The following is a 110188-nucleotide window of genomic DNA, read 5'->3' on the forward strand; positions in this document are numbered from 1 at the left end:
CGAGGCGGCGCGCTCCGCCTCGCGCTCGGTGGAGGTGGCGGCAAGCAGGGCGGCATCGGCTGCCGTCACCGCGGCGCGCGCGCGGGACAAACGGATCTCTCCTTCCGCCACCCGCTGGGACAGGGCCTCGCGCCGCCGGGCGAGGATGGGGGGCTGCGCCTCGGCCTCGGCCAGGTCCCGCGCCGTGCCGTCGCGCCGCGCCTGCAGTTCGGCGGCGCGGCTGCCGGCCTGCTCGAGGCGCTCGCGCCAGCCGGCGGCCTCCTTTCCGATGGCCTCCAGCCGCTTCACCCTTGCGGCACCGTCGCGCCGCAACTCGTCCACCGCGCCGCGCCGGGACAGGGTCGCGGCCCGCGCGGCCTCGACGGCGGCTTTCGCCTGATCGACGGCTGCCACGGCCGCGCTGCGGTCGGGCAGGGCGGCAAGCGCGGCCTCGGCCTCGGCCAGCCGCCCGGCGGCGTCCGTGGCATCGGCCGCGTGACGGGCGTGCTGGGTGCGCGCGGCCTCGGCGCGGCCCTGAGCAAGCGACAGGTCGGCCTCGGCACGGGTGGCGGTGCGGGCGCCGTCCGAAAGCGCCCGTTCCGCCGCGCGGCTGACCTCGCGGGCGGAGGTCTCGGCCGCTGCCGCATCCTTCAGGGCGGCGCGGGCGGCCTCATGCGCGGCGATGGCGGCAGCGGCACCGGTGCGGGCAGCCTGCGCCTGGGCGGCGGTGTCCTTCAGCCGGTTGACCTGCTGAAGATGCAGGGCGGCGGCCGAGGTCGCCTCGCCCGAAGGCAGCACCAGCCCGTCCCAGCGGAACAGGTCACCGGCAGGGGTGACAAGCCGCTGGCCGGGGCGAAGACGCGGCTGCATCCTGGCGGCGCTCGCGGCATCTCCCGCCAGGCCGGTCTGGGCGAGACGCCGCGAAAGCGCCGGGGCACCCTGGACCTCCGCGGCAAGCGGACTCGCGCCCTCGGGCAGGGGCGGATCGTCCTCGGGGACGGCGAGCGTCCGCCAGCCGGGGCCGCTGTCGGCCACGGGAAGCCGCAGGTCGTCCCCGAGGGCGGCACCCAGCGCAACCTTGAAGCCCGGCGCGACGGCGAGGACGTCCAGAAGCGCGCCTGTCTCGGCGCGGCCACGCGAGACCAGGCGGGAAAGGGCCGCGCGCTCGGCTTCCAGCGCGGCGGCCTCGCCCTCGGCGGTGGCGCGGGTCGCGCGGGCCGTGGTCTCGGCGTCGCTTGCCGCTGCGCGGGCGGTCTCGGCACCGGCAAGGCGCGCCTCGGCGGCTGCGGCGGCGGCGCGGAGGGCGTCCTGCGCGGCCTGCGTTTGCGACAAGGTTGCCTCGGCCTGCCGCCCTGCGGCTTCGGCGCCGGTAACGGCGGCCTCGGCATTGGCCCGGGCCCGCACCGCGCGGTCGCGCATGGCCCGCAGGTCGGCGACCAGCCGCTCGGCAGAGTGGTGGCGCGCGGCGAGGCGGGCGGATTCATCGGTCCGTTCGCTCAACTGCGCCTCGATCCCGCGCAGGGCGGTTGCGGCGTCCTCGGCCGCGGCCTGTGCGGCGGCCAGCCGGTCGTCATGGCCCAGGTGAGCCTGCTCCAGTTCGGCGCGCTCGCCCGTCAGCCGCGCCAGCACCTCGCCCGCGTCGTTGTTCAGCGCGGCCTCGCGCGCGATGTCGCGGTCGAGCTGGGCAAGGCGGGCCGCCAGCGTGGCAAGGGCGTCGCGGGCACGCGCCTCGGCCTCGTCCAAGGCCTCGGCCTCGGCAGCAGCGCGTGTCCGGACGGCGGCGGCGATGCTTTCCTCCTCGCGCAGGGCGGGAAGGGCGGCCTCGGCATAAGTTCGGGCGCCGGTGGCCGCACGGGCGGCGGCCTCGGCCTGCGCCGCCGCCGCGCGGGCCTCGGCCAGCGCCGCAAGCGCCGTTGTCAGGGCGGCCTTCGCCTCGGACCAGCGGCGCCAGACCAGGGCCCCCTCGGCCTGGCGCAGCGCCGCGCCGATCTCGCGGTAGCGCGCGGCGGTGCGGGCCTGGCGCGCCAGCGCGGCGGCCTGCGCCGCAAGCTGTTCCAGCCGGTCGTCCACGCGGGACAGGTTCTGCTCGGCCCCGTTCAGGCGCAGCTCGGCCTCGTGCCGGCGCTGGTAAAGCCCGCCGATGCCTGCCGCATCCTCCAGCACCCGCCTGCGCGCCTTGGGGCGGGCGTTGATCAGCTCGGAGATCTGCCCCTGCCGGACCAGCGCGGGCGACTGCGCCCCGGTCGAGGCATCCGCGAACAGCATCTGCACGTCGCGCGCCCGCACCTCGCGCCCGTTGAGGCGATAAGCCGAGCCCGCGTCGCGCGTGATCCGCCGCGTGACCTCCAGCGCGTCGGTGTCGTTGAAGCCGACGGGCGCGCGGCGGGCGCGGTTGTCCAGCGCCAGCGTCACCTCGGCCGAGGCGCGCGCGGGGCGGCGGGTGGTGCCCGCGAAGATCACGTCCTCCATCCCCTCGCCGCGCATGGCGGTGGGGCGGCTTTCGCCCATGACCCAGCGCAGCGCTTCCAGCAGGTTGGACTTGCCGCAGCCGTTGGGGCCGACCACGCCCGTCAGCCCGTCGCGGATGACCAGCTCGGTCGGGTCCACGAAGCTTTTGAAGCCGGACAGGCGAAGGCGGTCGAACTGCACGGAAAGGCCCTTGCTGCGTGTTCGGGCGCGATTCAACCCCTGCGCGCGGGCAAGTCAACGCGGCGGCTTTCCCGCAGCGCGAAAACCGGGGCGCTTTCAAAGCGGGACGCCCGTGCTAACGATGCGGCATGGTCCCGGCGCTTGTCACCATCCTGACGTTCCAGCTGATCGGAGAGGTCATCTCTCGCGGGCTGAACCTGCCCTTGCCGGGGCCGGTCGTGGGGCTGGTGCTGCTGCTCGGCGCGATGCGGCTGCGCCCGGGGCTGGCGGGCTGGCTGCGGCCGGTGGGGCAGGGGATGCTGGCGCATCTGTCGCTTTTCTTCGTGCCCGCGGGCGTCGGCATCGTCGCGCACCTGCCCTTGCTGCGGGAACACGGGCTGGCGCTGCTGGCGGCGATCGGGGGCTCGACGGTGCTGGCGCTGGTCGCAGGGGCCGGGGCCTTCACGCTGGTCGCCCGCTGGACCGGCCAGGAGGACGAGCGATGAGCGCCGATCCGGCCCTGATCTGGGCCTATCTCACGCAGGGGCCGCTGCTGTGGCTGACGGCGACGCTGGCGGCCTATGCCTTGGGCACCACGGTCTTCCGCCTGTCCCGGGGGCAGAGCTGGGCCAACCCGGTGCTGATCGCCGTGGTCCTGCTGGGGCTGCTGCTGACCGCGACCGGCACGCCCTATGCCACCTATTTCGAGGGCGCGCAGTTCGTCCATTTCCTGCTGGGGCCCGCCACGGTCTGCCTCGCGCTGCCCATGCATGACAACCTGCCCCGGATGCGGGCGGCGGCGCTGCCGATCCTGGCGGGGCTGGCGGCGGGATCGCTGGTCGCGGTCGCCTCGGCCCTTGCCATCGCGCGGGCCTTCGGCCTTGGCGGAGAGGTCATGGCGTCGCTTGCGCCCAAGTCCACGACCGCACCCGTCGCCATCGGCATTGCGGAACGACTGGGCGGCCAGCCGACGCTGACGGCGGTTCTGGTGCTGACGACCGGGATCTTCGGCGCCATGGTCGTGACGCCCTTGTTCAACGCGCTGGGCTTTCGCGACTGGCGCGCGCGGGGACTGGCGGTCGGGACGGCCGCCCACGGGATCGGCACGGCCCGGGCCTTGCAGGTGAACCCCACGGCGGGGGCCTTTGCCGGGATCGGCATGGGGCTGAACGCCGTGCTGACAGCGATCCTCGCGCCCCTGATCCTGCGGCTGTTCGGCTGAAACGGAAAAGGCCGCCCGGAGGGGGCGGCCCGTGAAAGCGGTGGACGTCGGCCTCAGGCGGCCTCGGCCTCTTCGGCGGCCATGCGGCGTTCGCTTTCCTCGCGCGACAGGGCGACCGAGGTGCGCACGCCCTTCGTCACGAATTCGACCAAGCCCTTCACCACGCGTTCGTTGGGGTCGATGCCGGCACAGCTCAGAACCTCGCGCCCGTCGCGCGAGCGCGCCCAGCGGGCGATCTGCTCGGCGCCGTTGCCGTATTTCTTGTCGTCCGCGATGGCATCATCCAGCGCGGCCAGAACGACCGCGGCAAAAAGCTTGCGCGCCCGCTGCCCTTGTTCGAAGTTGAATGCCGACCCGTCCACAAAATCACGCATGAAGTCTTCCCATTCCTGTCACCCCACAATGAGGGAAAGGGGCGCGCAGCCGGCCCCGTGTTGTCTGCCCTGAAGGGTGTCGCGCAGCAGTATCTGCACCCGCACCGATTCGTTATCCCCTTGCCCGCATTGCGGCCATGCGTCGCACGCAAACCGTGCATGAGCCACATTTGACGGCCTTTATGCAATGTTGACTTGTCAGGTATTGCGCAAACCCTTCTTGACAACCCCCGCGACCGCAATGAGTTGCCGAAAGTCGTGCCAAAAATCTTTATGCGCGGCTGGGCGCCCGGCTGGCCAGGATCACGCCGCCGATCACCAGCACCCCCGCGACCAGTTCGGCCGGATGGGGCGTTTCGTCCAGCAAAGCCCAGGACGAGGCGATGCCCACGACCGGCACCAGCATCGACCAGGGCGCGACCTCGCTGGCCGGATAGCGCGACATCAGCGTGTTCCAGATGCCGTAGCCGATCACCGTGGCGAAGATCACGATATACAGCAGCCCCAGCGTCGCGGGGATTGCCTGCGTGGTCAGCGCCCCCGAAAGGGCCGGGCCGATGCGCGGCCCTTCCGCCGACAGCGCCATCAGGAACAGCGGAACGGGCGGGACGATCGACATCCACATGGTCAGGTGCAGGGGCTTCGGCGCCCGCGCGAGGCGCGAGCAGATGTTGCCGATAGCCCAGCCCAGCGCCCCCATGAGCGTCAGCGCCACCGGCAGCAGCGCCGCCGCGCGCGCCTGGCTGGCCCCGATCAGCGCCAGGCCCGCAACGGCGATGCCGACCCCCAGGGCGCGGCGCGACGTCAGCCGCTCGCCCAGGAAGGCGGTGGCCAGCAGGATGGTGAAGGGGGCCGAGGCCTGCAACGCCAGCGAGGCGAGCCCCGCCGGCATCCCGGCCGCCATGCCGGCATAAAGAAAGGCGAACTGCATCACGCCCAGGCCGAACCCCGTGCCCAGGAGCCAGCGCATCCTGACCTGGGGGAAGGGCACGAACAGCATGGCCGGGACCGCCAGCAGCGCAAAGCGCAGCGCGCCCGCCAGCAGCGGGGGGTAATGGGTCAGCATCAGGGCCGTGGCGGGGAAGTTCAGTCCCCACAACACCGGCACCAGCATGACCAGCCCGCGATCGCGTCCCTGCATCCGCCGCCCTTTCGTGGAGATCGCCGCACAGAAGCCGATCGGCACGGCGCCCGCAAGGTCAGCCGAACAGGTCAAGCTGGCGCGGCGGCCCGTCCGCCGGCAGGGGGCAGAGCGCGGAAAGCGTGATCCCCAGAAGCCGCACCCCACGCGGATCGGGCAGCACCTGCGGCAGCAGCGCCGCCGCATGGACCAGCAGCTCGGACTGGCTGCCGACCGGATGGGGCAGGCTGTGGGCGCGGGTGACGGTCTGGAAATCGGTGTATTTCGCCTTCAGCGTGACGGTGCGTCCCGACAGGCCGCGCGGGGCGGCGTGGCGCCAGACCTTCTCGGCCAGGGGCGCCAGCGCCTCGGCGGCGGCATCGAGGTCGTGGATGTCGGTCATGAAGGTCGTCTCGGCGCCCACCGACTTGCGCTCGCGGTCGGGGCGGACCTCGCGGTGATCGATCCCGCGCGAGATGTTCCAGTAATACTGCCCGGCCTTGCCGAAGCGGGCGGCCAGGAAATCAAGGCTCTGGCGGCGCAGGTCGGCCCCGGTGCGGATGCCGTGGCGTTCCATCTTGGCGGCGGTGGCGGGGCCGATGCCGTGGAAGCGGCCGATGGGCAGGGTCAGGACGAAATCCGGCCCGGCCTCGGGCGGGATCACGAACATGCCGTCGGGCTTGCGCTGGTCCGAGGCGAGCTTTGCCAGGAACTTGTTGTAGCTGACCCCGGCCGAGGCGGTCAGCCCCGTTTCCGCCCGGATCAGCGCCCGGATCTCGCGGGCGATCTGGGTGGCGGTGCGGCCCTCCAGGTGGTCGGTCAGGTCCAGGTAGGCCTCGTCCAGGGACAGGGGCTCGATCAGGGGGGTGAAGCGGGCGAAGATGTCGCGGATCTGGGCGCTGACGGCGCGGTAGACCTCGAACCGCCCCTTGACGAAGATGAGGTCGGGGCAGAGCCGCTTCGCCCGCACCGAGGGCATGGCCGAGCGCACGCCGAAGGGCCGCGCCTCGTAGCTGGCGGCCGCCACGACGCCGCGCAGGGATGATCCGCCGACCGCCACGGGCTTGCCGCGCAGGTCCGGGTTGTCGCGCTGTTCGACGCTGGCGAAGAAGGCGTCCATGTCGACATGGACGATGCGGCGGATGCGCTCGGGCGGTGCCTGGCCGCCCGGGAAGGGAGGCGCGCCCGGCATCGGGTCAGGCGGGCAGGGCGGTCACGGTCGCCTCGGCCGCCGTCAGCGGCCCGTCCATGCGGTCGAAGCGCAGATGGGCGATGGCGCGGCCGCCGGATTGCGTGAACAGGGTTCCCGCCTCGCGTCCGTCCGCCATCAGGATGGGCGTGCCCACCGGGGCCTCGCCGTCGATGGCGACCGTGACCAGCCCCTTGCGCAGCTCGGTCTTGTGCTTCATCCGCGCCGTGACCTCCTGCCCGACATAGCAACCCTTGCGGAAATCGACGCCGTGCAGGCGCTCGAAACCGGCTTCCAGGATGAAGGTCTCGTTCGGGATCAGCTCGACCAGCGACTCGGGGATGGCATGGGCCACGCGAATGGCGTCCCAGTCGGTGCCGTCGTCGCCTTCCGTTGCGCCGTAATGTCGCCAGCCCAGCGCCGGGTGGCGCGGGTCGGGGATCGCGCCGTCGGGCGCGGTGCCGGTGCCGCGCGTCACCTGCAACTCGGCCGGCGCAAGCTCGACCGCCGCGCGCAGCTTGTACATCGACAGCCGCCGCAGCAGGTCGTCCGCCAGCCGCGCATCCACGTCCAGCAGCAGCGCGTCACCCTGCGGCACGATCAGGAAATCCGCCAGATACTTGCCCTGCGCCGTCAGCAGCGCGGCCCATACCGGCGCGCGGGTCACGTCGTTGGTGACAAGCCCCTGCAGGAAGTCCACGCGGTCCGCCCCGCCGACCCGGATGATCCGTCGCATCAATCGCCCCCGAATTGCAGCCTGACCAGCGCCGCATAGGCGCCGTTCGCCGCCATAAGCTGGTCATGGGTGCCCTGTTCGGCAACCCGGCCCGCCTCGATCACCACGATCCGGTCGGCCGCGCGGATGGTGGACAGCCGGTGCGCGATCACCAGCGTGGTGCGCCCCTGGCTGAGTTCGTCCAGCGCCTGCTGCACCAGCCGCTCGGACGCGGCGTCAAGCGCGCTGGTCGCCTCGTCCAGCAGCAGCACGGGCGCGTCGCGCAGAAGCGCGCGGGCGATGGCGACGCGCTGGCGCTGGCCCCCCGACAGGGACGAGCCGCGCGGGCCGACCCGTGTGTCGAGGCCGAGCGGCAGCTCGTCGGCGAAATCGGCCACGCGGGCCGCGACCACGGCGGCGCGCAGACGGTCCTCGGGGACGGCATGGCCCAGCGTGATGTTCTCGCGCAGCGTTTCGTCGAACAGCGCCGCATCCTGGCTGACGGTCGAGAACTGGTCGCGCAGGACGGGAAGGGTGAAGTCCTGCACGGGAGCGCCGCCCAGGGTGACGGTGCCGCCGTCGGGGTCCACCATGCGCGTCAGCAGGTTGAAGACGGTGGATTTGCCCGCGCCCGAGGGGCCGACCAGCGCCGTGGTGCGGCCCGCCTCGGCGGTGAAGGTCAATCCGCGCAGGACCGGGTGGCCGCCATAGGAAAGATGCACGTCCTCGAGCCGGATGGTCGTGTCGGGCGGGGGCTCGGTCCGCGGGCCCGAGCGGATCGTCGGCTGGATGTCGAAGATCGCGTAGATCCGCTCCAGCGAGGTTGCCGCCGTCTGCCAGCCGCCCGCGAGCCCGCCCAGGCGCCTGAGCGGCTGGAAGGCCAGCGCGAGCGCCGTGAAGAAGGACATGAAGTCGCCCACCGTCCGCTCGCCGCTGGTGACCTGCGCGCCGCCCAGCGCAAGGACGCCGAGAAAACCCAGGCCCGTCACGATGTCGATCAGCGCCGGGACCAGGGCGCCCACCGCGCTGACCTTGGTTTCCGACCGCTGAATGTCGCCCACGATGCGGCGGAAGGTGGCGGTCTGGTAATCCTCCATCCGGTACAGGCGGACCGCGCGGATGCCGTGCAGCACCTCGTCCAGCCGCGTCGCGCGGGTCGAGGCGAAGTTGCGGTTCTGCCGCATCTTGCGCCGGATGTAGCGCTGGACGAAGCCCGTGGGCAGGATCAGCAGCGGCGCCCCCACCAAGGCCGCGGCCGTCCACCAGGGGTCGGTCGCGACGGCCACGCCGAACAGCGCCACCAGCGAGATGGCGTCGCGCCCCGCGCCGGTGATGAAGGTCGTCCAGATCGAGCGGATCGCCAGCGTGTCGCCCTGGATGCGCTCGATCAGCGCGCCGGGCGGGTTCGCCTGGAAGAAGTCGCCGTCCAGCGTCATGATGTGGGACAGAAGGTCCGTCTGCATCCGCGTGGCCACGCCCTGCTGGACCGAGGTCAGGATCGCGCGGGTGACGACGTAGGTCGTGGCGCGGATCAGGAACAGGCCGAAGATCGCGCCGCCGACCCACCAGATCGCGCTTTCGTCGCGGCCCACGAAGACCCGGTCGAACAGCGGCTTCAGCATCCAGCTGAGCAGCGCCAGCGTCGAGCCCTCGATCACCATCAGGACCGTGGCCAGCCCCATGCGCGGCCAGTAGGGGCGCAGGTAATCCCGCCAGAGCCTGCGGAAAAGGCCGCGTTTTCGGTCGGCGCGTGGGGGCATCGGGCACTCCTGGTTCAGGGCGGGATAGCCGCGCGGGAAAGGGGGAGCAAGGCCGGGCCCCGGTGCGGGGCTCGCAGAAGGGGCGTTGCCCCTCGGCCCGTGCCGGGCCTCACCCCAGGATATTTGGACGAAGAAGAAGCCGGTAGGGACGGGGCGCCGCCTCGGGGTGCGGCGCGGGCGGGCCGGTGGCCGGGACGGCTGGACGCAGGGGGCGGGCGGCTCTACCCATGCGGGGCTTCTTCTTCCCGAGGTTTTCCATGAGCTTTGCCGCCGGCCGTCCCGTGCTTGCCATTCCCGGTCCCTCGCCCGTGCCCGACCGGGTGCTGCGCGCGATGCACCGCCCCTCGCCCGACATCTACGGCGGCGAGCTGACCGGGCTGAACCTGCGCGTCATGGCGGATCTGAAGCGCTTGGCGGGCACGGTGCAGCATGTCGCGCCCTATATCGGCAACGGCCATGCCGCTTGGGAGGCCGCGAACATGAACCTGTTCGCGCCGGGCGACCGGGCGCTGGTGCTGGTGTCGGGGCATTTCGGCAGTTCCTGGGCGAACACGGCCGAGGCGATGGGCGTGCAGGTCGAGCGGATGGAGGCCGAGCCCTTCGCCGCCGTCGATCCCCAGCGCCTGCGCGACCGGCTGGCGGCGGACAGGGCGGGCGAGATCCGGGCCGTGCTGGTCTGCCAGGTGGACACGGCCAGTTCGGTGCGCAGCGACATCCCCACGGTGCGCGAGGCCATGGGCGATCACCCGGCGGCGCTGGCGGTGGATGCCATCGCCTCGCTGGGCTGCGAGCCGATGCACATGGACGACTGGGGCGTGGACGTGCTGGTTTCGGCCAGCCAGAAGGGACTGATGGTGCCGCCGGGCCTGGGCTTCGTCTGGTATTCCGAGAAGGTCGCGGCGGGCCGGGGCGCGGCCACCCCCTATTGGGACTGGCGCCCCCGCAGCGGCGCGCAGGAGCTGTGGCGCCATTGGGGCGGGACGCCGCCGGTGCAGCACATCTACGGGCTGGCCGAGGCGCTGGCGATGCTGCTGGACGAGGAAGGGCTGGAGGCCGCATGGGCCCGGCACGAGGGGCTGGCCGCCGCCACCTGGGCCGCGCTGGACGCCTGGGGGGAAGGCGGGCAGGGACCGCGCCCGCTGGTCGCCGACCCGGCGGCGCGGGCCCGGTCGGTCACGGCCGTCCATCTGCCCGGCGCCGGGCGGCTGCGGGCCTGGACCGAGGAGACCGCGGGACTGACGCTGGGGATCGGGCTTGGAGCGCCCGAGCCCTCGGACGCGCTGCGGATCGCACATATGGGCCACGTCGGCGCGCCGATGCACCTGGGCACGCTTGCGACGATCGAGGCCGGGATGGCCGCGCTGGGCCTGCCCCATGCACGCGGCGGCGTCGGCGCGGCCGCGGCCGAGATCGCCCGCCGCGCGGCGGGCTGAGGCTGCCTCAGCCCCGCCGCAGCGCCCGGAAGGCGGCCGAGGCGATCAGCCCGGCCACCATGGCAAGCGCCAGGGACATCAGCCCGTACCAGAAGGGCTGGTGGATCGCGAGCCGGTAGAGCCAGCGTTCCAGCCCCACCTTCTGCACCCGGATCGGCACGGTGTCGCTGTCGATCACCCGGCCCTCGCGCAGCAGGAAGATCCGGGCGCGATAGTCGCCCTCGACCAGGTTCGAAGGCAGCCGCACGTCGGCCCGGAACAGCGTGTCTTCCAGGACCCGAACCGCGCCCTCGTCCACCCTGTAGCGGCCCGATTCCGTGCGCAGGCGCAGAAGCGCCTCGGTGAAGGGGGTGGTGTCCTCGACATCCAGCCCCCCCGACAGCGCCCGGATGGCCAGGGGCGGCGAGATGCGGTGGCGCACGTCCTCGGCGGGGTCCAGCATCTCCTTCAGCGGCGCGCTGCTGGCGACCACGTAGAAGTCGGGGGCGGCGCCGATCCGGACACCCTGCGTGTTCACCCAGATTCCCCCGACGCGCGCCTTGCGCCGCACGGTGACGGCCTGCGAGGGGCCTTCCACCGTGACAATGATGCCGGGCGGGACCGCGGGCGGGGGCTGGTCGCGGCGGATGGCGCCGTAGATCAGGATCTCGGACCCCGTGAAGGTCGCCGTGATCGCCACCTGGTCCTGGGACAGGCCGCTGACCAGTCGCTCGGGCGGAGGAACCGGGGGGAGCGGCACGGCGGGGCCACGGATCAAGGGCGGGCTCGGCTGCGTCGTCCCGGGCGCCTCGGGCGCGTTCTGGCCCGCCGCCGCCAGCGGCAGCAGCGCAGCAAGAACCGCCGCTGTGATCCCTGCGCGCATGTTCAGCCCGCCGCGAGCGAGAAGATGTCGTCCGGTCGCAGCACCAGGTCCAGTGCCAGCCGGCCGCAGACCGCCAGCACCAGAAGCGCCAGCAGCACCCGCAACTGTTCCGCACGCAGACGCGCGCCCCAATGAGTGCCGATCTGCGCCCCGACGACGCCGCCCACGATCAGCAGCACCGCCAGCATGATGTCCACGGTGTTGGAGCTGACCGCGTGCATCAGCGTGGTGAAGGCGCTGACGGCCGCGATCTGGAACAGCGAGGTGCCGATCACGACCTTTGTCGGCATCCCCAGCAGGTAGATCATCGCGGGCACCATGATGAAGCCGCCGCCCACGCCCATGACGGCGGCCAGCACGCCGACCGCCAGCCCGACCAGCAGGGGCGGGATGACGCTGATGTAAAGCCCCGAGGCGCGGAACTTCATCTTCCAGGGCAGGCGGTGGACCCAGCTGTGCTCGTGCAGCCGCCGCCTGGGCGGCGCGGCCGAACGCGATGCGATCAGCGCGCCCAGGCTTTCGCGCAGCATGGTCAGGCCGATCAGGCCCAGGAACACGACATAGCTGAGCTGGACCACCAGCTCGACCTGGCCGACCCGCTGCAGGAGGTTGAAGACGCCCACGCCCAGGGCCGATCCCGCGATGCCGCCGGCCAGCAGCACCAGCCCCATGCGGATGTCCACCGTCTTGCGCCGCAGATGCGCCAGCACGCCGGAAAAGGACGAGGCCACGACCTGGTTGGCGCCGGTGGCCACCGCGATCGCGGGCGGGATGCCGATGAAGAACAGAAGCGGCGTGATCAGGAAGCCGCCGCCCACGCCGAACAGCCCGCTCATCAGCCCGACGATGCCGCCCAGCGCGACCAGGGTGAAGGCATTCACCGACACTTCGGCGATGGGAAGGAAGATCTGCATGGCTGCCCGGCTTTTGGGCCATCCTGATACCCTGCGGGCCGGGCGTCAAACAGCGATTCGGCCGTCTTGCACGTCAAGGCAGTGCGAGGCTAATCAGGATGCGGCCATTCGGGGGCAGACCGCGCCGGCCCCGCGGGCCAAGGGAAAACGATGCGCATACTCATCACCAACGACGACGGCATCAACGCACCGGGGCTCGAGGCGCTGGCCGACATCGCGGCCGAGATCGCCGGGCCCGGGGGCGAGGTCTGGACCGTGGCCCCCGCCTTCGAGCAGTCGGGCGTGGGCCATTGCATCAGCTATGCCCATCCCACCCTGATCGCGGAGCTTTCCCCGCGGCGCTGGGCGGCCGAGGGCAGCCCGGCCGACTGCGTGCTGGCGGGCCTGGGGGACATCCTGTCGGACCACAGGCCAGACCTGGTGCTGTCGGGCGTGAACCGGGGCAACAACGCGGGCGAGAACGTGATGTATTCGGGCACCATCGGGGGCGCGATGGAAGGGGCGCTGCAGGGCGTGCGCTCGATCGCGCTGTCGCAGTACCTGGGGCCGGGCACGGCGCGGCTGGACGACCCCTTCGAGGGCGCGCGCGTCCACGGGCCCCGCGTGATCCGGGCGCTGCTGGATCATGCCGACTGGGCCGAGGGCGAGGACTATCCCCTGTTCTACAACGTCAACTTCCCGCCATGCTCGGCGGCCGAGGTCCGGGGCACCCGCGTGGCGCCACAGGGGCGGCGCGAAGGGGTGGGCTTCGGGGTCAAGGCGCAGGTCGCCCCCAACGGCCGGCGGTTCCTGTGGATCGCGGGCGGATCCCAGCAGGCGCGGGCGACCGCGGGCAGCGACGTCGAGGCCCTGCGCGGCAACCACATCGCCGTGACGCCCATGCGCCCCGACCTGACCTGCCGCGCGACCACCGAGCGGCTGGCCGCGGCGCTGGACGAGGGCTGACGCGATGGTCTCGGCGCCTCCGCCCGACGATCCCGGGGCCGGTCCTGCCGAGCGGCAGATGCGCTTCCTGTTCGCGCTGCGCTCGCACGGGGTGACGGACCCGCGCGTGCTGGCCGCGATGGAGCGGATCGACCGCGGCGCCTTTGTGCGCGGCCATTTCGAGGACCGGGCCTACGAGGATACGCCCCTGCCCATCGCCTGCGGGCAGACGATCAGCCAGCCCTCGGTCGTGGGGCTGATGACGCAGGCGCTGAACGTGGGGCCGCGCGACGTCGTGCTCGAGGTGGGGACGGGCTCGGGCTACCAGGCGGCGGTGCTGTCGCTCTTGTGCCGCCGGGTGATGACGGTGGACCGGCACCGCAGGCTGGTGGTCGAGGCCGAGGACGTGTTCCGCAAGCTGGGGCTGACCAACATCACGGCGCGGGTCGCGGACGGGTCCTTCGGGCTGCCCGAGCAGGCGCCCTTCGATCGCATCATGGTGACGGCTGCGGCCGAGGACCCTCCGGGGCCGCTGTTGTCGCAACTGAAGGTCGGGGGTATCATGGTGGTGCCGGTGGGGCAGTCGGACGCGGTGCAGACGCTGATCCGCGTGACGCGGACCGAGACCGGCTTCGCTTACGACGAGATGCGGCAGGTGCGGTTCGTGCCGCTGGTCGAGGGGTTGGGACAGACATGACCCCCGGCAAGGACGATAAGGACGGGCAGATGGTCGTTTCAGTCATGGTGCGGGCAGGGGCCCGCAGGGGATGGGGCTGGGTCGCGGGTCGCGCCGCGGCCTGCGGGCTTGTGCTGGCCCTGGCGGGATGCGTCCAGCCGGGCGCGGCGCCGGGCGCGCCGGGACAGCCTGCGGCCACCGCGGGAGCTCCCGCCGCCGGGGCAGGCGGTGCGGGGCCCACGATGACCGTGCCCGGGCTCGGCCGGCTGCAGATCCCGCAGATCCAGTGGCCCCGCACCGCGGCAGGGACCGCGGCCCAGGCCGGAACCCGTGGCGGCGCGGCGGGGGCCGCCCCGCAGGTGACCGATCCCTTCGCCGGCCAGGGTGTCCGCCAGCCCTCGGTCCCCGGCGCCACGGCCGCAGGGCGCGGCGCGGCCTCCGCTCCGGCTGCGCGAACCGCGCCGGCGGCGGTTCCGGCGCAGTCGCATACGGTGGCCGTCGGCGAGACGGCATGGTCGATCGCGCGCCGCTATGGCGTGTCGGTCCAGGATCTGGCGCGGGCAAACGGCCTGCCCGAGACAATGAGCGTTCGCGCGGGCCAGCGGCTGGCGATCCCCCCCTCGGGCGGTGCGCAGACGACGGCGGCCGTGGTCACGGCGCCCGGGGTCGGGTCGGCCACGCCCCGCCCGCCCTCCTCGGCGCAGCCCCTGCCGCGCGAGGAAACCAAGCCCGCCAGCGCCCCGGTGCAGACGGCGGATGCCCCCGACCTGGGCAGCACGCGGACCGCGGCCTCGGGCAGCGGCAAGTTCGCGATGCCCGCCAACGGCTCGATCATGCGGGCCTACAAGAAGGGCACGAACGAGGGCATCGACATCTCGGCCCCGCCCGGTTCGCCCGTCAAGGCGGCGGGGGGCGGGACGGTTGCCGCAGTGACGCGCGACACCGACGGGGTGCCCATCGTTGTCGTGCGGCACGACGACGGGCTGATGACGGTCTATGCCGGTGTGGACAAGCTGTCGGTGTCCAAGGGCGACACCGTCAAGCGCGGCCAGAGCCTCGGCGCGGCCCGCAGCAGCGGGGTCCTGCATTTCGAGGTCCGGGACGGCTTCGACAGCGTCGATCCCGAGGATTACCTGTAAACCGCTTCCGGTCCCGGCCGACAGGGCAGAAGGCCGGAGGCCGTCGAGCATGGCTCCTCCTGCCCCTGTCCGGACAGACGCGGATCAGCGTCGTGCCGCAGGCGCTGGATTCCGCCCCGCTGCGCCCTGACCCGGCGTGCTGTCCGGTCGCCCGGTGACAGAAGGCGCAGGTGGTCGGATGCCTCGCGGCGGCTGAGGCCAGGCTGCGGCCGTTTCGGAGGGAGTGGCTCGTGGCCGGGGCGAGGCCCCGTGCCTGCTGAGCCTGAGCCTGAGCCAAGCTGCCAGCACCGGCCCGTCGCGCCAACGGGAGGGGCGGGCGCATCGAGGTCGCCTCGCCTTCCCTGCCTCCGCGGCCCGGCGGTCAGGCGGGGCGGCGGACCAGCGCCTCGGTCAAGGCGACGACGATCTCGCCCCGGATCATGCTGCGCAGGTTCTCGTCCAGGCGGCGCTGCATTTCGGCTTCGAACTCCTCGCGCACGACCTCGCGCAGAAGTGCGCGCAGCGGGTTTTCCTCGGCCACGGGAGCGGCATGAGCGGAGGCCGCCGCCGGCGGGATGACATGGGCCGCGTTGTGCGCGCAGCGCTCGGCCGCGCCTGCCGTCACGGGCTCGGCGTGCAGGGGCGAAAGAACGCCGGTCGGGTAAGCGTGCATGGTCGTTTCCTTGTTCGAAGGGCTGGTGAGGTCGTTGGCGCCGCAGACAGGGATCTCGGCATCCGGTTCGGCATGGGGGCTGTCCCCGGCATCAGGGGCCGGTTGCGTGTCGGCGCTGGCCGCGGCCGCCATTTGGGGCGTGCCGGGGGCGACGGCTATCGTATCGGGCAGCAGGTCGGCTGCGGGCTGTTCAGCGCCCCACCCCCCCTCTTCGGGCGCCGTCGCCGAGGGCTGAACTGCAGCGGTATCCCCCGACAGCCGCAGGGGGGCGGGAGAATGGCCTGCCGCATCCGCCATGGCGATCATCGCCTCGGGGTTCAGGCGCAGCGGCACCTGAGGGAGATCGGAGTCGACCTGCCCCGCGGCGCCAGGAACCGCGAGGCTCGCGGCCTCGGGCAGGGCGGCCATCCGGCCGACATGGACGCCCGGAACAGGGGTCCTGCCGGCTCGCGCGCAGCCGAAACCTGTCGCGCAGGGCAGGGCGGCGTCCCGGGCAAACGGCGCGCCCGTCATCCGCGCCCCGTTGTCCCCGGGACCCCTGCCGCTGGTGGTTGGGTTGTCGCTGGCGATCAGCCGGCGGATCGAGGCGAGCACGTCGCCCGTGTCGACGGGCGCAGGCTCGAACAGGCAAGCCGCGCCGTTCATGCCACCGCCCCCGACAGGGGGGCGGGGCGTTCAGTTGCCGCCCGGCTGCTTCCCGATCGCGCGCAGGACGCGGTCGAGGCTTTCGCCCTGGCTGCTCGTGTAGGGTGCGTCGCGCACCGCACTGTAATAGGCCGATGGATCATAGGTGGGTATCCCCAACTGCAGCTCTGCTACCGTCAGCAAACCCATAGCGGCCAATAGTTGATAATGCGCTAACTGCAGGTTGGATTCCGCCGTGATCAGATCCGCCTGCGCTTCCAGCAGGTCCTGTTCGGCATCCAGCACGTCCAGCGTGGTGCGCGCGCCCAGCGTCGCTTCCTCGCGCACGCCCTCGTAGGCCTCGCGCGCGGCTACGATCTGTCCCTCGATCGCGCCGATCTGGGCGCCCGCCACGTCGATGTTGGCCCAGGCGGTGCCGACCGACTGATCGACCTGCCGGGACGTGTCGAGCAGCGCCGAGCGCGCCGAATCGCGCCGCGCCATCGCCTGGCGGTGCACGGCCGGCAGGCGCCCCCCGGAATAGATCGTCTGGCTCGCCTGCACCCCGGCGCTGAGCGTGGTGGTGTTTTCCTGTCCGGACGACCCCAGCAGCGTCCGTGACGTCGCGCGCGTGGTGCCAAGGCCCACCGAGCCTGTCAGCTGGGGGCGGCGCTCGGCCTGGGCGGCGGCCACGGACAGTTCCGCCGCCGCGACCGTGCGCTGCGACTGGCGGATCGCCGGATGGGTCCGGCGCGCGGTTTCCCGCGCCAGTTCCAGCGTGGCGGGGCGCCTGGGCAGGGGCGGGGGCGCGTCGAGATCGTTCGGGAATCGGCCCACCGACGCGCGGTAGTTCTCGCGCGCGACCTCGAGCTGGCCCTCGGCCGAGGCCAGCGCCGCGCGGCTCGAGGCCAGCTGCGCCTCGGCCAGGGCCACGTCGGTCGACGTGATCTCGCCCACGTCGAAGCGGTCCTGCGCCGCCTGCCGTTCGCGCGTCAGAAGCTGGAGCGAGTTGCTCTGCAGGGCCACCTGCTGCTCGGCGCTGCGGACGTCCAGGAAGGCCTGCACCGCCGTCAGCAGCACGTCCTGCTCGACCGCGACCAGCGATTCCCGCGTGGCGAGCACCTGTTCCTTGGCGATGTCGATGGCCAACTGGCCGCGGCCCCAGTCATAAAGCGTCATCTGGCCGACCAGTTCCAGCGTGGTCGAGACCGCCTCGATCCCGTCCACCTGCTGGAAATTGTGCGAGGCGGCCCATTGCACCACGGGGCGCAGCGTGGACATGGCCTGCGCCACGTCCTCGTCGGCGGCCCGCAGCAGCGCGCGGTTCTGATCCAGAAGGGCCGAGTGGCGGTAGGCCCCGACAAGCGTGTCAGCCAGCGATTCGGCCCAGGCCGGTGCGCTGGACAGCGCGGTTCCCAAGGCAAGCGCGGCGGTGAGAAGACGACGCCGGATCATAGCGTGAACTCGCGGGCACGGCGGAAGCCCGCCAGCACGGGCGCCCCGGCATTGAAGGCGTAGCGCCAGGTGATCGCCCCGTCCAGCTTGACCCCGCTGCGCACGACCCCCACGCCTTGGTCGTCGAACAGCGCGATGATGCGGCCGCCCTCGGCCAGCTGCGCGGCCAGGGGCCCGGGCAGCTCCTCGATGCCGCCCTCGATCAGGATGGCGTCGTAAGGGGCCTCGGCCTTGTGCCCGGCGGCCAGCGGCCCCTGGACGACCGCCACGTTGTCGGCCCCGATCCCCGCCAGCCTGCGCGTCGCCTCGGCCGCCATCTCGGCGTCCTCCTCGACGGCGACGACCGCCTGCGCCAGCCGCCCCAGCACCGCCGCCGCGTAGCCGTAGCCCGCGGCGAGGTTCAGGACCAGCTCGGTCGGCTGAAGGTCCAGCGTGTCGATCATCTTGGCGATGGTGCGGGGTTCCAGAAGCACGCGGCCCCGGGCGATCTCGATGTTCTCGCCGACATAGGCCACGTCGCGGCGGCTGTCGGGCACGAATTCCTCGCGCGGGATCTCGAGCATCGCGGCGATGACGTTGTACTTGGCGACATCGTTCGGGCGGACCTGCGTGTCCACCATCATCGTGCGGCGTTCCTGGTAGTCGATCATGGCGGCAATCCGGCTGTGCTTTCGCCTGATCTTTGGCACGATTGCCCGCGCGGAGCAACGCCGGCGCGTCCCGCGTCCGGCGCAGATCGGCATTTCCAATGTTGCAGGTTGCGGGCAGGATGCAGGTGCACACCCTGCCGGAGCCGCCCTTGACCCAGCGCCAGACTGCCCGCATCGCCATCGTGACGGTATCCGACCGCGCCAGCCGCGGCGAATACGAGGACCGCGGCGGCCCGGCTGCCGAGACCTGGCTGCGCGAGGTCGTCACCTCGCCCGTCGAAATCGCGCGCCACATCATCCCCGACGGCCGCGAAGGCGTCGCCGCGACCCTGCGCCGGCTGGCGGAAGGCGAGGGCGCCGACCTGATCCTTGTCACCGGCGGCACCGGCCCCGCGCCCCGCGACGAGACGCCCGAGGCGCTGGCCGAGGTGATCGAGAAGGAACTGCCGGGCTTCGGCGAGGAGATGCGCCGCGCGAGCCTGGCCGAAGGCGTGCCGACCGCGATCCTGTCGCGCCAGACGGCGGGCATCCGCGACGCCTGCCTGATGATCCTGCTGCCCGGCAAGCCCGCCGCCATCGCCACCTGCCTGGAGGCCGTCTTCGCGGCGGTGCCCTATTGCCTGGACCTGATCGGCGCCGCGCGGATCGAAACGAACCCCGCGCGGATCGCGGCCTTCCGGCCCAAGGGGTGAACTGGCGCCAGCGGGGCAGGATGGGCCGCTGGCACGGACCGGGGCCGGAGCGCCTGTGGCGCCGGCTCCCGCGCCCTCGCTTCCGTCAGCCGGGGCTGCGATCACTGGCCGGCATCGGGGCGCTGGTGCTGGCAGGACTGCCCCTGGCGAGCGTCTTCTTCATTGCCGCAGGGATCATCCCCGCCGTGCCTGCCGCCGCATGGGCAGGGACGCCCGCCGATGTCGTGCGGCTGATCGCCCTGATGTCCATCGCCTTCTGGCATGCCGCGGTGGCCTGGACGGTCCTTCTTGCAGCCTTGGGCCTCTGGGCCCTGAGCCGTTAAGCCCCGGATCCCGGCCCTGCCCGCAGCAGCGTGACCAGCGTGTCGCCGTAGCGACGCTGGTCGATCTGCGCCAGGCCCGCAGGGGGAAGGGGGGCGGTGTCCTCCTCCCACACGACCAGCGCGTCGGGGGCAAGCCAGCCGCCCGCCAGCGCCGAGGCCAGCGCGGCCTCGCCCAGCCGCCGGCCATAGGGTGGGTCGAGGAAGACGAGGTCATAGCCCGCGCCCCGGTTCGGGCCGAGGTCCGTGGCGTCGCGCCGCCAGATGTCGGTCACCCCCATGGCCCGGGCCTTTTCCACGTTCGCCCGCAGCAGCGCGCGCGCGGCCGCACCGTCGTCCACGAAGGCCACGCGGGCGGCGCCGCGCGACAGCGCCTCAAGCCCCAGCGCGCCGGTGCCGGCGAAAAGGTCCAGCACGCGCGCGCCCTCGATCGGGAAGCCGTGGCTGTTAAGCAGCAGGTTGAAGACGGCCTCGCGCACCCGGTCGGTGGTGGGGCGCAGGTGGGCGGCGGGATCGCCCACGCCGACTTCGGCCAGTTTCAGCCCGCGCAGGCGGCCGCCGACGATTCGCATGGAAATCTCTCCCTGTTGCAGTGCGGCGCGGGACCGCCGCGGTTGCAGGCGGCTTTCCCTTTCCGGTGAAAAATGGCAAGCGATCCGCGCGGAAGTGAGAGGTGGCGATGCAGATCGAGGAAACGGCCCTGCCGGGCGTGCTGGTGCTGACGCCCGCGCGGCACGGGGATGCGCGCGGCTTCTTCTCGGAAAGCTGGAACCGGCGCACGCTGGAACAGGCGGGCGTCCACCTGCCCGAGTTCGTGCAGGACAACCACTCGCTGTCGGCAAGGGCGGGCACCCTGCGGGGCCTGCATTACCAGGCGCCGCCGCATGAACAGGGCAAGCTGGTGCGCTGCGGGCGCGGCGCGCTTTACGACGTGGCGGTGGACGGGCGGCGCGGCAGCGCGACCTATGGGCAGTGGGTCGGCGTGGAACTCAGCTTCGAGAACGGCCGCCAGCTCTGGGTGCCGCCGGGCTTCCTGCACGGCTTCGTCACGCGGACGGACGACACCGAGGTCGTCTACAAGTGCACGGGCTTTTACGACAAGGCGGCGGACGGGGCGGTGCGCTGGGACAGCCTCGGGATCGACTGGGGCGTTTCGGACCCGCTCCTGTCGGACAAGGACAGGGCGGCGGTCCCCTTCGCCGAGTGGCAATCCCCTTTCGAGGCCTGAGATGAAGATACTGGTGACGGGCGGCGCGGGCTTCATCGGCTCGGCGGTGGTCAGGCTGGCGGTTTCGCGTGGGCACGAGGTCGTCAACCTCGACGCGCTGACCTATGCGGCGAACCTGGAAAACGTAGCCCCGGTTGCGCAGAGCGCGCTTTATGCCTTCGAGCAGGCCGACATCCGCAACCGGGCGGCGCTGGACCGCGTTTTCGCGAAGCACCAGCCCGACGCGGTGATGCACCTGGCCGCCGAAAGCCACGTGGACCGATCCATCGACGGCCCCGGCGCCTTCATCGAGACCAACGTGACCGGCACCTACAACCTGCTGGAAGCGGCGCGGGCGTATTGGACGAAGCAGGGCAAGCCCGGGGGCTTCCGCTTCCACCACATCTCGACCGACGAGGTGTTCGGGTCGCTGGGCGAGACCGGGCAGTTCACCGAAGCCACGCCCTATGACCCGCGCTCGCCCTACTCGGCCTCGAAGGCCGCATCCGACCATCTGGTCCGCGCCTGGCACGAGACCTACGGGCTGCCGGTGGTGCTGACGAACTGTTCCAACAACTACGGGCCGTTCCATTTCCCCGAAAAGCTGGTGCCGGTGGTGATCCTGAATGCGCTGCACGGGCGGCCGATCCCGGTTTATGGCGACGGGGCCAACGTGCGCGACTGGCTGTATGTCGAGGACCACGCGGACGCGCTGCTGCTGTGCCTCGAAAAGGGCGCGGTCGGGCGCAGCTACAACATCGGCGGCGAGAACGAGGCCCGCAACATCGACCTTGTCCGCACCATCTGCGCGCATCTGGACGAGATGCGCCCCGTGGGCGCGCCCCACGACCGGCTGATCACCTTCGTGACCGACCGCCCCGGCCACGACCGGCGCTATGCGATCGACCCGACGCGCATCCGCACGGAACTGGGCTGGCGCCCCTCGGTCACGGTCGAGGAAGGGCTGCGCCGCACCGTTGCCTGGTATCTGGACAACGAATCCTGGTGGCGCCCGCTTCTGGACCGCGAAGGTGTGGGCAGGCGGCTGGGGAGGGGCTGAGTTGCGCAGCCGCATGGGTATTTGGGTCAGGAAGAAGCCCCTGCGCCTCGGAGGGGAGGGCTGATGCCCGGCCGCCGCTCGCTGTTCCTGCATGTGGGGCTGCCGCATTGCGGGTCCTCGGCGCTGCAGGACTGGGCGGGCACGAACCGCGCGCTACTGGCGGCGCAAGGGCTGGTCTGGCCGGACACGGACGACTGCGGGCTGATGGCGGCGCGCCACCGCTGGCTGGTCTCGGCGCTGCGGCACGGGCCGGACGGGCGTCTGCCCGCGGTGCTGGCGCAGGCCGAGGGCGACGTGCTGATCTCGGCCGAAGGGCTGACGCTGCATTTCCATGACTTCGCGCCCGAGCATCTTGCCTGGTTCCGCGACGTGACGGCCGGCTGGGACGTGCGGCTGATCCTGATGACCCGCGACCTGTCGGGCTGGCAGCGGTCCATGTGGAAGCAGTGCATGATCAATCCGCCCGAGGAGGGCATGGACTTCGCGCTGGACCTGGACATGGCCGATTTCGCCGCCCGTCCCCGGGTGCAGAAGCTGACCGACCTCAAGGGGCTGCGGCGCGATCTGGCGGCGGGCTTCGGCGCGCGCGACCTGATCGAACTGTCCTCGCTGGACAACTGGATGCCGAAGCTCGCCCGCCTGATCGACATCGATGCAACCGGGGCGACGGTGCCCGAGCGGCGACATGAATCCATCGCGGATTCGGTTGTCCCGGCGGTGCTGAGGATCAATGCGCTGGGTGCCCGGGGCGGGCCGCGCGACGCGCTGCTGGCCCTGATGCAGCATACGCTGGACACCCGCAACGATACGCTGCACGAGCTGGCGCGCCGGCACGGGGCGCGGCTGGACGCCGGGGCAGAGGCGCTGGCCGCGCTGCTGGACGAGCTTGAAGCCGACAGTCGAGCCGAGCCAACAACTGCCTGGCTGTTCCAGGCGATGGCCGAGCAACTGCAGCGTCGCAGGCAGGAGGACCCGACATGACCGATCTTCTGATCTTCGGCCGCACGGGGCAGGTGGCGCTGGAACTGGCGCGGCTGGCTCCCGACGCGCGGTTTCTGGGGCGCGACGAGGCTGACCTGGCCAATCCCGCCGCCTGCGCCGCATCGATCCTTGGGGCGCGGCCCGCAGCGGTCATCAACGCCGCGGCCTACACCGCCGTGGACCGCGCCGAAAGCGACCAAGGCACCGCCCGGCTGGTCAATGCCGAAGCGCCTGGCGCGATGGCCAAGGCCTGCGCCGAGCTGGGCATCCCCCTTGTCCATGTCTCGACCGACTATGTCTTCGACGGCTCGGGCGCGGCGGCGCGCGCCGAGAACGCGCCGACCGGACCCCTGGGCGTCTACGGGCAGACCAAGCTGGATGGCGAGCGCCTCATTGCCGCCGCCGGCGGGCAATGGGCGGTGATGCGGACAAGCTGGGTGTTCTCGGCGCACGGGACGAACTTCGTCAGGACCATGCGGCGGCTCGGGGCCGAGCGCGGCCGGCTGACCATCGTGGCCGATCAGGTCGGCGGCCCCACGCCGGCCGCCGACATCGCGGCCGCGCTTCTGGCCATGGCGCGGGCGATGATCGCGGACCCCTCGAAAGGCGGCACCTATCACTTCGCGGGGGCTCCCGACGTCAGCTGGGCCGATTTCGCGCGCGAGATCTTCACGCGGTCGGGCCTGTCTCCGCAGGTGGTGGATATCCCGACCAGCGCCTATCCGACGCCCGCGCGGCGGCCGCTGAACTCGCGGCTCGACTGCAGCGCCATTTCCCGCGACTTCGGCATCCCGCGCCCGGACTGGCGCGAAGGGTTGGACCGCGTCATTCAGGAGCTTTCCGCATGAGCAGCCGCAAGGGCATCATTCTGGCAGGCGGGTCGGGCACCCGCCTTTATCCGATCACGCTGGGGGTCTCGAAGCAGCTGCTGCCGATCTACGACAAGCCGATGATCTACTATCCGCTGTCGGTGCTGATGCTGACCGGCATCCGCGAGATCGCCATCATCACCACGCCCGACGACCAGTCGCAGTTCCAGCGCCTTCTGGGAGACGGCAGCCAGTGGGGGATCGAGCTCACCTGGATCGTCCAGCCCAAGCCCGAGGGCCTGGCGCAGGCCTATATCCTGGCGGAAGCCTTCCTGGCGGGCGCGCCCTCGGCCATGGTGCTGGGCGACAACATCTTCTACGGCCACGGCCTGACCGAACTGCTCGGTGCCGCCGACGCTCGTCCCGACGCAACCGTCTTCGGCTATCACGTGGCCGACCCCGAGCGCTACGGCGTCGTAGCCTTCGACGACCGGGGCCGGGCCGTCCAGATCATCGAGAAGCCCGCCGTGCCGCCCTCGAACTACGCGGTGACCGGCCTGTACTTCCTCGACACCGACGCGCCGCGCCGCGCGCGCGAGGTCCAGCCCTCGGACCGGGGCGAGCTCGAGATCACCACGCTTCTGGAAACCTACCTGCACGAAGAGCGGCTGACGGTCGAGCGGATGGGGCGCGGCTTCGCCTGGCTCGACACCGGCACCCACGGCAGCCTGCTGGATGCGGGCAACTTCGTGCGCACGCTGGAAAAGCGACAGGGCATGCAGTCGGGCAGCCCCGACGAGGCCGCCTACCAGCAGGGCTGGATCACCGATGTCCAGCTGCGCCGACAGGCCCAGAAGTTCGGCAAGACCGACTACGGAAGATACCTGGCAAGACTGCTGGACTGAGACAGCCGCAGCGGCCGGCACGCCCCGGAGCTTCTTCTTCGCGCAAGTATCCTCCGGGGGTGCGGGGGTGGAAAACCCCCGCTTGCGGCGGTGACGCAAAGGCTCCGCCTCAGTCCGGCACCAGCATGTAGCCCATGCCGCGCACCGTCTGCAGATAGCGCGGCTCGCGCGGGTCGGGCTCGATCTTGCGGCGCAGGCGGGTGATCTGGACATCGATGGCGCGGTCCGAGTTCTCGCCCGTGTCGTCGGGTTCGCGCCCCAGTTCCTCGATCAGCGTGGGGCGGTCCACGGCCTCGCCGGGCGTTTCGGCCAGCCGCCGCATCAGCGTCTGCTCGCTGCCGGTCAGGCGGATGGGCGTGTCGCCGTTCCACAGCTCGCCCTTGGCGGTGTCGAAGCGCATGGGGCCCAAGGTCAGGAACTTGGGGCCGCGGCTTTCGACCGTGGGCACGCGGCGCAGGATCGCCGCGATGCGCAGCAGAAGCTCGCGCGGCTCGAAGGGCTTGGGCAGGTAGTCGTCCGCCCCCGCTTCCAGCCCCGTGATCCGGTCGTCGGTGTCGCCCTTGGCCGTCAGCAGCAGGATGGGCGTCTGGCTGTGGCGCCGCAGCGATCGGGTCAGCGTGATGCCGTCCTCGCCCGGCATCATCACGTCCAGCACGATCAGGTCGAACTCCAGCCCCGCCAGCAGGCGGCGGGCCTGCGCGGCGTCGCGCGCCGCCGTGACGTAATAGCCGTTGCGCACCAGAAAGCGGCGCAGCAGCGTGCGGATGCGCTCGTCGTCATCGACGATCAGCAGATGCGTTTCGGGCGTGCTCATCCGGCAGACCCCGCGCGGCGGGGGGCCAGCCGCTGGTCCGGCGCCTCGCGCAGTGCGCGGAACTGCGCCAGCATCTCGCCGTCCATCATCGCTTCCAGCACCTGCCGGAAGCCTGCCACCGCCTGCGGCCCGGCGGCGCGATAGGCGGCGCGGACGCGGGCGCGCTGGGCCTCGGACAGGCGGCGTTCCAGCGCCACGCCCTTCTCGGTCAGGTGAAGCTGGCGCTCGCGCCGGTCGCGGCGGCCCACCCGGCTGTCCACCAGCCCGTCCTCGATCAGCGTCCGCAGCACGCGGTTCAGCGACTGCTTGGTGACGCCCAGCACCTCCAGCAGTGCCGTCACCGTCAGGCCGGGATCGCGGGTGATGAAATGCAGCGCCCGGTGGTGCGCCCGGCCATAGCCGATTTCCTCGAGGATCAGGTCGGGGTCCGCCGTGAAGGCGCGATAGGCGAAATACATCGCCTCGATCCCCCGCCGGATCTGGTCGTCGGTCAGGAACAGCAGGCTTTCGCCGCCGGGAATGGGATGGGGGTCGTTTCTCATTCCGGTTTGCCGCGTCCTTGTTGCCGGGGGTCTGTGCAAGGATAGGGCAGCCTTGTTGACTTTCCAAGAATCAATCTCTACGCCTTGCCTCCGGCGCAACTTTTTGCCGACTTGGCGGGGTCGCGCGAAACATTCCGAAAAGACGGGGGTCATGGGGATCATGGCAGGCAGCTACGAAGACCGCGACGGCAAGATCTGGATGGATGGGGAGCTGGTCGACTGGCGCGACGCCAAGGTCCATGTCCTGACCCATGCGCTGCATTACGCCAGTGCCGTCTTCGAGGGCGAGCGCTGCTATGACGGCAAGATCTTCAAGTCGCGCCAGCATTCGGAACGCCTGCTGAAGTCGGGCGAGCTGATCGACATGGAGATCCCCTGGACCGCCGAGCAGATCTGCGCGGCCAAGCGCCAGGTGCTCGAGGCCAACGGCTTCACCAACGCCTATGTCCGCGCGCTGGCCTTCCGCGGCGCCGGTCCCGACATGGGGGTCGCCGCCAGCCACAACCCGGTGCGGCTGGCCATCTGCACCTGGGAATGGGGCAGCTACTACGGCGACGCCAAGTGGCAGGGCGCCAAGCTCGACATCTCGAAATGGAAGCGCCCCAGCCCCGAGACGATCCCGGCGGCGGCCAAGGCGGCGGGGCTTTACATGATCTGCACCATGTCCAAGCACGCGGCCGAGCGGAAGGGCTGCTCCGACGCGCTGTTCATGGACTATCGCGGCTATGTGGCCGAGGCGACCGGCGCCAATGTCTTCTTCGTGAAGGACGGGGAAATCCACACGCCGCTGGCCGACGCCTTCCTGAACGGCATCACCCGGCAGACCATCATCCAGATGTGCAAGGACGCGGGCATGACGGTGCATGAGCGCCACATCCTGCCCGAGGAAGTGGACAGCTTCCAGGAATGCTTCCTGACCGGCTCGGCCGCCGAGGTGACTCCTGTCGCCCAGATCGGCGAGAACTGGCACTTCCAGGTCGGCCCGACCACCCGCAAGATCGCCGAAGGCTACGAGGCGCTGGTCCGGTCGTAACCGCGCCCGGGACCACCGCGAAACATGGAACCGCCCGAAGGTCATGCGCCTTTCGGGCGGTTCCCTCCGTTGCGGGAAGCGGTTTTGAACGCTACATGCCGCCCATGCTGGACAATCGCCCCCAACTTCCGCCCGAAATCGCCCGCCGCCGGACCTTCGCGATCATTGCGCACCCGGACGCCGGCAAGACCACGCTGACCGAGAAGTTCCTGCTGTTCGGGGGCGCGATCCAGATGGCCGGCCAGGTCCGCGCCAAGGGCGAGGCGCGGCGCACGCGCTCGGACTTCATGAAGATGGAGCAGGACCGGGGGATCTCGGTCTCGGCCTCGGCCATGTCCTTCGACTTCGGGCAATACCGCTTCAACCTCGTGGACACCCCCGGCCACTCGGACTTTTCGGAAGACACTTATCGGACGCTGACCGCCGTGGACGCCGCGATCATGGTGATCGACGGGGCCAAGGGCGTCGAAAGCCAGACCCGGAAACTCTTCGAGGTCTGCCGGATGCGCGACCTGCCGATCCTGACCTTCTGCAACAAGATGGACCGGGAATCGCGCGACACCTTCGCCATCATCGACGAGATCCAGGAAAACCTGGCCATCGACGTGGCCCCGGCAAGCTGGCCCATCGGCTCGGGCCGGGACTTCCTGGGCACCTACGACCTGCTGCACGACCGGCTGGAACTGATGGACCGCGCCGACCGCAACCGCGTGGCCGAGTCGATCAAGATTTCCGGCCTCGACGATCCGAAGCTGGCCGAGCACGTGCCCGCCGACCTGCTGGAAAAGCTGCGGGAAGAGGTCGAGATGGCGCGCGAGCTGCTGCCTGCCTTCGACCGCAAGTCCTTCCTGGAAGGGCACATGACGCCCATCTGGTTCGGCAGCGCCATCAACAGCTTCGGCGTCAAGGAGCTTATGGTCGGCATTGGCGAGTTCGGCCCCCAGCCCCAGCCGCAGAACGCGGCCGAGCGCGAGATCGCGCCGGAGGAGGAGAAGGTCGCGGGCTTCGTCTTCAAGGTGCAGGCCAATATGGACCCCAAGCACCGCGACCGCGTGGCCTTCGTGCGCCTGGCCTCGGGGCACTTCGAGCGGGGCATGAAGCTGCTGCACGTGCGGTCCAGGAAGCCCATGGCGGTATCGAACCCGGTCCTGTTCCTCGCCGCCGACCGCGAGCTGGCCGAGGAAGCCTGGGCCGGCGACATCATCGGCATCCCGAACCATGGCCAGTTGCGCATCGGCGACGCGCTGACCGAAGGCGAGGCGCTGCGCTTCACCGGCATCCCGTCCTTTGCGCCCGAGCTTCTGCAGACGGTGCGCGCGGGCGACCCGATGAAGGCCAAGCACCTGGAAAAGGCGCTGATGCAGTTCGCCGAGGAAGGCGCGGCCAAGGTCTTCCGCCCGATGATCGGCTCGGGCTTCATCGTGGGCGTCGTGGGCGCGCTGCAGTTCGACGTGCTGGCCAGCCGGATCGAGCAGGAATACGGACTGCCCGTGCGCTTCGAATCCTCGCAGTTCACCTCGGCCCGGTGGCTTTCGGGTCCGAAGGACGCGGTCGAGAAGTTCGCGCAGACGAACAAGCAGCACATGGCGACCGACAACGACGGCGACCTGGTCTATCTGACCCGGCTGCAGTGGGACATCGACCGCGTGCAGCGCGACCATCCCGAGCTGAAGCTGACGGCGACCAAGGAAATGATGGTCTGAACACCGCCTGCGAAAGGCTGCCGGCCTCTTGCACCCGACCCTTGCCCATGATGCCGGGCGCGGAAGCCGAAGGCCTGATCACCCCGTGGCCTCGCGTGCTCTGGCAGGCGGTCATGCGGCCACGAGAAGCCGTGGCCATCGTCGAGCCACGGCTGGCTCAGGCTGGGGCCGGGGGGCTTACTGCGACGGTTCCGCCGCCCGTTCCGCCGCCGTGCCTGTCGCGGGGGCGGTCGTCCCGACCTCGCCCGGCGGTCCGGCCTCTTCCTGTTCGGCCCGTCCAAACACCAGCATGAGCACGACGAGCAGCAGGAACCCTCCGGGGATGAGGGCGTAAAGCAGCGAGCGTGGCATGCCGCGCGAGGGCTTGGGTTCCGGCGCCATGAGGTGTCCCCTTTTCCGATGTCCTTCCTATAACCTGCAGGGGACGAGGAAGTTTCAGGAAGAACGACCCGGCACCGTTCCTGCGGAACATGGGATTGCCACGGCCCTTGGGCGGCCTGTTCCCCATGGCGATCCTGCCCAGCGCCACAGTGCAGAAGGCAGCCCATACAAGGCCAGCCGCCCAGGCTGCCCCTGCGATTCACGGCAAGGCGGCGCGGCCCCAAGCCGCGCCGCGGAATGGGTTTTCGTCAGCCCACCGTCAGGTCCATCGTCAGTTCGGCGTTCAGCACCTTGCTGACGGGGCAGCCGGACTTGGCGGCCTCGGCGGCCTGGCGGATGGCGGCTTCGTCGCCCTGGCCCGAAACCCGCGCGGTCAGGTGGACCCTAGTGATGGCAAAGCCGTCGCCCTGCTTCTCGAGCGTCACCGCCGACGAGCTTTCGATCCGCGCGTCCTTGACGCCCGCCTTTTCCAGTTGTCCCGACAGCGCCATGCTGAAGCAGGCGGCGTGGGCGGCGCCGATCAGTTCCTCGGGGTTGGTGCCGGGCGCGCCTTCGAAGCGGGTGTTGAAGCCGTAGGCCAGACCCGACAGCGCGCCGGATTCGGTCGAAACCTCGCCCTTGCCGTCCTTGATTCCGCCCTGCCAGCGGGCCGAGCCGGTCTTGGTGATCGCCATGTCGCTTCTCCTGAGTTGGTTCGCGGTCGAACGCGGCGATCATTGCCCAGGTTCAACGCCCGCGCTAGCAGTTGCGCAAACGAGCGGGGGACGGGCCGGAAGTGCCGATTCATGAGCTTGCGGCACTTGGCGCGGCGGCCTGCTGGGCGCTGACGGGGCTTCTGGCCGCGCGGCCGGTGGCCGAGGTGGGGCCTTTCGCCTTCAACCTTTACCGGCAGTGCTTCGTCACCCTGGTCCTGGGCGGGCTGGTCCTGCTGTCGGGCGCCTGGAACGGGACCGATCCCGCGCTGCTGCCGGTGCTGGCGCTGTCCGGGTTCGTCGGCGTCTTCATGGGCGACACGGTGCTGTTCTTCGCGCTGCGGCGCCTGGGCCCGCGCCGGACCGGGGCGCTGTTCGCGATGAACGCGCCGATGGCGGCGGTGCTGGGCTGGGCGGTGCTGGGAGAGACCTTGTCGCCGCAGGGCGCAGCCGGGGTGGCCCTTTGCGCGACCGGGGTCGCGATCTGCGTTCTGGGTCGGGCGCCGTCGAATCACCTGGAACGGGTGCAGGGACCGATCTGGCAGGGCATCGCCTTCGGGCTTCTGGCGGCGCTGGGGCAGGCCTCGGGGTCGCTGATCGCGCGGCCGGCGATGGCGGCGGGGCTGGATCCCATGGTGGCCTCGCTGGTGCGGGTGGTGGTGGCGGTGCTGTGCCTGGGCACGCTGACGCGGCTGCCGCTTGGCGCGGCGCGGCCGACGGGCCGGCTGTCGCGCAGGGGCGCGGCGCAGATCGGGCTGTCGGGGCTGCTGGCGATGGTGATCGGCATGACGCTGCTGCTGTTCGCGCTGCAGGGCGGCAAGGTCGGGATCGTGTCCACCCTGTCGGCGCTGTCGCCGGTGCTGATCCTGCCGGTCCTCTGGGTGGTCACCGGGGAACGCCCGCCCGCCGCAAGCTGGGCGGGCGCGCTGATCGCCGTCACGGGAATGGCGCTGATCTTCCTGCGCTGAGGGCGGTCAGTCCGCCCCGCCCGTCAGCCGCCGCCATTCGGCGATGGCGAAGCGGTCGGTCATCCCGGCGATGTAGTCCAGCACCACCCGGGCGCAGGCGGTGCGGTCCCCCGCGCCCAGCGCCTCGGCCTGCCAGTCCTCGGGCATCAGGCGGGGGTCGTCCAGCATCATGGGGAAGATCGTGTTCAGGATGGCGGTGACGCGGGCGCGTTCCTCCATCACCGAGGGGGCGCGATACATCCGCTGGAACAGGAACTGCTTGATCGACTTGAGGCTTTGGTACAGCGGCTTCGAGAAGCGGATGATCGGACCGTCCATCAGGCGGATCGCCTCGGCGCTTTGCGGCTGGGCGGCCTCGATCCGGCCCTGGGCCACGGCGATCACATCCTCGACCATGACGCCGAAGACGCGGCGCAGCGCCTCGTGCCGGCGGCGCATCACCGCAAGCCCCGGATGGCGGCGGTCCACCTCGGCGAAGGCGGGACCGATCAGCGGCAGATCCATCAGGTCCGCTTCCGTGAACAGGCCCGAGCGCAGCCCGTCGTGCAGGTCGTGGTGGTTGTAGGCCACGTCGTCGGCGACCGCGGCCACCTGCGCCTCGGCGCTGGCATAGGTGGACAGGCGCAGGTCCCAGGCGGCGTTCACCTCGGCCAGCGCCCAGGGGTAGGGGGCGGCGACGGGGCCGTTGTGCTTGGCGATGCCTTCCAGCGTCTCCCACGTCAGGTTCAGCCCGTCGAAGCCCGCGTAATGGCGTTCCAGCCGCGTCACGATCCGCAGCGACTGCGCGTTGTGGTCGAAGCCGCCGTAGGGCGCCATCAGGGCGGCCAGCGCGTCTTCCCCCGTATGGCCGAAGGGCGGGTGGCCGAGGTCATGGGCCAGCGCCACCGCCTCGGCCAGGTCCGTGTTCAGGCCCAGCGCGGCCGAGATGGTGCGGGCGACCTGCGCGACCTCGATCGTGTGGGTCAGGCGGGTGCGGTAATAATCGCCGCGGTATTCGTCGCCGTCATGTTCCACGAAGACCTGCGTCTTGTGCTTGAGCCGCCGGAAGGCCGAGGAATGGATGATCCGGTCGCGGTCCCGCTGCCAGGGGCTGCGGAAGGTGGACAGTTCCTCGGGGTGAAGGCGGCCCCGGCTTTCGCCCGGCTGGCAGGCATAGGGGGCGGGCAGGACGGCAACCATCGGGCGGGTTCCTTGCGGCAGTGCGTCCGCGACCCTATAGTCTGGGAAACCTCAACGAAACGGGAACGCCCCATGAACCTGCCACCGATGGTCACGCCCCGCGCCTTTGCGCGGCTGGCCGAGATCAACGCAGGCGGACCGGGGCCGGCGCTGCGCGTGGCCGTCCTCGGCGGCGGCTGCTCGGGCTTCCAGTACGACATCCGTATGGACGAACCCGCCGCGGAGGACCTGGTGCTGGAAGGCGAAGGCCAGCGCGTGGTCGTCGATCCGGTCTCGCTGCCCTTCCTTGCCGGCGCCAGGATCGACTGGTCGGACGAGCTGATCGGCGCGCGCTTCACCATCGACAACCCGAACGCCAGCTCGTCCTGCGGCTGCGGCACGTCCTTCTCGATCTGACGCCCCATGATCCTCGAGATCCTGCTGATCGTCGGCCTGACCATCCTCAATGGCGTGCTGTCGATGTCCGAGCTTGCCGTCGTGTCCTCGCGCCCCGCGCGCCTGACCAGCATGGCCGAAAAGGGCAATCGCGGCGCGCAGGCGGCGCTGGACCTGCTGGAGCATCCCGGCAAGTTCCTGTCCGCCGTCCAGATCGGCATCACCCTGGTCGGCGTGCTGCTGGGTGCGGTTTCGGGGGCGACCCTGGGCGCGCGCGTAGGCACCGCCCTTGTGGCGGCCGGGGTGCCCTACAGCGTGGCGCAGTCGCTGGGCGTCTTCCTGGTCGTGACCGCCATCACCGCCCTGTCGGTCATCATCGGCGAGCTGGTGCCCAAGCAGATCGCCATGTCGAGCCCCGAAGGGATCGCCGCCCGTGTGGCGCCCTCGATGCGGATGGTGGCAAAGATCGGCACCCCCCTGGTCTGGTTCCTCGACACGGGCGCGCGGCTGGTGCTGCGGCTGATCGGGATCGACAACAGCTCGGACCGCGCGATCACCGACGAGGAAGTGCGCATGACCATCGCCGAGGCCACGCAGGCCGGCGTGCTGATGGAAGGCGAGCGCGGCATGATCGCGGGCGTGATGCGCGTGGCCGACCGCTCCGCCGCCGCGATGATGACGCCGCGCCGCGACGTCGAGATGATCAACGTGAACGACCCGCCCGAGGTGGTCGTGGAAAAGGCCCGCAGCGCCCGGTTTTCGCGCCTGCCCGTGACGGAAGGATCGGACGACGAGATCCTGGGCGTCGTGGCCCTGCGCGACCTGATCGGGGTGGAAAAGCCCGACCTGCGCGCGCTGATGCGCGAGGCGCCCACCGTCCTGGACGCCGCCGACGCGCTGTCGGTGATCGAGGTCATGCGCGCTACGCCCTCGCGCATGGTGCTGGTCTATGACGAATACGGCCATTTCCAGGGCATCATCACCGCGATGGACCTGCTGGAGGCCATCACCGGCGACTTCGCCGACGCCGAGGGGGACGAGCCGGACATGGTGCGCCGCGCCGACGGCTCGTGGCTCGTTTCGGGTGGCGAAAGCGCGGACGAATTCGCCGGAGAGACCGGCTTTCCCCTTCCCGAGGGCGATTTTAACACCGTGGCCGGCATGGTGCTGTCCATCATCAACCGCATCCCCCGCGCGGGCGACATGTTCCATCACCAGGGCTGGACGGTCGAGGTGGTCGACATGGACGCCATGCGCATCGACAAGCTGATCGTCACCCCGCCCTTGGCCGAGTGACGGGCGCCTCCGGGCTCACGCGGCGGCGCTGCCGCTGGCGTCGCCTTCGCCGCCGCCGCCGCTGTCTGTTGTCACGACGCTGAGCCGTCCGTCGCTTTCCACATGGGCCGAGCGGACCTGCGAGATGTCGTCCACGCCATTCAGGCGCAGGTGGCCCATCAGTTCCTCGGGGGTCAGAAGCTCCTTGCGCAGGGCGCGGGGAATCGTCTGACCGTCCCTGATGATCTGCAAGGGCCGGTGCTCGATCAGCTGCTCGAACCAGCGGAAGTGAAACGACAGCTGGTTGGTCAGGTAGTTCAGCGCCAGCATCGTCACGATCTGCACCGTGCCATCCGCAACCGAGCTGTAGTCCCCCAGCGAATGCGAAGCCGCCTCTGTGATCAGCAGCAGAAACACCAGGTCCATCGGTGCAAGCTCGCCCCCCGTGCGGCGCGGCAGCAGCCGGAACAGAACCATGAACAGGATGAACAGAAACGCGCCGCGCGCGATCAGTTCAAGCAGGGGGGTTTCAAGCTGGAACATGGCGATGTCCTTTACTTTATTGGTAAATCGCTCAACCCCGGCTGTGCTGGCGGGTTCCTGTGCTGGTCCTTGCCCCCTTCCCGGACCCGGCTTAGGGTCGCGGCCATGAAGATCGCCAGTTTCAACGTCAACGGGATCAAGGCGCGGCTGCACCAGCTGACCGCCTGGCTGCCCGAGGCGCAGCCCGATGTGGTCGTGCTGCAGGAAATCAAGACCGTGGACGAGGGCTTCCCCTCCGGGATCATCGAGGACCTGGGCTGGCGCGTCTGGACCCATGGCCAGAAAAGCTGGAACGGCGTCGCCGTCCTGTCGCGCCTGCCCGTCGAGGAGGTGCGCCGCGGATTGCCGGGCGACGACACGGACGAGCAGGCCCGCTGGATCGAGGCCGTGGTGATGGGCGACACCCATGCCGTCACCGTGGCGGGCCTTTACCTGCCCAACGGCAACCCTGCGCCGGGGCCGAAATACGACTACAAGCTGGCGTGGATGGAACGCCTGCGGCAACGCTCGGCGGAACTGCTTGAAACGGAAGCGCCGGTGGTGATGCTGGGGGACTACAACATCATCCCCGAGCCTCGCGACGCCGCCAGGCCCGACGCCTGGGTCGAGGATGCGCTGTTTCTGCCCGAAAGCCGCGCGGCCTTCCGCCGGATCGTCAACCAGGGCTGGACCGATGCCATCCGCGTCACCGATCCCCATGCCACGCGCGGCCCCTTCACCTTCTGGGACTACCAGCGCCAGTCGTGGGAACGCGACCACGGCATCCGCATCGACCATCTGCTGCTGTCGCCGCAGGCCGCCGACCTGATGCGCGGCGCGGGCATCGACCGCGACCAGCGGGCGGGCGAGAAGCCCAGCGACCACGTTCCCGTCTGGGTGGACCTGGCCGCCTGAGCGCGGCCGCGGCGTTCTCTCTTGCCCGCCGAACGGGGCGGGGCTTAGGGTGCCGGGCCATGGACCAGCCCGCTGACCTTTCCATTGTCGAGATCACCCCCTCCGCGCGGGTCGAGACCGCCACCCACGGCTGGCGGGCGAAATGCCTGCAGCGGCTGATCCGCATGGACCTGCCGGTTCCGCGCAGCTTCGCCATTCCCGCCGCCGCCGTCCGCGCCATCGCGGCGGGCCGGCGGCTGCCGGGCGCGGACCTGGGGCGCCTGACCGGCAACTCGGGCGGGCTTCTAAGCGTGCGGCCCTCGGCGCTGGACCCCGAATGGGGCGGGCCGAGGTCCATGCTGAACGTCGGCATGAACGCCGCCCGCCATGCCGAGCTGACCAAGACGCTGGGGCCCGAGGCGGCGGATGCGCTTTATCGCGGCTTCGTCCAGGCCTATGCGATCCATGTCGCGCGGCTTGACCCCGACATGTTCAGCGACTCTGACGCGACGCTGGCCGAGGCGCTGCGCAGCTACAGGGACGAGACCGACGAGGAGTTTCCGCAGGACCCCGAGCGGCAGCTGGTCGAGGTGCTGCGGTCCATGGCCCGTGCCTGGGAAGGGCCGACCGCCCGGCTGCTGCGGCAGGCCAAGGGCGCGCCTGCGGACGCGCCGCTGGGGCTGGTGGTGCAGGACATGGCGCTGGCGCTGGGACCGGGTGTGACCGGCTCGGGCACCATCCAGTTCATCGACAGCGTGACGGGCGATCCCCGCATCACCGGGCGCTTCCGCGGCCAGACCCAGGGGCGCGCGCAGCGCCATGACGCCGAATCGATCTTTCTGACCCGCGATGCGCGCGGCCCCTCGCTCGAGGAAGCCGCGCCCGGGGTCTTCGCCGACCTCGTCCGGTTCGGCGTGGCCGCCCGCGAGCGGCTGAAGGAAGAGATGCAGATCGAATTCGTGGTGGCCGACAGCCGGTTGTCGATCATCGACGCGATCCGGGTGCAGCGGTCCTCGCGCGCGGCCGTCCGCATCGCGGTGGGCCTGGCGCGCGACGGCATCATCCCGCCGGAACAGGCGGTGATGCGGGTCCAGCCGCGCGCTCTGACGGACCTTCTGCACCACCAGGTCGATCCGCGTGCGCCGCGCGACCTGATCACCCGGGGCATGGCCGCCAGTCCCGGCGCCGCCACCGGCCGCATCGTCTTTTCCGCCGCCGCCGCCCAGGCCGCCGCGGCGCGGGACGAATCCTGCGTGCTGGTGCGCCGCGAGACGCTTCCCGAGGACATCCGGGGGATGCACGCCTCGGTCGCGGTGCTGACCGAGCGCGGCGGCATGTCCAGCCATGCTGCGGTGATCGCGCGGGGGCTGGGACTGCCCTGCATCGTGGGCGCCTCGGGGCTGGCGATCGACCTGCGCGGCCGTGTCCTGCACGCCGGGGGCCGCAGCTTCCGCGAGGGCGAGGAGATCACCGTGGACGGCACCTCGGGCGAGGTGCTGGCGGGCGCGGCCGCCATGCTGGAGCCGGCGCTGGACGACAGCTTCAACCAGTTGCTCGAATGGGCCGACGCCGCGCGCACGATGAAGGTGCGGGCCAATGCCGACACGCCGCAGGACGCCCAATGCGCCCGCCGCTTCGGCGCGCAGGGCATCGGGCTTTGCCGCACCGAGCACATGTTCTTCGACGACGAGCGCCTGCCCGCCATGCGCGAGATGATCTTCGCGGACCGGGCCGAGGACCGGCGGCTTGCGCTCGACCGCCTGCTGCCGATGCAGCGCACGGACTTCACCACGCTGTTCCGCATCATGGACGGCTATCCCGTCACCATCCGCCTGTTCGACCCGCCCCTGCACGAGTTCCTGCCCCATGACCGCGAGGGGATGCGGGAGCTTGCGGAATCGCTGGACCTGCCCCTGTCGGACGTGGTGCGCCGGGTCGAGGCGCTGGCGGAATACAACCCCATGCTGGGGATGCGCGGCGTGCGCCTGGGCATCACCATGCCCGAAATCTACGAGATGCAGGCCCGCGCCATCTTCGAGGCCGCCATCGAGGTCGGCCGCGACGGCCACGGCGTCGTGCCCGAGATCATGATCCCCCTGGTCAGCGCCATGCGCGAGGTCGAACTGGTCCGCCACCGCATCGACGGCATCGCCGCCGCCGTCCGTGCCGAAACCCGGGCCGAGTTCACCTATCGCCTGGGCGTCATGGTCGAAACGCCCCGCGCCGCGCTGCGGGCGGGTGACATCGCCGAACATTGCGCCTTTCTGTCCTTCGGGACGAACGACCTGACCCAGATGACCTACGGGCTGTCGCGTGACGACGCGGCGCGCTTCATGGGCAGCTATGTCGCGCAGGGGGTCTATGCCGAGGATCCCTTTCACATCCTCGACCAGGAGGGCGTGGGCGAACTGGTCCTGACCGGCGCCCAACGGGCACGGGCGCGCAGGCCGGGGATCACCGTCGCCATGTGCGGCGAACATGCGGGCAATCCTGAATCCATCGCCTTCTGCCAGCGCGCCGGGCTGGACTATGTCAGCTGCTCGGCCTTCCGCGTCCCTGTCGCACGGCTGGCCGCCGCGCAGGAGGCGATTCTGTCCAGGCTTGCTGAATCGGTGCGCGAAGACCGCGATCTTGTCGCCCGCGCCCCCTCGGCCTCGGGGTCCCTGCACGGCGCCTGAGCGCCGATTTTCGCCGAAGGGGCCATTTCATGTCGGCAGGAACCTGCCGGAAAACGCCCATTTTGCCCCGTTTCCGGCCTTTGCGGTTTCTTTCTGTAGCGCGGCAGGGAACCCGCGGCGCATGACCGTCGCCAGCCGCCAGGGACTTTTCCGGGTCCATGGCGAAAGGAATGGCAACAACAGGACCCTTCATGAGCAAGCTGCTGAAATGGCTGGCGCACGTCGGAGTGTGTATCGCACTGGCGCTTCCCGCCACGGCACAGGCCCAGAACCCGCGTGCAGCCGCGGGCGGCCCCGAGCGGTTGATCCAGGCCAAGGCGGGCGGAACCTCGCGCGCCTCCCTGCAGTGCCTGACCGAGGCACTGTATCACGAAGCGCGCGGAGAGTCGGTCAAGGGCCAGCGCGCCGTGGCCGAAGTCATCCTGAACCGCGTCGACCATCCCGCCTTCCCCAAGTCGGTCTGCGGCGTCATCAACCAGCCCAAGCAGTTCAGCTACAAGGGCAAGGTCGGCAAGATCCGTGACCGCGCGGCCTTCCAGCGCGCGCAAAGGGTCGCCTCCGAGGCGCTGGCCGGGGCACCGCGCAACCTGACTGGCGGGGCCACCTATTTCCACACCACCTATGCCAAGCCGTCCTGGGCCAAGCGGTTCACCCGCACGACGAAGATCGGCGCCCATGTCTTCTATCGGCGTGGCGGGCAGCGCATCGCCTCGAACTGAGGCTTGCTTGGTGCAGATACTGCGGCCCCGCCCTTGCGGCGGGGCCGCGTTCGTTTCAACTGGCGCCCATGAACAGACCCGACCGCATCCACCTGCGCGACCACGTCGTTGCCGCCGACATCGGCGCGTTCCAGAGCGAGCGTGGCCAGACCCAGCGCCTGCGCTTCTCGCTCGAGGTCGCGCTGGCCCGGCCCGTGACCGGGGCGGGGGACGAGGTGGATGCCATCCTCAGTTACGACGTGCTGGTGGCGGCCGTGGCCGACGGGCTGGCCGACCGGCGCTATGACCTGCTGGAAACGCTGGCCGAGCGGATCGCGGCGCAGGTGCTGACGCATCCGCAGGCCGCCGAGGTGACGGTCACGATCGAGAAGCTGGACCGCGTGCCGGGCGCGCTGGGCGTGACGCTGACGCGCCGGACGGCGCAGGTCGAAGTGCAAGCGCAGGCGGCGCGCCCGGCGCTGCTGGTCATGGGGCGGCGGATCGCGCTGCCCCCGGGCCCGCTGGTGATCGTGCCGCCCGCGCCCGGCCTGTCGGTGCCGCAGGGCGGGGACCAGCGGCGCATCGCGCTGCTTGCGCTGGACCAGGGCGCCTGGGCGCTGGCCGGTGCCCTGGGCCTCGATGTGGCGGACAGCCGGACCGAGATCGACTGGGCGGCAGCGAACGGCCTTGCCGTCGTCTGGGCGCCCTGCCGGATGGCCGCCGATGCCGATGTGCCCGCCACGCCCGGGCTGCTGGCCCTGTGGCTGGCGGACAGGCTCGACGCCCCCCGCATCGACTGGGCCCTGCCCGAGGGCGCGGCGCTGCCACCCGAGGCGGCGGGTTTCCGCATCCCCTCGGTGCTGCTGGGTGCCTGAGCCTTGCGGCGCAACCGGCACGGCGGCATGAGTCGCTGATCCGAGCCGATACAGCATGTCCATCCAGTATTTCCGCCCCATTCCCGACCTGTCCGGTGGCCGCTGGCGCCTTGCCGGCGGCTGGACCGGCTTTTCCTCTTTCGAACTGCTGGAGCGCGGCACCGCAGCCCGAGTCGTCCAGGACGCGCCGCTCGAGGTGATCGGGGCGCTGACCGCTCCCCGCCCGCCCGTGCTGGGCCTGTCCATGGATGCGCCGCGCATCATGGGCATCGTCAACGTGACGCCGGACAGCTTTTCCGACGGCGGGCGCTGGAACGAGGACGGCGGGATCGCCCACGGGCGCGCGCTGATCGCGGAAGGCGCGCATATCCTCGACATCGGCGGCGAATCGACCCGCCCGGGCGCGGCCGCCGTGCCTGTCCCCGAGGAGATCGCCCGCACCCGCCCGGCGATCGGGGCGCTGTCGCGCGAGGCGGCGGTCTCGGTGGACACGCGCAAGGCCGAGGTGGCGCGCGCCGCAGTGGCGGCCGGGGCGGGACTGGTCAACGATGTCTCGGGCTTCGACTTCGACCCCGGCATGGCGGCGGCGGCGGCGGAAACGGGCGCGGCCGTCTGCCTGATGCACGCCCGGGGGCTGCCGGAAAACATGCAGGACGATCCGCGCTACGGCGACGTGCTGCTGGACGTTTATGACGCGCTGGCCGAGCGCATCGCGCGCGCCGAAGCTGCGGGCGTCCCCCGTGACCGGATCGTGATCGACCCCGGCATCGGCTTCGGCAAGACGCTGGAGCATAACCTGGCCATCCTGCGGCGCATTTCGCTGTATCATGGCCTGGGCGTTCCGGTGCTGCTGGGGGCCTCGCGCAAGCGCTTCGTGGGAACGCTCGGGGGGACGGAAACGGCCGCGCAGCGCGACCCGGGCAGCCTGGCGGTGACGCTGGCGGCGGCCCAGCAGGGCATCCAGATCCACCGCGTCCATGACGTGGCGGGAACCAGACAAGGGCTTGCCCTGTGGCAGGCGATAAAAGGGGCAGAGGCATGAGCAGGAAGCTTTTCGGCACCGACGGCGTGCGGGGGCGCGCCAACAGCCACCCGATGACGGCCGAGATGGCGCTGCGCCTGGGCGCGGCCGCCGGGCGCTATTTCCGGGGCGACGGCACCAACGGGCATCGCGTGGTGATCGGCAAGGATACCCGGCTGTCGGGCTATATGCTGGAAAACGCGCTGACGGCGGGGCTGACCAGCACGGGCATGAACGTGCTGCTGCTGGGACCGGTGCCGACGCCCGCCGTGGGCTATCTGACGCGGTCGATGCGGGCGGACGTGGGCATCATGATCTCGGCCAGCCACAACCCCGCCGAGGACAACGGCATCAAGTTCTTCGGCCCCGACGGCTTCAAGCTGTCCGACGAGGCCGAGGCCGAGATCGAGGCGATCCTGTCGGCCGACATCCCGCTCGCCCCGCCCGCCAAGATCGGCCGGGCCAAGCGGATCGACGACGGGCGCGGACGCTATGTCGAATATGCCAAGACCACCTTTCCGCAGGGCCAGCGGCTGGACGGGCTGAAGGTCGTCATCGACTGCGCCAACGGCGCGGCCTATCGCGCCGCCCCCGAGGTCCTGTGGGAGCTTGGCGCCGAGGTAATCCCGCTGGGCGTGGACCCGGACGGCTTCAACATCAACGACGGCGTGGGGTCCACCCACCCGCAGGCCGCCGCGGCGGCGGTGCTGGAACATGGCGCGCACATGGGCATCAGCCTCGACGGCGACGCCGACCGGGTGATGATCATCGATGAAACGGGGGCCGTGGCCGACGGCGACCAGATCATGGCGCTGCTGGCGGGCCGCTGGGCCGACGAGGGTCGCCTGCGGGGCGGCGCGCTTGTGGCGACCGTGATGTCGAACCTCGGGCTGGAACGCTTCCTGATCGGCCGGGGCCTGCGGCTGGAACGCACCGCCGTCGGGGACCGCTATGTGGTGGAACGGATGCGGGGGCAGGGCTTCAACCTCGGCGGCGAGCAGTCGGGCCATATCGTGATGACCGACTATGCCACCACCGGCGACGGGCTGATCGCGGGGCTTCAGTTCCTGGCGGCGCTGGCCGACAGCGGGCGGCCGGCCAGCGAGCTGGTGCGCCAGTTCACGCCCGTGCCGCAGATGCTGAAGAACGTCCGCTACAAGGCCGGGGCCGATCCCCTGTCGGCCGAGGCCGTGCGCGCCGAGATCGCCGCGGCCGAGGCGCGGCTGGCGAAATCGGGCCGCGTCCTGATCCGCAAGTCGGGCACCGAGCCCCTGATCCGCGTCATGGCCGAGGCCGAGGACGAGACGGTCCTGCGCGAAGTGGTCGATGGCATCGTCGCGGCGGTCGAGAAGGCCGCCGCCTGAGCGGAAACGTCGGAGCGGGGGCTTCGCGCCCCCGAACCCCCGCGGGATATCTGGACGAAGAAGAACCTGGCCCCTCACGCCAGGGCAGTGGCGTCGTGGTCATAGACCCAGGCGAATCGCTCGAATACCGCGCGGGGGGCGAGGTGGTTGGCGAGCCTGAGCGCAGTATGGCCTGCGAGGCGTCTCGGACCCGAAAGATGATAGTTCCGCGCATTCGCCGTGGCCGCCGCGACGATGCGGGTGCAGCGGTCGCGGCGCAGCGCCTGATAGCGGGCCAGCGCCCGGGGCTGGTCGGGGTCCGCGTCGAGGCAGGCAGCCAGCACCCAGGCATCCTCGATCGCCATGCAGGCGCCTTGGGCAAGGAAGGGCAGCGTCGGATGGGCCGCGTCGCCAAGGATCGCGCGGGTGCCGTCCTGCCAGCGCGCCGCGACCTGATGCCTGAATAGGCCCCAGAGGCCGGTGTCCGTCACCTGTGCCAGCCAATCCGGCACCGGGCCGCCGAAGCCCGCGAAGGCGCGGCGCAGGTTCTGCGGATTGTCGGTCTGCGACCAGCTTTCGGCGGTCCAGTCGTCGCGCTCGATCACCGCGACGAGGTTGCGCTGCCCGAATCCCAGCGGATAGCTGACCATGTGCCGCCCCGGCCCCATGAAGACCTGCGACACGGGGCGGGCGTTGTCTTCTGCCGGGATGATGGCCCGCCAGGCGGTCTGGCCGGTGAAGAAGGGCGTCTCGGGTCCGTTCAGCGCCAGACGGACCCGGCTGTGCAGCCCGTCCGCGCCGATCAGCAGCGACGCTTCGGGCAGCGTCTCGACGGGAGAATCGAGCCGGATCTCGACGCCGGCCGCACGCGCGGCCTCCTCCAGGACCTGCAGCAGCCGGGCACGGTGGATGGTCCGGAAGCTCGCCTGCGGACGGGCGCGGGTGAAGTCCATCGCCAGGACGAGGGCGCCCCCGGCATCGCGCAGTTCGACGCCATGAGAGGGTGCGGAGGCGGCATGGAAGGTATCCCCCAGGCCCAGCGCGTCCAGCACGCGGCCCGCGTTGGGGCTGACCTGGATGCCCGCGCCGACCTCGCGGTAGGCGCCGGCGCGTTCATGGACGGTGACGCGGGCGCTGCGCCGGGCCAGCGCCAGGGCAGCGGTCAGCCCACCGATGCCACCGCCGACGATGACCGCCTTTCGTCCCGACAGCGCCCCGCGACCCTGATCCGCCATGCTCGAACCTCCTGCTTCGGGGCGCAGCCATAGGGCAGGCACCACCGGCAGGCGATGCGGTCAGTCGTCCCGGTGCACCCGCTCGCGACGCTCGTGCCGTTCCTGGGCTTCCAGCGTCATCGTGGCGATGGGGCGGGCGTCCAGGCGGCGCAGGCTGATCGGCTCGCCCGTCATCTCGCAATAGCCGAACTCGCCCGTCTCGATCCGACGCAGGGCGGCGTCGATCTTGCTGACCAGCTTGCGCTGGCGGTCGCGGGTGCGCAGCTCGATCGCGCGGTCGGTTTCCTCGGACGCGCGGTCGGCGATGTCGGGGACGTTGCGGGCGCTGTCCTTCATCCCTTCCAGCGTTTCGGCGGATTGCTCCAGAAGCTCCTGCTTCCATGCCAGCAGCTTGCGCCGGAAATATTCGAGCTGGCGTTCGTTCATGAAAGGCTCGTCCTCGGCGGGACGGTATTCATCAGGAAGGAATGTCTGGCGCTTCATGGCTCCTCCGCGGGGCGGGCACAGGTCCGCGGCCCGGTCCTTTGGGCGTCCCCTTAAAGGATGAGCAGGGGGAAGGAAATAGTCGCGTGACGCGGGGGCAAAACTTGCCCGTGCGCGGCCCGCGCCCTAGTGTCCGCGGGCCTGTCCGCCCATCAGCCTGCCTGCCAGAAGGACCGATCCATGCAGTTCCGTTCGACCGAAAGCTACGTGGCGCCCCCCGACCTGGCGCTGGCCGTGAACGCCGCCGTCACGCTTGAACGCCCGCTGCTGGTCAAGGGAGAGCCGGGGACGGGCAAGACCGAGCTTGCCCGGCAGGTGGCGGCCAGCCTCGGCCTGCCGATCATCGAATGGAACGTGAAGTCCACGACCAAGGCGCAGCAGGGCCTGTATGAATACGACGCCGTCAGCCGGTTGCGCGACAGCCAGCTTGGCGACGAGCGGGTGCATGACGTTGCCAACTACATCCGTAAGGGCAAGCTGTGGCAGGCCTTCGAGGCGCCGGGCAAGGTCGTCCTGCTGATCGACGAGATCGACAAGGCCGACATCGAGTTCCCGAACGACCTTCTGCAGGAACTCGACCGGATGGAGTTCCATGTCTACGAGACCGGCGAGACGGTGGCGGCCCGCCATCGGCCTATCGTCATCATCACCTCGAACAACGAAAAGGAGCTGCCCGACGCCTTCCTGCGGCGCTGCTTCTTCCATTACATCCGCTTTCCCGATGCCGAGACGCTGAAGCAGATCGTCGGCGTCCATTACCCCGGCCTCAAGCAGCGCCTGCTGGACGAGGCGCTGACCCAGTTCTTCGAATTGCGCGAAGCGCCGGGGCTGAAGAAGAAGCCTTCGACCAGCGAGTTCCTGGACTGGCTCAAGCTGATCCTGGCCGAGGACCTGACGCCGGAGGACCTCAAGCGGCCCCCGAACGAGATGCTGCCCAAGCTGCATGGCGCGCTGCTGAAGAACGAGCAGGACGTGGCCCTGTTCGAGCGGCTGGCCTTCATGGCGCGCAGGCAGCGTTGAAACCCGCCGGCCGGGGCTTATCTTTCCCGCCATGGCCGAACTGACCGTTTCCATCCTGCACGGCGTGGACGCGCTGGACGCCGCCGCGTGGGACGCCTGCGGTCCGGGCGGCGATCCCTTCACCACGCACCGCTTCCTGCTGGCGCTGGAACAGTCGAAGTCGGTCGGCAAGGGGACGGGCTGGCACCCCTCGCATCTGGTCGCCCGCAGCGGGGACAAGGTGGTGGGGGTCGCGCCGCTTTACCTCAAGACCCACAGCCAGGGCGAATACATCTTCGACCATGCCTGGGCGGATGCCTGGCGCCGCGCGGGCGGGCAGTATTACCCCAAGCTGCAATGCGCCGTGCCCTTCACCCCCGCCACGGGGCCGCGCCTGATCGCGGATGACCCGCAGGTGCAGGCCGCGCTGCTGGCGGCGATGACGCAGATCGCGGGGCGGGCGGACCTGTCCTCGGTCCATGTCACCTTCTGCACCGAGGCCGAGCGGGCCTTGGGCGAGGCGCAGGGCTGGCTGGGCCGCACGACGACGCAGTACCACTGGCAGAACGCGGGCTACGGCAGCTACGAGGATTTCCTGGACGCGCTGTCCAGCCGCAAGCGCAAGGCGCTGCGCAAGGAACGCGAGCGCGCCAATGCCTTCGGCGGGCGCATCCTCGCGCTGACGGGCGACGACCTGCGGCCCCATCACTGGGACGCGATGTGGACCTTCTACCAGGACACGGGCGGGCGCAAATGGGGCCGGCCCTACCTGACGCGCGCCTTCTTCGACCTGCTGCACCAGACCATGCGCGACGACTGCCTGCTGTTCCTGGCGGAACGCGACGGGCGCGCGGTCGCGGGCGCGCTGAACCTGATCGGGCGCGAGACGCTTTACGGCCGCTACTGGGGCTGCACCGAGGACCACCCCTTCCTGCATTTCGAACTGTGCTATCACCGCGCGATCGACTGGGCGATCGAACACCGCCTGTCGCGCGTCGAGGCCGGGGCGCAGGGCGAGCACAAGCTCGCGCGCGGCTACATGCCGGCCGAAACCCATTCGATCCACTGGGTCGCCGACGCGGGCTTCCGCAGGGCCTTGCAGGGATATCTCGCGCAGGAAGCGGACGCCGTAGGCGACGACATGGCCGAGACCGCCGCCTTCGGCCCCTACCGGCGCGGCGATGGTTAGAATGCAAGGCAAAGAGCTGCTCCGGGCCCCCCGTTTTCTCACCCCTTCTTAAGGGATGCGCCGCAGGCTGAGCGCTGGTTTCACCAGGGCGATCGGCGGGGCGGATGGTCGAGTTCCGGTATGTCACGACAATCACGCAGGGCTTCGTCCGAAGCCTGACCGACCTGACCCTGGGGCAGGTGGGGGATCGCGTCGTTCTGGTCGGCGCCACCCACGCGGGGGGCGGGCTGTCGGTCTGGGGCGTGGCCGCGGGCGACCAGCAAGCGCGGCCGATCGCCAGCTATGAATATCCCCGGCAACTGGCCCACCTGTCCGAGCCGCAGGCGATCCTGCTGGACCGCCCGGGCGGCGTGTCGCTGCTGCCCGCGGGGCTGCAAGACGGCGCGGATGCGGTGCGCCAGTTGAACCCGGACGGCCGGCAAGGCGCGGTGGACGCGGGCCTGGAACGCGCGGCGCTGCCGGCGGACCTGCTGCAGGCGGGCAGCTTCACCACCGCCAGCGGTCAGGCGATGATCTGTGCCGCACGCCATGACCAGCCGGTGTTCAGCTTGTGGCGACAGGAGGACGACGGGCGGATCGTGCAGGCGGGCACGACGGCCCCGCCGCCCCGGATGCCTGCCGACGCCCAGATCGACGCGCTGGTGCCGTTGCGCATCGGGGGCGTGGACCTGATCATCTCTGCCTCGATCCGGGGCAACTTCGTCGCGGCGCACAAGGTGCTGCCCGACGGGCGCCTGGACGCGGGCGAGTTCGTGGGCACCGGCCGGGGCACAGGCTTCAACGGTCCCCGCGACATCGCCGCGGTCGAGGTCGAGGGGCGGCATTTCCTGGTCGTCAGTTCAGCCCACAGTTCCTCGCTGACGACGGTGCGCGTCCTGCCCGGCGGCGGCCTGGTGCCGGTCGATCACGTCATCGACGAACGCACGACCCGCTTCCAGTCCGCCACCGTGATGGAGGCAGTGACGATCGACGGCCGCGCCTTCGTGGTGGTGGGGGGCGCCGATGACGGGCTGAGCCTGTTCACCATCACCCCTGACGGGCGGCTGATCCATCTGGACAGCATCGCCGACGACAATCGCGCGGCACTGAGGGATGTGTCGGCGCTGGCGATCCGTGTGATCGACGGAAAGATCGTCGTCTTCGCGGGATCAGCGACGGAAAGCGGCGTCAGCCAGTTCGTCCTCGATCCCGGCCGGATCGATCAGACGCGCCACGTGGCCGACGGCGCCCATTTTGGCACGGACGGCAGTGACCTCATCCAGGGCGGGCTGAACACCACCCGGATCGAGGGCGGCGCGGGCGACGACATCCTGATTGCGGGATCGCGCTCGATCGACCTTTACGGCGGGGCGGGGGCGGACCTGTTCGTGCCGCTGCCGGTGTCGGGCCGCATCACCATCCGCGACTTCCAGCTGGGTGTCGACGATATCGACATGTCGATGCTGGGAATGGTGCGCTCGGTCGCGCAGCTGCGCTTCACCCCGCAGAACTGGGGCGTCCGGATCCGCTTCGGCGACACGGTGATCGAGGTGCGCAGCCACAACGGCCGCCCGCTGAGCGGCGCGGATTTCGACAACGGCCTGTTCCCGATCGCCCATTACCAGCCGCCCGACGTGCGCTCGACCATCCTGGGCACGTCGCGCGCCGACGTGCTGAGTGCGGCGCGCGGCGGCTCGGCCGTCCACGGCTACAACGGCAACGACACGATCCTCGGCAGCGAGCTCGAGGATTACGCCAGCGGCGGGACCGGCCACGACAACATCGTCACGCGCGACGGCGACGACACCATCTGGGGCGGAGGAGGCAACGACACGATCCGCAGCGGCGGGATGGACGACCTGATCCTGGCGGGAGAGGACCACGACCTCGTCATGGGCGAGGGCGGTCATGACCGCATCGCCGGACAGGGCGGCAACGACCGGATCTACGGCGGGGCGGGCGAGGACCGCATCAACGCGGGGGCGGGGGCCGACGAACTGTCGGGCGACGACGGCAACGACCGGCTGTTCGGCATGGGAGGCGACGACCGGCTGATCGGCGGGGCGGGTGACGACATCCTGCTGGACCTGTCGGGGAACAACGTCTTTCGCGACCATGCCGGCAACAACATGATGTTCGGAGGCGCGGGGAATGACAGCATGACCGGCGGAAGCGGGGGGGACACGATGCGCTCGGGCGACGGCGCGGACATCCTGGCGGGCGGGGCGGGCCATGACAGGATCAACAGCGGCGCGGGCGACGATACCGTCCTGGGCGGGGACGGCGACGACCTGATCATCGGCGGCAGCGGACGCGACGTGCTTCACGGAGGGGCGGGGAACGACGCGATCCACGGGGGCGACAGCGACGACCATCTGGAGGGCGAGGACGGCAACGACGTCCTGATCGCCAATGGCGGCAACGACCGGGCCCTGGGGGGCCGGGGCAACGACACCATGCGCGGCGCTGAAGGCAACGACAGCCTGTCGGCAGGCGAGGGCGACGACCGGCTGCTGGGCGGCACCGGCGCGGACACGCTGGCGGGCGACCCCGGAAACGACATCATGATCGGAGAAGGCGGCGCGGATCTTCTTCGGGGCGGCGCGGGACGCGACACGCTCGACGGCAGCTGGGAGAACGACGACCTGTTCGGCGACGAGGACGACGACCTGCTGCTGGGCGGACACGGGGCCGACGGGCTTGACGGCGGCATGGGTCATGACACGCTGAAGGGCGGCGATCACGACGACGCGCTGAATGGCGGCGGCGGCACCGACTGGCTGGAGGGAGAAGCGGGCGACGACCGGCTGGACGGGGGCGAGGGCGACGATACCCTTCTGGGCGGGGATGGCGCCGACTGCCTGAACGGCGGCACCGGGGCCGACAGGCTGACCGGCGGCGCGGGGGCCGATGTCTTTGTCTTCGGCCCCTCGGGACCCGAGATCTCGGTCCCCGATGCGGTCACGGACTTCTCGTCCGGTGCGGACCGGATCGACTTGTCGTCGCTCGGCCTGGCGTCGGTGAGGGAGCAGTCGGCTTTCACGGGCGCCGGCGCCGAACTGCGCTGGACCGCGAGGGGCGACATGCTGCGGATCGAGGCGGACCTGGACGGCGACCGCTTGGCCGATGTCGTGGTTCTGCTCGAAGGGGTGCAGGCGATCTCGGAAAAGGACTTCATCCTGTGAGGGTGGCGGTCTGGACCTTGCTTCCTGCACGGCCTAGCCTTGCCCATCCACGGGGACACCACATGAGACCGCAAAGCATGGATCGCGACTTCGTTACCACCGCCCGCACCCTCTCCGAGGCGCTGCCCTACATGCAGCGTTACGCCGGCGCCGTGGTTGTCGTGAAGTTTGGCGGCAACGCGATGGGCGATGACGAGGCCATGGCCGAGTTCGCCCGGGACATCGTCCTGATGAAGCAGGTCGGCATCCACCCGGTCGTCGTCCACGGCGGCGGGCCGATGATCAACGACCTGCTGGACCGGCTGGGCATCGAAAGCCGCTTCGTCCGCGGCAAGCGCGTGACCACCGCCGAGGCGGTGCAGGTGGTCGAGATGGTCTTGTCCGGTCTTGTCAACAAGCGCATCGTGCAGGCGATCAACGACGCGGGCGGCCGCGCCATCGGCATCTCCGGCAAGGACGACGACCTGATGGTCTGCGAGGCCGACGACCCGGAACTGGGCTTTGTCGGCCGGCCTATCGAGATGAACGTGCAGATCATCCGCGACCTTTACAATGCCGGGCTGATCCCGGTGATTGCGCCGGTGGCCACCGGCATGGCCGACAACGAGACCTTCAACGTGAACGGCGACACGGCGGCGGGGGCCATCGCGGGCGCGCTCAAGGCCGACCGGCTGCTGCTGCTGACGGACGTGGCGGGGGTCAAGGACGGGCAGGGGCAGGTGCTGACCCAGATCCACCCCGACCAGGTGCGCGCGATGATCGCGGACGGCACCATCGCGGGCGGCATGATCCCCAAGACCGAGACCGCGCTGACCGCGCTGGACCAGGGGGTGCGCGCCGTCGTGATCCTGGACGGGCGGGTGCCTCATGCCGCGCTGCTGGAACTGTTCACCGAGCAGGGCGCGGGCAGCCTGATCCGCTCGACCGAGCCGCGGGTCAAGCCGCACGGGCTGCGTCAGGGCGGAAGCGGGCTTTGACGACTTGCCGCCGAGGAACGGGAGAGCCGCTTGCGGCTGGCGGTCGCGGGTGGCACTCTGATTCGTGAACAAAGGGAAAGGGTCAGGATGACACCGCTGGGACATTGCCGCCTGATCCTGACGCGCCATGCGAAATCCGACTGGGACGACCCCACGCTGCCCGACCATGACCGCCCGCTGAACGGGCGCGGCCGGCGCTCGGCGCGGGCGCTGGGGGACTGGCTGGCCAGCCGCGGCTATGACCCCGAGGAGGTGCTCTGCTCCTCTGCCCTGCGGACGCGCCAGACCTGGGACTGCGTGGCGCAGGCCGTTTTCGAGACGCGGCCCGATCTGCGCATCGAGCCCGCGCTTTATCAGGCGGCGCCCGAGACGATGCTGCGGGTTCTCAAGACCGCCACTGCTTCCACGGTGATGATGATCGGCCATAATCCCGGCATCGCCGCCTTCGCAGCCATGCTGCCGGCACGTCCGCCTCTGGACCCGCAGTTCCGCAGCTATCCGACCGCCGCGACGCTGGTCGTGGATTTCCAGGCCGGCAGCTGGGCCGAGGTCGAGCCCGGTCAGGGCAGCGTGCGCGATTTCATCCGCCTCGACGGCCGCAGCTGAAGCGCTTGCCGCAGAGCGGAACTGCAAGTGGCGCGGCTTTCTGAACCCTCGGCGGAAAGCGGTTGAGCCCGGCCCCGTTGCCCTGAGGATCCTGCGGGTCGCACGCTGAGCGGCAGGAACGCGCTTGGCAAGGAAACCGGTGCGGGTCGCTGGACGCGGGATTGCAATCCCATGGGACGGGTGGGGAGCCTGTGACCTCCGACGCCCTTTGCAGATCTTCTAATCTGACGCTTCCCGGTTGTCGTGGCCTTGGGGCGCAGTCCCTCAGGGACGGTTCCCTTATGGCCCGATTGATCGGCCTTCCCGCCTTACACCTCGACCGGTGCGCGTCGCCATCCGCAACCGTCCGTGGCAGAAGGCGCGGTCCAGCTGGCCGGGCATTTCCTGCTTTGGCAATGGAAGGCGCACCTGCCCGATCTGCAACGCTTGGCCGCGCCGGTCTCCGGCACGGGCCGGCTGCGGGACGGGCCCGCAGTCCGGTTCCTTCATCTCTCCTGTTGCCCTGCCAACGCACGACCGGCGAAAGTCGAACCAGTGACGCCCCTGTGAGTTGATCTGCACCCGTTCACGGCTATGTGCTCGGCTCACGAACGAGGCGATCGCCACGAAGCCCTCAAGGGCCAGGCCGACAGGAGAACGAGATGCCCGCGACCAAGCCGTCCGCCGTTGACCGGCGGTCCTTCCTTGCCACCACGCTCGCACTGGGCGCCACGAGCCTGGCGGCCCCGGCCCTCGCGCAGGCGGTGGATCCCTATACGGGCCAGGCGCTGCAGGGCACGCCCGGCGCTGGGGCGACCCCCGACGCGGGCGTGGTCCAGTATGACGCGGGCCAGGACAATCGCCGCAACGTGTCGAGCTTCCGGATGCACGACTGGCAGCCCTATTTCAGCGACCTGACCAACGGCGCGATCCTAGTGGACCTGACGTCGCGGGCGCTGAGCTACTGGTCCGAGGACGGCACCGACTTCCGCCTGTTCCCGACCTCGATCCCCGTCAGCGAGGACCTGACCCGGCGCGGCCGCACCGAGATCATCAAGAAGGTCGAAGGCCCGTCCTGGTCGCCCACCCCCGAGATGAAGAAACGCAACCCCGAATGGCCCGATTTCGTGCCGCCGGGGCCGGACAACCCGCTGGGCACCCATGCGCTGTGGCTCAGCTGGCAGTATTACCGCATCCATGGCACTCACGACACGCGCAAGATCGGCCGCAAGTCATCGAACGGCTGCATCGGCCTTTACAACGAGCACATCCAGCAGCTTTACGCCCTGACCAAGGTCGGCACGCAGGTTCTGGTGATCTGAGGACGAGCGGCGCCGGGATCATCCCGGCGTCCCGCCCGGGCCCGCCAGCACCGGCGCGGGCGGAAGATGCTCGATCAGCACGGCGGAAAGGTCGTCGGCACGCTCGCCGCTGGCGAAGGCCGCGACCGACCAGCACATGGATTCCAGCAGCGCGTGTCCCGTCAGGGGCGCGTTCAGTTGCATGATGGCCCGCAGGCCGTCCTCGCCCAGCAACTCGCCACGGCAGCCCGAGGCATCGGTGATCCCGTCCGACACGATCAGAAGACGGTCGCCGGGAGCCAGGGTCACCTCGATCTCGTCGAAACGCGCGCCTTCCAGCACGCCGACCGGCAGCCCGCCCCTGCCGACCCGCTCGATCCGGCCATCGGCGCGCTGCAGGAAGGGGTGGGGGTGGCCCGCCTGCACGAGCCGCAGGCGGTGCGTTTCGAAATCCAGACGAGCATAGACCATCGTCAGGTAGACGTCCGTCAGGGGACCGTCCAGCATCATGTCGTTCAGCGCCGAGACGAGCCCGGCGGGCGACAGGTGGCGATCCTGAGCCAGGCCGTCGATCTGTGCCGCAAGCCGCGCCGTCAGCAGCGCCGAGGCGACGCCATGGCCCGAGACATCCACGGCATGCAGCCCGACGGCATGGTCGTCGAGCTGATGGAAGCCCACGAAGTCGCCGCCGATCATCCCGGCCGGACGCATCAGCAGCGACACGCGGAAGGGCCCGAAGCTGCGCTGGCGTTCGCGGATCATCGCCTGCTGCAGCTTGCGCGCTTCGCGCAGTTCGGCCGTCATCTGCTCCTGCGCCTCGTTCAGCCGTTCCAGCGCACTTTGCAGTTCGCGGTTTGCGGCGGCGAGGTCGTCGTGCATGTCCAGCACCCGCTCGGCCGCTCGGATGCGCGCCAGCAGTTCGGCGCTCGAGATCGGCTTGACCAGGAAGTCGTCTGCCCCCGCCCCCAGGGCCACCGCGATGTCGGCGCGCTCGGTGCTGGAGGTCAGCAGGATGAAATAGCCGTAGCCCTGCCGCGCCATGTCCCGGTGCGCGCGGCAGAGTTCGAGTCCCGAAAGGTTCATCAGCAGCGAGTCGGACAGGATCAGGTCGGGATGCTGTTCGCGGCAGATCTTCAGCGCGGTTGCGCCATCCGCGGCCTCGGCCACGCGATAGCCCGCCCGTTCCAGCTGGATCGACAGCATCCGCCGGTGCGCCCGGTTGCCGTCCGCCAGCAGCACCAGGCGCCGCGTCCGGTGCCCGGTCGCCCGGCCGGGCGAGGAAGACGTGAGTGACCGATTCGGCTGTCTCATGCGCCAAGGCTAGCGCGCCGGGGTGAACGGCAGGTTAAGCGCGGGCCTTCACGATTTCTCAAGAAATCCCTGCAAGGAAGGCCGGAAGCCGAGGGAATGTGCCGCATGATCGACAGGACGCGCGTGGTTGCCCTTCATGAAGATGCCGGGAATGGGACGTCCGGGCTGCCGGCCTCGATGTTCCTGAAGATCGAGGGCAGGATCATGGTCTTGGGCATGGAAGGCGCTGCGGCTTTGCCTCAGCGCCTGCGGGTCCTGAATGACGGTGCCTCGGACACGGGCCTGCGCGTCCGGCACCAGATGCGAACCGAGGATTCGGGCCGCCATTCGTGGGCTGGAGCGGGACCCGGGCCCGAGGAATGCTGTTGGTGTGTCACGCGCGCTCGGCCCCTGCCGATGCGATGTCGCCCGGGGGGCCGCATCGGCGGAGGATGCGGCCCGGCGGCTCAGATCAGGAACTCGGACAGGACCGGGTCGCCCGTGATGTCGCGCCAGTCGAAGCCCCGTGCCGCCAGCCGTTCGGACAGCGCATAGAGGTTCGCGGGGCTGGTCGTCTCGATCCCGATCAGGACCGAGCCGAAGTTGCGCGCCGATTTCTTGAGATACTCGAATCGCGCGATGTCGTCCTCGGGACCGAGCAGGTTCAGGAACTCGCGAAGGGCGCCGGGCCGCTGCGCCAGCCGCAGGATGAAGTATTTCTTCAGCCCCGCCCAGCGCTGCGCCCGCTCGCGCACCTCGGGCAGCCGCTCGAAGTCGAAGTTGCCGCCCGAGCAGACGCAGACCACGCGCTTGCCCTCCAGCGCGCCCGCCGCGCCAAGGTCGCGCAGCGCGTCCACGGCCAGCGCGCCGGCCGGTTCCAGCACGATGCCTTCGACGTTCAGCATCTCGATCATGGTGGCGCAGATGCGGTCCTCGGGCGCGATCACCACGTCCGAGGGCGAAAAGCGCGACAGTTGCGCAAAGGGCAGCTCGCCGATGCGCGCGACGGCGGCGCCGTCCACGAAGGTTTCGATCGCGGGCAGCGTGACCGGGTGGCCGGCCTGCAACGCCGCCTGCAGGCTGGCGCCGCCCGCAGGCTCGACAAAGGCAAGGCGCACCTGCGGGGCGGCGACAGAAAGAACGCCGCTGACCCCCGCCGCCAGGCCGCCGCCCCCGACCGGCAGCACGACAAGATCGGGGGGACCCTCCATCTGGTCCAGGATCTCGGTGGCCACCGTGGCCTGCCCCTCGATCACATGGGCGTCGTCGAAGGGCGACAGGAAGATCGCGCCCTGAGCCTTGGTGAACTCCTGCGCGGCCCGCAGCGTCTGGTCGAAATAGTCGCCCGTCAGCACGATCTCGACCGCGCCGTCGCCGAAGGTGCGCGTCTTGTCGATCTTCTGCTTCGGCGTCGTCACCGGCATGAAGATCGTGCCGCGTGACCCGAAATGCCGGCAGGCGAAGGCCACCCCCTGCGCGTGGTTGCCGGCGCTGGCGCAGACGAAATGCGCCCCCGGTCCCGCGCCCGCCCGGCGCATCGCGTTGAACGCCCCCCGCAGCTTGTAGCTGCGCACCGGCGTCAGATCCTCGCGCTTCAGCCAGATCTCGGCGCCGTAGCGGGCCGAAAGGTGGTCGTTGCGCAGAAGGGGCGTCGGCTCGAACAGCCCGCGCAGCGCGGCCGCCGCATCAAGGACGGGGGAAAGGGGGGTGCTCATGGCGCAGGGATAGGGCGTCATGCGCCGAAATGCCAGCGGCTCTGCGCGCCAGCGCCCTTGTGAGAAGGCGGGAAAGGCCATAATCGGCAGGCAAATCTGGATGAAGGGGGCCCCGATGTCTGACGCGCCGAAGAAAGTCGTTCTCGCCTATTCCGGGGGGCTCGACACCTCGATCATCCTCAAGTGGTTGCAGACCGAATATGGCTGCGAGGTCATCACCTTCACCGCCGACCTCGGCCAGGGCGAGGAACTGGAGCCTGCGCGGGCCAAGGCCGAGCTGCTGGGCATCAAGCCCGAGAACATCCACATCGAGGATGTGCGCGAAGAGTTCGTACGCGACTACGTCTTCCCGATGTTCCGCGCCAACGCCGTCTACGAGGGGCAGTACCTGCTGGGCACCTCGATCGCCCGCCCGCTGATCGCCAAGCGGCTGGTCGAACTGGCGCAGCAGCACGGCGCGGATGCCGTGGCCCATGGCGCGACCGGCAAGGGCAACGACCAGGTGCGGTTCGAACTGTCGGCCTATGCGCTCGACCCCTCGATCAAGGTGATCGCGCCCTGGCGGATCTGGGACCTGACCAGCCGCACCAAGCTGATCGAGTTCGCCGAGGCAAACCAGATCCCGATCGCCAAGGACAAGCGCGGCGAGGCGCCCTTCTCGGTCGACGCCAACCTGCTGCACACCTCGTCCGAAGGGAAGGCGCTGGAGAACCCGGCCGAGCAGGCCCCGGACTATGTCTACCAGCGCACGGTGAACCCCGAGGATGCGCCCGACCAGCCCGAATACATCGAGGTCACCTTCGAGAAGGGCGACGCGGTCGCCATCAACGGGCAGGCGATGTCGCCCGCGACGCTGCTGGCGGCGCTGAACGACTATGGCGGGCGGCACGGGATCGGACGGCTCGACTTCGTCGAGAACCGCTTTGTGGGCATGAAGTCGCGCGGAATCTACGAGACGCCCGGCGGCACGATCCTGCTGGAAGCGCACCGGGGGATCGAGCAGATCACGCTCGATTCGGGCTCGGGGCATCTCAAGGACAGCTTGATGCCCCGCTATGCGGAACTGATCTACAACGGCTTCTGGTTCAGCCCGGAACGCGAGATGCTGCAGGCGCTGATCGACAAGTCGCAGGAATACGTCTCTGGCACGGTGCGGCTGAAGCTGTACAAGGGCCTTGTGACTTGCGTCGGCCGCTGGTCGGACATGAGCCTTTATTCCGAGGCGCATGTGACCTTCGAGGAAGACGCGGGCGCCTATGACCAGAAGGACGCAGCCGGCTTCATCAAGCTGAACGCCCTGCGCCTGAAGCTGATCGGCAACCGCAACGCGCGGGTGAAGTAAGCAAGGGGGCGCTGCCCCCGCCGCCCCTGGCGGCTCCCCCGGGATACTTTCATCCGGCCCGAGGGGCTACGCAGCGACTTGCAGGGCAGAACGCTTTGGCATATCTGTCCTGCACCTCACCGAGGCGGGTTGGCGGAGAGGTTACGCAGCGGATTGCAAATCCGTGAAGACCGGTTCGATTCCGGTACCCGCCTCCATGGTGAGACGCCCGCCTGAGCGGCGGTGTTTCCTTCCAAGATTGCTGCACTGCCTTCAGGACGTCGGTTCCCATGATCCTTGAGGCGCGCTCGGAGGCCTCGCTTCCGTCACCGTGTTCATGAAAAAGGCCCGGACGCCTTATGCGCGCCGGGCCTTTTCCGATTGAGCCTGGGCCCTTACCGGCCGCGCAGCTGTCCCAGGACGATCGAGGTCGCATAGCCGTCGGGGGGCACGCCGATCGAGCGCTGGAAGGCCGAGATCGCCTCCATCGTGCCGGTGCCGATCTTGCCGTCGATCTCGTCGCGGTAGAAGCCGCGCGCGGTCAGCAGGCGCTGGATCTCGGACCGCTCGGCCTGAGTCAGCGGGCGGTCCGACCGGGGCCAGGGCGCCTGGATGCCGGGGCGGCCGGCGATGGCCTCGGCCAGGTAGCTGACGCCCAGCGCATAGCTGTCCGAGTTATTGTAGCGCAGGATCGAGCGGAAGTTGTCGAGGATCAGGAAGGCCGGTCCCCGCGCGCCCGCAGGCCGGATGATCGAGCCGGTGCCCGCCGGAAGGCCGCGGCCGTTGACCGCGCGCACGCCCATCGCCTCAAGCTGGCGCGTGCCGGTCCGGGTGCCCTTGCCCACGGCGCTGAAGCCTTCGGGCAGCGAAACCTCGGTCACCCAGGCCTGGCCGCGCACCCAGCCGTTCCGCGCCAGATAGGCCGCCGTCGAGGCCAGCGAATCGGTGGGGTCGTCCGACCAGATGTCCCGCCGCCCGTCGCCGGTGAAGTCGACGGCGTAGGACAGGTAGGAGGTCGGCATGAACTGGGTGTGACCCATCGCGCCCGCCCATGAGCCCAGCATGTGTTCCGGGTCCGTGTCGCCGGCCTGCAGGATCTTCAGCGCCGCGACCAGCTGTTCCTGGAACATCTGCGAGCGGCGGCCGTCATAGGCCAAGGTCGCCAGCGAGGGGATGATCTGCATCCGGCCCCGGTTCGCGCCGAAGTTCGATTCCATTCCCCAGACGGCCAGCACGATCTCGCGCGGGACGCCGTAGGTGGCCTCGATCGCGGCGAGTGCCCGGCCGTGCTGGGCGAGCATCTGGCGGCCGGTGGACACCCGTTCGGGCGACACCGCGCTGTCGAGGTAAAGCCAGACGGGGCGCGAGAATTCGGCCTGCTTGCGGTCGAGGCGGATCACTTCGGGGTTGTAGCGGGCGATCGCCATGGCGCGGTCGTAGGTGGCCGGGCTGATCCCCGAGGACACGGCGCGCGGGCGGAAGTTCCGTACCCACTGCTGGAAGCTCGCCTCGGTCGCCGGGTCGGCCGCCGGGATCGGGGCCGGCGTCCAGCTGCTGCCGCTGGAGACCGGGCCAAGGCCCGGGCGGCCCATCGGTGCGCAGGACGCCAGCGCTGCCATCACGGCGGCCGACAGCGCAAGGCGCATCATGCTGGATTTCATTCTCACTGCCTCGTCACGTTATCGTTCTTGTTGCACGGAATCTTAACCGTGCAACCGCGAGTCTGACAAGGCGAAGGCTCGGCGTCAGCCGTGGTCCGGCTCGTCGAAGAACGGTTCGAACTGGGCCACGATGACGCTGTTCTCGTCCCGCGCGCGGTCCATCAGGGCACGTTCCTCGTCCGGAACCTCGTGCCCCTCGGCCAGACGTTCGTCCAGCGTGCCATAGGCCTGCACCTCGAGGGGCGCGAGATCGGCCTGCTTGAGGATCGCCACCGTTTCGCGCACCGCCTCGTCCTGGTCGCGGCCGGCGGCATAGCAGACCAGCGCCGCGCCCGTCGCGCCCTCGGGCAGGCCGTCGCCTTCCTTGCGGCCGACTTGGACCAGCAGCGTGTAGACCTGTTGCACCATCGCCCCCTCGGATCGCCTGCCTTGCGGGATGGGGGATCGGGGCCCGTTTGGCAAGCGCTGGATGGGGTCAGGCGGCCGGCCTGATCACGGGGGGCGTCACGGCAGGGGTCCAGCCATCGGTCCGCCCGCAATCCGTGCAGCGTGTCACGGGCGTCACCAGTTCCGCCCGCCGCAACGAGCCGCAGTTGACGCAGCAGGCCTGGGTATCGGGCGCCGCGTCCGACAGGGATGCCAAGGGCTCCACGTCCTGCGGCGGAACGATGGGCAGGCCGGGAACGGGGGTGTCGCGGTGGAAGACCGACAGCCCGCCGCCGGATTCGTGAAAGGCGAACTCGACTTGGCCCAGGTTCGATACGCCCTTGAGCCGCAAAAGCGACTTCAACTCTAGCGCGCTGATGTCGCGCAGGATCAGCCCCTGCCGGACGATGCGGCCATCGCGGACCACGGCCACGGTGCGGCCGTCGATCAGCCGCTTGGCGGTGTCGTAGCGCTCGATCAGGTTGTCGATGAACTTGTTCAGGCAGACGATGACCGTGATCACCAGCATCGCCTGCAGCATCGGCACGTCGGGGTAGAAGGTCGCATCCCCCACCGCCGATCCCAGCGCGATCACCAGAAGCAGGTCCACCATCGACAACTGCGTGACCGACCGCCCCCCGATCCAGCGGATCAGGCCCAGGGTGTAACCGTAGATGATGACGGTCCGGACCGCGATCTCGACATAAAACAGCAGCGGCGCCTCGCCCAGAAACATCCGTTTCAGTTCGAAGGGAATGATGGGGTCTTCCATGTGTCTTTCCGGCGGAACCGGGCGGCTCCACGCGCAGGCTGGGGGATGGCGAGGGTTTACGAGGCGGTCAGCCGATCGGAGAAAGCGGCGAAGATCCGGTCATAAACCTCGCGCTTGAAAGGGACGATCTTCGCGGCGATCTCGGCGGGCGTCATCCAGCGCCATTCGTCGAACTCGGGATGCTCGGTCGCGATATCGACCTGATCGTCCCGGCCGTTGAAGCGCACCAGATACCACTTCTGGATCTGCCCGCCGTAGCGGCCGCGCCAGATCTTGCCCACCAGTTCCGGCGGCAGGTCATAGCGCAGCCAGTCGGGGCTTTCGGCCAGGATCTCGCACAGATCGGCGGGAATGCCGGTTTCCTCGCGCAGCTCGCGCAGGGCGGCCGCGCGCGGGTCCTCGCCCTCGTCGATGCCGCCCTGGGGCATCTGCCAGGCGTCCGAGGGGTTGTCGATGCGGTGGCCGGCGAAGACCCGGCCCTCGGCATTGATCAGTACCACGCCGGCGCAGGGGCGATAGGGCAGGCCGCCCGGCCCGGTCGCGGCATCGTCGGGACCCATGCCCGCGGGGACGTCGTTCGTCACTTGCATCGGCGCGCTCAGGGCTGGGCCGGACGGTTGGCAGGACGGGCCGTCGGGGCCGAGACATCCGTCGCGGGTGCGGCCTCGACGGCGGAAGGCGCCTCGGTCGCGGGGGCAGCGCCTTCGCGCGCGTCCTCGCTGGTCGCGTCCTCGCCGGTCACGGCAGGCTTGGCGGCCTCCGCCACCTCGCGGGCCGAGAAATCGACGGCGGCCAGCCCCTTGAGGATGTCCACGGCATAAGCCAGCTGGTAATCCTCCTCGCGCAGCTTGGCCGTGGCCTCGACCTGCTTGGCTTCCTCCTCGATCTGCCGCCGTTCCTCGTCCGAGATCGAATCGTTGTTCAGCGCGCCCCGCAGGTCGCTTTCCGAGGTCGAGAAGTTCGAGGCGCTGCGCGGCGCTTCCTCTTCCTCGTCGGCCGGGCGGGCAGGGGGCTGCTGGACGATGATGTCGGGGTTGATCCCCAGCGCCTGGATCGAGCGGCCCGAGGGCGTGTAATACAGCGCCGTCGTCAGCCGGATCGCGCTGTCCGAGGTCACGGGCATCACCGTCTGCACGGATCCCTTGCCGAAGCTCTTGGTGCCCACGACGATGGCGCGGCGGTGGTCCTGCAGCGCGCCGGTCACGATCTCGGACGCCGAGGCCGAGCCCCCGTTGATCAGCACCACCATCGGCTTGCCCTGCGCCAGGTCGCCCGGCTCGGCGTTCCAGCGGCCGCTTTCCTCGGGCTGGCGGCCACGGGTGGACACGATCTCGCCCTTGTCGAGGAAGGCGTCGCTGACCAGCACCGCCTGGTCCAGAAGCCCGCCGGGGTTGTTGCGCAGGTCCAGCACGAAGCCCGTCACCTTCTCGATGCCGCCCGCTTCCCCGACCGCCTTTTCCAGCTCGGACTTCAGCGTGTCATAGGTCTCGTCGTTGAAGGTGGCGACCCGCAGCACCACCGCATGGCCTTCGACGCGGGTGCGAACAACCGTCAGCCGGATCGTTTCGCGCGTCATCTTGACGTCGAAGGGCTCGCTTTCCCCTTCGCGCAGGATGGTGACGGTGACTTCGGACCCGATCGGGCCGCGCATCTTTTCCACCGACTCGTCCAGCGTCAGGCCCATCAGCGATTCGCCGTTCACATGGGTGATGAAGTCGCCGGGCTTGATCCCCGCATTGGCGGCGGGCGTGCCGTCCATGGGCGAGATCACCTTGACCAGCCCGTCCTCCTGCCCGACCTCGATCCCGAGGCCGCCGAAGCTGCCACGGGTCTGGGTCTGCATGTCCTCGTAGTCGTTGGCCGACAGGAACGAGGAGTGGGGGTCCAGCGAGGTCAGCATCCCGTTGATCGCCGCCTCGATCAGGGTCTTGGAATCGACCTGCTCGACATAATCCTGCTGCACGCGCTCGAAGACGTTGCCGAACAGGTCGAGCTGTTCATAGACCGAGGCATTGCGGCCGGATTCCTGCGCAACAAGGGGCCCGGCCAGCTGGGTCGTGACCAGGATGCCGGCCAGCGTGCCGCCGATGCCCGCCATGAGATAATTCTTCATTCCGTCGTCCTGACCTGCTCAGGGGCATCCTCGCCCGCCGTATCGCCGTTGTCGCGGGCGGCATCGTTGCCGGTCGCGGGGGTAATGACCGGATTCATCACGAACCACTCGGCCGGGTCCAGTGTTTCCTTGCCGTGGCGCAGCTCGAGATAGAGCGGCTGCATCGCGGGGGGCGTGTTGCCGACGGCCGCGGCTTCCACGAAGGTCGCCCCGAATTCCGCGGCCGAGCCCTCGTGGCCGCCCATCAGCCCCATCGGTTCGCCCGCAAGCAGCACGTCGCCGGTTTCTCCGAAGACCTGAGATAGGCCCGCGACGATCAGAAGGTAGCCGCGCGCCGGTTCCACGATCATCACGTTGCCGTAATCCAGCAGCGGGCCGCGATAACGGATCGTGGCGGGCCAGGGCGCGGTGACCAGCGCGGCGGGCGCGGTGCCGATGGTCAGGCCGGGGCGGTGGATGCCCTTGGCGTCGGGCTCGTCATAGCCGCGCAGCACGGCACCGACCGCCGGCAGGGCCAGGCTGCCCTGCGCCGCCTCGAAGTCGGCCATCGGGGCGCCGATGTCCTGTTCCATCGCGGCGATCCCGGCGGCGAAGCTGTCCAGCGTGTCGGCCGAGGCCACAAGCGCCGTCAGCTCCTCCGGGTCCTCGCCGAAGCGCACCGGCATGGAGGAGCGGTCGGTGACGGCCGAGGCCAGCAGCCGCCGCGCTTCCTGCACCTGGGCCAGGCCCTGCGCCAGCGTGTCGGCGGCGGATTGCTCGATGCCGCGCACGATGGCGATCTCGTCGAGCCCCGTCCTGAGCCGGTCGGCCTCGGCCTGCAGGGCAGGGGTGACGGCCGACAGGATCATGCCCGACTGGGCGGTGCTGGTGGCCCCGGCGGGGTGCAACAGCATCAGCGTCTCGGGCGACTGCTGCATCGCCGTCATCACGCCGATGATCCGGGACAGGTGGTCGCGCTGTTCCTCGAACTCGGCGCGCACCTGGGCCTCGCGCAGGGCGGCGCGGCGCAGGCTGTCGCGCAGCGCGGCCTGCCCCTGCTCATAGGCGCGGATCACCTCGGACAGCGCGATCACCTGATCGTCGGCGGTCAGCGCCACGTCCAGGCGGGCCATGGCCTCGCGCAGGCTTTCGGCGGCGGCGGCGGCTTCGCGTGCGGTGGCCTCGGCCGGGGTTTCGCCCACGGCCGCGCCGGGGGCCGCAGGATCGCCCGCGGCCGTGGTGACGGCCCCGCGCCCGCCTTCCGAAACCACCGTCTGCGCCAGGCCCGCATCTGCGGCCAGCAGCGCGGCAAGGGCCACGGCGGCGGTGCGCCAAAGGGCGGGGGCGCGCGTCATGACCGTTCGATCAGGCTGCGCCCGGTCATCTCGGGCGGCGGGACCAGGCCCATCAGGTCCAGCACCGTGGGCGCCACGTCGGCCAGCCGCCCGCCCTGGCGCAGGGACGCGCCCTGCGGGCCGCGGTAGACGATCACCGGCACGGGGTTCGTGGTGTGGGCGGTATGCGGGCCGCCTGTCGCAGGGTCCACCATCATCTCGCAGTTGCCGTGGTCGGCGATGACGACCGCCGCGCCACCGACGCGGTCCAGCGCCTCGACCATCCGGCCGAGGCCCCGGTCCACCGCCTCGCAGGCACGGATCGCCGCGGGCAGGCTGCCGGTGTGACCCACCATGTCGGGATTGGCGTAGTTGACCACGATCAGGTCGTAGCCCTCGCCGATGGCCTGCACCAGCCGGTCCGTGACCTCCCCGGCCGCCATTTCCGGGGCGAGGTCATAGGTCGCCACCCTGGGGCTCGAGGGCATGTGACGGTCCTCGCCGGGCTCGGGCGCCTCTTTCCCGCCGTTCAGGAAGAAGGTGACATGCGGGTATTTCTCGGTCTCGGCCAGCCGGAACTGGCGCAGCCCGTGCGAGGCCACCCAGGCGCCCAGCGTGTTCGCCACCTGCCGCTTGGGGTAGGCGGCAGTCATGAATTCGTCATGGCGCGTCGAGTAATCGACCATCCCCAGCACCCCGGACCAGGCGGGGCGGCCGGTCACGTCGAACTCGGCAAAGCCCGGCTGGGCGATGGCGGCCATGATCTCGCGCGCGCGGTCGGCGCGGAAGTTCAGGCAGAAGAAGCCATCGCCGTCCCGTGCGCCGGTGTAGCCGGGCAGGACGGTGGGGGCGATGAACTCGTCGGTCTCGCCGCGCGCATAGGCGTCGGAGACGGCGGTGGGCGCGTCGGCGGCATGAAGCCCCCGGCCGCGCACGATGGCGTCATAGGCGCGCGCCACCCGGTCCCAGCGGTTGTCCCGGTCCATCGCGTAATAGCGCCCCGTGACGGTGCCGACCGTGACGCCCTCGGGCAGGTTGCCCGCCAGTTCGGTGACAAATCCCAGCGCCGATTCGGGCGGCACGTCGCGCCCGTCCGTGATCGCGTGCAGCACGACCGGCAAACCCTGGTCCGCCACCGCCTTGCAGGCCGCGACCACATGGGCGATGTGGCCGTGCACCCCGCCGTCCGACACCACGCCCATCAGGTGCGCCGTGCCGCCCACGGCGCGCAACCGATCCACGAAGGTGCGGATGCCGGGGTTCTGAAAGAAGCTGCCGTCCTCGATCGCCAGGTCGATCTGGCCCAGGTCCATCGCCACCACGCGCCCCGCGCCGATGTTGGTGTGCCCCACCTCCGAGTTGCCCATCTGCCCGCGCGGCAGCCCCACGTCCGGGCCATAGGTGATCAGCGTCGCGCCGGGGCAGTCCCGCCGCAGCCGGTCCATGTTCGGGGTCGCGGCCTGGTCGGGGGCGCTGAAGTCGGGGCGGTCCGCGATCCCCCAGCCATCGAGGATGCAAAGGACGACGGGACGGGGGCTGGACATGGACAACTTCTTTCGGCCGCGTGAAGTGCCGGGTTTTTACGGCCCCGCCCGCCAAGGGGCAAGGCGCGAGCCCGCAAGGGCGCGCCCTGCGCGTGACCTTGGGCGGGCGATGGCTTAAGCCGGGGGCGGACCAACCCCGAGTATGCCGATGCAAGCCTGCCCGCCCGTGGAACTGAAGGTGCTGGACGCCCGCCTGCGCGACTGGGGCCTGCCCGACTGGCAGACGCCCATGGCGGCGGCACTGGACCTGCGCGCCTGCCTCGACGCGCCGCTGGCGCTGTATCCGCAGGCCCCGGCCGAGCTGGTGCGCTCGGGGATCGCCCTGCACATGGCCGATCCGCATCTGGCGGCGGTGATCCTGCCCAGGTCGGGGCTGGGGCATCGCAAGGGGCTGGTGATGGGCAATGCGCTTGGCCTGATCGACGCCGACTATACCGACGAGATCCTGATCAGCGCCTGGAACCGCAATCCGCCGGGCAGCGCGCCCATCCTGATCCAGCCCGGAGAGCGGATCGCGCAGATGCTGTTCGTTCCGGTGGTCCGCCCCGTGCTGACCGAGGTGGCCGAGTTCTCGCGCGGAAGCGAGCGGGCAGGCGGCTTCGGCTCGACGGGGGTCTGAGATGCTGTGGACGCTGCTGCTGGTCGTCGCGGGGATCGTCGTCATCCGCCGATTCGGGGCGGGGGTGCTGGCCGCCGTCCTTGCGGCGGTCTGGCTGGCGGGGGTCGCGGGCCTGTGGCAGCGGCATCAGGCGGGACAGGCGCTGCTGCCCTCGGACCTGTGGGTTCCGGCCGCGGGACTCGCGGCGTTGGCTGCAGGTTACGCGGCGCTGATCGGACGCCTGAGATCGCGCGCCCGCGCGCGGCAGCCGGTGGGCTCGGGGGTGGCCGCGGCGCGGCCGCGGGGCAGGGCCGAGCCACCCGCACCGCCCCCGGTCAGCCAGGCAGGATCAGCGCCCGCAGGCGAGGTCGCGCCGGCCGATCCCACACAACCCCTCAGCGACGCCGAACTGGACCGCTATGCCCGCCACATCGTCCTGCGCGAGATCGGGGGCGCGGGGCAGCGGCGGCTGCGGGCCTCGCGCGTGCTGGTCGTGGGGGCGGGGGGGCTGGGCGCGCCGGTGCTGATGTATCTGGCGGCGGCGGGCGTGGGGCGGATCACGGTCGCGGACGACGACACGGTCGGGCTGTCGAACCTGCAGCGGCAGGTGATCTTTTCCACCGCCGACATCGACCGCCCCAAGGTCCAGGCTGCCGCCGAGGCGCTGAACCGGCTGAACCCCCATGTTGGCGTCACCGCGCTGGCGCGCCGCATCGGGACAGGAGATGCCGATCTGGTCGCGGGCCATGACCTGGTGATCGACGGCACCGACAGCTTCGCCTCGCGGCAGGCGATCAACGCGGCCTGCGTCGCGGCGGGCGTGCCGCTGCTCGCAGGCTCGATCGCGCAATGGGAAGGGCAGGTCGCGCTTTACGATCCCGCGCGCGGCGCACCCTGCCTTGCCTGCGTCTTTCCCGAACCGCCCGCGCCAGGGTTGGCGCTGTCCTGCGCCGAGGCGGGCGTCGTGGGCGCCCTGCCGGGTGTCGTCGGCAGCCTGATGGCGCTGGAGGCGATCAAGGAACTGGCCGGCATCCCCCAGAACGGCACGGGCGCGGGACTGCGCGGGCGCATGCTGATCCTTGATGGCCTGTGGGGGGACACCCGGACCGTCAGCCTGCCGCGCCGGCCCGGCTGCCCGGTCTGCGGCGCCGAAGATACATCAACCTGACGTGAACGCATGTGAGCCTGCGGCTCTCCGAAGCACCGGAGAAGACGTGGCTGATGTGGCGCCAGCGCCTCAGTTCACCGGCGGCTTGCTGCCAATGAAATTTCTCTTGAGAAAACAGGGAACGAAATCGCACGCTTGCGACGTTGAAGGGTGACGCGGCCCGCAGCCGATCGTTGTTCAAGTGGGAGTAACCGAAAAATGACCTATCTGAAGCCCGTTCTGGCCGTCGCCGCCGCCCTGTCGCTGTCGGCCTGTGTGCCCGGCGCAACCGTCACCACCGTCAGCACCCCCGGCGCCGAGCCGGTCACGGTCGTGGACGGCCCCGCCATCGCCCCCGCCGCGCCGGAAGCGACCGCCGGCACGCCCGGCCCGGACACGCTGGACGGCACCTGGAACCTCGTCGCCTCGCAGTGCGGCGATCCCGCCAGCGAAGGCCGTCTGACCATTCAGGGCAACAAGTTCACCTTCCCGACGTCGGACTGCACCGTCGGGACGTCCGAGGTGCAGACGAACTACACCTCGGTCTCGCTTGGCTGCTCGGGTGCGGCGAACCGCCAGCTCAACATCTCGATCCGTCCCGGCGTGATGCGCATGACCGAAGGTTCGACCACGCTGACCTACTATCGCTGCATGTGACCGGGCCCGCCGGCACGGCATCTGGCCGGAACGCGTAGGCACCCCGGGCCTTGCCCCGGGGTGCGGGACGGAAATGGTTACTCTCGGGTTTCCTCGGGATCGACGCCCCAGAGCGAGATCTTGGGGACCCACCCCTTTTCGCCCCCGCCCGAGACGCGGCACCAGTCGATCTCGCATTCGTGCAGACGCACGATCGCGCCCGCCTCGGCCCGGGCCAGTACCGACGCATTGGCGTCGGGCCGGCTGCGCAGCTCGGCCATGTCGGTCGTGACAATGGCGGTCCTGACGCCGGACAGCAGCGAGTAATGCACCCAGCCGCCCGCGCCGTCCTGGTCCTCGACCCGGCGCCAGTGGCCGAACTCGGCCACCACCCGCAGCGGCATGCCGGGGTGGCGGAACACCCAGTCGATGCGATGCGACAGCGAGGGACCGCGCCGGGCGTTCCCCTCGCCGCCCTTCAGGCTGACATAGCGAGGCAGGGGGAGATTGGTGACAGGCCCGCGGTTCGGGTCGCGGGGCTTGTCCTGGTGACGGCTGATCAGCGAATCCGCGGACACATCGCCCGGATTGATCTCGATCGCGGGCGCCTCGGCCGAGGCCGCACCATCGCCGCTGGAGCGGGGGCTCTGCGCGGTGGCCGGAAGGGCCAGCGCCAGCCCTGTCGCCAGCAGTCCCGCACCCGCTGCGGCCAGCACGGGGCGGCGCAGCCGTGCCGCGCACGCCTCCGCCACCGATCGGGTCACGGATCGCAATGTCATGTCGTCGTCCTTGCCTGCCGCGGCCCGCGCCGCGTGTCTGCCTGTCGGGCGCATGGCCCCGGGGCCTTGTGCCTGCCCCGCCTGACGGTAAGTTTGCCAAACGCAACGTGGTATTGGAAGAGAGGTCACATGGCTGGCACCGCACCCCCGCGTGATCGGCTGAAGGTCACCGTGACCCGCCGCCTGCCCCAGCCCGTCGAATCGCGCCTGGCCGAACTGTTCGACGTGTCGCTGCGCGAGGTCGATGGCCGCATGAGCCGCGAGGAACTGGCCCAGGCGCTGAAGGACAGCGACGTGCTGGTCCCCACTGTCACCGACCAGATCGACGCGCGGCTTCTGGGTCAGGCGGGCGAGCGGCTGAAGCTGATCGCCAACTATGGCGCCGGTGTCGATCACATTGACGTGGAAAGCGCCCGCCAGCGCGGCATCCAGGTCACGAACACCCCCGGGGTCGTGACCGAGGACACTGCCGACATGGCCATCGCCCTTATGCTGGCCGTGACCCGCCGCATCCCCGAGGGGCTGGCCGAGATGCAGACCGGCCGCTGGGAAGGCTGGGCCCCGACCGCGCATCTGGGCGGGCGCATCGGGGGCAGGCGCCTGGGCATCCTCGGCATGGGGCGGATCGGGCAGGCGGTCGCGCGGCGCGCCAATGTCTTCGGAATGCAGGTCCATTACCACAACCGCCGCCGCCTGCGCCCCGAGGTCGAGGCGGATCTGCGCGCGACCTACTGGGAAAGCCTCGACCAGATGCTCGCACGGGTGGACATCCTGTCGATCAACGCGCCGCACACGCCATCGACCTTCCACCTTCTGAACGCGCGGCGGCTGAAGCTGATGAAGCCCTCGGCGGTGATCGTGAACACCTCGCGCGGCGAGGTCATCGACGAGAACGCCCTGACGCGGATGCTGCGCGCCGGAGAGCTTGCGGGCGCGGGCCTCGACGTCTTCGAGCACGGGCACGAGATCAATCCGCGCCTGCGCGAGGCCCCCAACGTGGTGATGCTGCCGCACATGGGCTCGGCCACGACCGAGGGCCGGAACGAGATGGGCGAGAAGGTCATCATCAACATCAAGACCTTCGCCGACGGCCACCGCCCGCCGGATCTGGTGCTGCCCTCGATGCTGTAAGCCTCTGCCCCGCGCCGCAAGGTCGCGGGGCGCTTTCGTTCAGGCGTGGTGCAAAAGCAAAAGGCCGGTCTTGCGACCGGCCTTTTTGATATTGGAGCGGGCGATGAGATTCGAACTCACGACCCTAACCTTGGCAAGGTTATGCTCTACCCCTGAGCTACGCCCGCGCTCCGTCCCGGTTGCTTCCGCCGCCGGTGGAGGGGGATTTAGCCAAGGCGGCGGTGGGCTGCAAGAGAAAAAATTCACCAATCGTCACATGACGCGCCGTCGCGGTCGGGGCGCAGCGCGCCGGCGCAGGCAACCTTGGGCGCCTGCAGGGCTTTCCTCTTGAAAAAGGCAAGGTTTGGCGGCATATGGCCAAGGTCCGCGAATGGCGGGCTCCAGACAGGAGAGATCATGGCCAAGGAAGAGATGCTCGAATTCCCCGGCGTGGTGAAGGAACTCCTGCCCAACGCGACGTTCCGGGTCGAGCTCGAAAACGGCCATGAGATCATCGCGCATATGGCAGGCAAGATGCGCAAGAACCGCATCCGCGTTCTCGCCGGCGACAAGGTTCAGGTGGAAATGAACACCTATGACCTCAGCAAGGGGCGGATCAATTACCGCTTCAAGTAAGGCGGGCCGGCCGCGATTCGTGCTGGCTTCGGCCAGCCCGCGCCGGATCGAGCTGCTGGCCCAGATCGGCGTCACCCCGGACGCCGTCATTCCCGCCGATATCGACGAATCGCCCCGCAAGGACGAATCCCCCCGCGCCTATGTCACGCGCATGGCGGCCGAAAAGGCCAGCGCCGTGGCCGCGGTCGAGCCGGGTGTGGTCCTGGCCGCCGACACCACCGTCGTTGCGGGTCGCCGCATCCTGGGCAAGCCCGCCGACGAATCCGAGGCCGCGGGTTTCCTGCGCCTGCTGTCGGGGCGCCGTCACCGAGTCATGACCGCGGTCACCGTCATGGCAAATGGCCATGCCCGCCACAGGCTGGTGGAAACCGTGGTGCGCCTGCGCCAGCTCTCGGATGCCGAGATCGCGGGCTATGTCGCGGGCGGCGACTGGCGCGGCAAGGCGGGCGGTTATGGCATTCAGGGTCCGGCCAGCGCCTTCGTGCCCTGGATCCAGGGGTCGTTCAGCGCCGTTGTGGGATTGCCCTTGTCCGAAACATCCGTGCTGCTGTCGGCCTGCGGGATCGCCCCGGCCACCGCGAAGGAGTAAGCACATGAAGGGTCGTCAGGTCGTCCTGGGCCATCAATGGGGCCGCGAGGCCGCCGCCCTGATGGTGGACGGACAGGTCCAGGATCTTCTGCTGGATCTCAGCGCCCTGACCACGCTTCCACCGGGGGCGATCTGCCGCGCCGTTGTGGACCGGCTGGTGAAGGGGCAGGGCGGCGTCTTTGTCCGCCTGCCGGAAGGCGAGCGCGGTTTCCTGCGCGACGCCAAGGGCCTGTCGGAAGGGCAGAGCCTGATCGTGCAGGTCACGGGGGCCGCTGACGACGGCAAGGCCATTCCCGTCAGCCAGCGGGTGCTGTTCCGCGGCCAGAACGCCATTGCCACGCCGGGGGCCCCCGGCGTGAACGTGTCCCGCCGCATCAGGGATGAAGGCCAGCGCGCGCGGCTGACCGCGTTGGGGACCGCCGTTCTGGAAGGCGCGCCCGAAAACCTGGGGCTTGTGATGCGCAGCGCGGCGGCCGGGGCCGAGGACGAGGCGATCGACGAGGAGCTTGAAGGGCTGGTGGCGCTTGCCATCGCCGTCATGTCGGACACGCAGGGTCGCCCCGAGCTTCTGGTGGATGCCGAGCAGCCCTGGCGCGCGGCCTGGATCGACTGGGCCGACCCGCCGCCGGACGACGTCGACGACAGCGAGGGTGCCTTCGACCACCACGGCGTCAGTGCCGCGATCGAGGCGCTGCTCGACCCCGAGCTCGACCTGCCGGGCGGCGGTTTCGCGGTGATCGAAGCCACCCGCGCGCTGGTCGCGGTGGACGTGAACACCGGCCGGGACACCTCGCCGGCGGCCGCGCTCAAGGCCAACATCGCGCTGGCGCGCGACCTGCCGCGGCAGCTGCGCCTGCGGGGCCTTGGCGGGCAGGTGGTGATCGACTTCGCCCCCATGCCCAAGCGCGACCGCGGCACGCTCGAGCAGGTGCTGCGCGCCGCCTTCAAGGCGGACGGCACCGAAACCACGATGGTCGGCTGGACCGCGATGGGGCTTTACGAGTTGAACCGCAAGCGCGACCGCGTGCCCCTGGTCACCGTCGCCCTTGCGGGAGAAGAGGAATGACCTGCCCCATCTGCGGCAAGCCAACCGTCGAGGCCTACCGCCCCTTCTGTTCCAAGCGCTGCGCCGACGTTGACCTGGCGCGCTGGCTGCGTGGCGACTATGCGATTCCGGGCGAGCCTGCGGGCGATATCCCGCCCCACGACGACAAGAGTTGATTTTCGCTCTGGACAGCCGCGTTGCGCTTGTCTAGGAACGCTCCACCCTCAGGCAGATGCCTGGACCGGGGCCCGGATAGCTCAGTTGGTAGAGCAGCGGATTGAAAATCCGCGTGTCGGCGGTTCAAATCCGTCTCCGGGCACCAAATTTTTTCATGTTATACAGAGAGCACTGGATCAGCACGGTGTCAGTCCTTCGTAGAGGGTTTGACGCTTTCTGAGCTGGGTTTGACAAGCGTTGTTCGCCGTTCGATCTCCACGTCCAACAACTCGGCAGCGGCCCTGTTGCGCTCGGAAAGGTCAGCATCTCGAGAACACCAACCTGTCATGGCCTCCTTCTGCCCCGGATAGGCGGCGATCTCCCGTTGGTCCATTCCGGCTTCTCAACGGATTGTTCCCACCATGTGGTGTAACCCTTTGAGTGTAAGGTCGGCTGGAAGAGCGCCAGTCTCGACTTGTTCCTTTCGCCAGTTATGCCAAACGGTGCAGAACCCGTTATATGCCCAAGGTCTGTCCCGAAGGGTCAGGACCCATTGATCTGCCTGCTGCTGCGTGACTCAGGCTCCGCGAGGAGACTGATCGATGAGCAGATGGCGCGGCTCCGGCCCTTCTTTCCGAAGGGGCGAGCCCGCGAACGCAAGCCGCGTGTCGATGATCGGTATGTGGCTCTAGTGGCATGATCTTCGTCAACCGCGACGGGTTGCGGTGGCGGGACGCTCCGAGCGGGTAGGACCCTGCAAAGACGCTTTACAGCCGTTGAAAGCGGTGGGGCGACATGGGCGTCTTCGCGCGGATAATGGAGGGGCTGGCCGCGGCGAGCCCTGAACCCAAGACGATCATGATTGATGCGACCTATCTTAAGGCGCACCGCACGGCGACCAGCCTGCAGCCAAAAAAGGGCGCGCGGTCGATTGATCGGGCGAACCCGGGGTGGCATGAACACCAGTCTGCATACCGTCACCGATGCCGGCGGGCGGCCGATCCGCGTGCTCGGGGGCTTGGTTCACTGAACCAATCCCTGATCCTCGAACTCATGACCGCAGGCCAGGTCAGCGACTACACTGGCGCCGCCGCCTTGCTGGAAGGTTTCACCTACAGCAGTTGCTCGTCCAGGACGCCATGCCAGGACAGGCCCTCCCGAAGCTGCTCTTCAGGCGTGCTGCAGCACTTCAGGCAGTTGACGCCTGTTTGGCTGAGCCTGATCGGGCGCAAAGGCCTGCAACCGCGACCAGAAAGCTCTCGGTCCGGAACGGCTTCGTGAGAAACGCCCCTGTGCATCACGTCCGCCATGGCGAATAGAACGCCAATGACCCACCCCGCCCGATTGCGACGGCCTCGCGGCAACAAATATCATGATCAATTCCTGCAACGACAATTGATTGTCGCCCGCCTCTGGCAGAGCCTCTTCCGGCAAGGTTACCACAGCAGTATCGTGCGGCGAGAGCAGGAGATGGCCGGACCCGGTCCCGAGATGCCGGCCGATGAGGCAGCGGAACGGCTGGAACTCCGCCGACGGCTTGGCAATGGCCATGCGCTGCCGCGCCCGATCATCCGCCGCTCGGCTGAAAGTGCAACAAGCGTGGACAGCTACGCCTGGTATCCCCGGAAGGACGACTGACCGATGGTGCCGCATGACCGCTTTCCTCCCCCATGGCCCCTGGACGGCAGCGAGATGGCCCACCTCATCCGCGCGCACGACTGGGCAGCCACCCCGCTCGGGCCGGTCAGGGAATGGCCTGCCCATCTTCGGGCAGTCGTGGACCTGATGCTCGGCTCGGGGACGCCCATGTGCCTGCTGTGGGGCCACGACGCGATCATGATCTACAACGACGCCTATGCCCGCAGCATCGGGCAGCGCCATCCGGCGGCGCTTGGCCGCTCGGCCCACGATGCCTGGGCCGATGTGCGCGAGGGATGGTTGCCGCTGTTCGAGCAGGCCTGGTCGGGCAAGGAGGCCGTGGCGCGTGGCCAGCACCTCCGCTTCGTGCGCTCCGACATGCCACGGCAGGAGGCCTGGTTCGATCTCACCTACACGCCCGTGCGGAACGAAAGGGGAGAGGTGGGCGGCGTACTGGCCCTTGTCCGCGACGCCACCGGCGAGGTGCAGGCCGAGCAGAGCCGCCAGAGCGCCGAGGCGCGGCTGCGCGAAAGCGAGACCCGGCTCCAGAACGTGCTGAACGGCATGGACGAGGCCTTCGGGCTTCTGGACCACGACTTCCGCATCCTCGCCTTCAACGATGCGGCGCTGCGTCTCGAGACCGGCACGCGCGAGGAGATCCTGGGGCGCAGGCACTGGGAGGTCTATCCCGGAAGCGAGAACAGCGAGGCTGGACGTCTTCTCAGGCGCGCCATGGAGGAACGGACAGCGGTCACGCTCGATCATCTCTACACTTGGGAAAGCGGACCGGCGCGCTGGCTCGAGATGCGGGCCTATCCCGTGCCGGAAGGACTTGCGGTCTTCTGGCGCGACATTTCGGGGCGCAAGGCGGCGGAAGCGGCCCTGCGCGAGAGCGGGACAGGTTACCGCCAGCTCGCCGAACAGTTCGAGAAGAGCCAGAGGCTGCAGTCCGCCATGCTGGAGGTGGTGCCGGTGGGCCTTGCGCTTCTGAGCAACGAGGGAGAGGTGCTTCTGTCCAATCCCGCATGGGACCGGTTCACGCCGGGCCGGCGCATGCCCTCGCGCGATCCGGACAGGGGCAGGCGCTGGCGGGCCTGGGACAAGGACGGCCGCCCGGTCATGCCTGGCGACTTTCCCGGCGCACGGGCGCTGCGGGGAGAGCGCTGCCTGCCGGGCACGGAGTTCCTTTATACAGACGACAATGGCGACGAGATCTGGACCAATGCCGCTTCTGTGCCGCTTCTTGATTCTCAAGATCAGGTCACGGGCGCCGTTTCGATCATCATGGACATCGATGCCGGCAGGCGGGCAGAGCAGATCCTGCGCGCGGTTGCGGCACGGCAGGCCTTTCTGCTGGAACTGGGCGATGCCCTGCGGGCCCAGACCCGTACCGAAAGCCTGATCGAGGTCGCGGCCCGCCTGCTGGGCGAGCATATCGGTGCTTCACGGATCATGTTCGCCGAGATCGACGAGGCACGGGGCGTGGCCGACATCTTCCACGGCTGGTTCGCGAATGGCGCCCAGCCTTTCCCTGCGGTGATGCGGCTTGAGGACTATGAAGGGCCGATTCTGCAGGATCTCCGCGAAGGCCGCACCGTGCGGATCGACGACACGCGAAACCCTGCCCTGGCCCGCCCCGATCTCGCCGCCATTGCCGAGCTTGGGGTGGAGGCGCTGCTCAGCGTTCCCCTGCTCGTCGACGGCAGGCTGTTGGTCAACCTGTCCGTTCACCAGCACAGCCCGCGGTGCTGGACCGACGAGGATGTCGCGCTTGTGCAGGAGGTGGCCGAGCGGCTCTGGGCGGACCTCGTGCGCTTCCGGGCGGAAGCCGCACTGCGTGACAGCGAAAGACGCTTCCGCGCCCTGCTCACCACCGGGGGCTACATGGTCTACCGCATGAACGCGGACTGGACCGAGATGGCCGAGCTTCGCGGAAACGGGATCCTGGCCGATACGGAGGTGCCGTTTCCGGCCTGGCCGGATCGCTACATCCTTCCCGAGGACCTCCCGATGATCCAGGCCCGGATCGAGGAGGCAATCCGCACCAGGTCGCTGTTCGAGCTGGAACATCGTGTTCGCCAGGCAGACGGAAGTGTCGGCTGGGTTCTCTCGCGCGCGGTGCCGATCGTTGGGAAGAATGGCGGGATCATCGAGTGGTTCGGCGCCGCCACCGACGTGAGCGCGCGGCGCAGGGCCGAGGAACGCTTGCGGAACGCCGAGGAACGCCATCGCACCGACCTCGAGCGGCAGGTCGCCGAGCGCACGGCCGAACTCAGCAAAAGCCGCGACCTTCTGCAGGCGACGATGGACAGCTCCACCGACATGATCCAGGTGTTCAGGGCGGTGCGGAACGCACAGGGCGAGATCGTCGACTTCCGCTGGGTTCTGAACAACCACACCTCCGTGCGCTACTACGGCAAGGTCGAGGGGGAGAGCCTGCTCGAGCGCAACCCGGGCGTGGTCACCGTTGGCATCTTCGATGCCTTCAAGCGCGTCACCGAGACCGGCGTGCCCGAGCAGGCCGAGCGCCACTATGTCCACGAGCAGTTCGACGGCTGGTTCCTGCAGTCCGTCGTGAAGCTCGATGATGGCGTCGCCACCACCACGAAGGACATCACCGACTGGAAGAGCGCGCAGGCCGAGGTCCCGCGCCTGCAGGAGGAGGTAGCCCAGGCCCGGCTGCGCGAAAGCGAGGATGCGCTGCGGGAAAGCGAGGCCCGCTTCCGCCAGTTCGGGGAGGCCTCGGCCGACGTGCTCTGGATCCGGGACTGCGAGAGCCTCGCTTTCGAATATGTCAGCCCTGCCTTCGAGCGGGCCTATGGAACAAGGATCGAGGATGTCCTGAAGGGCAACCATCTCCGCCGCTGGCTCGAGATGATCCTGCCCGAGGATCGCGAGAAGGTTCTCGACGTCTTCCGCCGGGTGCGCAGGGGCGAACAGGTGGTGCACAGCTTCCGCATCCTGCGCGGCGATGGTCAGCTCCGCTGGATCCGCGACACCGACTTCCCGCTGTTCGATGCGGCAGGAAAGGTGCAGCGCATCGGCGGGATCGCCCATGACGCCACCGAAGAGGTGGAGTTGCAGGACCGGCTGCAGGTGCTCGTGGCCGAGCTTCAGCACCGTTCGCGAAACCTCGTGGGCGTGGTGAAGGGGATCACCGAGCGCACGCTTGCGACCTCCGACACGCTGGAGCGTTTCCGCGGCCGCTTCCGACCCCGGCTCGACGCGCTTGCCCGGGTCAACGGTCTGCTGTCCCGTCTTGAAGAAGGCGACCGCATCACCTTCGACCAGCTCTTGCAGGCGGAGCTTGCCGCGCATGGCATTCTCGATGGAGAAACCAACGGGACCGCGGTCCATCTGCACGGGCCAAAGGGGATCCGGCTGCGTTCGGCCACGGTGCAGACCTTTGCCCTTGCCCTTCACGAACTCACGACCAACGCCCTGAAGTATGGCGCCCTCTCGCAGCCAGAGGGAAAGCTCGAGGTGACCTGGAGCCTCATTCCCGGCAACGGCACCGAGCGCCGGCTTCGGGTGGACTGGCGCGAGACGGGGGTCCTGCTCGATCTGCCGGTTGCGGCCGCGACCAATCGGTGGGCTCCTCCGCGCCGGCAAGGCTACGGCCGAGAGCTGATCGAGCGGGCGCTGCCCTACCAGCTGAAGGCCGAGACGAGCTACGAACTGACGCCCGGGGGCGTGCGTTGCACCATCATCGTGCCTGTGTCCTCGACGCTGGACGTGGCCTTCTCGAGCCAGGGAGATCCGGATGCCTGACGCCGCGCTGACCGCCACCCTTCGGGGCCGCCGCATTCTTCTCGTCGAGGACGACTACATGATGGCGCAGGATCTCGCGAACGAGCTTCAGGGCGCCGGTGTCGATGTGCTCGGGCCCGTGCCTGACATCAGGGGTGCCCTGGCTCTGCTGGACGCGGGTCCTGCGCCTGATGGAGCGATCCTCGACATCAATCTGGGCGGCGAGATGGTCTATCCCCTGGCCGACACCCTGCAGGCACGGGATATCCGGTTCGTCTTCGCCACGGGCTACGAGGGGTGGTCGATCCCCGAGCGCTACCGGAACCTCCCGCGCCTCGAGAAACCGCTCGGCCTCAGGCAGATCGCCGAAGTGCTTGTGGCCTGAGCGACATGCCGGCCTGAACGCTCGAAGTCCGAAGGCGAATACTGACTGAAGTCTGGCCCTGGCTGCGCGATTTCCAGAAAGGCCGCATCGCTGCGACGGCCGCCTCGTCCCGCAAGCCGTCACTCGTCGGCGAGCCACTCCAAGGTCGCATTCCTCGCCAGTTCCTCGTTGTCGCAAACCAGAACAAGCCGGTTATGATGGTCGGAACACTGAACCAGTATGTTGACCCCGGCTTCGGCCAATGCACGAGAGATCGCGCCCAACTGGCCGGGCGTGCCCTGCTTCAGCTTGCGGATTATCGGCTTGCGGATCGCAACAACCGCGATCCCGGCATCTCTTGCGGCACGGGCTGCAGCCTCGCCGTCGCGGAACAGGAAATGCGCGATGGCCGTCCCGCTGAGGCTGAACAGCCCGCCACCCTCGAATGAGATCCCGGCGTGCCCCATCGCCTCGCCAAGCCCCGCCAACGCGCCGGGATGGTTTCCAAGATGGAACTCAAGGTCGAACATGATCGGGGGCCTCCTTGTGGATGGCGCGGCTGTCAGGCGGAGCCTCGTTTCGGGATTGCATGCTGTAGTCCCGCGTCACCGCTGCGATGCGCAGATGGTAATCCGCAAAGACGTGATCCCGGCCAGCGGCCTGCACGCGCCGATGCTCCGGCAGGTTGCGCCACGCCGCGACCGCCGCCTCGTCCTGCCAAAATGACAATGACAGGACCTTGCCGGGGTTTGTCAGGCTCTGGAAACGCTCGATGGAGATGAAGCCATCGAGGTTCGCCAGCAGCGGGTGCAGCTCGGCCGCCAGGTCGAGATACTCGGCCTGCGCCTCGCCCGAAACCCAAGCCTCGAAGATGACGGCTATCATGCGCGATCCCCCTGCGAGGCCGAGGCCGACTTCACGAAAGGCCGGCTTTCTCGGCGGATGAAGCCGTCACGCTTGGCGAACTCGCAGGTTTCGCGACCCGGCGGGCCTGCCGCCGGCCGGGCGCGAGAGGCCTCATGTCCGGCGAGGGGCGGCCGCGAAGAGATCCCATGGGCTGTCGAGGTCGAGCCTTCATGGGGGGCGAAGCAGCCAACCAGATCAGCCCCCGGCTGCGGGCATATTGCGCGGATGGTTCGCGCCGGTCCGGATCGATGTCCTGGGTGATGACGCAGGTGATCATGGTGCTCCGCCTTTCTTGCTGACACCGGGTCTAGCGCGTTGGAGACGGCCCATGGTTCGGTTAGGATCGAACCATGAGAGAAGGCCCGGACATTGCCCGTGTGGCGGCCCTTGTTGCGGACCCTGCCCGCAGTGCGATGCTGATTGCATTGATGGACGGGCGCGCCCTGACCGCGACGGAATTGGCGGGGCGGGGCGGGATCACGAAGCAGACCGCCAGTTCCCACCTTGCCAAGCTCGTGGACGGCGAAGTGCTGGTGGTCGAGGCGCAGGGGCGGCACCGTTATTTTCGCCTGGCGGGCCCCCATGTTGCCAGCCTGCTCGAAGCCCTGATGGTCTTTTCCAGCGATGCCGCGCCACCCCTGCGCACCGGGCCGCGCGATCCCGGCTTACGCAAGGCCCGTATCTGTTACGATCATCTCGCTGGAGAGATGGGCGTCAGGCTTTTCGAGCGGATGCTGGCGGATCAGTGGCTGCAAGACGACCTGACCGTGACAGAGCGCGGCAACGACAAGCTGGCCGAGATCGGCCTGAACCTTGAGAGCCTGCCGCCAAGCAACCGGCCTTTATGCCGCGCCTGCCTCGACTGGAGCCAGCGGCGACAGCATCTGGCCGGGCGACTGGGCAAGACCATACTGGACCACCTTCTGGCGCAATCCTGGGCACGGCGGTTGCCTCAGTCACGCATCATCAGATTCAGCCCTGAAGGCGAGCGGATCTTCAACGGGTGGCTGGGCTGACCGGCCGCTTTGGTCCTGCATAGTGGCCGCACCTCGCAGGCCGCAGTACTCACCGATGAGGCCAAGCGTCGGCGGACCAACACGCATCGCGACGTAGCCGATGATCACAACTGCTTCGAGACGGGCCGCGGGATCGTTATCTCACTGGCCTGCAGTTGACAGCGAGAAGCCGCTTCATGACGGTTCCGCTCTTGCCATGAGTGATGGCGGAGGGATCGAACGGAATGTTGTTCGTATCCGGTTCTGCGATCGCCTTCTGCGCGGAACTCAACTCAACCTGTTCCGGAACAGCCAGGCCGCAAGCGGCAAGGTCGCCGCCGCCACCCCGATCAGTGGCAGAAAGCTGGGCGCGATGTCGGCAAGGGTGGCTCCTTCCAGATAAACGCGCCGCACGATGTCGATGCCGAAGCGCATCGGGTTCACATAGGTCGCAAGCTGCAGGATCTGGGGCATGTTCCGCACCGGCGTCAGCAGGCCCGAGAGCAGCATCAGCGGCATGATCAGCATGAAGGTGTAAAGCATCGCCTGCTGCATGGTCAGCGACACGGCAGAAATCGAGAGGCCGATGCCGACCGCCGCCGTGGTGAAGGTCAGAAGCCCGAAATAGAGCAGCCAGACCGAGCCGGCCATCGGGATCCGGAACCAGAACAGGATGATCAGGAAGATGATCGTCGACTGCATGATCCCGACGAGGATCGCGGGCAGGGCCTTGCCGATCAGAATCTGGGAAGGTGTCAACGGCGTCACCAGCAACTGATCGAATGTGCCCTGCTCGCGCTCGCGCGCGACGGACAGCGCCGCGATCATGAGGGTCTGAAGCATGCTGAGCGAGGCGATCATCGCGGGCATCAGGTTCCAGCGCGACTCGAAGTTCGGGTTGAACCAGGCCCGGCGCGTGATGGTGACGGGCGAGGTCGCGCCCAGCGACTGGTTGTAGGCGGCGACGATCGCTGCCACCTGTGCCGCCGCCGTACCGGAGGTCGCCGAGTTCCTTCCGTCGAGGATCACCTGCATCGGGGCCTCGGCCCCGGCCGACAGGCGCCTCTCGAAATCCGCGGGGAAGATCACCACCAGCAGGGCCTTGCCGCTGTCGATCTGGCCCGCGATCTGAGCCGAGCTTTCCAGCGTTGCGGCACGCCTGAAGACGCCCGTGCCCTCGATCCGCGCGGTGATCTCGGTCGAGGCCGCGCCCCGGCTGTGATCGAGCACGGCGAAAGGGGCATGGGTCAGGTCGTAGGTCGCGCCATAGCCGAAGAGCAGCGCCTGCAGCAGCGCCGGCGCGAACAACAGCGTGCGGCTGGAGGGGTCCTTGAGCAGCGCCAGCAGTTCCTTGCGGATCAGGGCCAGGGTCTGGGCGACATAGAGAAGCACGGCCTGCATGAGGTCAGTCCAGTTTCTTGGTCAGCGTGCGGGTGGCCATCAGGATCAGCACGGCCGCATAGGCCGCCAGAGTCAGGTTGGCGCGCAGGATCTGCGGCCAGTAGTCGCCGGCCATGAACAGCGTCTTGATCAATCCCATGAAATGCGTGGCGGGAAGGACATTGCTGACGACCTGGATGACGACCGGCACGTTGCGCAGATCGAACACGAAGCCCGACAGCATCATCGCGGGCATGAAGCTTGCCAGCAGCGCCATCTGACTGGCGGCGAACTGGTTCTTCGTCACACCCGAGATCACCAGCCCCAGAGCCAGCGAGACCAGGAGGTAAAGCAGCGAGGACAGGATGATGATCCAGAGCGAGCCGCGCATCGGTACGTCAAAGACGTATCTTGCGGCGATCAGGCACATGGCAAGGTCGATCACCCCGATGACCAGATACGGCGCGAGCTTCGCCATCACCATCTCGATCGGACGCGCCGGGGTGACGAACAGGGACTCCAGCGTCCCGCGCTCCCATTCGCGGGCGATCAGCAGAGAGGTCAGGAAGGCACCGATCAGCGTCATGACCAGCACGACCAGGCCGGGAACAAGGAACCACGTGCTGTTGCTCGCCTCGTTGAACCATGTCCGCTGCAGGACCGTGACGCTGGCCGATGCGGCGGCGGGGCTGCCCTGCCGGTCCGCGATATGCTGAAGCGCGGTCGAGATGGCGCCGGTGGCGTAGCCCTCGATGGCCTGCGCGGTGTTGGAATCCACGCCATTCAGGATCAGTTGCAGGTTCCCCTGCCCATGCAGCAGGTTGCGGGTGAATTCGGCGGGGACGCGCAGGATGGCGTCCGCCTGACCTGCGCGGATCAGCGCCTCTGCCTCGACCATGGAATAGGTCCAGATCGGGCTGAGATAATCCGAACCCGCCAAGCCCGCCACCGCGTTCATCGTGGCGGCTGAGTTGTCCTCCATCACCACGGCGACCCGGGCATCGGTCACGTCGAAGGAAAGGCTGTAGCCGAACAGCAGGATCAGAACGACGGGCAAAGCCAATCCGACGAACAGGTTGCTGCGGTCACGCAGCATCTGGCGGGCCTCCTTGCGGATCAGGGCGCGCAGCCGGAGAAATGCGCCATTCATGCGGCGGCCTGGGCGTCACGCCGCTTGCGGCCTGCCTCGACAATGGCGATGAAGGCGCTGTTCATGTCCCTGGCGCCCGCGTGTCCCGCCATGTCGCGGACCTGTTGCGGCGTGCCGATGGCCAGCATCTCGCCCGCATCCTGAATGGCGATGCGGTCGCAATATTCGGCCTCTTCCATGAAGTGGGTGGTGATGATGACGGTGACGCCGCCCTTGGCGAGCGCCGTGATCCGCCGCCAGAAGGCGCGCCGGGCAAGCGGGTCGATGCCGCTGGTCGGTTCATCCAGAAACAGGATTTCAGGGCGGTGCAGCAGGCCCGTCGCCATGGCGAGGCGCTGCTTGTAGCCTGCGGGCAGAAGCCCGCTTTGCGCCGCAGGGTCAAGGTCGAACTGCTCGACGGCGTCCCTGATGCGGTCGCGCAGCATCTTGCCGCCAAGGCCATAGGCACCCCCGAAGAATTCGAGATTCTGGCGCACCGAAAGATTGCCGTAGAGCGCGAATTTCTGCGACACATAGCCGATCCGGGCCCTTGCCTGCGCCCGGGCGACGCGCAGGTTGCGGCCCGCCACCTCAAGCTGCCCGCTGGTCGCGGGCAGCAGTCCGCAGAGCATGCGGAAGGTCGTGGTCTTGCCCGCGCCGTTCGGACCGAGCAGGCCGAAGATCTCACCCCGCGCGACCTCGAACGAGGTGCTGGCAACGGCGGTGAAGTCACCGAACTTGCGGACCAGATCGCGCACCACGATGACGGGCTTGCCGTCACCGGGGGGGCGATCTGGCTCGGCCTGCGCCACGAGGGGCTCTGCCGCCCGATCCTGCTCGCGCAGCAGGATCATGAAGCTGTCCTCCAGCTCTTCGCAACGGGTCTGGCTCGACGCACCCTCCAGCAGGTCGGCCAGCCGCGCCGGATCGGCGTCGGGCCTGCGGATGAAGCGGACATTGCCGCCCCGCGGCACGGCGTCGATGATGGCATCGGGCGCGTCGATCAGCCGCGCCTGCAGGTCGCGCGCGGGGGTGCCTGCGGGCGGGGTCGCGACAAGGGTCAGGCCGTGCGCCCGCGCGCGCAGGGTTGCGGGAGTGCCCTCGGCCAGCATCCGCCCCTCATGCATGACATGGACCTGCGCGCAGCGCTCGGCCTCGTCCATATAGGAGGTGCTGACGATCACGCTCAGCCCCTCGTCCTCGACCAGTTGATGCACGATCTTCCACAGGTCCCGGCGCGACAGCGGGTCCACCCCCACGCTGGGTTCATCGAGCAGCAGAAGATCCGGCGAGCGCACCAGCGTGCACGCCAGCCCCAGCTTCTGCTTCATCCCGCCCGAAAGCTTGCCCGCGGGACGTTCGGTGAAACGTGCCATGTCGGTCATTTCCAGCATCCGTCCGAAGCGGTCGCGACGCTGGTCCGCCGGCACGCCATGCAGATCGGCATACAGGTCCAGATTTTCCTGAACGCTCAGATCCTCGTAAAGGCCGAAGCGCTGCGGCATGTAGCTGATCCGGTCCTGCACTGCCTGCGGGCGTCGGGCGACATCAATGCCAAGAACTGTCAGGCTGCCCTGATCGGGCTTCAAGAGCCCCGCGAACATCCGCATCAGGGTGGTCTTGCCCGCCCCGTCGGGGCCGACCAGCGCCGTCAACTCACCCTGCCCGACGCAGAGCGACAGACCGTCGATCGCGGTGACATCGCCGATGTCGCGATCGTGGAAGGTCTTGCGGAGCCCTGCTGCCTCGACGATCGGCGTCATGAGGCGGCCTCTTCGACCAGCCGGACCGTGACCGGCTGGCCCAGCCGCAGCCTGTCACCCTCGTCCCGGACGTTGACATGCACCTCATAGACCAGATTGGTGCGCAATTCCTCGGTCTGCACGGCCTTCGGGGTGAACTCGGCGACCGAGGAGATATAGCCGACCTGGCCCTCGACCGGCTGGTCCGGGAAGCTGTCGGTCAGGACCTGAGCCGTCATGCCCGGACGGATGCGGCCCAGATCCGCCTCGCGGACATAGACGCGGATCCATTTCGGATCGGTCAGGGCCAGCGCATAGGCCGGCGACTGCGCCGTTGCCATGTCACCGGGTTCACGCAGGCGCGAACGGATGACTGCATCCGCCGGCGCCCGCAGTTCGCCCAGCGCAATCTCGTGCCGCAGGAGCTCCAGTTCCGTTTCGGCGGCGCGCAGCTGCGCCTCGGCGGCGGCAATCGACTCGGGGCGCGGTCCGGCCAGGATCAGGTCCAGCGCAGCGATATCCTGGTCGAGAAGGGCGTTGGCCGCCTTGGCCTCGGCTTCGGCGCGATCCAGATCCTGCTGACTTGCCGCGCGCGAGGACACCAGCCGCATGGCGCGATCGCGCTGCAGATCGGCAAGCTCTGCCGAGGCCCGGGCGGATGCAACCCTTGCCTGCGCCTGGGCGATCTCCTCGCGACGCGACCCGGCCTTCAGTTCCAGAAGCGTCTGCCGTTGCGCTTCCACGACCGCTTCCTGCGCCTTGGCCTGCAGTTCCAGGGAATGCGTATCAAGGCGGCCGATCACATCGCCGGCCTTGACGAGATCCCCTTCCTCGACCGCCATCTCGGTGATCCTGCCATTGCCGTCGAACGCCAGTGCCACCTGCCGGATATCGACATTGCCGTAGAGCGTAAGATCGCCCGACTCGGCCGCACCGCGATGCTGCCACCAGAACCAGCCGCCCGCAGCGAGAGCCATGACGATGATGATGGGAAATATCTTCTTCATGAGCGAAATCCCAAGGCTTTGGCCAGATTCTTAAACTAAATTGCATTTAATATAAATGCAATTTAAAGTCTGCCTGCTGCTCGCGCGACGCAGGCCGATCTTGATGGAAAGGTGGGCCGCCGCATAGGAAACAATGTCCATCCAGACCAAGGCCCTGCCGAGATGACGAAAACTCCGGTCCCCCGACCTCGCGCCAGTCGCAGCGATGGCGAGGCAACCCGCGCGCGCATCCTGGCCGTCGCTGGCGAACGGTTCGCGGCGTCGGGCTTCGCCGACACGACGAACAAGGATATCGCTGCCGATGCCGAGGTCGATCTTGCCTCGATCAACTATCATTTCCGCGATCGCGCGGGCCTCTACCAGGCGGTTCTGATCGAAGCGCATCGCCGGATCGCCGATCTTCAGGACATCGAAAGGATCGTCGGAGGAGACCGGCCCGCCGAGGACAGATTGAGGGAGCTGATCCGCTTTCTTCTGGGCGGGCGCAGTGGCCAGCCGCAATGGCCGATGATCGTGCTCGGACGCGAAATCATCGCGCCAGGCCCGCATCTTTCGGTCCTGCAATCCGAGGAGGTGCTGCCCAAGCTGCGGGCGGTCCTGCCGATCATCGGCGAGATCACCGGGATACCCCTGGACGATCCGGCCCTGCTGCGCTGCCTGCCATGCATCGCCGCGCCCTGCGTGGCCTTTATGCTGTTGGGGCGCAGTGGAACACCGGCTGCAGACTTGATGCGTGCGAACTCGCCGGATGATCTTGTCGAGCATCTGTTTCGATACGCAATGGGCGGGCTGGCGGCCGTGGGACAGGACTTTCACCGCAAGAAATGACCTCGGCCTTGGCGAGATCGTGTCGGACCGTCCCCCTCCCGGTGCGCTCGTCGACCTGCCCGCTTCCGGTGATCTTGAAGCGAAGCCGCTGGCCTGTTCTGCGCCGGGTATCCCCATGCGCCATGAAACCTGAAGGCTGCCGATCTCAAAGGGACAAGCTGACGCGACCGGAAGGCGCAGGCCCATCTCCTTGACAGTCCGCGGGAGGTTAATGCAAACCGACTAAAATCGTCGAGAATGGAAGCATGGCCGGGATCAACGGGTTTCTTCGCGCGGCAGCCATGCTTGCGCTGGTCTGGGTGCCTGCCGCAGCAGGGGCGCAGGATGCGCAATATCCCATTGTCATCAAGCACGCGCTGGGCACGACGGTTATCGAGGAAAAGCCGGAACGCGTGGCGACGGTCGCCTGGGCGAACCACGAGGTTCCGCTGGCGCTGGGCGTGGTGCCGGTGGGCATTGCCGCCGCAGGCTTCGGCGACCCGGATGGAGACGGGCTGCTGCCCTGGGTCGAGGCGCGGCTGAAGGAGCTTGGCGCCGAGGTGCCCGCGCTCTTCGACGAGGGCGATGGCATCGACTTCGAGGCGGTGGCGGCGACAGAGCCGGACGTGATCCTTGCGGCCTATTCCGGGCTGAGCCGGGCCGACTATGAAACGCTCAGCATGATCGCCCCGGTCGTGGCATATCCGGACTCGCCCTGGGCCACGGACTGGCGTGCCATGATCCGCGCGAATGCCACCGGCATGGGCATGGCTGCGGAAGGCGAGGCGCTGATCGACAGGCTGGATGCCCGGATCGGCGAGGTTGCCGGCGGCCATCCCGAACTGGCGGGCAAGGCAGCGATGTTCATCACTCACCTGGACGCCAGCGACCTCAGCGTCCTGCGGTTCTATTCCGACAACGACACGCGGGTGAAGTTCTTCGCGGATCTGGGGCTGACCTCTCCGCAAAGCGTCCGCGACGCCACCGCTGCCGGGCAATATGCAGGCGAGGTCAGCGCCGAGCTGATCGACCGCTTCGACGACGTGGACATCTTCGTGACCTATGGCGACGAGAACCTGCGGCAGCGGTTGCTGTCCGACCCGCTCGCGCTGCAGATGCCCGCCATCGCGAAGGGGGCTCTGGTCATGCTGGGCAATGATGCGGTCGGGACCGGCGCCAACCCCACGCCGCTGTCCATCCCGTGGGTGCTGGACGACTATGTCGCCTTGTTGGCGGATGCCGCGCGCAAGGGCGAATGACGGTCGCGGAACGCCAGCGGGTCCGGCCGGTTTCAGGTCGCGAGGGATGGCGGGCCGCCGCGCTGCTGGCGCTGGCGGCGGCTGTCGTGATCCTGTGCCTGGTGTCGGTCGCGACGGGCACCCGCAGCGTGGGCTGGGTCGACATCCGGGCGGGGATAGGCGGCGCGACCGAGACCATCGGCCAGGCGGCGGTGGCCGCGCGGGTGCCGCGGACGCTGCTTGCGGCGCTGGTGGGCGCCGCGCTGGGGCTGTCGGGCACGATCCTGCAGGGGGTGACGCGCAATCCCCTGGCGGATCCCGGCATCCTCGGCATCAACAACGGTGCGGGGCTGGCGGTGGTGATCGGGCTTGCGTGGTTCGGGATGAGCGCCGATTCCAGTTTTGTCTGGGTTGCGATCCTCGGCGCGGGCATGACAGCGGTCTTCGTTTACGCCATCGGCTCGCTGGGCCGGGGCGCGGCAACGCCGCTGAAGCTGGCGCTGGCGGGCGCGGCGACCGCGGTGGCGTTCTCGTCGCTGACCATGGCGGTGGTGCTGCCCCGCAGCGATATCTCTGGCGGGGCATTGGGCTGGCAGATCGGCGGGGTGGGAGGCGCTACCTTCGAGCGGATCGAGCTGGTGCTGCCGTTCCTGCTGGCCGGCTGTGTCATCGGCATGCTGTCGGCCCGCAAGCTGAACATGCTGGCCCTGGGCGACGAGGTGGCCGCCGGCCTTGGCGAACGCGTGGCACTTGCACGGGGCATGGCCGCGCTGGGGGCGGTGATGCTGTGCGGTGCGGCGACCGCCGCTTGCGGGCCCATCGCCTTTGTCGGACTGATGGTGCCGCATGCGGGACGGCTGGTCTTCGGGGTCGATCACCGCTGGCTGCTGCCCTGTTCGGCACTGGCAGGGGCCGCGCTTCTGATCGGCGCGGACGTGATCGGCCGGCTGGTGGCGCGTCCCAGCGAGCTTGACGTCGGCATCGTCACCGCCTTCCTGGGCGCGCCGTTCTTCATCTGGATCGTGCGCCGCCACCGGGTGCGCGAACTGTGACGACGCCCGCGTCGTCCTCACTGGGCATTCTGTCTGCCGGTCGGGTCCGGCGTGCCCGCCGCCTGCGTGCCATGTTGCTGGTCCTGCTGTGCGGGCTGGCCGCGGCAATGGCGCTGGCGCTGATGCTGGGACAAAGCTTCACCCCGCCTGGGCAGGTGCTACGCGTGCTGGCGGGCGAGGATGTGCCGGGCGCAAGCTTCACCGTCGGCCAGCTGCGGCTGCCGCGGACGCTTCTGTCGGTGCTTGCCGGCTTCAGCTTCGGGCTGGGCGGCGCGGCCTTCCAGATCATGCTGCGCAACCCGCTGGCGAGCCCCGACATCATCGGTGTCAGCGCCGGGTCGGCCGCCGCGGCGGTGTGGGGCATCGTGTTCATGTCCCTGGAGGGACCCGCCCTTTCGGCCCTGTCAGTGGCGGCGGGACTGTCGGTGGCGCTGCTGATCTACGCGCTGTCGTTCAAGGGAGGCGTCACCGGATCGCGGCTGATCCTTGTCGGCATCGGGGTTTCGGCCATGATCAACAGCTTCATCTCCTATGCGTTGACGCAGGCCCCGTCCTGGGACCTGCAGGAAGCGCTGCGCTGGCTGACCGGAAGCGTGAACGGGGCACGGCTGGGCCAGTCGGGTTTTCTTGCGCTGTCGCTGCTGGTCTTCGGGGCGCTGATCCTCGGCCGCCGCCGTGATCTCGAGGCGCTGAGGATGGGCGACGACCTTGCCGCGGCGCTGGGCGTGCGGGTGGGCCTGACGCGTCTGTCGGTCATCCTGGGTGCCGTGGGCATGATCGCGGTGGCGACGGCCACCACCGGCCCCATCGCCTTTGTGGCCTTCCTGTCGGGGCCCATTGCCGCGCGGATCGTCGGCCCGAACGGCTCGATCCTGATCCCTGCGATGCTGGTCGGGGGCGGTCTGGTGTTGGGGGGCGACCTTGTCGGGCAGTTCGCGCTGCCCAGCCGCTATCCGGTCGGCGTGGTCACGGGCGCGCTGGGGGCACCGTTCCTGATCTATCTCATCATCCGCGCGAACCGCACGGGGGCCTCGCTATGACCGTCGATCACCACCTCGTCGCGCGGAACCTCTGCGCGGGCTATGGCGAGCGGCTGATCATCGAGGGGCTGAGCCTTGCCATCGCGCCCGGTCGGATCACTGCCATTGTCGGTGCCAATGCCTGTGGCAAGTCCACCCTGCTGCGGGCGATGTCGCGGCTTCTGTATCCCCGGCAGGGACAGGTGCTGCTGGACGGGCAGTCGATCCACGGGATGCCCACGCGGGAACTGGCACGCGTGCTGGGGCTGCTGCCGCAGTCGCCCATCGCGCCCGAGGGGATCACCGTCGCCGACCTCGTCAGCCGCGGTCGCCATCCGCACCATGGCCTCGTGTCCCGCTGGAGCCGGGCGGACGACGAGGCCGTCGCCGCCGCCCTGGACGCGACGAAGATCGCCCCGCTGGCCGACCGCATCGTGGACGAACTGTCGGGTGGCCAGCGCCAGCGCGTCTGGATCGCCATGGCCCTGGCGCAGCAGACCGACCTTCTGCTGCTGGACGAGCCGACGACCTTTCTGGACGTTGCCAACCAGATCGAGCTTCTGGACCTGCTTTGTGATCTGAACGCCCGGCGCGCGACCACCATCGTGATGGTGCTGCACGACCTGAACCTTGCCGCGCGCTATGCCGACCGGCTGGTCGCGATGGAAGGGGGCCGCGTTCATGCCGAGGGAAGCCCCTCCGAAGTGCTGACCGAGGACAACATCCGGCAGGTCTTCGGTCTGAACAGCCGGGTGGTCCCGGACCCCGTGTCGGACCGGCCCATGGTTCTGCCGATCGGCCGGCACCGCGTTGTCGAGCAATCCACCAAGGGTTGACTGTCGCTTTCGCGCAACATCGCAGGCCCTGCCGATCGCCCGCTGGAACTAGCCATTGCGTCCGGAAGCGGCCAGAAGCTACTTCATCTAAAAACCAACTAAAACTATTGGGATTGTTGATGACCATCGCTTCTGCCCGCCGGCCCCTCCGGATGTCCCGCCTTGCGGTGCTGTCATGCTGCACCGCGATCCACCTTCTGCCCTTGGGCGCGCTGGCGCAGGAGACCGAGGACGCCGACGAATATCGCCTTTCGCCCGTCCTGCGCCTGCCCGAGATCACCATCACGGCCAGCGGGGTGGGGGGCGACGACGACGCGAATTCGGTCGTCGCGCATGAACTTTGGGTCGGCGGCAAGGTGGCAACCAGCATCCTCGACACGCCGGCCTCGGTTTCGGTTGTCACCCAGAAGGAAATCGAGGAGCGCAACGCCACCACGCTGGAGGAGGTGCTGCAATATTCGGCCGGGACGGTCACCGACTACTACGGCACGGACGACCGCAACGATTACTTCCTGATCCGCGGCTTCCAGGCCTCGACCTATCGCGACGGGCTGACGCTGGGGTCCATGCGCGGCATCCGCGAGGAGCCGCTGGCCTACGAGCGTGTCGAGATCATCCGCGGCGCCAACTCGACCCTGTTCGGCATTGCCGATCCCGGTGGCTCGATCAACTTCGTGACCAAGCGGCCGCGGGCCGAGCGGTTTTCCGAAGTCTTCGCGACCGTGGGATCGTTCGACCAGAAGATCGTCGGCTTCGACTTCGGCGATACGCTCGACCCCGATGCGACGCTGTCCTACCGCTTCACCGGCAAGCTGCAGGATTCCGAACGCGAATACGACTATTCGAAGGACGACGAGGAATTCCTGATGGGCGGCCTGACCTGGGCTCCCAGCGGTGCGACCTCGCTGACAGTCGTCGCCGACTACCTGAACCGCGACGCGACGCCCAACAGCGGCGGCTATCCGCGCGGCGGCGACTATGACCGCGACCTTTTCCTGGGCGAGCCGGACTTCAACTATCTCAACGTCGAGCGCAGCGCGCTCAGCGCGATCTTCGAACATGACTTCGGTGGCGGCCTGACGCTGCGCTCGAACCTGCGCTACAGCGACACCGAGGACGACTATGGCTATGTCTACATATCTGGCGACGCCGGCAACGGCCCGGTTCCGCGCGGCTACCTGGCATCGGACAATGCCGCGCACGAGATCATCGGCGATGTTATCCTGCAATATGACCGCAGCTTCACCCAGGTCGACAGCAGCACGCTGGCCGGGATCGAGTTCAGCGACGCGACGAGCTACAATTCGGCTTTCTACGGCATCGACGCAGGCGCCATCGACCCGAACGATCCGGTTCATGTCGGTGCGCCGTCCGAGCTGATCCTGTATCAGGACGAAAAGCGCGAAAGCCGCACCAAGGCTGTCTTCGTCCAGCAGAACCTGTCCTTCAGCGATCGCCTGATCGCGACCGTCGGGGCAAGGCACGACTGGCTGGACCTGTCCGTGGACGACCACCTGGCCGGAACCTTCACCAGCGACGATTTCTCGGAAACCTCGGTCCGCGGGGCGCTGACCTACAAGGTGACGGACGAGATCTCGACCTACGTGAGCTACGCCGAGTCGATCGCCCCGCCGTCGATCGGAGTCGAGCCCGAGCGTGGCGAGCAGTACGAGATCGGGGTGAAATACGATCCCGCCGGCATGAATGCCCTGTTCAGCGCCGCGATCTACGACCTCAGCAAGACCAACATCACCGTGGTCGATCCCGACACGCTCGAGCGCGAACTGGTGGGCGAGATCCGCGCCCGCGGCCTGGACGTCGAGGCCAAGGCCGAGGTCCGCGAGAACATCTCGCTGACCGCCTCCTATTCCTACACCGACACCGAGGTTGTCCGTTCGGACCCGATCCGCGGCGTCGACGTGGTGGGCAACGAGGTCGGCTCGGTCCCCAACCACGCGGCCTCGCTGTGGGTGGACTATACCCTTCCGGGGGCGGGCAACCGCGGCGACATGACCTTCGGCCTGGGCGCGCGCTATGTCGGGTCGTATTTCTTCGCGACCCAGAACAACAACGGCAAGAGCGAGGCGACCACGCTGCTGGACGCGGCCTTCAGCTATGATGTGTCGGAAAGCACCGAACTGGCGCTGAACGTCAGCAACCTGCTGGATGAACAACATGTCGTCGGCCGGGGGACCGCTGACTACTACAATCCCGGCAGGGCCGTTTACGCCACGCTGCGTCACCGCTGGTGAGCAGCGTGTCCGGGTCGCCCGACTTGCCGCAGTTGCTGATCGCGACCGAACGGCCTGGCCTGGCCACCGCCCGCCGGGCCGGAACTTGGTTCTGCTCGGGCGCGGCGCAAGTGATGGCAGGGTTGCAGGACGGCGTGCTTGCAGGGGGTTCCGGGCTTTCGGATACCAGGGCCCTTGCCGGCAGGGTCATCCCGGCCTGGCTTTCCCTGTGATCCGGCGGGATGTCCTGCAAGGCGCCCATTCCTCTGCGCCGAGTCGCCGGGGATGAACTGCCGGGCCTGCCAGAAAGCGCTCGCAGGCCCGGTTGATGCTTCGGGGCGCATGTCTGCGCAGGGCAGTCGCGGTGCCGCACCGTTGCCGGCCGGATCGCCCCGTTCGGGCCGCAGCCCGGTCCGGCATCGGCCATTGGGCGCAAGGCCCGCTGCGCGGCAGGACCCGATCCAGGTCCAGGACATCCTTGTTGCAATCCGGCTTTCGCCGTATCGCTTGGCCATGGGGCGGAAACTCGGACTGCACATGCGCGCGGCAGCTCTCTGGACAGGGCTTTTCGCTTTTGTGCTGTGGTCGCTGATCGGGTTCGGCATCATGCCTGCGCGCGCCGGGAATGGGGCGCTGGTGCTTGTCATCTGCACCGGGGATGGCGTCGCCGAAATGGCGTTCGATCCCGTCACCATGACGCCGGTTTCCGACAAGGGGAAGGGCGGGACGGACGGGCCCGGCCCGGGCGACTGTCCTTGGGCGGCCGGCCAGTCGGCGCTCGCTCTCGATCCGCCGAGGCTGATGATCCAGCCTCGCCCCGTTGCGGGGCGTCTGGCCCCTTCATTCACCGAAATGGTGCTGGCCGTCTCGCAAGTGACCGGCCTGCCGCCCGCGACCGGGCCCCCGACTGCCGTCTGACGCTTTCCTCCCGAAATCATCAGACCGGATAATCGACATGACCGATGCAGCCGACGGGGCCGCTGCCCTGAAACTTGCCGCCCAGCGTGGCGGAGCTTCTGATCTTTATCGCGCGATCTGGCGCTGGCATTTCTATGCCGGGCTGCTGATCCTGCCCTTTCTCATCACCCTGGCGATCACCGGCGCCATCTACCTGTTCCGGGACGAGGTCGACACATGGGTCCATGCCGACTTCATGCAGGTCACCCCGGCCGGGGAGGAACGCCTGGTGCCTTCGGAAATCATCGCTGCGGCGCTGGCGGCGCAGCCCGGAACGGCGGTGAAATATACCGACCCTCCGGCCGACAACCTTTCGACCGAGATCACCGTCCGGCCCGCGACAGGCGGCTCCATGGCCGTCTACGTCAACCAGTACAGCGGCGAGGTGCTGGAGGTGCGCCCCGACCGCAGCACCTTCGCCTGGACCGTGCGCTACCTGCATTCGTTCCGCTTCTTCGGCGCGACGCCGCGCATGGTGATCGAGATCGTGGCCGGATGGGCCATCCTGCTGGTGCTGACCGGCATCTTCCTGTGGTGGCCGCGCGGCCAGCAGGGGGGTGTCGTTTCCGTCCGTGGCACACCGACGCGACGGGTGTTCTGGCGCGACCTGCATGCCGTCACCGGAGTGTTCGTCGGTGGGTTCCTCCTGTTTCTGGCCATTACCGGCCTGCCGTGGTCGTCTGTTTGGGGCGCCAAGGTCAACGAATGGGCGAACGGCAGCAACTTCGGCTATCCCGCAGGGCTTCGCATCGACCTGCCCATGTCCGAAGAGCATCTGGATCACGTTGCCAAGACCTCTTGGTCGCTGGAGCAGGCGCGCATCCCCGAAGCCGTGCCGCCCGAAAGCGGGATGCCCTCCATCGGCGTCGATGCTGCGGTCGGAATTTTCGACACGCTGGGTCTGCATCGTGGCTATGCGGTTTCCCTGCCGACCACGCCCACCGGAGTGTTCTCGGGCTCGGTCTATCCAGATGATCTGAGCCAGCAGCGCGTCGTCCATCTGGACCAGTATACGGGCGATCCCTTGCTGGACATGACCTACGCCGAATACGGCCCCGGAGGCCGTGCGCTCGAATGGGGCATCAACACCCACATGGGCCAGACCTATGGCAGGATGAATCAGATTGTCCTGCTGCTGGCCTGTCTGGCCATCGTCGTGCTGGCGGTTTCGGCCGCAGTGATGTGGTGGAAGCGGCGCCCTTCAAGCAGCCTTGGCGTGCCGCCCCTGCCTTCGGACCGGCGCGTATTCGTCGGGCTGTTCGTCATGCTCGGCATCGGTGGGGTGCTTTTCCCGCTGACGGGTCTGTCCCTGCTGGTGATGATCGCGCTGGACCTGATCTGGCAATGGTCCACGAACCGGCGGCGTCCGGACCTGGCGGTCTGACAGCGCCTGCAACGGCCGTGCCGCCGGAAAGGCGGCACGTGCGGACTTGGCTTCGGTGCACGGGTTGCCGTTTCCTGCCACGGCGGCAAAGTGCGAAGGCTTGGCCCATCAGGAGGTCCTTCGCCGGTCCGCCGACCGGAGCGCCTGGGCCCGCGCCAAGGATGACGCCCTATCCGCAATGCGAAACTGTGCGGGGGCGCGCGCAGGATCAGGACGACCTTCCCCACCCATCCCGCAACGGTTTCCGTTTCTCATGGCCGAAGCGCTGCCGGCGCCTTGGCGCGAGGTCAGCCGGACACCGGAGAAGATCTTCCCGGGACGACCGCAGGACAGACCCCCTCGGCGAACGCTTCGCCACCGCCCGTCCGTGTGGAACCGGTCGAGGCTCGCGCGGCGTCGCTCTGCAGCGTCGCCGGCATGATCAAGGCGGTCCGCACCCATGAGCATGGGGGGTGGCGCTGATGCCTCAACCTGCGCCCGAGCCTCCCGGGTCCTGCACGCCTCAGGGCTCATCCTCGAATCTCCGGATCGCCGCAGCGGTCGATCGGAGGTGAATGCCGCAGGTGCTGGCCGTCCGCGCAAGCTTGCATTGCGGGTTTCGATCAGCGTGCATGCCTGAGATCGTTACGCAATTGCCCCGGCGTCGGGCTTGTGCTCGCTCCGGTCACTCCGGGCTGCGTTGAAAGGGCATGAGCGTCCGGTTCGGTGAAGCCGCAGCATGGCATGATGCGGCAGCAGGGTCGGACTGCTTGTCGCGCGCTGTTCTGCGCACCCGGGCAGCAGGTGGGCCGTCCGCATCCTTCCGGTTCCTTTCGGGACCTGTGCCGCCGTCGCCCGACGCATGGGGTGCACGGCAGATGTCGCCCCATTTGCCCCTGCCGTCAGGCAAGCGGGCGCGCAGGACTTGCTGTCAGGGCAGCGACTCGTCCACGACGCAGAGGCCAGCGTCCGGCCCTTCTGCGGGGGAGAGTGGGTGCGTGCTGACCGCTGCAGCCGCCAAGGGCGGGATCCCTGCCTGCAGACACAGATCTGTCCGCCCCGGCCAATCACTCCCTGAACAGCAAGTCAGAGACTGCACGCCTGACCCTCGCCAGCACGGCAGGCGTGCGGGGCAGCCGCCTCGGGGTCGCCCTCGATCACTCACTGACCTGTGCAGCTTCCGCGATTTCGCTGACCTCGTCGCGTTGCTGACGAGCTGCTCGCACGTGGCAGGCGACGGCAGAAGGCGGCCATGTGCCTTGAGGCAGAGGGCGCCGCAGTGGCTGGCCGAACGCAATCCGACATCCGGCGAAAGGCACATCCTGCAATGATTGCGTCCTGCACTCCTCCCGAGCCCTGGCATCGGGTACCCGAAGATGTCCTTGAGGGCAGGGCGCCATCCGGCGTGGCAGCGGGTTGCGTTCCTCCCCGAGCCGGCCGCTGCCAACTCGGGGAGGAATGGCTTCGCGTCAGGCGAAGAACTGGGCGCCGTTGGCGCTGATCGTCGAGCCCGAGATGAAGCCGGCATCGTCCGAGGCAAGGAAGACGACGCAGCGGGCGATTTCCTCGGGCTCGCCCAGGCGGCCGACGGGGATCTGCGGGATGATGCGCTCGTTCAGCACCTTCTCGTCGATGGCGCGCACCATCTCGGTCCCGATATAGCCGGGCGCGATCGCGTTGACCGTGATGCCCGCCCGAGCCCCTTCCTGCGCCAGCGCGCGTGTGAAGCCGATGTCGCCCGCCTTGGCGGCCGAGTAGTTGGCCTGGCCCGCCTGGCCCTTCTGCCCGTTCACCGAGCTGATGTTGATGATGCGGCCGAACTTGCGGTCACGCATCCCGTTCCAGACGCCATGCGTCATGTTGAACAGGCCAGTGAGATTGGTGTCGATGACCTCCTTCCATTGCTGTGGAGTCATCTTGTGGAACATGGCATCACGGGTGATCCCGGCATTGTTCACCAGGACGTCCACGGGGCCGACCTCCGCCTCGACCTGGCGGATGCCTTCGGCACAGGCGTCATAATCGGCGACCGACCACTTGAAGGTCCTGATGCCGGTTTCCTGGGTAAAGGCTTTTGCGGCATCGTCGTTGCCCGCATAATTCGCCGCGACCTCGTAGCCGGCCTCTTTCAAGGCCCTTGAAATCGCCGCGCCGATCCCCCTCGATCCGCCCGTCACCAAAGCAACTCTCGCCATCATCCCCTCCAACCTGGCGTGAAATCCTCTTTCTTCTAAGGGGTAGGGGGAGAAAGAATGTTGCGCAAGAGGCCGTTTGCACTTTCGCCCTCAGCGCTGAGCCGCCGCATTCGGCGCCTGCCATGGCGGAGAGATCGTAGGCGCCCCGAAATAGAATCCCTGCAGGCAATCGATGCCCAATTGGATCAGAAAGGCGGCATCATCTGCGGTTTCCACCTGCTCGGCCACCGTGAACATGTCGAAATGACTGGCAATGGACATCAGCGCGCGGGTCAGCACCTGATTGTCGGGATGCCCGGCAATCTCGCGGATGAACTGGCCGTCGATCTTGATGAGGTCGAACGAGAAATCCCGCAGGTAGCGGAACGAGGTGTAGCCCGCGCCGAAATCGTCCAGCGCGAAGCTGACACCGGCCTGCTGCAATTCGCGCATGAACTGGCGCACCTGCTCGGGCAGGCCCATGGCCGAGCTTTCGGTGATCTCCAGGATCAGCCGCTCGGCCACCGTCTTGTCCTCGGCCACCCCGCGGCGCAGCGTCCGCAGCCAGTCGGGGTATCCGATGGAACGGGCCGACATGTTGATCGACAGCCGCAGCCCGGGTTCCTCGGCCAGCGCGCGCAGGCCCAGCGCCAGCGCCAGGCAGTCGATCTGGCGGCCCAGTTCGCCCAGTTCCGCCACCGGCATGAAGTCGCGCAGCGGGATGATGCGGCCGGTCTCGTCGATGACGCGGATCAGCCCTTCGTGAAAGGCGGGGCGGTCGGTGCGGCTGGCCTGCACGATGGGCTGGAAGGCCAGCACCGCGTCGCCCCGTTCCACTGCGCGGCGAACCGTCGCCATGGTCAGGCGCGTCTGGTGGTCAACCGCGAAATCCAGCGGAGAGCTTTGCCCGGCGGGCGTCTGTCCATCTTCGAATCGCATCGCTGTCCCCTTGTTCCCGACGAGACTCTGGCAAGGATGAGCGAACAAACCGTAAATGCCAGACGCGAACTGGCAAGTGAGTTAACGGATCACTCCGACAGCATCTGGTCCACCAGCGCCAGCGCGGCGGGCGAGGACCAGTCGGCGTCCCCGGTCATCCGGGCGACCTCGTTGCCCTCGGCATCGATCAGGATCGTGACGGGCATCGCCATGACCCCGAAGGCGCGCGCCAACGCCATCTGCGGGTCGGTCAGCGTGGGCAGGCCGGTCACGCCGGACTCCTGAAAGAAACGGTTGATCGCGGCGGCGGTGTTGCGGCCCGAGGCGACGGTCAGGACCTCGAAGTCTTCGCCCCCCTTCGCCTTCTGCAGCGCGTCGAGCGACGGCATCTCCTCGCGGCAGGGGGCGCACCAAGTGGCCCAGAAGTTCAGCAGCACGACCTTGCCCTTCCAGTCGGACAGCCGGTGCGTGTCGCCCTCCAAGTCGGTGAACTCGACCTCGGGCACGGGCGCCACCTCGGATTCCACCAGCTTGGGCAGGCCCGCATCGCGCGCGGCCTGCCAGTCCACCGGCCCCGCCACGGCCGCGTTTGCAGCGATAAGCAGCGACGTATAAAGGGCGAGTGAACGCAACATGTGACCTCCGACAGGACCGATCCGATGACCGACACGCCCGAGACACCCACGGCCAACACCATGTGGGGCGGGCGCTTCGCCGCAGGTCCCGACGCGATCATGGAGGCGATCAACGCCTCGATCGGCTTCGACCGGCGGCTCTACGCCCAGGATATCCGGGGCAGCCGGGCCCATGCCGCGATGCTGGCCGCGCAGGGCATCATCAGCCCTAGCGATGCGGATGCGATCCGGGAAGGGCTGCTCACCGTCTTGTCAGAGATCGAGGGCGGGCGCTTCCGGTTCCAGACCGCGCTTGAAGACATCCACATGAACGTGGAAGCGCGGCTGAAGGAACTGATCGGCGAACCCGCGGGCCGGCTGCACACGGCGCGGTCGCGCAACGACCAGGTGGCGACCGACTTCCGCCTGTGGGTGCGCGACCAGTGCGACGCGGCGGTGGATAGCTTGCGCGCCCTGGTCCGGGTGCTGGTGGATCGGGCCGACGAGGGCGCGGACTGGGTGATGCCGGGCTTCACCCATCTGCAGACGGCGCAGCCGGTCACCTGGGGCCATCACATGATGGCCTATGTCGAGATGCTGGGCCGCGACATCGGCCGCTTCACCGACGCCCGGGCGCGGATGAACGAAAGTCCGCTGGGCTCGGCCGCGCTGGCAGGCACGGGCTTTCCCATCGACCGCCATGCGACTGCCGAGGCGCTGGGCTTCGACCGGCCGACGGCGAACAGCCTGGACGCCGTCAGCGACCGGGACTTCGCGCTGGAGTTCCTGTCGGCGGCCGCGATCTGCGCCACGCACCTGTCGCGTCTGGCCGAGGAGCTGGTGATCTGGTCCAGCGCGCAGTTCCGCTTCGTCGCCATGTCGGACCGCTGGTCCACCGGGTCCAGCATCATGCCGCAGAAGCGCAACCCGGATGCGGCGGAACTGATCCGCGCCAAGATCGGCCGCATCCTGGGCGCGGCGGTGGCGCTGTTCACGGTGATGAAGGGCCTGCCGCTCGCCTATTCCAAGGACATGCAGGAGGACAAGGAGCAGGTCTTCGACGCCGCCGACACGCTGATGCTGGCGCTGGCCGCGATGACCGGGATGATGTCCGACCTGACCGTGCACCGCGAGCGGCTGGAGGCTGCGGCCTCTTCGGGCTTTTCCACCGCCACCGACCTTGCCGACTGGCTGGTGCGCGAGGCCGGGCTGCCCTTCCGCGACGCCCATCACGCGACCGGCGCGCTGGTGGCACGGGCCGAGGCGCGCGGCGTCGATCTGCCCGAACTCACGCTGGAGGAGATGCAGGCCGTGAACCCGGCGATAACTTCTGCCGTGTTCGACGTTTTGGGCGTTCACAACTCGGTCGCCTCGCGGCAATCATACGGGGGAACCGCGCCCGACCAGGTGCGCGCGCAGGTCGCCCGGTGGCGCAAGGCGATGGAGGAATGGTGAGGACGCTGACAGTCGTGGCCGCCGCACTGGTCCTGTCGGGCTGCGGCGTCGATGGGCCGCCGGTGGCGCCGATGGCGCAGGCGCAGCCGGGCGTGACCGTCACGGGCGATGCCCGCATGGGTGCGGTCTTCACGCCCTGACCGCGCGGCCGGGCAGGGGAGCGATCCTTGCCCGCCGCACCCGCCGCGACACGCCGGAACGGCAGCGCGGATCCAGGCAGAAGCGGGCAGAAGACCCGCGCATCACGAGCAGACGAGGCACAAGATGATTGGACGTTTGACTTTGATCGCCGTGGCGCTGGCGGCGCTGACCGCCTGTGGGGGCGGAGGCTCCGGCACCGTCAGCGATTCGGAGCAGGTGATGATCCAGAAGGGCACCTATGTCTATAACCCGAACAAGCGTCACGCCCCGGTGTCGCTGTCGGGCGCGGACCTGATCGGGCTCGAGCCCCGCTGACGCGCCGCATCCGTCCGCACGATTGCGTGCAATCGCCTGACTGACGGCAGGGGGCGCTGCGGCGCCCTTTGCAAAGCGGTCGGCGCTGGCGCAATATCGTCGCCTGACTGGCGCGATACGGAACGGCATGGATCACTTCAACTACAAGGACGGCGCGCTTCACGCCGAGGACGTCGCGCTGGCCGAGATCGCGCGGGCGGTCGGCACTCCGGTTTATGTCTATTCGACCGCGACGCTCACGCGGCATTTCAACCTGTTCCGGCAGGCCCTGGACTGGACGGACCACCTGGTCTGCTTTGCGGTCAAAGCGAACTCGAACCTTGCCGTGCTGAAGCTGCTGGGCGACCTCGGCGCGGGGATGGACGTCGTGTCGGGCGGGGAATACGCGCGCGCAAGGGCCGCCGGCGTGCCCGGCGAGCGCATCGTCTTTTCCGGCGTCGGCAAGACGCGCGAGGAGATGGCGCAGGCCATCCGGGGCGGCATCCGCCAGTTCAACGTGGAAAGCGAGCCCGAGCTTGCCGCCCTTTCCGAGGTCGCGCAGTCCCTGGGCGCGACCGTGCCCATCGCCGTGCGCGTGAACCCGGACGTGGATGCGAAGACCCACGCCAAGATCGCCACCGGCAAGTCGGAAAACAAGTTCGGCATCCCCATCGCGCGTGCGCGCGAGGTTTATGCCCATGCCGCCGCCCTGCCGGGCCTTCAGGTCGTCGGCATCGACATGCACATTGGCAGCCAGCTGACCGACCTGGAGCCCTACCGGCAGGCCTATACCCGAATGGCCGACCTGTGCCTGACCCTGCGGGCGGACGGGCACCCGATCATGCGGCTGGACCTGGGCGGGGGCCTCGGCATTCCCTATCGCCGCGACAACGCCGCGCCGCCCCTGCCCATCGAATACGGGCAGGTCGTGCGCGAGACGGTGGGCGACCTCGGCTGCGAGATCGAGATCGAGCCGGGGCGCAACATCGCGGGCAATGCGGGTATCCTGCTCGCTTCGGTCATCTGGACCAAGCAGGGCGAGGGGCGCGACTTCCTGATCGTCGATGCCGCGATGAACGACCTGATCCGCCCGGCGATGTATGACGCGCATCACGACATCCTGCCGGTGCGGGAACGCGCGCCCGGCACCGAGCCCGCGCCCGTGGACGTGGTGGGCCCTGTCTGCGAGACGGGCGACACCTTCGCCCGCGGCGTGCCGCTGCCTCGGATGGACGACGGCGAGCTGGTCGCCTTCCGTTCGGCCGGGGCCTATGGCGCGGTGATGGCGTCCGAATACAACTCGCGCCCGCTGGTGCCCGAGGTGCTGGTCGCGGGCGACCGCTTCGACGTCATCCGCCCGCGTCCCACGATCGAGGAGATGCTGGCCCGCGACCGCATCCCGGACTGGCTGACATGACCGGCCCTTCCCGCCAGCCCGAAGGCCTGCCCCCCGCCGCCCGGCGTGCGGTCGGCCTGACGCTGGCGGGGATGTGGTGGGAACGGCTCGCCCGCGCCTTCTGGGTGCCGGTGACGCTGGCGATGCTGGCCGCGGCCGCGCTGGCCCTTGGGCTGGTCGCGGCGCTGCCGCCCGCGCTGCTGGTCTGGGGGACGCTGGCCTGGGCGCTGGCCTTTCTCGCGTCGGCCCTTGCCGGCTGGCGGCGGTTCCGCCGGCCCACGTGGAACGAGGCGCTGGTGCGCGTGGACGCCCGCCTGCGCGGACGGCCGCTGTCGGCCCTGGGCGACCGCATGGCACTGGGGGGACCCGAGGCCGAGGGCCTGTGGCGCGCCCATGTCGAAGCCGCCCGCCGCGCGGCGATCAGGGCGCAGGCAGTCGGACCCCGCGCGGGGCTTGCCACCCGCGACCCCTTCGCCCTGCGCCTCGTGGGGCTGACGGCGCTGGCGATGGCGCTGCTGTTCGGCGGCGCGGGCCCGGTGGGGCAGGGCCTCGGCGCGCTGGCCGCAAGCTGGGCGCCGGCGCCGCGCGCGCCAGACGAGCCCTTGGCGACCGGCCCTGCCTGGGAGGGCTGGGCCGAGCCGCCGCGCCATACCCGCCGGCCGACGATCTACCTCAATGCGCTGAAGGACGACGCGCTGACCGTCCCCGAGGGCACGGTGCTCAGCTTCCGCCTTTACGGCGAGGGCCTCGACGTCCGGCAGGATGTCGGTCCCGCCCTCGAAAGCCCTGCCGATGCGCCGCAATTCGCCGCGCAGAACAGCGGCCTGGTCGAGATCTGCGGCCGCAGCTTCGCCCTGGCCGTGAACCCCGACGACGCGCCCACGGTCCAGCTTGCCGCGCTGGCCGAGCGCCGCGCGGATGGCCGCATGGCACAGGGCTTCTCGGCCGGGGACGATCACGGCGTCGAGGCCGGGTCGGCCACGATCCGGCTGGACCTTGACGCGATCGACCGCCGCTTCGGCCTGACCCCCGAGCCCGAGCCGCGCGAGGCGCTGGTTCTGGACCTGCCGCTGCCCGCCGCGGGCCAGCGGCGGCAGGTCACGGGAACACTGGCGGCCGACCTGTCCCGCCACCCCTGGGCGAACCTGCCCGTGCGCGTCACCCTGTCGGTGCAGGACGGCATCGGCCAGCCGGCCGAAACGCAGCCCGCCGCGATGATCCTGCCCGGCCGCCGCTTCTTCGACCCCCTCGCCGCCGGGCTGGTCGAGATGCGCCGCGACCTTCTGTGGTCGCGCGAGAATGCCGGCCGCTCGGCCCGGCTGCTGCGCGCCATGGTCTGGCAGCACGACCGCGCCACTCCGCCCGAGGCCGCCGCGGCCATCACCGACGCGGTCCGCACGCTGGAAGCCGGGCCCCTTTCGCCCGAGGACCGCGACCGGCTGTCGGACGCCCTGTGGGATGCGGCGGTGCAGATCGAGGACGGGGGCTTGGGCGATGCGCTGGAACGGATGCGCCAGGCGCAGGAACGCCTGTCCGAGGCGATCCGCAACGGCGCCAGCCGCGACGAGATCCAGAAGCTGATGGACGAGCTGAAGGCCGCGACCGACGACTACACCCGGATGCTGGCCGAGCGCGGCGAGGACCCGGCCGCCCGCTTCGACCGGTCCGAACAGCAGGGCCAGCAGGTCACGGGCGACCAGATCCAGCAGATGATGGACGAGATCCAGCGCCTGATGAACGAGGGCCGCATGGCCGAGGCGCAGGAGCTGCTGGAGCAGTTCAACCGCATGATGGAGAACCTCCAGGTCCGCGAGGGCGGCCAGGGCGGCGAAGGCTCCCGCCAGATGGAAGGGCTGGAGGACACCCTCCGCGAGCAGCAGCGGCTGGCCGACGAGGCCATGCGCGAGGCCCAGCGTGACCCCTTCGGCCAGCAGGGGCAACAGGGCGAGGGCGAACAGCCCGGCCAGCAGCCCGGAGCGGGGGAGCAGCCCGGCGAAGGGCAGCAGCCGGGCCAGGGCCAGCAGCCGGGACAGCAGGGGGCGCAGTCCGGGCAACAGGGCGGTGGAGGTCAGGGCGGCCAGGGACAGGGCGGGCAGGGCGGAGAGCCGGGCGAGGGCTCGCTTGCCGACCGCCAGCAGGCCCTGCGCGAGGAACTGGAGCGGCAGCAGGGCCTTCTGCCCGGACAGGGTACGCCCGAAGGCAATGCCGCGCGCCAGCGTCTGGACGAAGCGGGCCGCGCGATGGCGGACGCCGAACGCGCGCTGCGCCAGGGCGATCCGGCGGGCGCGATGCAGGGCCAGGCCGATGCCATCGAGGCGCTGCGCGAAGGGATGCGCGCGCTGGGCGACCTTGCCCGTTCGCAGCAGGGCCAGCAGGGGCAAGGGCAGGGACAGGGCGAACAGCCGGGCCAGCAGGGCCAGTCGCAGGCCGATGGCGGCGATGGAACCAGCGATGGCCGCACGAGGCTCGACCCCCTGGGCCGCCAGAGCAGCGGCCAGGGCGGCAACGTCACCACGGGCGAGCCGCTGGCCGAGGGCGAGGCCCGCCAGAACCGCGCCCGCGAATTGCAGGACGAGATCCGCCGCCGCAGCGGCGAGCCGGAACGCCCGCGTGCCGAGCGCGACTATCTGGGACGGCTGCTGGACCGGTTCTGAGGCCGCGTGGCGAAGGGTGCCGCCCCCCACGGAACACGGCAACAAGGCGCCGTGGAACCGCTGTTGCCCGACCAAGCCGCGAATCGGCTGCCGAAAGCGGAAGGACGCGCCGAGGTCGGGGACCAGCCACCGGCAGGGCGGCTTCCCTTAGGGCTGTTGCGAGAAGCGCCCTTACTCGCCGTCCCGCTCTCCCTGTTTGCGGCCGGTGATGGCCTCGCCCTTGAGGGCGAGCCAGTCGCGGCCCTTGTCCATCTCGCCACGCCATTCGGCGATCGCCGCGCCGATGGGACCCGGGCCGCTCAATCGGGGGGCCAGCGCGTAAAGCGCGACCACCGCGACTGCGAGGATGACCGCGAGGCCGAAACCCGCATCATAGCCGCGCCGGGAGCCTGGGGCCGAGGCCATCGGCACGGGCGGGGCAGGGGCAGGATCGGAAGCTGCGGGAACGGCCGACATGCGGGTCGTCCCGGCCGCAGGTGCGGCACCGGCAGCAGCGACATGCCCGGCCGCGGCGGTGTCCCCGCCCGACGCCGTCTGCACCGGGGATGCCGGTGCCGGCAAGGAGACGGCGTCGCGGACGACAGCGCCAGCGGCCCCCGGCACCGTGCCCTCATCGTCCATGCCGCCCTTCGGGCCGATGGCGGGAAGGGCGTCCGCATCGACGAGGGGGGCGGAGGCGCGCGAAGCGTCATCCGCCAGTGCCCGGCCCTGGCCTTCCTCCGCGGGGTCCTGCGCCTCGGGCAGGGCCGGAAAGCCGGCGGCCCGCTCGGCCGCGCGAAGGGAACGCCGCTCGGCGGCGCGGACCTCGAGCTCGCGGGCGGCTTCCTCGCGCAGGATCTCGATCACCGAATCGCTCAGGGGGCGGCTCAGCTGCGGGCGGGCGGCCGGGTCGAAGGATTCGGGCGGGGGAAGGGCGCGCCAGACGTGGTCGCAGGCCGAGCACTCGACGTCGCGCCCCGCCGGCGGGATCGCGGCGCCGTCGATTTCATACTGCGCGCCGCAGCGCGGGCAGACCAGCCGCATCGCATCGCCTCCGTTTCGCCCAAGCCGCGTGGTTTTCATCGCCGCGCCGACGTTCTATCAACGCCGCCATCGGCCGCCAAGCGCGCCGGGTCAAGGAGGGCGGACGTGATCGAGATGCGGGATGTGGGCTTCGCCTATCCTCGGGGCGGCGCGCTGTTTCAGGGCATCACGCTGGACCTGCCGCGCGGGTCCTTCCAGTTCCTGACCGGTCCGTCGGGGTCGGGAAAGACGACATTCCTGCGGCTTTGCATCGCGGACCTTCTGCCCAGTTCCGGCACGCTGACCGTCTTCGGCCAGAATGCGGCCGCGCTGGGCCGGGACGAGATCGCGGCCCTGCGCCGGCGGATCGGGCTGGTGCAGCAGGACACGCAGTTCCTCGACCACCTGCCGGTGGCGGAGAACATCGCCCTGCCGATGATCGTCGCGGGCGAGCCGGTGGACATGGCCGCGATCCGCGACCTGCTGGCCTGGGTGCAGATGACGCAGGCCGCGCGCGAGATGCCCCCCTCGCTTTCGGGGGGCGAGCGCCAGCGGGCGGCGCTGGCCCGCGCGGTGATCCTGTCGCCGGACGTGATCCTGGCGGACGAGCCGACCGGCAACCTCGACTGGGACATGTCGCTGCGTCTGCTGCAACTGCTGATCGAATTGAACAAGTCGGGCAAGACCGTGCTGATCGCCACCCATGACCTGAACCTGATCCGGGCCGCCAAGCAGCAGGTCCCCGTGCGCGTGCTGCGCATCGCGGGCGGCCGCGTGCAGGCCGGGGGGACCGAGCTGTGAGCGCGGCCCCGAAGAAGCGCCCCGACTGGCGGGCCCTGGTCCGCCGCGCACCCCGCGCGCCCCGCGCACGCACGGGGCTGGACGCGCTTGATTTCCGCACCCTGTGGCGCAGCCTGGCCGGGCGCGAGGCGGGGCTGGCCGACCGGATCGTGCCCCCGTCCGGCGCGACGGCGAAGCTGACGGTCTTCGCCGCCGGGGTCATGGCCTTCCTCGCGGTCTTCGCCCTGGCGCTGGCCCTGGCGACCGGGCGGCTGGCCGACCGCTGGGCCGAGGGGCTGGCGCAGACCGTGACGATCCGCGTCTCGGCCCCCGCGTCCGAGATCGAGGCGCAGACGGCGGCCGTCCAGCAGGCGCTCGCGACGACCCCTGGCGTGGCCGAAAGCCGCCTGTTGGGGGGAGAGGAGGTCGAGGCGCTGCTGGAGCCCTGGTTCGGCCCCGACGTCCCCGTGGACGCGCTGCCGGTGCCGCGCCTGGTCGAGGTCACGACCGAGCGCGGCTTCGACGCCGAGGGCCTGCGCCTGCGGCTCGAGGCCGAGGCGCCCGGTGCGGTGCTGGACGACCACACCCGCTGGCGGCAGCCGCTGGTTTCGGCGGCCTCGCGGCTGCGCTGGCTCGGCTGGCTGTCGCTGGCGCTGATCGGGGCGGCGGGGGCCGCGATGGTGACGCTGGCCGCGCAGGCCGCGCTGGCCGCGAACGGGCCGGTGATCCGCGTCATGCGGCTGATCGGCGCGCGCGACCTGACCATCGCCCAAGCCTTCGTCCGCCGTCTGACCCGCCGCACGGCGCTGGGCGCGGCCGCGGGAACGGTGCTGGGGATGCTCGCCGTCTTCGCGCTGCCCGACATGCAGGCGGCGGGCGGCTTCCTGACCGGCCTCGGGTTCACGGGCTGGGGCTGGCTCTGGCCGCTGCTGATCCCGCCCGTGGGCGCGCTGGTGGGCTTTGCCGCCACCCGCGCCGCCGCGCTGCGGATGCTGCGCGAGGTCCGCTGATGGTGACGCGCCCCCTTGAGCAGCCCGGCTGGGCACTTGTCCACGACCCCGCCGCGCAGTCACCGGCAGCCCGGGTTCCTGCGCTGGTCGACCGTCCTGCCGATCCCCGCTATCATCCCGGCCGGCTTTCGCCGCTCTGGCCGCTGCAAACGGCGGTTTTCTACATCTGGATCGCACTTGTCACGCTGGTCATGGGGCTGGCCTGGTGGCCGAAGATCCGCCGCGACCCGTCGCAGGCCCATGTCCTGCCAGTCGTCTGGACGGGCCGGCTGCTGGCCGCCGCCCGCACGATCCTGGGCATCTCGGTCGAGGTGCGGGGCACGCCGCCAACGCAGGACTGCATCATCGCCGCCAAGCACCAGAGCTTCCTCGACATCCTCGCCATCGCCCATGCGGTGCCGCAGTGCGGCTTCATCATGAAGCGCGAGGTGCTGCGGGTGCCGGTCATGGGCCATTACGCGCGGCTGGCGGGCTGCATCCCCATCGACCGCACGCGCGGGTCCGAGGCGATGCGCCAGATCATCGCCGGGGTGCAGGCCGCCCGCGCATCCGGCGACGGGCTGGGGCAGCTCATCATCTATCCCGAAGGGACCCGCACCCGCCCCGGCGAGCGGCGCAAGTACAAGCACGGCGTGGGCACGATCCAGGCCGCGACCGGGCTGCCGGTCCATCCCGTCGCCGTCAACTGCGGCCTGTTCTGGCCCAGGGACGGACTGCGGATGCGCCCCGGCCGCGCGGTGATCGAGTTCCTCGACCCCGCACCCCCCGGGGGCTCGGCAAGCGAAGTCGTCGAGCGGCTGGAAGTGGTGGTCGAGGGCGCCTCGGACGCGCTGATGGCCGAGGCAGGGGCGCGCTGAAGGCCCGCACGGCTGGACAAGCGCGGTCCGCGCACATAGCTCTCGGCAGTTCGCAAGGAGAGTGCCGTGCCCCCGATCATCGAGATCGACCATCTGTCGAAGCAGTATGCGGGCGGCACGCGGGCGCTCGATGACGTCAGCCTGTCGATCGAGCAGGGCGAGATCCTTGCGCTGCTGGGACCGAACGGGGCCGGCAAGACGACGCTGATCTCCATCATCTGCGGGCTGGTCGTGCCCACGGGCGGCACCGTGCGCGTGGGCGGCCACGACATCCGCACCGACTGGCGCGCCGCGCGCAAGCTGATCGGCCTCGTGCCGCAGGAAATCTCGCTCGAGCCCTTCGAGACGGTGGCGAACTCGGTCCGCTTCACCCGCGGCCTTTACGGCGAGGGACCGGACGAGGCCTACCTGGAACAGCTTCTGCGCAGCCTGGCGCTGTGGGACAAGCGCGACGCGCCTTGCCGTGCGCTTTCGGGCGGGATGAAGCGGCGGGTGCTGATCGCCAAGGCGCTGTCGCACCGCCCCAAGGTCCTGTTCCTCGACGAGCCCACCGCCGGGGTGGACGTCCACCTGCGGCGCGAGATGTGGACTGTCGTCAGCGACCTGCGCGCTTCGGGCGTGACGATCATCCTGACTACCCATTACCTGGAAGAGGCCGAGGAGATGGCCGACCGCATCGGCGTCATCGACAAGGGCCACCTGATGCTGGTCCGTCCCACGGCCGAGCTGATGGGCGAGTTCGGGCGCAAGCAGCTGACCGTGGAACTGGACGCGCCGCTGGACGCGCTGCCGCAGGGCTGGGCCGACCGGGGGATCACGCTGTCGCCCGACGGTCGCCGTCTGGGCTATGATTACGACGCGCGGGCCGAACGCACCGGGATCGGGCGGCTGCTGGCCGATCTCAACGCGCAGGGCATCGGCGTGCGCGATGTCGCCACCACGCAATCCTCGCTGGAAGAGGTGTTCATGTCGCTGCTGGAAAACGGGGCGGAGGCGCGGCGATGAACTGGCAGTCCGTCAGCATGATCTATCGCCACGAGATGGCGCGCTTCTTCCGCACGATCTGGCAGTCGCTGGCCTCGCCCGTGCTGTCCACGGTCCTGTATTTCGTCGTCTTCGGCGCCGCCATCGGCGGACGGATCGAATCGGTCGAGGGCATCCCCTATGCGGCCTTCATCGTGCCGGGGCTGATGATGCTGACGGTGCTGCAGCAGTCCGTCTCGAACGCGAGCTTCGGCATCTATTTCCCCAAGTTCTCGGGCACGATCTACGAATACCTCGTCGCGCCCACCGGCTGGGCCGAGGTCACGCTGGGCTTCGTGGGGGCGGCCGCATCCAAGGCGATCCTGATCGCGGTGATCATCCTTGTGACCAGCTTCTTCTTCGTGGGCGTCCACATCGTCCACCCGTTGTGGATGCTGGCCTTTCTGGCCCTGACGGCGACGGCCTTCGCGCTGCTGGGCTTTGTCATCGGCCTGTGGGCCAAGAACTTCGAGCAGCTGCAGATCGTGCCGATGATGGTCATCACGCCGCTGGTCTTTCTGGGCGGGGCCTTCTACTCGGCCTCGATGCTGCCGCCCTTCTGGGAACAGGTGGCGAAGCTGAACCCGGTGCTCTACCTCGTTTCGGGCTTCCGCTGGTCCTTCTTCGGGCTGGCCGACGTGCCGGTCGGCGTCTCGCTGATGGCGGTCGGGCTGATGATCGTCGTGCTGCTGGCCGCCATCCGCTGGATCTTCCTGACCGGCTGGCGCCTGCGCGACTGAGCCGGACTTTCGCTGCGGCCTTAACCTTGCGTTAACCAATGATCGTTAACCCCTTGTGAAAAATGGGGGCAGCGATGGTCAAGCTTTACGACGCCAGCATCTTGACGGGGCCGCCTTTGCGCGCGGGTGCGCAGATCATGGCTCAGGGCAGGGAGGGCGGCACCCATGTGCTGTCGCAGGGCCTCGAGGCGCTTGATGTCACCCAATCCTACCCGACCATGCTGTCGAAAGGGGATACCATCACCCTTGCGGGAACCGCGTATCGGGTATCGGGCCTCAACTACCTGAGCAGCTACGTGGAATATGCGGGCGGCAGGTCGGGCGACACCCGGGCTCTGCTGATATCCTTGACAGGGATCGCGGACCAGGCCGCGGAAACGCGCCTGCTGGTGCCGCTGGACGGCCAGACGGTGCCCTATGACGGCACATTGGGCGAAGCCATCTCCGTCATGCACGTGAGCTATGTCGAGGACCTGTCCGGATACCCTTGGGCCGAGATCTCGCGCGACGACGACTTCAGGGTCGACGTCACCTGCTTCACGACCGGCACCCTGATCGAGACGGAGCGCGGCCTGCAGCCCGTCCAGCGCCTGCGGGTGGGCGACCTGGTCCGCACCCGGGATCACGGGATGCAGCCGCTGCGCTGGCTGGGCGGGCGGCAGCTGTCCGGGGCAGAGCTTGGCGCCAATCCCGGGCTGCACCCGATCCGGATCGCGGCAGGGGCCCTGGGGCCGGGCCTGCCCGCGCGCGACCTGATCGTGTCTCCGCAGCACCGGATGCTGGTCCGTTCCGTGATCGCCCAGCGCATGACGGGCTCGGCCGAGGTGCTGATCGCCGCCGTCCACCTGCTTGGCCATCCCGGGATCGACCGGGTCGAGGCGCAGGGCAGCCTTGGCTACTGGCACCTGATGTTCGACCGGCACGAGATCGTCTTCGCCGAAGGAGCCGAGGCGGAATCGCTCTACCTCGGGCCGATGGCGCTGGCCGCGCTGACCCGGGATGCCGTGCGGGAACTGCACGCGCTGTTTCCCGAACTCGTCTCGGCGGGCGGCCTGGCCGAGCCGCAGCCCACCGCACGGCCCGTCATGCGCGGCAAGCCGGTGGCCCGCCTGATCGAGCGGCAGCTTCGGAACCTCAAGCCGCTGGTGACGGCGGCCTGAGCCTCAGCGCGGGCAGAGCCGCGTCTGCGGGTCGAGCCGGACATATTCCTGCGCGCTGATCTTCTGGATCTTCAGCGAATGGCGCCATTCCGCGTTCCAGCGTTCCAGGATGCCGTTCCGGTAGTGCAGGGCCATCAGCTGGTCCACGATGGGCGGGATGATGTCGGTCCCCGGCAGCCGCGGCGCGTGGAATCCGACCGAGGCATCGCGCGCGAGGCAGGCGTTCGGCAGCGTGATCAGCATCGTGCAGGCCGAGTTGCAGCGGCCGCTGATGCGGACAGGCCGGCCCGAAGCCTCGAGCTCGGTCCGCCGCTGGATCATCTGCAGGACGTTGCCGCCCCGGTTGTCGTGGATGACGATGGGCTCGGGGCCGACCGCCGCAGGGGTCGCGGCGATGCCGCGGGTCGGGGGCGCGGCGCAGGCGGGCAGGGCGATCAGCACCAGAAGCGCGGCGCGGCGGACAAGGCAAGGGATGATCTGCATGGCCGCATCATGACGGCCCGCACCCGGAATGGAAATGCGCTCTCCGGCCCTTCGGACCCGCCGTCCATCACGACCGCGCCAGCCCGAAGGGACCGCGATCCCGCGAAAGGCGCGTCCCTCGCGCATCATCGCGCCACAAACGCCGCGTCGCGCGCTTTGCGTTCGGCCTGCGCGTCGCTATATGCCGGGCCATGAGCCTGAACCCTCCCAGCCTTCGCCCGGATCTTGCCCCCGCCCTTCGCCTGGACGACGCGCATGCGCGCGCAGCCGCGGGCCGCGGCGGCCAGCCGACCATCGGCATGGTCTCGCTCGGCTGCCCCAAGGCGCTGGTGGACAGCGAGCGCATCCTGACCCGCCTGCGGGCCGAGGGTTATGCGATCAGCCCGCAGTACCAGGGCGCGGACGCGGTGATCGTGAACACCTGCGGCTTTCTGGACAGCGCCAAGGCCGAAAGCCTCGAAGCCATCGGCGAGGCGCTTTCGGAAAACGGCCGGGTGATCGTGACCGGCTGCCTGGGCGCCGAGCCCGAATACATCACGGGCGTCCACCCCCGCGTGCTGGCCGTCACGGGTCCGCACCAGTACGAGCAGGTGCTGGACGCCGTGCACTTGGCCGTGCCGCCCGCGCCGGACCCGTTCATCGACCTGCTGCCTGCGTCCGAGGTGCGGCTGACGCCGCGCCACTACGCCTATCTGAAGATTTCCGAGGGCTGCAATCACGCCTGCAAGTTCTGCATCATCCCCGATCTGCGCGGCCGCCTTGTCAGCCGCCCGGCCCATGCGGTGGTGCGCGAGGCCGAGAAGCTGGTCGCCAGCGGCGTGCGCGAACTGCTGGTGATCAGCCAGGACACCTCGGCCTATGGCCTTGACCTGCGCCATGCCGAGGAGCGGGGGCACCGCGCCCATATCACGGATCTTGCCCGCGACCTTGGTTCGCTGGGGGCATGGGTGCGGCTGCACTATGTCTATCCCTATCCCCATGTCCG

The 110188-nt window shown here is 69.4% G+C and carries 106 protein-coding genes, 3 tRNA genes and 1 pseudogene (1 of these 110 cut by a window edge); 66 read left to right on the top strand and 44 right to left on the bottom strand.

Features of this window, described 5'->3' with window-relative positions; genetic code table 11:
* Positions 1–2628 (bottom strand): AAA family ATPase (locus CK240_RS00005; protein ID WP_095638302.1); only part of this gene is annotated, 2628 nt, incomplete at its 3' end.
* A gap of 128 nt (positions 2629–2756) precedes the next feature.
* Between CK240_RS00005 and CK240_RS00010 the strand changes: the two genes are divergently transcribed.
* Positions 2757–3113 carry a CidA/LrgA family protein gene (locus tag CK240_RS00010; RefSeq protein ID WP_095638303.1) on the top strand — a complete coding sequence of 119 codons (357 nt, stop codon included), beginning with the start codon at positions 2757–2759 and terminating at the stop codon, positions 3111–3113.
* Positions 3110–3829 (top strand): LrgB family protein, encoded by a 720-nt coding sequence (locus CK240_RS00015; RefSeq protein ID WP_095638304.1) that lies wholly within the window; start codon positions 3110–3112, stop codon positions 3827–3829. Before CK240_RS00010 ends, CK240_RS00015 begins: the two co-directional genes overlap by 4 nt.
* Positions 3830–3882: 53 nt before the next feature.
* On the opposite strand, the gene CK240_RS00020 is transcribed toward CK240_RS00015, so the two are convergent.
* The 5 genes from CK240_RS00020 to CK240_RS00040 all read right to left on the bottom strand — a co-directional run bounded on the left by CK240_RS00020 (position 3883) and on the right by CK240_RS00040 (position 8987).
* Positions 3883–4203: a DUF6280 family protein gene (locus tag CK240_RS00020; RefSeq protein WP_090751440.1), complete on the bottom strand. Its 321-nt coding sequence runs from the start codon at positions 4201–4203 to the stop codon at positions 3883–3885.
* A gap of 271 nt (positions 4204–4474) precedes the next feature.
* A complete protein-coding gene (locus CK240_RS00025) occupies positions 4475–5344 on the bottom strand; it encodes an EamA family transporter (protein WP_095638305.1) in 870 nt (289 codons plus the stop codon).
* A gap of 58 nt (positions 5345–5402) precedes the next feature.
* Positions 5403–6515, bottom strand: a complete 1113-nt coding sequence (dinB, locus tag CK240_RS00030) for a DNA polymerase IV (protein ID WP_095638306.1) — start codon at positions 6513–6515, stop codon at positions 5403–5405.
* Positions 6516–6519: 4 nt separating this feature from the next.
* The gene (ygfZ, locus tag CK240_RS00035) at positions 6520–7248 is read right to left on the bottom strand and encodes a CAF17-like 4Fe-4S cluster assembly/insertion protein YgfZ (protein WP_095638307.1); all 729 of its coding nucleotides are present in this window, start codon (positions 7246–7248) and stop codon (positions 6520–6522) included.
* Positions 7248–8987 carry an ABC transporter ATP-binding protein gene (locus CK240_RS00040; protein ID WP_095638308.1) on the bottom strand — a complete coding sequence of 580 codons (1740 nt, stop codon included), beginning with the start codon at positions 8985–8987 and terminating at the stop codon, positions 7248–7250. Before CK240_RS00040 ends, ygfZ begins: the two co-directional genes overlap by 1 nt.
* 257 nt (positions 8988–9244) lie before the next feature.
* Between CK240_RS00040 and CK240_RS00045 the strand changes: the two genes are divergently transcribed.
* A complete protein-coding gene (locus tag CK240_RS00045) occupies positions 9245–10420 on the top strand; it encodes a pyridoxal-phosphate-dependent aminotransferase family protein (RefSeq protein WP_095638758.1) in 1176 nt (391 codons plus the stop codon).
* Between the two features lie 7 nt (positions 10421–10427).
* On the opposite strand, the gene CK240_RS00050 is transcribed toward CK240_RS00045, so the two are convergent.
* Positions 10428–11282, bottom strand: coding sequence for a TIGR02186 family protein (locus CK240_RS00050; RefSeq protein ID WP_095638309.1), 855 nt, complete (start codon positions 11280–11282; stop codon positions 10428–10430).
* Between the two features lie 2 nt (positions 11283–11284).
* Positions 11285–12196 (bottom strand): sulfite exporter TauE/SafE family protein, encoded by a 912-nt coding sequence (locus tag CK240_RS00055; protein WP_095638310.1) that lies wholly within the window; start codon positions 12194–12196, stop codon positions 11285–11287.
* Between the two features lie 150 nt (positions 12197–12346).
* On the opposite strand from CK240_RS00055, the gene surE reads away from it, so the two are divergent.
* From surE to CK240_RS00070, 3 genes are read left to right on the top strand one after another with little or no spacing between them, the layout of a single operon-like run.
* The gene (gene surE / locus CK240_RS00060; RefSeq protein ID WP_095638311.1) at positions 12347–13141 is read left to right on the top strand and encodes a 5'/3'-nucleotidase SurE; all 795 of its coding nucleotides are present in this window, start codon (positions 12347–12349) and stop codon (positions 13139–13141) included.
* 4 nt (positions 13142–13145) lie between these two features.
* A complete protein-coding gene (locus CK240_RS00065) occupies positions 13146–13817 on the top strand; it encodes a protein-L-isoaspartate(D-aspartate) O-methyltransferase (RefSeq protein WP_095638312.1) in 672 nt (223 codons plus the stop codon).
* 29 nt (positions 13818–13846) lie between these two features.
* Positions 13847–14935, top strand: a complete 1089-nt coding sequence (locus CK240_RS00070) for a M23 family metallopeptidase (RefSeq protein WP_240517215.1) — start codon at positions 13847–13849, stop codon at positions 14933–14935.
* A 361-nt stretch (positions 14936–15296) separates the two neighbouring features.
* On the opposite strand, the gene CK240_RS00075 is transcribed toward CK240_RS00070, so the two are convergent.
* Genes CK240_RS00075 through CK240_RS00085 form a run of 3 tightly spaced genes read right to left on the bottom strand, consistent with a single transcriptional unit; the run spans position 15297 to position 18316 of the window.
* A complete protein-coding gene (locus CK240_RS00075; RefSeq protein WP_095638314.1) occupies positions 15297–16232 on the bottom strand; it encodes a hypothetical protein in 936 nt (311 codons plus the stop codon).
* A 30-nt stretch (positions 16233–16262) separates the two neighbouring features.
* The gene (locus CK240_RS00080) at positions 16263–17666 is read right to left on the bottom strand and encodes a TolC family outer membrane protein (RefSeq protein ID WP_095638315.1); all 1404 of its coding nucleotides are present in this window, start codon (positions 17664–17666) and stop codon (positions 16263–16265) included.
* Positions 17663–18316 carry a protein-L-isoaspartate O-methyltransferase family protein gene (locus CK240_RS00085; RefSeq protein ID WP_095638316.1) on the bottom strand — a complete coding sequence of 218 codons (654 nt, stop codon included), beginning with the start codon at positions 18314–18316 and terminating at the stop codon, positions 17663–17665. Before CK240_RS00085 ends, CK240_RS00080 begins: the two co-directional genes overlap by 4 nt.
* A 119-nt stretch (positions 18317–18435) precedes the next feature.
* On the opposite strand from CK240_RS00085, the gene mog reads away from it, so the two are divergent.
* The gene (gene mog / locus CK240_RS00090; RefSeq protein ID WP_095638317.1) at positions 18436–19008 is read left to right on the top strand and encodes a molybdopterin adenylyltransferase; all 573 of its coding nucleotides are present in this window, start codon (positions 18436–18438) and stop codon (positions 19006–19008) included.
* Positions 19009–19028: 20 nt separating this feature from the next.
* Positions 19029–19331: a hypothetical protein gene (locus CK240_RS00095; RefSeq protein WP_095638318.1), complete on the top strand. Its 303-nt coding sequence runs from the start codon at positions 19029–19031 to the stop codon at positions 19329–19331.
* Here the strand turns inward: CK240_RS00095 and rsmD are convergent.
* The gene (gene rsmD / locus CK240_RS00100; RefSeq protein ID WP_095638319.1) at positions 19328–19900 is read right to left on the bottom strand and encodes a 16S rRNA (guanine(966)-N(2))-methyltransferase RsmD; all 573 of its coding nucleotides are present in this window, start codon (positions 19898–19900) and stop codon (positions 19328–19330) included. The genes CK240_RS00095 and rsmD overlap by 4 nt on opposite strands.
* 107 nt (positions 19901–20007) lie before the next feature.
* On the opposite strand from rsmD, the gene rfbC reads away from it, so the two are divergent.
* From rfbC to rfbA, 5 genes are all read left to right on the top strand, one after another.
* Entirely contained in the window at positions 20008–20556 is a 549-nt protein-coding gene (rfbC, locus tag CK240_RS00105) for a dTDP-4-dehydrorhamnose 3,5-epimerase (protein ID WP_095638320.1), read from the top strand.
* A 1-nt stretch (position 20557) separates the two neighbouring features.
* Entirely contained in the window at positions 20558–21595 is a 1038-nt protein-coding gene (gene rfbB, locus CK240_RS00110) for a dTDP-glucose 4,6-dehydratase (protein ID WP_095638321.1), read from the top strand.
* 63 nt (positions 21596–21658) lie between these two features.
* Positions 21659–22576: a hypothetical protein gene (locus tag CK240_RS00115; RefSeq protein WP_095638322.1), complete on the top strand. Its 918-nt coding sequence runs from the start codon at positions 21659–21661 to the stop codon at positions 22574–22576.
* The gene (rfbD, locus tag CK240_RS00120; RefSeq protein WP_095638323.1) at positions 22573–23424 is read left to right on the top strand and encodes a dTDP-4-dehydrorhamnose reductase; all 852 of its coding nucleotides are present in this window, start codon (positions 22573–22575) and stop codon (positions 23422–23424) included. Before CK240_RS00115 ends, rfbD begins: the two co-directional genes overlap by 4 nt.
* Positions 23421–24290: a glucose-1-phosphate thymidylyltransferase RfbA gene (rfbA, locus tag CK240_RS00125; protein ID WP_095638324.1), complete on the top strand. Its 870-nt coding sequence runs from the start codon at positions 23421–23423 to the stop codon at positions 24288–24290. Before rfbD ends, rfbA begins: the two co-directional genes overlap by 4 nt.
* 109 nt (positions 24291–24399) lie before the next feature.
* On the opposite strand, the gene CK240_RS00130 is transcribed toward rfbA, so the two are convergent.
* Positions 24400–25104 carry a response regulator gene (locus CK240_RS00130; protein WP_095638325.1) on the bottom strand — a complete coding sequence of 235 codons (705 nt, stop codon included), beginning with the start codon at positions 25102–25104 and terminating at the stop codon, positions 24400–24402.
* Positions 25101–25646: a MarR family winged helix-turn-helix transcriptional regulator gene (locus CK240_RS00135; protein WP_095638326.1), complete on the bottom strand. Its 546-nt coding sequence runs from the start codon at positions 25644–25646 to the stop codon at positions 25101–25103. Before CK240_RS00135 ends, CK240_RS00130 begins: the two co-directional genes overlap by 4 nt.
* A gap of 160 nt (positions 25647–25806) precedes the next feature.
* Between CK240_RS00135 and CK240_RS00140 the strand changes: the two genes are divergently transcribed.
* Both CK240_RS00140 and CK240_RS00145 read left to right on the top strand, forming a co-directional pair.
* Positions 25807–26679, top strand: a complete 873-nt coding sequence (locus CK240_RS00140; protein WP_095638759.1) for a branched-chain amino acid aminotransferase — start codon at positions 25807–25809, stop codon at positions 26677–26679.
* A 104-nt stretch (positions 26680–26783) separates the two neighbouring features.
* Entirely contained in the window at positions 26784–28382 is a 1599-nt protein-coding gene (locus tag CK240_RS00145; RefSeq protein ID WP_095638327.1) for a peptide chain release factor 3, read from the top strand.
* Positions 28383–28559: 177 nt separating this feature from the next.
* Here the strand turns inward: CK240_RS00145 and CK240_RS00150 are convergent, their stop codons facing one another.
* Together CK240_RS00150 and CK240_RS00155 are read right to left on the bottom strand one after the other, a co-directional pair.
* On the bottom strand, positions 28560–28763 hold the full coding sequence (locus CK240_RS00150; RefSeq protein ID WP_095638328.1) for a hypothetical protein: 204 nt from the start codon (positions 28761–28763) through the stop codon (positions 28560–28562).
* Between the two features lie 248 nt (positions 28764–29011).
* Positions 29012–29431: an OsmC family protein gene (locus tag CK240_RS00155; RefSeq protein ID WP_276303269.1), complete on the bottom strand. Its 420-nt coding sequence runs from the start codon at positions 29429–29431 to the stop codon at positions 29012–29014.
* Between the two features lie 107 nt (positions 29432–29538).
* Here CK240_RS00155 and CK240_RS00160 point away from each other — a divergent pair, with 107 nt between their 5' ends.
* Positions 29539–30423, top strand: coding sequence for a DMT family transporter (locus CK240_RS00160; protein WP_095638330.1), 885 nt, complete (start codon positions 29539–29541; stop codon positions 30421–30423).
* A 6-nt stretch (positions 30424–30429) separates the two neighbouring features.
* On the opposite strand, the gene CK240_RS00165 is transcribed toward CK240_RS00160, so the two are convergent.
* Positions 30430–31590, bottom strand: a complete 1161-nt coding sequence (locus CK240_RS00165) for a deoxyguanosinetriphosphate triphosphohydrolase (protein ID WP_095638760.1) — start codon at positions 31588–31590, stop codon at positions 30430–30432.
* 84 nt (positions 31591–31674) lie between these two features.
* Between CK240_RS00165 and CK240_RS00170 the strand changes: the two genes are divergently transcribed.
* Positions 31675–31998, top strand: coding sequence for a HesB/IscA family protein (locus tag CK240_RS00170; RefSeq protein WP_095638331.1), 324 nt, complete (start codon positions 31675–31677; stop codon positions 31996–31998).
* 6 nt (positions 31999–32004) lie between these two features.
* Positions 32005–33273 (top strand): hemolysin family protein, encoded by a 1269-nt coding sequence (locus tag CK240_RS00175; RefSeq protein WP_095638332.1) that lies wholly within the window; start codon positions 32005–32007, stop codon positions 33271–33273.
* A 15-nt stretch (positions 33274–33288) separates the two neighbouring features.
* Here CK240_RS00175 and CK240_RS00180 read toward each other — a convergent pair whose 3' ends face one another.
* A complete protein-coding gene (locus tag CK240_RS00180) occupies positions 33289–33795 on the bottom strand; it encodes a DUF421 domain-containing protein (RefSeq protein ID WP_095638333.1) in 507 nt (168 codons plus the stop codon).
* Positions 33796–33900: 105 nt separating this feature from the next.
* Here CK240_RS00180 and xth point away from each other — a divergent pair, with 105 nt between their 5' ends.
* From xth to glmM, 6 genes are all read left to right on the top strand, one after another.
* Positions 33901–34689 carry an exodeoxyribonuclease III gene (gene xth / locus CK240_RS00185; protein ID WP_095638334.1) on the top strand — a complete coding sequence of 263 codons (789 nt, stop codon included), beginning with the start codon at positions 33901–33903 and terminating at the stop codon, positions 34687–34689.
* A 59-nt stretch (positions 34690–34748) separates the two neighbouring features.
* Positions 34749–37346, top strand: a complete 2598-nt coding sequence (locus CK240_RS00190; RefSeq protein WP_095638335.1) for a putative PEP-binding protein — start codon at positions 34749–34751, stop codon at positions 37344–37346.
* A gap of 191 nt (positions 37347–37537) precedes the next feature.
* A complete protein-coding gene (locus CK240_RS00195; RefSeq protein WP_095638336.1) occupies positions 37538–38065 on the top strand; it encodes a cell wall hydrolase in 528 nt (175 codons plus the stop codon).
* 68 nt (positions 38066–38133) lie between these two features.
* Positions 38134–38919: a dihydroneopterin aldolase gene (locus tag CK240_RS00200; RefSeq protein ID WP_095638337.1), complete on the top strand. Its 786-nt coding sequence runs from the start codon at positions 38134–38136 to the stop codon at positions 38917–38919.
* Between the two features lie 61 nt (positions 38920–38980).
* Positions 38981–39961 (top strand): dihydropteroate synthase, encoded by a 981-nt coding sequence (gene folP, locus CK240_RS00205; RefSeq protein ID WP_420818596.1) that lies wholly within the window; start codon positions 38981–38983, stop codon positions 39959–39961.
* Positions 39958–41304 (top strand): phosphoglucosamine mutase, encoded by a 1347-nt coding sequence (gene glmM, locus CK240_RS00210; RefSeq protein ID WP_095638339.1) that lies wholly within the window; start codon positions 39958–39960, stop codon positions 41302–41304. The genes folP and glmM overlap by 4 nt, the downstream gene beginning before the upstream one ends.
* 74 nt (positions 41305–41378) lie before the next feature.
* On the opposite strand, the gene CK240_RS00215 is transcribed toward glmM, so the two are convergent.
* Together CK240_RS00215 and dksA are read right to left on the bottom strand one after the other, a co-directional pair.
* Positions 41379–42518 (bottom strand): FAD-dependent monooxygenase, encoded by a 1140-nt coding sequence (locus tag CK240_RS00215; protein ID WP_095638340.1) that lies wholly within the window; start codon positions 42516–42518, stop codon positions 41379–41381.
* A 60-nt stretch (positions 42519–42578) separates the two neighbouring features.
* Positions 42579–43001, bottom strand: coding sequence for an RNA polymerase-binding protein DksA (gene dksA, locus CK240_RS00220; RefSeq protein ID WP_095638341.1), 423 nt, complete (start codon positions 42999–43001; stop codon positions 42579–42581).
* A gap of 180 nt (positions 43002–43181) precedes the next feature.
* On the opposite strand from dksA, the gene CK240_RS00225 reads away from it, so the two are divergent.
* The 6 genes from CK240_RS00225 to CK240_RS00250 all read left to right on the top strand — a co-directional run bounded on the left by CK240_RS00225 (position 43182) and on the right by CK240_RS00250 (position 51237).
* Complete coding sequence (locus CK240_RS00225; protein ID WP_095638342.1) at positions 43182–44021, top strand: AAA family ATPase; 840 nt, start codon at positions 43182–43184, stop codon at positions 44019–44021.
* A 31-nt stretch (positions 44022–44052) separates the two neighbouring features.
* Positions 44053–45189 carry a GNAT family N-acetyltransferase gene (locus tag CK240_RS00230; protein WP_095638343.1) on the top strand — a complete coding sequence of 379 codons (1137 nt, stop codon included), beginning with the start codon at positions 44053–44055 and terminating at the stop codon, positions 45187–45189.
* 104 nt (positions 45190–45293) lie between these two features.
* Entirely contained in the window at positions 45294–48353 is a 3060-nt protein-coding gene (locus tag CK240_RS00235) for a calcium-binding protein (RefSeq protein WP_240517216.1), read from the top strand.
* A gap of 77 nt (positions 48354–48430) precedes the next feature.
* Entirely contained in the window at positions 48431–49330 is a 900-nt protein-coding gene (gene argB, locus CK240_RS00240; protein ID WP_095638344.1) for an acetylglutamate kinase, read from the top strand.
* An 87-nt stretch (positions 49331–49417) separates the two neighbouring features.
* Positions 49418–49936 (top strand): SixA phosphatase family protein, encoded by a 519-nt coding sequence (locus CK240_RS00245; RefSeq protein ID WP_095638345.1) that lies wholly within the window; start codon positions 49418–49420, stop codon positions 49934–49936.
* A 641-nt stretch (positions 49937–50577) separates the two neighbouring features.
* Positions 50578–51237, top strand: coding sequence for a L,D-transpeptidase (locus tag CK240_RS00250; protein ID WP_095638346.1), 660 nt, complete (start codon positions 50578–50580; stop codon positions 51235–51237).
* Between the two features lie 18 nt (positions 51238–51255).
* Here CK240_RS00250 and CK240_RS00255 read toward each other — a convergent pair whose 3' ends face one another.
* The 3 genes from CK240_RS00255 to ilvA form a co-directional block, all read right to left on the bottom strand.
* Positions 51256–52527: a PP2C family protein-serine/threonine phosphatase gene (locus CK240_RS00255; RefSeq protein WP_095638347.1), complete on the bottom strand. Its 1272-nt coding sequence runs from the start codon at positions 52525–52527 to the stop codon at positions 51256–51258.
* A gap of 48 nt (positions 52528–52575) precedes the next feature.
* Positions 52576–52854, bottom strand: a complete 279-nt coding sequence (locus tag CK240_RS18110) for a hypothetical protein (RefSeq protein ID WP_135058763.1) — start codon at positions 52852–52854, stop codon at positions 52576–52578.
* Between the two features lie 119 nt (positions 52855–52973).
* A complete protein-coding gene (gene ilvA / locus CK240_RS00260; RefSeq protein ID WP_095638762.1) occupies positions 52974–54221 on the bottom strand; it encodes a threonine ammonia-lyase IlvA in 1248 nt (415 codons plus the stop codon).
* 115 nt (positions 54222–54336) lie between these two features.
* On the opposite strand from ilvA, the gene CK240_RS00265 reads away from it, so the two are divergent.
* Positions 54337–55563 carry an argininosuccinate synthase gene (locus CK240_RS00265; RefSeq protein ID WP_095638348.1) on the top strand — a complete coding sequence of 409 codons (1227 nt, stop codon included), beginning with the start codon at positions 54337–54339 and terminating at the stop codon, positions 55561–55563.
* A 123-nt stretch (positions 55564–55686) separates the two neighbouring features.
* Positions 55687–55760 (top strand) — tRNA-Cys (locus tag CK240_RS00270).
* Between the two features lie 177 nt (positions 55761–55937).
* Here CK240_RS00270 and CK240_RS00275 read toward each other — a convergent pair.
* From CK240_RS00275 to gpmI, 7 genes are all read right to left on the bottom strand, one after another.
* A complete protein-coding gene (locus CK240_RS00275; RefSeq protein ID WP_095638349.1) occupies positions 55938–57203 on the bottom strand; it encodes a lytic murein transglycosylase in 1266 nt (421 codons plus the stop codon).
* Between the two features lie 84 nt (positions 57204–57287).
* Positions 57288–57611 carry a hypothetical protein gene (locus CK240_RS00280; RefSeq protein WP_095638350.1) on the bottom strand — a complete coding sequence of 108 codons (324 nt, stop codon included), beginning with the start codon at positions 57609–57611 and terminating at the stop codon, positions 57288–57290.
* Positions 57612–57678: 67 nt separating this feature from the next.
* Positions 57679–58401, bottom strand: coding sequence for a DUF421 domain-containing protein (locus CK240_RS00285; protein WP_095638351.1), 723 nt, complete (start codon positions 58399–58401; stop codon positions 57679–57681).
* A gap of 56 nt (positions 58402–58457) precedes the next feature.
* A complete protein-coding gene (locus tag CK240_RS00290) occupies positions 58458–58961 on the bottom strand; it encodes an RNA pyrophosphohydrolase (RefSeq protein ID WP_095638763.1) in 504 nt (167 codons plus the stop codon).
* A gap of 38 nt (positions 58962–58999) precedes the next feature.
* Positions 59000–60514, bottom strand: a complete 1515-nt coding sequence (locus CK240_RS00295) for a S41 family peptidase (RefSeq protein ID WP_095638352.1) — start codon at positions 60512–60514, stop codon at positions 59000–59002.
* Positions 60511–61848 carry a murein hydrolase activator EnvC family protein gene (locus CK240_RS00300; RefSeq protein WP_135058764.1) on the bottom strand — a complete coding sequence of 446 codons (1338 nt, stop codon included), beginning with the start codon at positions 61846–61848 and terminating at the stop codon, positions 60511–60513. Before CK240_RS00300 ends, CK240_RS00295 begins: the two co-directional genes overlap by 4 nt.
* Positions 61845–63371 (bottom strand): 2,3-bisphosphoglycerate-independent phosphoglycerate mutase, encoded by a 1527-nt coding sequence (gene gpmI, locus CK240_RS00305; RefSeq protein WP_095638353.1) that lies wholly within the window; start codon positions 63369–63371, stop codon positions 61845–61847. The genes CK240_RS00300 and gpmI overlap by 4 nt, the downstream gene beginning before the upstream one ends.
* A gap of 142 nt (positions 63372–63513) precedes the next feature.
* Between gpmI and dut the strand changes: the two genes are divergently transcribed.
* The 3 genes from dut (at position 63514) to CK240_RS00320 (ending at position 65773) form a co-directional block, all read left to right on the top strand.
* Complete coding sequence (gene dut, locus CK240_RS00310) at positions 63514–63990, top strand: dUTP diphosphatase (protein WP_095638354.1); 477 nt, start codon at positions 63514–63516, stop codon at positions 63988–63990.
* Between the two features lies 1 nt (position 63991).
* Positions 63992–65137: a HesA/MoeB/ThiF family protein gene (locus CK240_RS00315; RefSeq protein ID WP_095638355.1), complete on the top strand. Its 1146-nt coding sequence runs from the start codon at positions 63992–63994 to the stop codon at positions 65135–65137.
* Between the two features lie 198 nt (positions 65138–65335).
* Positions 65336–65773 carry a hypothetical protein gene (locus tag CK240_RS00320; RefSeq protein WP_240517217.1) on the top strand — a complete coding sequence of 146 codons (438 nt, stop codon included), beginning with the start codon at positions 65336–65338 and terminating at the stop codon, positions 65771–65773.
* A 77-nt stretch (positions 65774–65850) separates the two neighbouring features.
* Here the strand turns inward: CK240_RS00320 and CK240_RS00325 are convergent, their stop codons facing one another.
* Positions 65851–66531, bottom strand: coding sequence for an SH3 domain-containing protein (locus tag CK240_RS00325; protein ID WP_240517218.1), 681 nt, complete (start codon positions 66529–66531; stop codon positions 65851–65853).
* Positions 66532–66660: 129 nt separating this feature from the next.
* On the opposite strand from CK240_RS00325, the gene CK240_RS00330 reads away from it, so the two are divergent.
* Entirely contained in the window at positions 66661–67662 is a 1002-nt protein-coding gene (locus CK240_RS00330; RefSeq protein WP_095638356.1) for a 2-hydroxyacid dehydrogenase, read from the top strand.
* Between the two features lie 92 nt (positions 67663–67754).
* Here the strand turns inward: CK240_RS00330 and CK240_RS00335 are convergent.
* A tRNA-Gly gene (locus CK240_RS00335) sits at positions 67755–67829 on the bottom strand.
* Positions 67830–68058: 229 nt separating this feature from the next.
* Here CK240_RS00335 and infA point away from each other — a divergent pair.
* The 9 genes and pseudogenes from infA to CK240_RS00375 all read left to right on the top strand — a co-directional run bounded on the left by infA (position 68059) and on the right by CK240_RS00375 (position 75840).
* Positions 68059–68277 carry a translation initiation factor IF-1 gene (infA, locus tag CK240_RS00340; RefSeq protein ID WP_036636451.1) on the top strand — a complete coding sequence of 73 codons (219 nt, stop codon included), beginning with the start codon at positions 68059–68061 and terminating at the stop codon, positions 68275–68277.
* Positions 68237–68866 carry a Maf family protein gene (locus tag CK240_RS00345; protein WP_095638357.1) on the top strand — a complete coding sequence of 210 codons (630 nt, stop codon included), beginning with the start codon at positions 68237–68239 and terminating at the stop codon, positions 68864–68866. Before infA ends, CK240_RS00345 begins: the two co-directional genes overlap by 41 nt.
* A 4-nt stretch (positions 68867–68870) precedes the next feature.
* Complete coding sequence (locus tag CK240_RS00350; protein WP_095638358.1) at positions 68871–69932, top strand: ribonuclease E/G; 1062 nt, start codon at positions 68871–68873, stop codon at positions 69930–69932.
* Positions 69929–70087, top strand: a complete 159-nt coding sequence (locus CK240_RS00355) for a DNA gyrase inhibitor YacG (RefSeq protein WP_095638359.1) — start codon at positions 69929–69931, stop codon at positions 70085–70087. The genes CK240_RS00350 and CK240_RS00355 overlap by 4 nt, the downstream gene beginning before the upstream one ends.
* Before the next feature lie 70 nt (positions 70088–70157).
* Positions 70158–70233: transfer RNA gene (locus CK240_RS00360), tRNA-Phe, on the top strand.
* Between the two features lie 444 nt (positions 70234–70677).
* Positions 70678–71168: pseudogene (locus CK240_RS00365) on the top strand (IS5 family transposase); the annotation flags it as partial.
* Positions 71169–71393: 225 nt separating this feature from the next.
* Positions 71394–71705 (top strand): hypothetical protein, encoded by a 312-nt coding sequence (locus CK240_RS18115; RefSeq protein ID WP_135058765.1) that lies wholly within the window; start codon positions 71394–71396, stop codon positions 71703–71705.
* 54 nt (positions 71706–71759) lie between these two features.
* Complete coding sequence (locus CK240_RS00370; protein WP_167649932.1) at positions 71760–75476, top strand: PAS domain S-box protein; 3717 nt, start codon at positions 71760–71762, stop codon at positions 75474–75476.
* A complete protein-coding gene (locus CK240_RS00375) occupies positions 75469–75840 on the top strand; it encodes a response regulator (RefSeq protein ID WP_095638361.1) in 372 nt (123 codons plus the stop codon). Before CK240_RS00370 ends, CK240_RS00375 begins: the two co-directional genes overlap by 8 nt.
* Positions 75841–75959: 119 nt before the next feature.
* Here the strand turns inward: CK240_RS00375 and CK240_RS00380 are convergent, their stop codons facing one another.
* Genes CK240_RS00380 through CK240_RS00390 form a run of 3 tightly spaced genes read right to left on the bottom strand, consistent with a single transcriptional unit; the run spans position 75960 to position 77027 of the window.
* Positions 75960–76349: an ACT domain-containing protein gene (locus CK240_RS00380; protein ID WP_095638362.1), complete on the bottom strand. Its 390-nt coding sequence runs from the start codon at positions 76347–76349 to the stop codon at positions 75960–75962.
* Positions 76336–76704, bottom strand: a complete 369-nt coding sequence (locus tag CK240_RS00385; RefSeq protein WP_095638363.1) for an antibiotic biosynthesis monooxygenase family protein — start codon at positions 76702–76704, stop codon at positions 76336–76338. The genes CK240_RS00380 and CK240_RS00385 overlap by 14 nt, the downstream gene beginning before the upstream one ends.
* Positions 76701–77027, bottom strand: a complete 327-nt coding sequence (locus tag CK240_RS00390; RefSeq protein ID WP_338048833.1) for an NIPSNAP family protein — start codon at positions 77025–77027, stop codon at positions 76701–76703. Before CK240_RS00390 ends, CK240_RS00385 begins: the two co-directional genes overlap by 4 nt.
* Positions 77028–77075: 48 nt before the next feature.
* Between CK240_RS00390 and CK240_RS00395 the strand changes: the two genes are divergently transcribed.
* The gene (locus CK240_RS00395) at positions 77076–77741 is read left to right on the top strand and encodes an ArsR/SmtB family transcription factor (RefSeq protein ID WP_095638364.1); all 666 of its coding nucleotides are present in this window, start codon (positions 77076–77078) and stop codon (positions 77739–77741) included.
* Between the two features lie 267 nt (positions 77742–78008).
* Here the strand turns inward: CK240_RS00395 and CK240_RS00400 are convergent, their stop codons facing one another.
* From CK240_RS00400 to CK240_RS00415, 4 genes are read right to left on the bottom strand one after another with little or no spacing between them, the layout of a single operon-like run.
* Positions 78009–79121, bottom strand: coding sequence for an ABC transporter permease (locus CK240_RS00400; protein WP_095638365.1), 1113 nt, complete (start codon positions 79119–79121; stop codon positions 78009–78011).
* Between the two features lie 4 nt (positions 79122–79125).
* On the bottom strand, positions 79126–80250 hold the full coding sequence (locus tag CK240_RS00405; RefSeq protein ID WP_095638366.1) for an ABC transporter permease: 1125 nt from the start codon (positions 80248–80250) through the stop codon (positions 79126–79128).
* A complete protein-coding gene (locus CK240_RS00410; RefSeq protein ID WP_095638367.1) occupies positions 80247–81992 on the bottom strand; it encodes an ATP-binding cassette domain-containing protein in 1746 nt (581 codons plus the stop codon). The genes CK240_RS00405 and CK240_RS00410 overlap by 4 nt, the downstream gene beginning before the upstream one ends.
* Positions 81989–82978, bottom strand: a complete 990-nt coding sequence (locus CK240_RS00415; protein WP_095638368.1) for an HlyD family secretion protein — start codon at positions 82976–82978, stop codon at positions 81989–81991. The genes CK240_RS00410 and CK240_RS00415 overlap by 4 nt, the downstream gene beginning before the upstream one ends.
* 162 nt (positions 82979–83140) lie before the next feature.
* On the opposite strand from CK240_RS00415, the gene CK240_RS00420 reads away from it, so the two are divergent.
* The 8 genes from CK240_RS00420 (at position 83141) to CK240_RS00460 (ending at position 92502) form a co-directional block, all read left to right on the top strand.
* The gene (locus CK240_RS00420; protein WP_095638369.1) at positions 83141–83806 is read left to right on the top strand and encodes a TetR/AcrR family transcriptional regulator; all 666 of its coding nucleotides are present in this window, start codon (positions 83141–83143) and stop codon (positions 83804–83806) included.
* A 245-nt stretch (positions 83807–84051) separates the two neighbouring features.
* Positions 84052–85044 carry an iron-siderophore ABC transporter substrate-binding protein gene (locus tag CK240_RS00425; RefSeq protein ID WP_095638370.1) on the top strand — a complete coding sequence of 331 codons (993 nt, stop codon included), beginning with the start codon at positions 84052–84054 and terminating at the stop codon, positions 85042–85044.
* Complete coding sequence (locus CK240_RS00430) at positions 85041–86075, top strand: FecCD family ABC transporter permease (protein ID WP_095638371.1); 1035 nt, start codon at positions 85041–85043, stop codon at positions 86073–86075. Before CK240_RS00425 ends, CK240_RS00430 begins: the two co-directional genes overlap by 4 nt.
* 71 nt (positions 86076–86146) lie before the next feature.
* On the top strand, positions 86147–87115 hold the full coding sequence (locus tag CK240_RS00435) for a FecCD family ABC transporter permease (protein WP_095638372.1): 969 nt from the start codon (positions 86147–86149) through the stop codon (positions 87113–87115).
* Complete coding sequence (locus tag CK240_RS00440; RefSeq protein ID WP_095638373.1) at positions 87112–87930, top strand: ABC transporter ATP-binding protein; 819 nt, start codon at positions 87112–87114, stop codon at positions 87928–87930. Before CK240_RS00435 ends, CK240_RS00440 begins: the two co-directional genes overlap by 4 nt.
* A gap of 152 nt (positions 87931–88082) precedes the next feature.
* Positions 88083–90182 (top strand): TonB-dependent siderophore receptor, encoded by a 2100-nt coding sequence (locus CK240_RS00445; RefSeq protein ID WP_240517219.1) that lies wholly within the window; start codon positions 88083–88085, stop codon positions 90180–90182.
* A gap of 321 nt (positions 90183–90503) precedes the next feature.
* Complete coding sequence (locus tag CK240_RS00455; RefSeq protein WP_135058766.1) at positions 90504–91079, top strand: hypothetical protein; 576 nt, start codon at positions 90504–90506, stop codon at positions 91077–91079.
* A gap of 37 nt (positions 91080–91116) precedes the next feature.
* Positions 91117–92502 (top strand): PepSY-associated TM helix domain-containing protein, encoded by a 1386-nt coding sequence (locus tag CK240_RS00460; protein ID WP_095638377.1) that lies wholly within the window; start codon positions 91117–91119, stop codon positions 92500–92502.
* Between the two features lie 1448 nt (positions 92503–93950).
* Here the strand turns inward: CK240_RS00460 and phbB are convergent.
* The 3 genes from phbB to CK240_RS00475 all read right to left on the bottom strand — a co-directional run bounded on the left by phbB (position 93951) and on the right by CK240_RS00475 (position 96229).
* Positions 93951–94676, bottom strand: coding sequence for an acetoacetyl-CoA reductase (gene phbB / locus CK240_RS00465; protein ID WP_095638766.1), 726 nt, complete (start codon positions 94674–94676; stop codon positions 93951–93953).
* Between the two features lie 90 nt (positions 94677–94766).
* A complete protein-coding gene (locus tag CK240_RS00470) occupies positions 94767–95594 on the bottom strand; it encodes an EAL domain-containing protein (protein WP_095638378.1) in 828 nt (275 codons plus the stop codon).
* Positions 95595–95683: 89 nt separating this feature from the next.
* A complete protein-coding gene (locus tag CK240_RS00475) occupies positions 95684–96229 on the bottom strand; it encodes a TlpA disulfide reductase family protein (RefSeq protein ID WP_095638379.1) in 546 nt (181 codons plus the stop codon).
* A 24-nt stretch (positions 96230–96253) separates the two neighbouring features.
* On the opposite strand from CK240_RS00475, the gene argH reads away from it, so the two are divergent.
* The 5 genes from argH (at position 96254) to CK240_RS00490 (ending at position 102148) form a co-directional block, all read left to right on the top strand.
* The gene (argH, locus tag CK240_RS00480) at positions 96254–97663 is read left to right on the top strand and encodes an argininosuccinate lyase (RefSeq protein ID WP_095638380.1); all 1410 of its coding nucleotides are present in this window, start codon (positions 96254–96256) and stop codon (positions 97661–97663) included.
* Positions 97660–97803, top strand: a complete 144-nt coding sequence (locus tag CK240_RS18545) for a hypothetical protein (protein ID WP_167649931.1) — start codon at positions 97660–97662, stop codon at positions 97801–97803. The genes argH and CK240_RS18545 overlap by 4 nt, the downstream gene beginning before the upstream one ends.
* Before the next feature lie 124 nt (positions 97804–97927).
* The gene (locus tag CK240_RS18120) at positions 97928–98119 is read left to right on the top strand and encodes a hypothetical protein (protein ID WP_135058767.1); all 192 of its coding nucleotides are present in this window, start codon (positions 97928–97930) and stop codon (positions 98117–98119) included.
* A gap of 127 nt (positions 98120–98246) precedes the next feature.
* Positions 98247–99515: a diaminopimelate decarboxylase gene (gene lysA / locus CK240_RS00485; protein WP_095638381.1), complete on the top strand. Its 1269-nt coding sequence runs from the start codon at positions 98247–98249 to the stop codon at positions 99513–99515.
* Positions 99512–102148, top strand: coding sequence for a DUF4175 domain-containing protein (locus tag CK240_RS00490; protein ID WP_240517220.1), 2637 nt, complete (start codon positions 99512–99514; stop codon positions 102146–102148). The genes lysA and CK240_RS00490 overlap by 4 nt, the downstream gene beginning before the upstream one ends.
* Positions 102149–102319: 171 nt before the next feature.
* Here the strand turns inward: CK240_RS00490 and CK240_RS00495 are convergent, their stop codons facing one another.
* The gene (locus CK240_RS00495; protein WP_167649933.1) at positions 102320–103171 is read right to left on the bottom strand and encodes a zinc-ribbon domain-containing protein; all 852 of its coding nucleotides are present in this window, start codon (positions 103169–103171) and stop codon (positions 102320–102322) included.
* A 105-nt stretch (positions 103172–103276) separates the two neighbouring features.
* Between CK240_RS00495 and CK240_RS00500 the strand changes: the two genes are divergently transcribed.
* From CK240_RS00500 to CK240_RS00525, 6 genes are all read left to right on the top strand, one after another.
* Positions 103277–103951: a cell division ATP-binding protein FtsE gene (locus CK240_RS00500; protein ID WP_095638383.1), complete on the top strand. Its 675-nt coding sequence runs from the start codon at positions 103277–103279 to the stop codon at positions 103949–103951.
* Between the two features lie 101 nt (positions 103952–104052).
* Positions 104053–104940: a cell division protein FtsX gene (locus CK240_RS00505; protein WP_095638768.1), complete on the top strand. Its 888-nt coding sequence runs from the start codon at positions 104053–104055 to the stop codon at positions 104938–104940.
* On the top strand, positions 104940–105797 hold the full coding sequence (locus tag CK240_RS00510; RefSeq protein ID WP_095638384.1) for a lysophospholipid acyltransferase family protein: 858 nt from the start codon (positions 104940–104942) through the stop codon (positions 105795–105797). The genes CK240_RS00505 and CK240_RS00510 overlap by 1 nt, the downstream gene beginning before the upstream one ends.
* Positions 105798–105863: 66 nt before the next feature.
* On the top strand, positions 105864–106802 hold the full coding sequence (locus CK240_RS00515; protein WP_095638385.1) for an ABC transporter ATP-binding protein: 939 nt from the start codon (positions 105864–105866) through the stop codon (positions 106800–106802).
* The gene (locus CK240_RS00520; RefSeq protein ID WP_095638386.1) at positions 106799–107560 is read left to right on the top strand and encodes an ABC transporter permease; all 762 of its coding nucleotides are present in this window, start codon (positions 106799–106801) and stop codon (positions 107558–107560) included. Before CK240_RS00515 ends, CK240_RS00520 begins: the two co-directional genes overlap by 4 nt.
* Before the next feature lie 137 nt (positions 107561–107697).
* Entirely contained in the window at positions 107698–108720 is a 1023-nt protein-coding gene (locus CK240_RS00525) for a Hint domain-containing protein (RefSeq protein ID WP_240517221.1), read from the top strand.
* Between the two features lie 3 nt (positions 108721–108723).
* Here the strand turns inward: CK240_RS00525 and CK240_RS00530 are convergent, their stop codons facing one another.
* Positions 108724–109203: a hypothetical protein gene (locus CK240_RS00530; protein ID WP_095638387.1), complete on the bottom strand. Its 480-nt coding sequence runs from the start codon at positions 109201–109203 to the stop codon at positions 108724–108726.
* Positions 109204–109394: 191 nt separating this feature from the next.
* On the opposite strand from CK240_RS00530, the gene rimO reads away from it, so the two are divergent.
* On the top strand, positions 109395–110188 hold the 5' portion of the coding sequence (gene rimO / locus CK240_RS00535; protein WP_095638388.1) for a 30S ribosomal protein S12 methylthiotransferase RimO. Its footprint extends 607 nt past the window's final position; 794 of the gene's 1401 nt are visible here — the first part of the coding sequence; the start codon lies at positions 109395–109397; its stop codon lies beyond the right edge, outside the window.

It is taken from the genome of Paracoccus salipaludis (assembly GCF_002287065.1).
In the GTDB taxonomy this organism is placed as follows: Bacteria; Pseudomonadota; Alphaproteobacteria; order Rhodobacterales; family Rhodobacteraceae; genus Paracoccus; species Paracoccus salipaludis.

What these genes read in the sequence shown, in the direction of transcription:
- CK240_RS00230 (WP_095638343.1), top strand. Translation starts at nt 44,053, where the DNA reads ATGGCCGAACTGACCGTTTCCATCCTGCACGGCGTGGACGCGCTGGAC.
- xth (WP_095638334.1), top strand. Translation starts at nt 33,901, where the DNA reads ATGAAGATCGCCAGTTTCAACGTCAACGGGATCAAGGCGCGGCTGCAC.
- CK240_RS00235 (WP_240517216.1), top strand. Translation starts at nt 45,294, where the DNA reads ATGGTCGAGTTCCGGTATGTCACGACAATCACGCAGGGCTTCGTCCGA.
- CK240_RS00380 (WP_095638362.1), bottom strand. Translation starts at nt 76,349, where the DNA reads ATGTTCGACCTTGAGTTCCATCTTGGAAACCATCCCGGCGCGTTGGCG.
- CK240_RS00290 (WP_095638763.1), bottom strand. Translation starts at nt 58,961, where the DNA reads ATGGGTCCCGACGATGCCGCGACCGGGCCGGGCGGCCTGCCCTATCGC.
- ygfZ (WP_095638307.1), bottom strand. Translation starts at nt 7,248, where the DNA reads ATGCGACGGATCATCCGGGTCGGCGGGGCGGACCGCGTGGACTTCCTG.
- CK240_RS00150 (WP_095638328.1), bottom strand. Translation starts at nt 28,763, where the DNA reads ATGGCGCCGGAACCCAAGCCCTCGCGCGGCATGCCACGCTCGCTGCTT.
- CK240_RS00245 (WP_095638345.1), top strand. Translation starts at nt 49,418, where the DNA reads ATGACACCGCTGGGACATTGCCGCCTGATCCTGACGCGCCATGCGAAA.
- ilvA (WP_095638762.1), bottom strand. Translation starts at nt 54,221, where the DNA reads ATGAGCACCCCCCTTTCCCCCGTCCTTGATGCGGCGGCCGCGCTGCGC.
- CK240_RS00075 (WP_095638314.1), bottom strand. Translation starts at nt 16,232, where the DNA reads ATGAACGGCGCGGCTTGCCTGTTCGAGCCTGCGCCCGTCGACACGGGC.
- CK240_RS00010 (WP_095638303.1), top strand. Translation starts at nt 2,757, where the DNA reads ATGGTCCCGGCGCTTGTCACCATCCTGACGTTCCAGCTGATCGGAGAG.
- CK240_RS00315 (WP_095638355.1), top strand. Translation starts at nt 63,992, where the DNA reads ATGCTGTGGACGCTGCTGCTGGTCGTCGCGGGGATCGTCGTCATCCGC.
- CK240_RS00425 (WP_095638370.1), top strand. Translation starts at nt 84,052, where the DNA reads ATGGCCGGGATCAACGGGTTTCTTCGCGCGGCAGCCATGCTTGCGCTG.
- CK240_RS00280 (WP_095638350.1), bottom strand. Translation starts at nt 57,611, where the DNA reads ATGGTGCAACAGGTCTACACGCTGCTGGTCCAAGTCGGCCGCAAGGAA.
- CK240_RS00510 (WP_095638384.1), top strand. Translation starts at nt 104,940, where the DNA reads ATGGTGACGCGCCCCCTTGAGCAGCCCGGCTGGGCACTTGTCCACGAC.
- CK240_RS00190 (WP_095638335.1), top strand. Translation starts at nt 34,749, where the DNA reads ATGGACCAGCCCGCTGACCTTTCCATTGTCGAGATCACCCCCTCCGCG.
- CK240_RS00265 (WP_095638348.1), top strand. Translation starts at nt 54,337, where the DNA reads ATGTCTGACGCGCCGAAGAAAGTCGTTCTCGCCTATTCCGGGGGGCTC.
- CK240_RS00440 (WP_095638373.1), top strand. Translation starts at nt 87,112, where the DNA reads ATGACCGTCGATCACCACCTCGTCGCGCGGAACCTCTGCGCGGGCTAT.
- dinB (WP_095638306.1), bottom strand. Translation starts at nt 6,515, where the DNA reads ATGCCGGGCGCGCCTCCCTTCCCGGGCGGCCAGGCACCGCCCGAGCGC.
- rfbB (WP_095638321.1), top strand. Translation starts at nt 20,558, where the DNA reads ATGAAGATACTGGTGACGGGCGGCGCGGGCTTCATCGGCTCGGCGGTG.
- CK240_RS00355 (WP_095638359.1), top strand. Translation starts at nt 69,929, where the DNA reads ATGACCTGCCCCATCTGCGGCAAGCCAACCGTCGAGGCCTACCGCCCC.
- CK240_RS00405 (WP_095638366.1), bottom strand. Translation starts at nt 80,250, where the DNA reads ATGAATGGCGCATTTCTCCGGCTGCGCGCCCTGATCCGCAAGGAGGCC.
- CK240_RS00475 (WP_095638379.1), bottom strand. Translation starts at nt 96,229, where the DNA reads ATGTTGCGTTCACTCGCCCTTTATACGTCGCTGCTTATCGCTGCAAAC.
- CK240_RS18115 (WP_135058765.1), top strand. Translation starts at nt 71,394, where the DNA reads ATGACCCACCCCGCCCGATTGCGACGGCCTCGCGGCAACAAATATCAT.
- mog (WP_095638317.1), top strand. Translation starts at nt 18,436, where the DNA reads ATGCAGGTGCACACCCTGCCGGAGCCGCCCTTGACCCAGCGCCAGACT.
- rfbD (WP_095638323.1), top strand. Translation starts at nt 22,573, where the DNA reads ATGACCGATCTTCTGATCTTCGGCCGCACGGGGCAGGTGGCGCTGGAA.
- glmM (WP_095638339.1), top strand. Translation starts at nt 39,958, where the DNA reads ATGAGCAGGAAGCTTTTCGGCACCGACGGCGTGCGGGGGCGCGCCAAC.
- CK240_RS00495 (WP_167649933.1), bottom strand. Translation starts at nt 103,171, where the DNA reads ATGCGGCTGGTCTGCCCGCGCTGCGGCGCGCAGTATGAAATCGACGGC.
- CK240_RS00330 (WP_095638356.1), top strand. Translation starts at nt 66,661, where the DNA reads ATGGCTGGCACCGCACCCCCGCGTGATCGGCTGAAGGTCACCGTGACC.
- CK240_RS00490 (WP_240517220.1), top strand. Translation starts at nt 99,512, where the DNA reads ATGACCGGCCCTTCCCGCCAGCCCGAAGGCCTGCCCCCCGCCGCCCGG.
- CK240_RS00045 (WP_095638758.1), top strand. Translation starts at nt 9,245, where the DNA reads ATGAGCTTTGCCGCCGGCCGTCCCGTGCTTGCCATTCCCGGTCCCTCG.
- CK240_RS00275 (WP_095638349.1), bottom strand. Translation starts at nt 57,203, where the DNA reads ATGAAATCCAGCATGATGCGCCTTGCGCTGTCGGCCGCCGTGATGGCA.
- CK240_RS00435 (WP_095638372.1), top strand. Translation starts at nt 86,147, where the DNA reads ATGTTGCTGGTCCTGCTGTGCGGGCTGGCCGCGGCAATGGCGCTGGCG.
- surE (WP_095638311.1), top strand. Translation starts at nt 12,347, where the DNA reads ATGCGCATACTCATCACCAACGACGACGGCATCAACGCACCGGGGCTC.
- CK240_RS00225 (WP_095638342.1), top strand. Translation starts at nt 43,182, where the DNA reads ATGCAGTTCCGTTCGACCGAAAGCTACGTGGCGCCCCCCGACCTGGCG.
- CK240_RS00175 (WP_095638332.1), top strand. Translation starts at nt 32,005, where the DNA reads ATGATCCTCGAGATCCTGCTGATCGTCGGCCTGACCATCCTCAATGGC.
- CK240_RS00140 (WP_095638759.1), top strand. Translation starts at nt 25,807, where the DNA reads ATGGCAGGCAGCTACGAAGACCGCGACGGCAAGATCTGGATGGATGGG.
- CK240_RS00375 (WP_095638361.1), top strand. Translation starts at nt 75,469, where the DNA reads ATGCCTGACGCCGCGCTGACCGCCACCCTTCGGGGCCGCCGCATTCTT.
- CK240_RS18110 (WP_135058763.1), bottom strand. Translation starts at nt 52,854, where the DNA reads ATGGCGGCCCGAATCCTCGGTTCGCATCTGGTGCCGGACGCGCAGGCC.
- CK240_RS00325 (WP_240517218.1), bottom strand. Translation starts at nt 66,531, where the DNA reads ATGACATTGCGATCCGTGACCCGATCGGTGGCGGAGGCGTGCGCGGCA.
- CK240_RS00145 (WP_095638327.1), top strand. Translation starts at nt 26,784, where the DNA reads ATGCTGGACAATCGCCCCCAACTTCCGCCCGAAATCGCCCGCCGCCGG.
- CK240_RS00040 (WP_095638308.1), bottom strand. Translation starts at nt 8,987, where the DNA reads ATGCCCCCACGCGCCGACCGAAAACGCGGCCTTTTCCGCAGGCTCTGG.
- CK240_RS00170 (WP_095638331.1), top strand. Translation starts at nt 31,675, where the DNA reads ATGAACCTGCCACCGATGGTCACGCCCCGCGCCTTTGCGCGGCTGGCC.
- CK240_RS00180 (WP_095638333.1), bottom strand. Translation starts at nt 33,795, where the DNA reads ATGTTCCAGCTTGAAACCCCCCTGCTTGAACTGATCGCGCGCGGCGCG.
- CK240_RS18120 (WP_135058767.1), top strand. Translation starts at nt 97,928, where the DNA reads ATGATTGGACGTTTGACTTTGATCGCCGTGGCGCTGGCGGCGCTGACC.
- CK240_RS00285 (WP_095638351.1), bottom strand. Translation starts at nt 58,401, where the DNA reads ATGGAAGACCCCATCATTCCCTTCGAACTGAAACGGATGTTTCTGGGC.
- CK240_RS00470 (WP_095638378.1), bottom strand. Translation starts at nt 95,594, where the DNA reads ATGCGATTCGAAGATGGACAGACGCCCGCCGGGCAAAGCTCTCCGCTG.
- CK240_RS00055 (WP_095638310.1), bottom strand. Translation starts at nt 12,196, where the DNA reads ATGCAGATCTTCCTTCCCATCGCCGAAGTGTCGGTGAATGCCTTCACC.
- CK240_RS00455 (WP_135058766.1), top strand. Translation starts at nt 90,504, where the DNA reads ATGTCTGCGCAGGGCAGTCGCGGTGCCGCACCGTTGCCGGCCGGATCG.
- CK240_RS00020 (WP_090751440.1), bottom strand. Translation starts at nt 4,203, where the DNA reads ATGCGTGATTTTGTGGACGGGTCGGCATTCAACTTCGAACAAGGGCAG.
- CK240_RS00415 (WP_095638368.1), bottom strand. Translation starts at nt 82,978, where the DNA reads ATGAAGAAGATATTTCCCATCATCATCGTCATGGCTCTCGCTGCGGGC.
- CK240_RS00320 (WP_240517217.1), top strand. Translation starts at nt 65,336, where the DNA reads ATGACCTATCTGAAGCCCGTTCTGGCCGTCGCCGCCGCCCTGTCGCTG.
- argB (WP_095638344.1), top strand. Translation starts at nt 48,431, where the DNA reads ATGGATCGCGACTTCGTTACCACCGCCCGCACCCTCTCCGAGGCGCTG.
- CK240_RS00350 (WP_095638358.1), top strand. Translation starts at nt 68,871, where the DNA reads ATGAAGGGTCGTCAGGTCGTCCTGGGCCATCAATGGGGCCGCGAGGCC.
- infA (WP_036636451.1), top strand. Translation starts at nt 68,059, where the DNA reads ATGGCCAAGGAAGAGATGCTCGAATTCCCCGGCGTGGTGAAGGAACTC.
- CK240_RS00295 (WP_095638352.1), bottom strand. Translation starts at nt 60,514, where the DNA reads ATGAAGAATTATCTCATGGCGGGCATCGGCGGCACGCTGGCCGGCATC.
- CK240_RS00370 (WP_167649932.1), top strand. Translation starts at nt 71,760, where the DNA reads ATGGCCCACCTCATCCGCGCGCACGACTGGGCAGCCACCCCGCTCGGG.
- CK240_RS00420 (WP_095638369.1), top strand. Translation starts at nt 83,141, where the DNA reads ATGACGAAAACTCCGGTCCCCCGACCTCGCGCCAGTCGCAGCGATGGC.
- CK240_RS00115 (WP_095638322.1), top strand. Translation starts at nt 21,659, where the DNA reads ATGCCCGGCCGCCGCTCGCTGTTCCTGCATGTGGGGCTGCCGCATTGC.
- dut (WP_095638354.1), top strand. Translation starts at nt 63,514, where the DNA reads ATGCCGATGCAAGCCTGCCCGCCCGTGGAACTGAAGGTGCTGGACGCC.
- CK240_RS00385 (WP_095638363.1), bottom strand. Translation starts at nt 76,704, where the DNA reads ATGATAGCCGTCATCTTCGAGGCTTGGGTTTCGGGCGAGGCGCAGGCC.
- CK240_RS00250 (WP_095638346.1), top strand. Translation starts at nt 50,578, where the DNA reads ATGCCCGCGACCAAGCCGTCCGCCGTTGACCGGCGGTCCTTCCTTGCC.
- CK240_RS00530 (WP_095638387.1), bottom strand. Translation starts at nt 109,203, where the DNA reads ATGCAGATCATCCCTTGCCTTGTCCGCCGCGCCGCGCTTCTGGTGCTG.
- CK240_RS00345 (WP_095638357.1), top strand. Translation starts at nt 68,237, where the DNA reads ATGACCTCAGCAAGGGGCGGATCAATTACCGCTTCAAGTAAGGCGGGC.
- CK240_RS00085 (WP_095638316.1), bottom strand. Translation starts at nt 18,316, where the DNA reads ATGATCGACTACCAGGAACGCCGCACGATGATGGTGGACACGCAGGTC.
- CK240_RS00255 (WP_095638347.1), bottom strand. Translation starts at nt 52,527, where the DNA reads ATGAGACAGCCGAATCGGTCACTCACGTCTTCCTCGCCCGGCCGGGCG.
- dksA (WP_095638341.1), bottom strand. Translation starts at nt 43,001, where the DNA reads ATGAAGCGCCAGACATTCCTTCCTGATGAATACCGTCCCGCCGAGGAC.
- CK240_RS00460 (WP_095638377.1), top strand. Translation starts at nt 91,117, where the DNA reads ATGACCGATGCAGCCGACGGGGCCGCTGCCCTGAAACTTGCCGCCCAG.
- rfbC (WP_095638320.1), top strand. Translation starts at nt 20,008, where the DNA reads ATGCAGATCGAGGAAACGGCCCTGCCGGGCGTGCTGGTGCTGACGCCC.
- CK240_RS00195 (WP_095638336.1), top strand. Translation starts at nt 37,538, where the DNA reads ATGAGCAAGCTGCTGAAATGGCTGGCGCACGTCGGAGTGTGTATCGCA.
- CK240_RS00015 (WP_095638304.1), top strand. Translation starts at nt 3,110, where the DNA reads ATGAGCGCCGATCCGGCCCTGATCTGGGCCTATCTCACGCAGGGGCCG.
- CK240_RS00410 (WP_095638367.1), bottom strand. Translation starts at nt 81,992, where the DNA reads ATGACGCCGATCGTCGAGGCAGCAGGGCTCCGCAAGACCTTCCACGAT.
- CK240_RS00130 (WP_095638325.1), bottom strand. Translation starts at nt 25,104, where the DNA reads ATGAGCACGCCCGAAACGCATCTGCTGATCGTCGATGACGACGAGCGC.
- lysA (WP_095638381.1), top strand. Translation starts at nt 98,247, where the DNA reads ATGGATCACTTCAACTACAAGGACGGCGCGCTTCACGCCGAGGACGTC.
- CK240_RS00445 (WP_240517219.1), top strand. Translation starts at nt 88,083, where the DNA reads ATGTCCCGCCTTGCGGTGCTGTCATGCTGCACCGCGATCCACCTTCTG.
- CK240_RS00400 (WP_095638365.1), bottom strand. Translation starts at nt 79,121, where the DNA reads ATGCAGGCCGTGCTTCTCTATGTCGCCCAGACCCTGGCCCTGATCCGC.
- CK240_RS00300 (WP_135058764.1), bottom strand. Translation starts at nt 61,848, where the DNA reads ATGACGCGCGCCCCCGCCCTTTGGCGCACCGCCGCCGTGGCCCTTGCC.
- rsmD (WP_095638319.1), bottom strand. Translation starts at nt 19,900, where the DNA reads ATGCGAATCGTCGGCGGCCGCCTGCGCGGGCTGAAACTGGCCGAAGTC.
- CK240_RS00215 (WP_095638340.1), bottom strand. Translation starts at nt 42,518, where the DNA reads ATGGCGGATCAGGGTCGCGGGGCGCTGTCGGGACGAAAGGCGGTCATC.
- CK240_RS00520 (WP_095638386.1), top strand. Translation starts at nt 106,799, where the DNA reads ATGAACTGGCAGTCCGTCAGCATGATCTATCGCCACGAGATGGCGCGC.
- CK240_RS00070 (WP_240517215.1), top strand. Translation starts at nt 13,847, where the DNA reads ATGGTCGTTTCAGTCATGGTGCGGGCAGGGGCCCGCAGGGGATGGGGC.
- CK240_RS00525 (WP_240517221.1), top strand. Translation starts at nt 107,698, where the DNA reads ATGGCTCAGGGCAGGGAGGGCGGCACCCATGTGCTGTCGCAGGGCCTC.
- CK240_RS00395 (WP_095638364.1), top strand. Translation starts at nt 77,076, where the DNA reads ATGAGAGAAGGCCCGGACATTGCCCGTGTGGCGGCCCTTGTTGCGGAC.
- CK240_RS00025 (WP_095638305.1), bottom strand. Translation starts at nt 5,344, where the DNA reads ATGCAGGGACGCGATCGCGGGCTGGTCATGCTGGTGCCGGTGTTGTGG.
- CK240_RS00050 (WP_095638309.1), bottom strand. Translation starts at nt 11,282, where the DNA reads ATGCGCGCAGGGATCACAGCGGCGGTTCTTGCTGCGCTGCTGCCGCTG.
- CK240_RS00080 (WP_095638315.1), bottom strand. Translation starts at nt 17,666, where the DNA reads ATGATCCGGCGTCGTCTTCTCACCGCCGCGCTTGCCTTGGGAACCGCG.
- CK240_RS00065 (WP_095638312.1), top strand. Translation starts at nt 13,146, where the DNA reads ATGGTCTCGGCGCCTCCGCCCGACGATCCCGGGGCCGGTCCTGCCGAG.
- CK240_RS00430 (WP_095638371.1), top strand. Translation starts at nt 85,041, where the DNA reads ATGACGGTCGCGGAACGCCAGCGGGTCCGGCCGGTTTCAGGTCGCGAG.
- CK240_RS00095 (WP_095638318.1), top strand. Translation starts at nt 19,029, where the DNA reads ATGGGCCGCTGGCACGGACCGGGGCCGGAGCGCCTGTGGCGCCGGCTC.
- phbB (WP_095638766.1), bottom strand. Translation starts at nt 94,676, where the DNA reads ATGGCGAGAGTTGCTTTGGTGACGGGCGGATCGAGGGGGATCGGCGCG.
- CK240_RS00200 (WP_095638337.1), top strand. Translation starts at nt 38,134, where the DNA reads ATGAACAGACCCGACCGCATCCACCTGCGCGACCACGTCGTTGCCGCC.
- CK240_RS00135 (WP_095638326.1), bottom strand. Translation starts at nt 25,646, where the DNA reads ATGAGAAACGACCCCCATCCCATTCCCGGCGGCGAAAGCCTGCTGTTC.
- argH (WP_095638380.1), top strand. Translation starts at nt 96,254, where the DNA reads ATGACCGACACGCCCGAGACACCCACGGCCAACACCATGTGGGGCGGG.
- gpmI (WP_095638353.1), bottom strand. Translation starts at nt 63,371, where the DNA reads ATGTCCAGCCCCCGTCCCGTCGTCCTTTGCATCCTCGATGGCTGGGGG.
- rfbA (WP_095638324.1), top strand. Translation starts at nt 23,421, where the DNA reads ATGAGCAGCCGCAAGGGCATCATTCTGGCAGGCGGGTCGGGCACCCGC.